Genomic DNA, 114,407 nt, shown 5'->3' on the forward strand with positions numbered 1-114,407 from the left:
ACCCCCCGGATCATCCAAACGACAGGGGCAGGAAGTCATACCGGGCCGGGCGACCGAGGAGTCCCCGGCTGGGGACGATCAAAAAGGTAACGGGGCCGGGCTGCGCGGCGGCGCGGGTTCGTGGGGTGGGTGGGGGCGGGGTTCAGAGGCCCAGGGTGGTGGCCATTTCCGTGCGGAGGGTGGCTACCTCGGCGGTGGCGCGGGCGCGGGCCGCAGCGACGTCGCCGTCCGCCACCGGCTCCACCACCTCCAGGTACGCCTTGAGCTTCGGTTCGGTGCCCGAGGGGCGGATCACCACCCGGGCGGTGCCGGTACGCAGGATCACCACGTCCGCCTCGGGGAGCAGGTCCTGCGCCTCGGTGACCGGCTGCCCGAGCAGCGTCGTCGGGGTGGCGGCCCGGAGCCGGGCCATCGCGTCGGCGATCAGCCGCAGGTCGTCCACCCGTACGGAGAGCTGGTCCGTGTGGTGCACGCCGAACTCGGCGGCCAGCTCGTCCAGCCGGTCGGTCAGGGTGCGCCCCTGCGCCTTGAGCCCGGCGGCCAGCTCCGCCACGGCCAGCGCGGCGGTGATGCCGTCCTTGTCGCGTACGTGCCCGGGGGCGACGCAGTAGCCGAGCGCCTCCTCGTAGCCGAAGACCAGCGGCTCGGTCCCGCCGCCGGCCCGGACGATCCACTTGAACCCGGTCAGCGTCTCGTCGTACGGCAGGCCCCGGGCGGCACACATCGCCCGCAGCAGGGACGACGACACGATCGTGGTGGCGTACAGGCCGGTCACGCCGCGCCGCATGAGGTGGTCGGCCAGCAGCACACCCACCTCGTCGCCGCGCAGCATCCGCCAGCCGGGCGGGTTCCCCTCCGGCTGATCCGGGCCGGCGACCGCTGCCCGCGTGCTCACCGCGGGACCGGTGTCCCGGACGGCCACCGCGCAGCGGTCCGCGTCGGGGTCGTTGGCGATGGCGATGTCCGCGCCCGTCGCCTCGGCCAGCGCGACCAGCCGGTCCACCGCCCCCGGCTCCTCCGGGTTGGGGAAGGAGACGGTCGGGAACGCCGGATCGGGCTCGGCCTGCTCGGGCACCACACCGGGCACGGGGAAGCCCGCGCGGGCGAACGCCGCGGTGAGCACCGCCGCGCCCACCCCGTGCAGCGGCGTGTACGCCACCGCCAGGTCGCGCGAACCGTCCGGGTCGATGACGGCGGCGGCCCGCTCCACGTAGGAGGCCACCAGGTCGTCACCGAGCACCTGACCGGCCGGCCCGAGAGGCACCTCGGCGAGCGGCCCGACCGACCGGATCGCGGCCTCGATGCCGGCGTCGGCCGGGGGCACGATCTGGGCGCCGTCGCCGAGCGCCCCGCCCAGTTCCGCGCCGAGGTAGACCTTGTAGCCGTTGTCCTGCGGCGGGTTGTGGCTGGCGGTCACCATCACCCCGGCGACCGCCCCGAGGTGGCGCACCGCGTACGCGAGCACGGGGGTGGGCAGCGGGCGGGGCAGCAGCAGCGCCGGGCGTCCGACGCCGGTGGCGACCTGGGCGGTCCGCTCGGCGAACTCGCGGGAACCGTGCCGGGCGTCGTACCCGATCACCAGCGGGCCGGAGCCGCCCTGGGCGGCGAGCCAGCCGACCAGCCCGGCGGCGGCCCGGGTGACCACCGCGAGGTTCATCCCGTTGGGGCCGGCACGCAGCGGGCCGCGCAGCCCGGCGGTGCCGAAGGTCAGCGGGCCGGCGAAGCGGTCGGCCAGCTCCGGGGCGCTCGCCGGCAGGCGGTCGAGCACCGCCCGCAACTCCGCCCGGCTGGCCGGGTCGGGATCGTCGTCGAGCCAGCGCCGTGCTTGCTCGCGAATGTCGTCGATGTCAGTGGTTTCCGCCGGCATGTCTCTTGATAGCACGCCGGCGGATCACCACCGCGCTTCCCCCGGGCTCAGCCGGCCTCGGTGAGCTGGAACGACTTCACCATCTCGTCGAAGATCGGCCGGCTGTCGGCGAACTTCGTGTCGGTCGAGGTGAGGTAGAACGAGTAGACCTTGCCCTCGTGGACCACGCCGCGCCACACGCCGTGCCGCTTGGCCTCGCCCTCGCCGCAGGTGTACTCGAACTCGGCCGCCGCCTTGCCGACCCACTGCACCTCGTTCATGGCGAGCTGGGCGTACGGCTTGGCGCAGGACTTGGAGCGGTTTTTCAGGCCGTCCTGGGCGACCTCGGCCCAGCGCATCGAGTTGGTGCGGAAGTCCTCCACCAGGATCCGGACCTTGCGGCCCTCGTCCTCCGGGTCGACGTAGTCCACCCAGTTGCCGGCGCTCTTGATCTCCCAGCCCTGCGGCACCATGACCCGTACGCCCTTGCCGGTGTGCTCCTTCATCTCGGGCACGCCGGCGGCCGGGGCCTGCGAGGTCGGGGCGGCCTGCGGGACGGTCGGCGCCGGGTCGTCGCCGCCGGTGAACAGGACGACCGCCCCGATCAGCAGCAGCGCGGCCAGGCCGCCGGCGGCGGCGAGCTGCACCTTGCGCGGCCAGCCCTTGACGGTGCCGACGAGCTGGTTGCCGACGGCGCCGACCCGGCCGCCGAAGCCGCCGCCCGAGCCGCTCGGGGCGGGCGCGGTGGCGGGGGTCGCCCACGGCTGCCCGGTGCCCGGCACCGACCACTGGCCGCCGCCGTAGGTGCCGCCGAGGTGCTGGGTGGCCTCCGGCGGCGGTGCGCCGAAGACGGGCGCTCCGGCGCCCACCCGCTGGGTGGCCTCGGGCGGGGTGCCGAAGGTGGGCGTGCCCGCCTTCACCCGCTGGGTCGCCTCGGTCGGGCCGCTGAAGCCGACCAGGCCGGCGGCGTTGGTGCGCAGCTGCTGGGTGGCGTCCGACCCGCCGGACGTCATCCGCTGGGTCGCCTCGGCGCCGCCGTAGGTGCGGCCGGCCGGCGTGGAGCCGCTCGGCGCTGGCATCGCGCCGGTGGGGGTGTGCAGCGGCCCGGCCAGGGCGTCGGCGCTGGTGTCGTCCATCGCGGCCGGGCTCGCGGCGAGGGCGGCCTGCGCGGGGCGCTCGCCCCGGCGCAGCGCCGCCAGCCGGTCGGTGAGCGACTCGCCGGGGTTGAGCATCGCCCGGCCGCCGATCTGCCCGCTCGGCTTCGGCTGCTCCGGCGCGGCGGCCGGCGGGGTCGGCACGGGCCGCTGCACCGGGACCACCGAGTAGGGATCGGTCACCGAGTTCACGGCGGCGGCGTTGCTGGTCAGCGGGCCGGCGAGCAGCTCGCGCAGCATGGCCCGGGCGGTGTGCACGTCGAGGCGGCGGGCCGGGTCCTTCTCCAACAGGCCCATCAGCACCCGGGCCAGCGGCCCGCTGCGCTGCGGCGGGGCGGGCGGGTCCTCGACCACGGCGTGCATGGTCTCGATCGGGTCGCCCTTGTCGAACGGGGGGCGCCCCTCGACGGCCGTGTAGAGCGTGACGCCCAGCGAGAAGAGGTCGCTCGGCGGGCCGAACTCCTGGCCCATCGCCCGCTCGGGGGAGATGAAGTGCGGCGAGCCGAGCACCATCCCGGGGGTGGTGAGCTGCACGTCGGTGGGCATCCGGGCCACGCCGAAGTCGGTCAGCACGCAGCGCCCGTCGGCGCAGATCAGCACGTTGGCCGGCTTGACGTCGCGGTGCAGCACGCCGATCGCGTGCGCCACCTCCAGCGCGCCGAGCAGGGCGATGCCGATCTTGGCGACCACCCGCTGCGCGACCGGTCCGTCCTCGATCACCATGTCGGCGAGGCTGCGGGCGTCGAGCAGCTCCATCACGATCCACGGCCGGCCGCCCTCGGTGACCACGTCGTAGACCTGGACGACGGCCGGGTGCTGGATGGCCGCCGCGGCGCGGGCCTCGCGCAGGGTGCGCTCGTACATGGCGTCGCGGTCGCTGGGGGCCAGCCCCGGGGGCAGGACGACCTCCTTGACGGCCACGTCCCGCCGCAGGAGTGTGTCCGTGGCACGCCAGACCGTGCCCATGCCGCCGTTGCCCACCGCCGAACGCAGCGAGTAGCGCTCGCCGATGGTCGTGCCGGGCGTCGCGCGTCCGTTGGGGGAACTGACTGGTCCGCCGCTCCACGTCGGGATCTGAGTCACAGAAAAGCCACCGGGGGAATTCGAGGGGGGCTGGGACACAACCCCCCTATCTTGCTGGTTCCGACGCCCGATGCGAAACCCGACGCGGCGGACGTTTGTCGAACTGGACGGTACGTGTCCGAACGTTCACCTCTCGTCGATGCCCGTCGACGCGTCGCCCCGGTGTGCGGTATCCCTCACCCGCCGACGCCGTCGCGCGTCCTACCATCCGCTAATGAGCGAACCGCGGTCAAGCGAGTCCGGTTTTCCGATCAAGGGCGTCTACACGGCGGCGGACCTTCCGGAGGACCTGGACTCCCGGCTCGGCGGCCCGGGCGAGTTCCCGTACGCGCGCGGGGTCTACCCCACCATGTACACCTCCCGCCCCTGGACCATGCGCCAGTACGCCGGCTTCGGCACCGCCACCGAGTCCAACGCGCGCTACCACCAGTTGTTGCGGGCCGGCACGATGGGTCTCTCCGTGGCCTTCGACCTGCCGACGCAGATGGGCTACGACTCCGACGACCCGATCGCGCACGGCGAGGTGGGCAAGGTCGGGGTGGCCATCGACTCGATCGACGACATGCGGCTGCTCTTCGACGGCATCCCGCTCGACAAGGTCTCGACCTCGATGACGATCAACGCGCCCGGCTCGGTGCTGCTCCTGCTCTACCAGCTCGTGGCCGAGGAGAACGGGGTCGCCGGCTCGGCCCTCAACGGCACGATCCAGAACGACATCCTAAAGGAGTACATCGCCCGCGGGACGTACATCTTCCCGCCGAAGCCCTCGCTGCGGCTGGTCGCCGACACCTTCGGCTACTGCCGCAAGGAGGTGCCGAAGTGGAACACCATCTCCATCTCCGGCTACCACATGGCCGAGGCCGGCGCGTCGCCCGCGCAGGAGATCGCGTTCACCCTGGCCAACGGCGTCGAGTACGTCCGGGCCGCGCTGGCGGCCGGCCTGGCCGTGGACGACTTCGCGCCCCGGCTGTCGTTCTTCTTCGTCGCCCGCACCACCCTGCTGGAGGAGGTGGCCAAGTTCCGGGCCGCCCGCCGGATCTGGGCCCGGCTGATGCGCGACGACTTCGGCGCGAAGAACCCGAAGTCGATGATGCTGCGCTTCCACACCCAGACCGCGGGCGTGCAGCTCACCGCCCAGCAGCCGGAGGTCAACCTGGTCCGGGTGGCGGTGCAGGGCCTCGGCGCGGTGCTCGGTGGCACCCAGTCGCTGCACACCAACAGCTTCGACGAGGCGATCGCGCTGCCCACCGAGAAGGCGGCCCGGCTGGCGCTGCGTACCCAGCAGGTGCTGGCGTACGAGACGGACCTGACCGCCACCGTCGACCCGTTCGCCGGCTCGTACGTGGTGGAGGCGATGACCGCCGAGATCGAGGCGGCGGCGACCGAGCTGATGGAGCGGGTGGCCGACCACGGCTCGGCGGTCGACGCCATCGAGGCGGGCTTCCAGAAGCGGGAGATCGAGCAGTCCGCGTACCGGATCGCGCAGGAGATCGACTCCGGCGAGCGGGTGGTGGTGGGCCTCAACCGGTTCACCGTCGACGAGGAGGAGCCGTACGAGCCGCTGCGGGTCGACCCGACGATCGAGGCGGCGCAGGCCGAGCGGCTGGCCCGGCTGCGTGCCGAGCGCGACGCCGGGGCGGTCGAGCGGGGGCTGGCCGAGCTGCGGGCCGCGGCCGAGGGCACGGAGAACGTGCTCTACCCGATGCGGGAGGCGCTGCGGGCCCGCGCCACGGTGGGCGAGGTCTGCGGCACCCTGCGCCAGGTGTGGGGGCTGTACCGCCCGAGCGACCGGTTCTGATCATGTCGGCCGACGGCCGTCCGACCTCCGCCGCGTCGGGGGCGGGCGGGGAGTCGGCGTCCGGTGCGGCGCCGCTTCACCCCTGCGCCGTAACCGGCCGGTGCACGTCCGGGTAACGACCCGCCCACGGCGCGTTCCCGCTGGTCGCGGGCGTGCGGGGTGGAGCGCTACAGTCGGAGCAGACGCTGGCCGCCCATCGGCGGCGCGGGCGCGTGGAGCAGTCCCGGCGACGCCGCCGGAGGGCCGCGCGCGGTGCGGGGCGACGTGGCCGACCGGCCACGGCGTGTGCCGGACGGGTTCGGGGGTAACCCACCGGGTGGACGTGGACGCACACGGTGTGCGGTTGGTCGGTGGCACGGTGTGTGACCGTCTCGGGTGCCCTCGCTCGGGCGATGGTCGGGTAATTGTCGGAGTGTCCGTCGGTGTGACCGACTAATGCGACAATTCGGAAAAGCGGCCCCGGCGATCGGCATCGATTTCGCGACGGTCGGGCCGATTACGCGTTGTAGGAGGTGGGAGGCGGATGACGGCGTTCGACCGCGATCTACCTGCTGTCCCGCAGATCTACGAGCGCTCCGAGCAGGGCATACGTGACGCTGTGCGGTCCGACGGCTACCGGAACGACGTTGCGCAGCGTCACCGTCGGAGGTCTAGGCTGTCTGCTGTTCCTGATGATCCATCCATCTCTAGCGAACGAGAATTCGACGTGACGAGTGCGTTGACGCTGCCCACCGGCAACCAGCTGGCGTCGTCCTGGCCGGAGGCGCCGTCCGGCTCCCAGCCCCTGCCGTTCGAGCTGGACCACCTGCTCGCCCTCCGGGTGCCCGGGCTGATCGCCACCCGTCGCCACCTCCACTCCCACCCGGAACTCTCCGGCGAGGAGTTCGAGACGGCCGCCCTGATCGCCCGGGAGCTCACCCTGGCCGGGCTGAGGCCGCGGCTGCTGCCGAAGGGCAACGGGGTCATCTGCGACATCGACGGCCGCCCCGACGGCCCGGTGGTCGCGCTGCGCGCCGACATCGACGCCCTGCCGCTGACCGACTCGAAGGACGTGCCGTACCGCTCCACGGTGGACGGCGTCTGCCACGCCTGCGGCCACGACGTGCACACCACCGTGATGCTCGGCGTCGGCATGCTGCTGGCCCAGCTCGCCGACCTCGGCGAACTGCCCGGCCGGGTCCGGCTGATCTTCCAGCCCGCCGAGGAGATCCTGCCCTGCGGCTCGCTGGAGGTCATCGAGGCCGGCGGCCTGGACGACGTGGTGCAGATCTTCGCGCTGCACTGCGACCCCAACCTGCCGGTCGGGCAGATCGGCCTGCGGGTCGGCCCGATCACCGCCGCCGCCGACAACGTCACCGTCCGGCTCACCGGTCCGGGCGGGCACACCGCCCGCCCGCACCTGACCGTCGACCTGGTCGACGCGCTGGGCCGCCTGATCACCGAGGTGCCGGCCCTGGTCAGCCGCCGGGTGCCGGCCAACAGCGGGCTGCTGCTGGTCTTCGGCCACGCCTCGGCCGGCACCCGTTACAACGTCATCCCCTCCGAGGCGTGCGCCTCCGGCACCCTGCGGGTGATGGACCGCGACACCTGGGAGCTGGCCCCCAAGATCGTGGGTCAGGTGGTACGCGACGTCGTCGCGCCGACCGGTGCCACCGTCGACCTGGAATACCTGCGGGGCCGCCCGCCCGTGTGCAACGACTCCCGGGCCATCCAGGTCCTGACCGGCGCCACCGTCGCCGCGCTCGGGCCGGAGGGCGTCGCCGAGACCCCGCAGAGCATGGGCGGCGAGGACTTCTCCTGGTACCTGGAGTACGTCCCCGGCGCGCTCGCCCGGCTGGGCGTCGGCCGCTCCGGACCGAACGTGGACCTGCACCGGGCCTCGTTCGACGCGGACGAACGGGCCATCCCGGTCGGCGTTCGACTCATGGTCCAGACCGCGCTGCGGGCACTGGCGGCGGCGCGGTAGGCGGCAGCGGCGCGGCCGGTCCGGTCGGCGTCATCGCCGGAGGGGCCGTACGCCGCCGTCGGCGCAGCACCACCAGCAGCACCGTCACCGGTACGCCGATCGCCAGCAGCCACGGCAGCACCGCACCCAGCACCGTCAGCAGGACGGTCATGGAGGTCAGGAAGACCTTCCAGCCGCCCTTGAGCCCCACCATGAAGCCGACCTCGGTCTCCTCGTCGGCGGTGCTCGCGTCGGGGCCGACCAGCGACACGGTGATCGTCGACAGGCTGGTCAGGTCCGCCAGCCGCTCCTTCTTCGCCTCCAGCGACGCCAGGTCGGCCTCCCGCCGGGACAGCTCGTTCTCCAGCGACACGAGGTCGCTGATCGAGGTCGCCTTCGCCAGCAGCTTGCGGGCGCTCTCCACCCGGGCGCGCTGGGTGATGATCCGCGCGTCCAGGTCGACCATCTGCTCGGTGACGTCCTCCGTGCGGATCTCCCGCCGCTGCTGCCGGCCGAGCTTCGCCAGCTCGTCGACGACACCGTGGAACTTCGCCGCCGGCACCCGCAGCTCCAGCTCGGCCCGCGCGTCCGCGTCGGCGCTGCGCCGCTGGTCGCCGGCGATGAAACCGCCGGCCGCCGTGACCGTGGCGATCGCGCTCCGCGCCGCCTCGTCCACATCGTCCACCTGCACGCGCATCGTGCCCGTGTAGATGATGGAGCGCTGGTCGACCCGCAGGTCCGGTGCGCCGGCGCCGCTGCCCTGCTCGGCCTTGCCGCCGCCCCGCTCCGCCGCGCCGCCCGCCGGGTCCGCCGCGCCACCGGCCTGGTCCGCCGCGCCGCCGGCCCGGTCCCGCTCCGCCGGGGCCGCCGCCGGCCCGCTGTCGGCGTTGTCCCGCGCGTCACTGCCGCAACCCGCGAGCGCGAGCAGCGCCACCATCGCGGCGGCCGTCAGCCGTACGCCTCGACGTCGCCGATCCCGTCCGTCCATCCCGCCTCCATCGTCCTCGCCCCCGTGCGGGGCGATACGTCAGACGTGACGCGTCCCCACGTCGGTTCCGGCAGACTGCGCTCAGGACATCACGATTCGATAATCTTGGAGTCACGATGCAGCTCACCAAGTACGCCCACTCCTGCCTGCGGGTGGAACACGACGGGGGAGTGCTGGTCATCGACCCGGGCGTGTTCAGCGATCCCGCTGCGCTCGACGGGGCCGACGCGGTGCTGATCACCCACGAGCATCCCGACCACCTCGACGTCGAGGCGGTCACCCGGCAGCTCGACCGACGGCGCTTCGTCATCCACGGGCCGGCGTCGCTGGCCGGCACCCTGGGCGACGCCGCCGAGGCGCTCGACGCGGTCCGGCCCGGACAGTCGTTCACGGCCGCCGGCGTGCCGGTACGCGCCCACGGCGGCCGGCACGCCGTGATCCACCCCGACATTCCGGTGATCGACAACCTGGCGTACCTGCTGAACGACGCGGTGTACCACCCCGGGGACAGCCTGGTCGTTCCCGAGGACGCGCAGGTCGACACGCTCTTCCTGCCGATCCACGCGCCGTGGACGAAGTTCTCCGAGTCGCTGGACTTCCTCCGGGCGGTCGCCCCGCGCCGGGCGTACGCGCTGCACGACGGGCTGCTCAACGACAACGGGCTGAACGTGCTCAACGGCAACTTCACCCGGCTGTCCGACGTGGAGTACCGCCGGCTCGAACCGGGCACCCGGATCGACGCCTGACGGCGATGCCCGGCCCGCCCCGAGAGCTGGTGCACCGGCTCTACACCACCCCGCCGGACCGGTTCGTCGCGATCCGCGACGAGGCCGTCGCCGAGGCACGCCGCGCCGGCGACCCGAAGGCCGCCCGGGAGATCGCCCGGCTGCGCCGGCCCACCGTGGCGGCCTGGCTGGTCAACCTGCTCGCCATCCGCCGCCCCGAGCTGGTCGCCGACCTGGCCCAGCTCGCCGAGGCCCTGCGCACCGCCCAACGCGAGCTGCGCGGGCCCCGGCTGCGGGAACTCTCCACCCAGCGGCGGGCGGTGGTCGGCGCGCTCGTCGCCGAGGTACGCAAGCTGGCGGCCGGGGTGGAGGAGGCCCCGCCGGCCGGGAAGCTGCCGCTGGCCGAGGTGGAGACCACCCTCAACGCCGCGCTCGCCGACACCGACGTCGCCGAACAGGTCCGCTCCGGCCGGCTGCTGAAAGCCGCCACGTACGCCGGCTTCGGCGAGGTGCCCCGCCCCCAGCTGCGGCTGGTGACCGGCGGGGAGGAGCCGGAGCCGGAGCCGGCGCCCCGGCCCGAGCCGACCGGGAAGCAGCGGGGCGGCGTCGACCGGGCCGCGCTCCGCGCCGAGCAGGCGGAACGGGCCGCCCGGGCGGAGCGGACGCGCCGTCGGCGGGCGCTGGAGAAGGAGCTGGCCAGGGCGCGTACCGACCAGGAACGCGCCGAGGCGGAGCTGGCCGGCGCGACGGCGGCCGAGCGCGACGGCGTCAGCGCCCTGGACGCGATCGAGGCGGAACTGGCCGAGCTGGAGCGGCGCCGGGCCGTCGCCGAGCAGGACCTGAGCCGGGCGAGGCTGGCGCGGCGCGGGGCGGAACGCACGGTGACGGCCGCGCGCCGCCGCGCCGGCGAGGTCGAGGCGGCGGTGGAGGCCCTCGACGCCGAAGAGGGGGATGCCGAGTCGGGCGGCGGCGCGGCAGACTGACCCCTGTGGACGGACGGGGAGCGGGCGGATGACGCCGGAACAGGTCGCCGCGGCCAGCAAGCCGATCGTGCTGGACCTCGGTGACGTCTTCACCCGCTGCCCGACCACCCTGCGTCGGGCCCGGCTGCTCGGCATCCCCGGCTGGGCGTTCTATGTCACCGGGCGGGCTGGCGCCCTCGGGGACGTGCGCGCCGAGACGGTCGCCGCCGCCCTCGGCTTCCTGGCCCCCGAAGCCGTCGCCGACGGTTGGGACGCGGCCCGCCGGGTCGTCCCGCCGGTCGAGGTGGCCGCCGCCACCATGGTCGAGTGCTGCCGGTGGGGCGAGGAGCGGCTCGACGCCCTCGCCGGGGTGAGCCGGCTCGCCGCCCTGCTCAGCCGCGCGGTCGACGCCGCGGACGCCAGCGGCATGCCGCTCTTCGCGGCCTGGCGCGCCATGCCGGTGCCGGTCCGGACGGCCGGCGCCCGGGCGGCCGTCGGCCTGCGCCTGCTCCGGGAGCACTTCGCCGGGGCCCACCTGATCGCGGTCCGGGCCAGCGGGATGACCCCGCTGGAGGCCGTGCTCGCCGGGCCGGACGGGGAGGCGGGCGCGGTCGCCTGCGGCTGGCCGCCGCCGTACCCGCCGGTCGGGCCGTTGGTGCGCAGGCGGCTCTGGGCCGAGGCGGTGACCGACCGGCTGGCCTCGCCGGCCTTCGCGGCGCTCGGCCCGGCCGACGGCACCGAACTGGTGGAGCTGCTCACCGCGACCCGGGCCCACCTGACCGACCCGGGCTGAGCCGCCGCGCCGGACCCCGGCCCGCGCGGGAACGGGGCCCGCGCCGGACCCCGGCCGCCGGGGCGGGCCGGAAAATCGGCGGCGACCCGCCGGCCCGCCTGTCAGGATCGCCCCCGTGACTCTTCCCGCCGGCTGGCACGCCCGCCGACCCACCCTGGACGACGTACCGGCGATCCTGGCGGTGGTGCACGCCGCCGACACCTTCGCCATCGGCTACCCGGACTTCGACGCCGACGACGTGCGCGACGCGCTCACCGCGCCGAACGTCGACCCGGAGCGGGACTCCTGGGTGGTGACGGATCCGGAGGGCGCGCTGGTGGCCTGGGCGATCCTGCAGAACGAAACCGGGGCGGGGCGGGAGTTCGTCGACGTGTTCGTCGACCCGGACCGGGGCGCGGAGGTGCGGGGGCCGCTGCTGGCCCGGCAGCTGGACCGGGTGGCCGCGCGGGCCGCCGAGCGCGGCCTGCCGGACCTGACCGTGCGCTGCCCCGCCTGCGAGCCCGAGCGCCGGTGGGCGGCCGAGCTGACCGGGGCGGGGTTCGACTTCGTCAAGCGGTACCAGCTCATGCGCCGGTCGCTGGTCGGGTTGCCCGGCGAGCCGCCGCCACCGCCGCCCGGGGTGACGGTCCGGCCGGTGCGTCCGGGCGACGAGGCGGAGCTGCGCGACTTCCACCGGATCTTCGACACCGCCTTCCGCGACACCCCCGACTACGAGCCGTCCGGCTACGACCGGTGGCGGGCCCTCATCAAACCCGGGACGGCCTGGGACGAGTGGTTCGTCGCCGAGGTGGACGGGCAGCCCGCCGGCGTACTCCGGTCGTCCGACCAGGCGCTCGACCGGAACGAGGGATGGGTCAGGAACCTCGCGGTGCTGCCCGGTCACCGGCGTCGCGGGGTGGGCGCGGCACTGCTGAACCACGCGTTCGCCCGGTACGCGCAGAAGGGTCGGGAGTCCGTCGGCCTCGGGGTCGACCTGGCCAACCCGACCGCACCGCTCTCGCTCTACCGGTCGGTGGGGCTGCGCGAGGTGCGCTGGGTCGACATGTACGAGCTGGTCGTGCCGGCCGCCGGTGTGTGATTGACGACGCCGGGCGGGGCCGGATGGGGGCCCCGCCCGACGCCGGAGCAGACTGGGGGCCGTGGGATACGCGCGGGGCCGACCGTACGGGCTAGGCCGACGCGGTGCCGGTGGGGCGGGACCGCAGCTCGGTGACGTAGTCGTCCGGCGCGCCCGCCTTCTCGGCGGCGTTCGCGATCTCCGAGAGGTACCACGCCGTGGGCAGCCCGCCCTCGTACCCGTCGAAGACGTAGATCCACGCGGTCACGTCGCCGTCGAGGGTGGAGATCCGCACGTGCAGCTTGCGGTACGTGCCGGCGGTCACCCCCTCCAGCTCGTCGAGCTGGGCGGCGTCGTAGGGGTGGATGTCGTAGATCGCCACGAAGACCCGGTCGCCGGGCGACTCGACGACCGTGCTGACCGCACCCTCCCAGCCGATGACGTCCTCGCCCGCGAAGGTGAGCCGCCAGCCTTCCAGCCAGCCGGTGCCCACCATCGGCGAATGCGGACAGTAGGCGCGCATGCGGGCGGGGTCGAGGTTAGAGCCGTAGGCGGCGTGATGACGCACGGCGATGACGATAGCCCGCCCGCCGGGTGGGGGAGAATACGACTGAGCGTGTCGGACGCGTTCGGGAGAAGAAAGTCACTGTGAGCACTGGTCGGGGGCGGGCACGGTGAGCGCGAGGAGTGCGGCGGAGCGGAGCCCCGCAGCCGCGGACGAAAGGATGGCCCTGTGAGCCGGATCGTGATCATCGGCGGTGGACCGGCCGGCTACGAGGCGGCCCTGGTCGCCGCGCAGCTGGACGCTGATGTCACCGTCGTGGAGGCCGAGGGCGCCGGCGGGGCCTGCGTGCTGTCCGACTGCGTACCGTCGAAGACCTTCATCGCCAGCTCGGAGGTGGTGACCGGCTACCGGGACACCGAGGAGTTCGGGGTGGACTCCGACGGCCTGGAGGCGGTCACGGTCGACGCCGGCGCGGTGCACGAGCGGGTCAAGCGCCTCGCGCTCGCCCAGTCCGCCGACATCCACGCCAAGCTGGTCAAGGCCGGGGTGACCTTCGTGTCGGGCACCGCCCGGCTCGGCGAGGACACTCTCGGGCACACCCACCGGGTGCTCGTCACCCCGACCGACGGCGGCGGCGAGCAGTCCATCGCCGCGTCGACCGTGCTGGTCGCCACCGGCGCCACCCCGCGCCAGCTGCCCACCGCCGTACCGGACGGCGAGCGCATCCTGACCTGGCGCCAGGTGTACGACCTGCCGGAGCTGCCCGAGCACCTGATCGTGGTCGGCTCCGGCGTCACCGGCGCGGAGTTCGCCAGCGCCTACCTGGCGATGGGCGTGCCGGTGACGCTGGTGTCGAGCCGCGACCGGGTGATGCCGCACGAGGACGCCGACGCGGCCATGGCCATCGAGCGGGTCTTCCGCACCCGAGGCATGAGCATCCTCAACAACTCCCGGGCCGACGCGGTCCGGCGTACCGCCGACGGGGTGGAGGTCGAGCTCTCCGACGGCCGGAAGGTGGCCGGCTCCCACGCGCTGATCGCGGTCGGCTCCATCCCCAACACCGCCGACCTGGGCCTGGCCGAGTACGGCGTCGCGCTGGCCCGGGGCGGCTACGTCACCGTCGACCGGGTCTCCCGGACCAACGTGCCCGGCATCTACGCGGCCGGCGACTGCACCGGGGTGCTGCCGCTGGCCAGCGTCGCCGCCATGCAGGGCCGGATCGCGATGTGGCACGCGCTCGGCGAGGCGGTCCGGCCGCTGCGGCTGCGTACCGTCGCGGCGAACGTGTTCACCGACCCGGAGCTGGCCACCGTGGGCGTCTCGCAGGACGAGGTCGACTCGGGCAAGGTGCCGGCCCGGCAGGTCATGCTGCCGCTGGACGGCAACGCCCGCGCCAAGATGGACGGCCTCGCCGACGGCTTCGTCAAGCTCTTCTGCCGCCCGGCCAGCGGGCAGGTGATCGGCGGCGTGGTGGTGGCGCCGAAGGCGAGCGAGCTGATCCTGCCGATCACCATGGCGGTGGAAAACAACCTCACGGTCAACGAGCTGGCCCAGACGATCACGATCTACCCGAGCCTGTCCGGCTCCATCACCGAGGCCGCCCGCCAGCTCATGCTGCACGAGCTGGAGTGACCCGCCGGAGCAGGCTGACCGCGACGACGACGAGCACGGCGACCTCGGTGAGGATCAGCAGGCGCTCGACCAGGCCGAGCAGCAGCCGGTCGCCGGGGTAGGCGGACCAGACCATCGCCGCCGCCAGGACCACGCTGGCCGTGGCGAGACCGCGTACCCGACGGCCCGCGGCTGCCGGCAGGCGTCGGGCGAGCAGCCAACCGGCGGCCGGCAGCGCCAGGAAGGCGACCACCGAGGCGTACCGGTGGACGTAGGCGGCGGTGTCCATGGGCAGGCCGGGATCGTTCGTCGGCACCACCGCGGCCAGCAGCAGCCCGCCGACCCAGGCGCCCAGGAGCGCCTCGGCCGCCCGCCCCGCTCCGGCACCGGGCGGCCGGTGGCCGCGCCACAGGGCGGGCAGGAGCACGGCGGTGGCCGCCGCGAGCACCAGCATGGCGGCGTCGATGACGCCGCCCCGGTCGGAGACGGCGTAGTCGCTGACGGTCAGCGTCCACGGGTCCAGGTTCTCGCTCACCTCGACGTGGCCGATCACGGCGAGCAGCGTCGCCAGGGCGATCCCGCCGAGGGCCAGCAGTCCACTGTTCCGGGTTCCGCGCATGGCTCAGCCTGTCCCGCGAGGGACCCCAGACGGATCCGGGCCGCCCACCGAGACCGGTCCCCGGGACCACCCCTAGGCGGCGCCGGGGCGGCCGGTCACTCCGCCCCGGGCGCGTCCCGCCTCGTCGCGACGACGACCGGCACCGCGACCGACTCGGCCGCCCGCCGGGCCCCGACGGCGGTCATGGCCCAGCCCGCCGCCGCGAAGCCGGCCGCCGCGACCCCCGCGATCAGCGCCAGCCGCCACGCGGACTCGGTGAGCGCCGTCCCGCCGAGGTGCCCGACCAGCCCGCCGTACGTCGCCCAGGCCAGCGCCGCCAGGCCCTCGTAGAGCAGGAAGAGGCGGTACGGGTACCGGCTGCGGCCGGCCGAGAAACAGGCGGCCATCCGTCCGCCGGGCACGAAGCGGCAGAGCAGGATCACGAGCGGCCCGGGTCGGCGCAGCCCCTGGGTGACCCGACTGGCGACGCGCCGGGCCCGGCCCCGTTGGGCGTCGCGCGGCGCCCGGCGGTCCGGCGCGCCCCGCCCGAGCAGGTAGCAGGCCAGGTCCCCGACGAAGACGCCGAGCGCGCCGACGGCGATGGTCACCGGCAGGTTCAGCCCGCCGTAGACGGTGAGCGCGCCGCCGGTGATCATCACGACCTGGGTGGGGATCACGGGGACGAAGGCGTCGGCGACCAGCAGCGCGAGCAGTGCGAGGTACGCCCAGGCCGGCGTTGCGACCTCAGTGAGTAGTTCGGGCACGACTGCCACCTCGCCGGACGGGGCCGATTGCGGGTACCGAGCCTGACGGGTCGTCCGGCGTCACGGGGCGGGACCCTGGCGCGTGGTGACCACCGACACGGCAGGGCCACCGGACACAACGAGCGGAGACCGCCGCGGGTGACGGATGGGCGCGGCGCCGAGGGTCGGCGGACCGGGGCGCCCCGGCGTACCGTTGTCGGGGCGCGGCCCCACGACCGTCGGGTCCCCCGTTCCTGACGGTGCGGCCGCCGCGGGCCGTCGGCAGGTCCCGTGCCGGCGGCCCGCCCCTGTGCCCGTCCGCGCTCCCGCCCCCGTGCCGGACCGCCCGGAAAAACCGGCTGCGGTCCCCGCGCGCAGGGCCGTACCGTCGCGGCATGCGCAGTGCGGTATCCACCACGACGCCGGGAGACCCCGGCGCGCCGCACTGACCTGACCGTCGACGAGGCCCCGGGGCGATCCGCCCCGGGGCCTCGCGGCGTCCGGTGACCGGGTCGCCTCCGGGTCGTACCCGATCAAGGAGCGCGACATGATCGACCACCGCAGGCTCGGCCGGGAGCTGGAGCTGTTCGGCTCCGACCCGCTGGCCGGCGCCGGACTGCCGCTCTGGCTGCCGGCCGGGGCCGCCGCCCGGCACGCCGTCGAGGAGTACGTCCGCGAGCTGGAACGCCGGGCCGGCTACCGGCACGTCGTCACCCCGCCGCTGGGCAGGCGGGAGCTCTTCGAACTCTCCGGCCACCTCGGCTACTTCGCCGACGACATGTTCCCGCCGATGGCGCTCGGCGCCGACGACGAGTTCGTGCTGCGGCCGGCGCTCTGCCCGCACCACGCCCTGGTGTTCCGGGCCCGGGGCCGCTCCTACCGGGAGCTGCCGCTGCGGATCGCCGAGCTGGGCGGCATGTACCGCGCCGAGCGCTCGGGGGTGCTCGGCGGGCTGTCCCGGGTGCGGGCCATCTCGCTCAACGACGCGCACAACTTCTGCGCCCTGGAGCAGGTGGGCGAGGAGGTCGTCGAGATCCTCCGGCTGATCCGCGAGGCGCACGCCGCGCTCGGCGTACGGCCGGCGGGGTTCCGGCTGTCGCTGCGCGGGCCGGGGGAGAAGTACGTCGGGGACGACGCCCAGTGGGCGCGGGCGGAGGAACTGCTGCGCGCCGCGCTCGACGGGGTGGAGTTCACCGAGGCCCCGGGGGAGGCCGCGTTCTACGGCCCGAAGATCGACATCCAGGTGCGCGACGTCGCCGGTCGGGAGTTCACCCTCTCCACCGTCCAGCTCGACTTCGACAAGCCGGAGCGGTTCGACCTGTCGTACACCGACGCGTCCGGGGCGCGGCGTCGACCGGTGATGGTGCACCGCAGCCTCGTGGGCAGCATGGAGCGGCTCTTCGCATACCTGATCGAGGTGCACGAGGGCGCCTTCCCCGCCTGGTACGCCCCGGTGCAGCTGGTGGTGCTGCCCGTCGGCGACGACCAGGCCGGTGCGGCGGCCCGGTTCGCCCGCGACGCGCTGGCCGCCGGGCTGCGCGTCGAGGTCGACGGGGCCGGTTCGCTGGGCTCCCGCATCCGCGACGCGGCCCGCGCCCGGGTCCCGTACGCCGCCGTCGTCGGCCCCCGCGAGGCGGCCGGGGGCGCGGTCTCCCTGCGGTTGCGCGGCGGCCGGGCCCTGGACCCGATGCCCGCCGCCGACGCCCTCGGGCTGATCGGCGCGGTGGTGGCCGGGCGCGGCCCGGCCCTGCTGCCGACCCGCTGAGCCCCCGCCCGGCCCCGACCTCGTCGCCCGTCCGCCCGTCGCCGCCGGCGGTCCCCCCGTCACCGGGACGACCCTTCGAGCGGCGCGGGCTCGGGGCCGGCCTGGAGGTCGAGGCCGGGCTGGAGGTCCGGGTCGGGTTCGGGCTGGAGGGCGGCGGTGAACTGCGACCGGTACAGGCGGTGGTACGCGCCCCGCGCGGCGAGCAGTTCCTCGTGCGTGCCCTGCTCCACGATCCGGCCGTCCTCCATCATCAGGATCAGGTCGGCGTCGCGGATGGTGGAGAGCCGGTGCGCGATGACGAAGCTCGTCCGGTCCGACCGCAGCGCGGCCATCGCCCGCTGGAGCAGCACCTCGGTGCGGGTGTCCACCGAGCTGGTCGCCTCGTCCAGGATCAGCAGCGACGGCTCGGCGAGGAAGGCCCGGGCGATCGTGATGAGCTGCTTCTCGCCGGCGCTGACGTTGCTGCCCTCCTCGTCGATGACCGTGTCGTAGCCGTCGGGCAGGCTGCGCACGAACCGGTCCACGAACGTGGCCCGGGCCGCGGCCAGGATCTCCTCCTCGCTCGCCCCGGGGCGGCCGTACGCGATGTTGTCGCGGATGGTGCCCCCGAAGAGCCAGGTCTCCTGGAGCACCATGCCGATCCGGCCGCGCAGGTCGTCGCGGCGCATCGTGGTCACGTCCACCCCGTCGAGGGTGATCCGGCCGGCGTCCAGCTCGTAGAAGCGCATGACCAGGTTGACCAGCGTGGTCTTGCCGGCCCCGGTCGGCCCGACGATGGCGACCGTGTGGCCGGGCTCGGCGACCAGGGAGAGGTCCTCGATCAGCGGCTTGTCGGGGGCGTACCGGAAGGAGACGTTCGCGAACTCGACCCGGCCGTGCGGGTCGCGTACGCGGGCCGGCTCGGCCGGGTCGGGGCTCTGCTCCTCGGCGTCGAGCACGGCGAAGACCCGCTCGGCGGAGGCCACCCCGGACTGGAGCAGGTTCGCCATCGAGGCGACCTGGGTGAGCGGCTGGGTGAACTGCCGCGAGTACTGGATGAACGCCTGCACGTCGCCGAGGCTCATCGACCCCGACGCCACCCGCAGGCCACCGACCACGGCGATCGCCACGTAGCTGAGGTTCCCGACGAACATCATCGCCGGCATGATGATCCCGCTGATGAACTGGGCGCCGAAGCTCGCCCGGAACAGCTCGTCGTTCTTGGCGGTGAAGGCGGCCTCCACCTCGCGCTGCCGGCCGAAGACCTTGACCAGTTCGTGGCCGGTGAACGCCTCCTCGATCTGGCCGTTCAGCTCGCCGGTGTGCGCCCACTGGGCGATGAACTGCCGCTGCGACCGCTTGGCGATGGCGGTGGTGACGACCACCGAGACCGGGACCGCGACCAGGGCCACCAGGGCCAGCAGCGGCGAGATCCAGAACATCATGGCGAGCACGCCGACGACGGTGAGCAGCGAGGTGAGCAGCTGGCTCAGCGTCTGCTGGAGGCTCGTCGAGATGTTGTCGATGTCGTTGGTGACCCGGCTGAGCAGCTCGCCCCGGGGCTGCCGGTCGAAGTAGGGCAGCGGCAGCCGGTTCAGCTTCTCCTCCACCTCGGCGCGCAGCCGCAGCACGGTGCGCTGCACCACCCCGTTGAGCAGCCAGCCCTGCCACCACATCAGCAGGCTGGCCACCAGGTAGAGCCCGAGTGCCAGCAGCAGCACCCGCGCCAGCGCGGTGAAGTCGATGCCCACGCCGGGCACCACGTCCATCCGGGCCAGCATGTCGGCGAAGTTGTCGTTGCCGGCCGCCCGCGCGGCGGCCACCGCCTGGTCGGCGGTGGTGCCCGCCGGCAGCTGCCGGCCGATCACCCCCGTGAAGATCAGGTCGGTGGCCCAGCCGAGCACCTTCGGCCCGACCACGCTGAGCCCGACGCTGAGCACGGCCAGCGCGATCACCGCGATGAGCTGGAGGCGCTGCGGGCGCAGCCGGCCCAGCAGCCGCCGGGCCGAGGGCCCGAAGTTCATCGACCGCTCGGCGGGCATCCCGACGCCCGCGTGCGGACCGCCGCGCTGCCCGCCGGGCGGCAGCCGCTTCGGCGTCGCGGCGTCTGCGGCCGGCTTCTGCTGCGGTACGGCGCTCGCGCCCGCGCCGCTGTGCCTGACGGTCGGCTCGCTCCGCTCGCTCACGCGACCACCTCCGTGGTGTTCTGCGACGCCACGATCTCGGCGTACGTCGGGCAGGTGAGTAGTAGCTCGTCGTGCCGGCCGATCCCGACCACGCCCCCGTTCTCGAGCACGACGATCTGGTCGGCGCCGACGATGGTGGAGACCCGCTGCGCCACGATCACCACGGCGGCGTCGGCGGTGACGGGGCGCAGCGCCGCCCGCAGCCGCGCGTCCGTGCCGAGGTCGAGTGCGGAGAACGAGTCGTCGAAGAGGTAGATCTCCGGCCGCCGGACCAGGGCGCGCGCGATGGCCAGCCGCTGCCGTTGCCCGCCCGAGACGTTCGTGCCGCCCTGCGCGATCGGCGCCGCCAGCCCCTCGGGCATCGCCTCGACGAAGTCCCGGGCCTGGGCGATCTCCAGCGCCTCCCAGAGTTCCGCGTCGGTCGCGTCCGGGTTGCCGTAGCGCAGGTTGCTCGCCACCGTCCCGGTGAACAGGTACGGCCGCTGCGGCACCAGCCCGATGCGGCGCCACAGCTCGTCCGGCGCCAGCTCCCGCACGTCGACGCCGTCGACCAGCACCGCGCCGGCGGTCGCGTCGACCAGTCGGGGCACGAGCGACAGCAGGGTGGTCTTGCCCGCGCCGGTGCTGCCGATGACCGCCGTCGTCGTCCCCGGCGTCACCCGGAACGACACGTTGCGCAGCACCGGCTCGGCTGCCCCCGGGTACTGGAACGCGACGTCGCGCAGTTCCAGCTCGCCGTGGCTCGTCACCTCGGTCACGGGGCGGGCGGCGGGCACCACGGAGGAGTCGGTGTCGAGCACCTCGACGATCCGTTCGGCGCAGACCGCCGCCCGCGGCACCATCATCAGCATGAAGGTGGCCATCATGACGGCCATCAGGATCTGCATCAGGTACTGGAGGAAGGCGGTGAGGGCGCCGACCTGGATCGCCCCGGCGTCCACCCGCTCGGCGCCGAACCAGAGCACCGCGACGCTGGAGACGTTGAGCACCAGCATCACCACCGGGAAGATCAACGCCATCAGTCGGCCGATCCGCAGGGCGGTCGCGGTGAGGTCGGCGTTCGCCGTGGCGAAGCGGTCCGTCTCGTACGGCTCCCGGACGAACGCCCGCACCACCCGGATGCCGGTGATCTGCTCGCGCAGCACCCGGTTGACCGTGTCGATGCGGGTCTGCATGAGCCGGAAACCCGGCACCATCCGCCGGATGATCAGCCACAGGGCGACGGCCAGCACGGGCACGCTGACGAGCATCAGCCAGGAGAGCCCGACGTCCTCGCGCAGCGCCATCACCACGCCGCCGACGCTCATGATGGGCACGGCGACGAGCATCGTGCAGCTCATCAGCACGAGCATCTGCACCTGCTGCACGTCGTTGGTGTTGCGGGTGATCAGCGAGGGCGCGCCGAACCGGGCGACCTCGCGGGCGGAGAAGCGGTTGACGTGCTCGAAGATCGACGACCGGACGTCCCGGCCGAAGGCCATCGCCGTGCGCGCGCCAAGGTAGACGGCCGCGACCGAGCAGACGATCTGGATCAGGCTGACCGCGAGCATCCAGCCGCCGGTGCGCATGATGTAGCCGGTGTCGCCCCGGGCCACGCCCAGGTCGATGATGTCGGCGTTGAGGCTGGGCAGGTAGAGCGACGCCATGGTGCCGACGAACTGGAGCAGCACCACGGCGGCCAGCGGCCGGTGGTACGGGCGAAGGTGCGTACGCAGCAGCCGGGTCAGCATGCCGGGCTCCCTTCCGGGCTGCCGTGGTCGCCGTTGCCGATGACCTCGAGGAGGAACTCGCGGATCACCGCCGCCTTCGCCGGGTCTGCGTCGACCGAGGTCAGCGGCTGTCCGGAGCGGATCATGGCGGTCAGCGCGTCGATCCGGGCGCGGCCGGCCGGGGTGATCGCGATCTTGACGCTGCGCCGGTCGGCCTCGTCGCGCTGCCGCTCGACGAGGCCGTCGCGTTCGAGGGTATCGACGATGCCGGTCAGGGTGGCCGGCCGGACGAAACAGTGCTCGGCGACCGCGCGGTGCGCCAGTTCGCCGTGCTCGGCGAGGGTCATCAGAGCGACCATCCCGGCCTGGGTGAGGCCGTGCGCCTCGGCCAGGTAACGGTTCCACCGCTGTCCGGTGACGTGCCCGGCGACCACGAGCAGCCGCGCTATCGGCACGTCCCGTAGCGTCATCAGTTCCATGGACGGCAGATTAGCGCCCTGAACGTCAGGCCCCAAACGAAATGGCGAGGGCCACTCCGACGAAGAGGATCTGCTCCGCCGTACGCGGGCCGAGGGGGGTCGCCGGGCGGCCGGCCAGGGTCAGCCCGCGCCGCACCGCCGAGACGTTCGCCGGGAACATGACCAGCATCAGCAGGGCCAGCCCGGCCGCGGTCCAGCGGGCGGTCGCCGGCACCAGCAGCCCGACCGCGCCCACCAGCTCCAGCACGCCGGTGACGGTGACCAGCAGGTCGGGCCGGGGCAGGCGCGGCGGCACCATCGCGATCATGTCGGCCCGGTAGGCGGGGGCGAAGTGCGCGACACCGGTCACCACGAACATCAGCGCCAGGCCCACCCGCAGCGCCGGGTGCCAGCCGTCGAGGGCGGCCACGCCGGCCAGCCCGGCCAGCCGGGCGAGCGCGGTGCCGGCCACGAGTGCGATCAACGGAGCCATCGGGTACCTCCTCGGTCGTAACTTGTCGCCGACAAGATTGCCTCCGGAGGTGTCATCTTGTCAATGACAAGATATGATGACGGCATGACCGGAACGCGCGGCTACCACCACGGCGACCTGCGTCGCGCCCTGCTCGCGGCGGCGGTGCAGGTGATCGAGGAGTCGGGCCCGGCGGCGCTGAGCCTGCGCGACCTGGCCCGCCGGGCGGGCGTCTCGCACGCCGCCCCGGCCCACCACTTCGGCGACAAGGCCGGGCTGCTCACCGCCCTCGCCACCGAGGGCTTCCACCTGCTGGCCGAGGCGCTGCACGGCGTCGGCGGCGAACTGCTCGACCGGGGCGTCGCGTACGTCGACTTCGCGGTCGGCCACCGGGCGCACTTCGAGGTGATGTTCCGTCCGGACCTCTACCGGGCCGACGCGAAGGAGCTGGTGGCGGCCCGCCAGCGCGCCGGGGCCGCGCTGCACTCGGGCGTCGCCGGGCTGTCCGAGCGACGCCCGACGGCGGAGGATCCGCAGGGCGACGCGCTCGCGGCCTGGTCCATCGTGCACGGCTTCGCCACGCTCTGGATCTCGGGCGCGCTGCCGCCCCGCGTCGGCGACGACCCCCGGAAGGCGGCCCGCGAGGTGATCCACCGCCTCTTCCCGCAGCCCTGACGGCCGCCACCCCGGGCAGCGTCAGCCGACTGGCGGCGCGGCCCGGGGCGGCGGCTGGGTCACCAGCTGGTGGGCAGCGGCATCCCCTCGGTGTAGCCGGCCGTGCTCTGCACGCCGACCAGGGCCCGCTCGTGGAACTCCGCGAGGTCGCGGGCGCCCGCGTAGGTGAAGGCGCTGCGCACCCCCGCGATGATCTCGTCGATCAGGTCCTCCACGCCCGGGCGGGCCGGGTCCAGGTACATCCGCGCCGAGGAGATGCCCTCCTCGAAGACCGCCTTGCGGGCCCGGTCGTACGCGCTGTCGTCGGCCGTCCGCGCGCTGACCGCCCGCGCCGAGGCCATGCCGAAGCTCTCCTTGTAACGCCGGCCGTCGGCGTCGGTGTAGAGGTCGCCGGGGGACTCGTAGGTGCCGGCGAACCAGGAGCCGATCATCACGTTCGAGGCTCCGGCGGCCAGCGCCAGCGCCACGTCGCGCGGGTGCCGCACGCCGCCGTCGGCCCACACGTGCCGGCCGAGCTGCCGGGCCGCCGCCGCGCAGTCGAGCACGGCGGAGAACTGCGGCCGGCCCACCCCGGTCATCATCCGGGTGGTGCACATCGCGCCCGGCCCGACGCCGACCTTGACGATGTCGGCCCCCGCCCGCACGAGGTCGCGTACGCCCTCGGCGGTCACCACGTTGCCCGCCGCGACCGGGACCGCCGGGTCCAGCGCGCGGACCGCCCGCAGTGCGGTGATCATCCGTTCCTGGTGGCCGTGCGCGGTGTCCACCACCAGCGTGTCCACCCCGGCCTTTAGCAGCGCCGCCGCCTTGCCGGTCACGTCGCCGTTGATGCCCACGGCGGCGGCGATCCGCAGCCGGCCCCGGTCGTCCACCGCCGGCCGGTAGAGGGTCGCCCGCAGCGCGCCCTGCCGGGTCAGCACCCCGACCAGGCGCCCCTCGGCGTCGACCACCGGGGCCAACCGGCGCCGCCCCGCCGAGAGCCGCTCGAAGCCGGTACGCGGGTCCGCGTCCGCCGGCACGGTGTGCAGCTCCGTGGACATCACGTGCCGGAGCTGGGCGAAGCGGTCCACGCTGACCGTGTCGGCCTCGGTCACCACGCCCACCGGCCGGCTCTCCTCGTCGATGACCACCACGGCGCCGTGCGACCGCTTCGGCAGCAGGTGGATCGCGTCGCCGACGGTGTCGGTGGGGCCCAGCGTGATCGCCGTGTCGTGCACCAGGTGCCGCCGCTTGACCCAGGCGACGACGTTCGCCACCACCTCGATGGGGATGTCCTGCGGGATGACGGCGATCGCGCCGCGCCGGGCGACCGTCTCGGCCATCCGGCGGCCGGACACCGCCGTCATGTTCGACACGACCAGCGGGATGGTGGTGCCCGTGCCGTCGGGGGTGGCCAGGTCGACGTCGAGCCGCGAACCCACCTCGGAACGGACGGGCGCCATGAAGACGTCGTTGTAGGTCAGGTCGTGCGCGGGAGCCGCGCCGTGAAGGAACCGCACGTCGCCATCATTCCCGCCCGCCGCCGCCCGCGCCCCCGGTGGTAGCCGAAAACACCCCGACCGGCGGGTGTGCGTCGTCAGTCGAGCAGCAGGGTGGCCGCGACCGCCACCATCACGACGGCCACCGTCCCGTCGATCACCCGCCAGGCCGCCGGGCGGGCCAGCACGGGCGCGAGCCGGTGGGCGGCGGCGCCGAGGACCGTGAACCAGACCACGCTGGCCAGCGCGGCGCCCGCGCCGAAGACCCAGTGGTGCGGGTGCTGGCGGGCCACCCCGCCGAGCAGGAGGACGGTGTCGAGATACACGTGCGGGTTGAGGTAGGTGAACGCGAGGCAGGCCAGCAGCGTCGCCCCGAGCGTGGCCGGCGGCCGGTCGGCGGGGGAGAGCGCGCCGGGACGCAACGCGCGGCGGGCGGCCAGCGCGGCGTACCCGAGCAGGAACGCGGCGCCGAGCCACCGGACGGCGGTGAGGGCGGTGGGGTGCTCCGCCGTCGCGCCCCCCATGCCGGCGATGCCGAGCGCGATGAGCAGCGCGTCGGACGCGGCGCAGACGGCGACGACCGGCAGGACGTGCTCGCGGCGCAGGCCCTGCCGCAGGACGAAGGCGTTCTGCGCGCCGATGGCGGCGATCAGCGCGATGGCGAGGGAGAAGCCGGCGGCGGCGGAGCCGGCCACGGAGCTGCTGAGGATGTCGGGCACGAGCCGAGGCTACGAGCCCCGCGAAATGCAGCCCAGCTAAAGATTCTCATGCCGGATAAGCTCTGCTTCATCATGCTGGACACCACGCAGCTCCGGACCTTCGCCGCGGTGGTCCGCGAGGGCAGCTTCGAGGCGGCGGCGCGGTCCCTGCACGTCACCCCCTCGGCCGTCAGCCAGCGGCTCAAGGCGCTTGAGCAGTCCGTCGGTCAGGTGCTCGTGCAACGGACGAAGCCGTGCCGGGCCACCGACGCGGGCCGTCCGCTGCTGCGGCTCGCCGGGCAGGTGGCCCTGCTGGAACGGGAGGCCCTGGACGCCGCCCGGCCCGCCCCCGGTGGTCCCGCGCCCACCCGGGTGACGGTCGTGGCGAACGGGGACTCGCTGGGCACCTGGTTCGTCGGCGCGCTGGCGCGACTGCCCACCGAGCTGGCGCTGCTGTTCGACGTACGCCGGGACGACGAGGACCACACGGCTGAGCTGATCCGCGACGGCACGGCGATGGCGGCCGTGACCGCGCAGCGCGAGGCCGTGCAGGGCTGCCGGGTGGAGCGGCTGGGCGCCATGCGGTACGTCGCCCTGGCAGAGACCGGCTTCGCCGCGCGCCACTTCCCCGACGGCCTCACCGAGTCCGCCCTGGCGTCGGCGCCGATGATGGCGTTCGACCGCAAGGACCAGCTCCAGCAGCGGTTCGTCCGCACCGTCACCCGGCGCCGGCTCGACCCGCCGGTCCACTACGTCCCGTCCTTCGACGGTTTCAACGAGGCGGTGCGGCTCGGGCTCGGTTGGGGGATGGTCCCGGAACGGATCGCCCGCGCCGACGTCGTCGCCGGACGCTGCGTCGCCCTCGGCGCCGGCCGCCACCTGGACCGCCCGTTGTACTGGCAGCACTGGCGGGTGGACTCCGCCACCCTGGACGCGCTGACCACCGCCGTCCGGGCGGTGGCCGGCGCCGAACTGCGCTGACCGCCCGGCGGGCTGCTGCACCGCCCTGTCCAGCGGGCTGGCGCCGCGCCGGGGGCGCACCCGCCCTGCCGCGCCGAGCCGCCCCGCGCCGTGCCGCGCCGTTAGGAAGGGCACCTTCCTATACCGGAAACGATAGGAAGGTGCCCTTCCTTACACCTCAGGCGATGGTGCAGATCGCCGCGCCGGCGGTGATGACGGCGCCGACCTCGGCCGCGAGACCGCTGACGGTGCCCGCCTTGTGGGCGTGCAGCGGCTGCTCCATCTTCATCGCCTCCAGCACCACGACAAGGTCGCCCTCGGCCACGGTGTCGCCGTCGGCGACCGCGATCTTGACGATGGTGCCCTGCATCGGGGAGGTGAGCGCGTCGCCGCTGACCGCGACGCCGGCCTTGGTCCCGCCGCCACGGCGGGCCGGCTTGCGCGCGGAGGGCGCGGCGGTGGCCGTACCCCCGCCGAGGCCGGCGGGGAGGCTGACCTCCAGCCGCTTGCCCCCGACCTCGACCACGACGGTCTCGCGCTCGGCCGGCGCGTCGGCGGGCCCGGCGGCGGTGAACGGCGCGACGGTGTTGTCGAACTCGGTCTCGATCCACCGGGTGTGCACGGTGAAGGGCTCGGCGGTGAAGGCCTCGTCCCGGACGGCCAGCCGGTGGAACGGCAGCGCGGTGGCCATGCCCTCGACGACCATCTCGTCCAGGGCGCGGCGGGCGCGCTCCAGCGCCTCGGTACGCGTCTCGCCGGTGATGATCACCTTGGCCAGCAGCGAGTCGAAGTTGCCGCCGATCACGTCGCCGGCGGAGATGCCGGTGTCGACCCGGACGCCGGGGCCGGTGGGCAGCCGCAGCGCGGTGACCGTGCCGGGGGCGGGCAGGAAGTTGCGGCCCGGGTCCTCGCCGTTGATCCGGAACTCGATCGAGTGCCCGCGCGGCGTCGGGTCCTCGGTGAACCGAAGCTGCTCGCCGTCGGCGATCCGGAACTGCTCGCGGACCAGGTCGATGCCGGCGGTCTCCTCGGTGACCGGGTGCTCGACCTGGAGGCGGGTGTTGACCTCCAGGAAGGAGATGGTGCCGTCGGCGCCGACCAGGTATTCCACCGTGCCGGCGCCGTGGTAGCCCGCCTCGCGGCAGATGGCCTTGGCGCTGTCGTGGATCTGGGCGCGCTGGGCGTCGGTGAGGAACGGCGCGGGAGCCTCCTCGACCAGCTTCTGGTGGCGGCGCTGGAGCGAGCAGTCCCGGGTGCCGACCACGATCACGTTGCCGTGCCGGTCGGCCAGCACCTGCGCCTCGACGTGGCGCGGCTTGTCCAGGTAGCGCTCGACGAAGCACTCGCCCCGGCCGAACGCGGCGACCGCCTCGCGGGTGGCCGACTCGAACAGGTGCGGGATCTCCTCCATGGTGCGGGCGACCTTGAGCCCGCGCCCGCCGCCGCCGAAGGCGGCCTTGATGGCGACCGGCAGGCCGTGGTCGACGGCGAACGCCAACACCTCGTCGGGGCCGCCGACCGGGTCGGGGGTGCCGGGCACCAGGGGCGCGCCGGCGCGCTGGGCGATGTGCCGGGCCGTGACCTTGTCGCCGAGGTCCCGGATCGCCTGCGGGGTGGGGCCGATCCAGGTCAGCCCGGCGTCGATCACGGCCTGGGCGAAGTCGGCGTTCTCGGAGAGGAAGCCGTAGCCGGGGTGGACCGCGTCGGCGTCGGCCTTCGCGGCAACCTCCAGCAGCTTGTCGATCCGCAGGTACGTGTCGGTGGCGGTGTCCCCGCCGAGCGCGTACGCCTCGTCGGCCAGCGTGGCGTGCAGGGCGTCCCGGTCGGAGTCCGCGTAGACGGCGACGCTGCCGAGGCCGGCGTCGCGACAGGCGCGGATGACGCGGACGGCGATCTCGCCGCGGTTGGCGATGAGTACCTTGCGCACCTTGCTGGCTCCTCCCGGAGGGTCACTGACCGGGAGTGTATCGGCCACCGTGGCGGCCCTAACGATCGCTCAGTGTGGGATGCCGCACTGTTCACCGCGCCCTAGTCAAATTTGCTTATTACGCTCGTCCGGTGTCTGCCACGCGAATGATGATCCTCGGGCTGGTGCGCTGGATGCAGCCCGTGCACGGCTACGACGTGCGCCGCGAGCTGCTCAGTTGGAGCGCCGACAGGTGGGCGAACGTGCAGCCCGGATCGATCTACCACGCCCTGCGCAAGCTGACCCAGGAAGGGCTGTTGCGCGAGGTGGCCACCGAGCAGGTGGGCGCCCGTCCGGCCCGCACCACGTACGAGGTGACGCCGAAGGGCGAGGAGGAGTTCGAGTCGCTGCTGCGCGGCCTGTGGTGGCAGCTGCACGAGCCGCCGGATCCGTTCGCGGCGGCGTTCTCCTTCCTGCCCGCGATGCCGCGCGAGGAGGCGGCGGCCGCCCTGCGCAACCGGGCGAACCTGCTGCGCGCCGGTGTCGAGTGGATGCGTACGTCGTTGAGTTCTGGCTGGATGCGTTCGACCAAGCCGGTGCACGTGGGGTGGATGTTCGAACTCTGGACCGCCCGCTCCGAGGCGGAGATCTCCTGGTGTGAGCGGATCGCGGAACGGATCGAGTCGGGGGTGTCGTACCTGCCCGAGGGGCTGGAGCGGGCGCAGGGCTGGGAGGGCTGGGAGGAGCAGTTGCCGCCCCGGCCGACGGAGGGCGAATAATCAACGTTGACCAAAAGAGCTATATCGCGTTAGCCTGCCCGGGGCGCCACGGGGGAAGCATGCCGTCCGGCGTCGTCTCCGAGGGACAGACAGGTGGCCGGTGGCACCGGCCCGGACGACCAGGAGCAGACATGATCGAGACCAGAGGGTTGCGGAAGTCGTTCCGCTCCCGAGAGGGTCGCCAGACGAAGACCGTCGACGCGGTACGCGGCGTCGACCTGAAGGTCACCGAGGGGGAGATCTTCGGTTTTCTCGGCCCCAACGGCGCAGGCAAGACCACCACCCTGCGGATGCTGGCCACGCTCATCGAGCCGGACGGCGGCGAGGCGACCGTCGCCGGGGCCGACCTGCGCAAGGACCCGGCCGAGGTGCGCCGCCGCATCGGCTACGTCGCCCAGGGCGGCAGCACCTGGGACGAGTCCACCGCCCGGGAGGAACTCGTCCTGCACGCCCGCATGTACGGCATCGGCAAGGCCGACGCGCACCGGCGGGCCGCCCGCGCCCTCGACGCCTTCCAGCTCACCGAGTACGCCGACCGCAAGTGCAAGACGTACTCCGGCGGTCAGCGCCGGCGGGTGGAGATCGCCCTCGGCATCATCCACGAGCCGAGCATCGTCTTCCTCGACGAGCCGACGACCGGCCTCGACCCGCAGAGCCGGGCGCACATGTGGGACGAGATCCGCCGGCTGCGGGGCGACGGCATGACCGTCTTCATCACCACCCACTACCTGGAGGAGGCCGACGCGCTCTGCGACCGGATCGCGATCATGGATCACGGCGAGGTGGTCGCGGAGGGCACCCCGACGGAGCTGAAGCGCGAGATCTCCGGCGACGTCGTACTGGTCGGGCTCGACGCGGCGGCCACCCCGCAGGCCGCGCAGCTGCTCGACGGCGAGCCGTACGTCAACAAGCTGGAGACCGCCGAGGAGGGCGGGCTGCGGCTCTACGTCGACGAGGGCGCCACCGCCATCCCGCAGATCCTGCGCCGCGTCGACACCGCCGGCCTCGGGCTCAGGTCCATCGAGCTGCACCGGCCCAGCCTCGACGACGTCTTCCTCACCAAGACCGGCCGCTCGCTGCGCGAGTCCTGAGCCCAGACCGGAGAGACCCCATGAAACTCGCCCGTGACACCTGGCTGATCTTCCAGCGCCAGCTCCAGCTACTGCTGCGCAACCCCGTCTGGGTCTTCGTCGGCGTCTTCCAGCCGGTGATGTACCTGCTGCTCTTCGCCCCGCTGCTCAAGCCGGCGCTGAACGCGCCCACCCAGGCGGAGGCCTACAAGATCTTCGTACCCGGCCTGCTGGTGCTGCTGGCCATCTTCGGTGGCCTCTTCCAGGGCTTCGGCCTGATCGCCGAGCTGCGCGCCGGGGTCATCGAACGCTCCCGGGTCACCCCGGTCAGCCGCCTCGCCCTGCTGCTCGGCCGCTCGCTGCGCGACGTGGTGTCGCTCATCGTGCAGGCGGTCATCATCACCCTGCTCGCGCTTCTGTTCGACCTGCGCGTCTCCCTCGTCGACCTGCTGCTGGCGTACCTCATGCTCGCCCTGATCGCGCTGATGACGTCGGCTGTCTCCTACGGCATCGCGCTCAAGGTCAAGAGCGAGGACGCGCTGGCCCCCCTGATGAACACCGTGGCCCAGCCGGTGCTGCTGCTCTCCGGCATCCTGCTGCCGCTGACCTTCGCCCCCGGCTGGCTCCAGGGCATCGCCGAGTGGAACCCGTTCTCCTGGGCGGTCGACGGCACCCGCGCCCTCTTCGCCGGCCAGCTCGGCGACGACAAGGTCTGGCAGGGCCTCGGCATCATCGCGCTCCTCGCCGCCGCCGGCGTCGTCTGGGCCGCCCGCCAGTTCGCCCGCAGCGTCCGCTGAGGTGTAAGAAAGGGCACCTTCCTAACGCCTGCGGTGGAGGAAGGTGCCCTTTCTAACGACGGGGGAGAGTTGCCTCTCACCACGGGCGGGGTGCCGGCCCGACGCTTGTAGCGTGAGGCCGGTGCCCCAGCTAACCCGTGACCGGCTCACCTGGCTGACCTACGCCCAGCTGGGACTGTGGGGCTTCTTCCTCTACGGCTTCGGGCCGGTCGTGCCGCTGCTCCGCGACGAACAGGGCACCTCGGCCGCCGTCGCCGGCCTGCACAGCACCGGCATCGCCGTCGGCGCGCTGGCCGGCGGGGCGCTCTTCGCACCCCTGGCCCGCCGCCTCGGCCGGGGCCGGGCGATCTGGGTCGGGCTGGCGGGCGTGGCGGCCGGCGTCGCCGCCCTGGGCGTCGTCCGCGCCCTGCCCGCCACGATCACCGCCGTAGCCGTGATCGCCACCTTCGGCATGCTGGTGATCAGCGGCGTGTCCGTGGTACTCACCGACCGGCACGGCGCCGGCGCGCCCGCCGCGCTGACCGAGGCCAACGCCGCCTGCGCCGGCGCCGGCATCCTCGCCCCGCTGGTCATCGGCGCCAGCGTCGACGCAGGATGGGGCTGGCGACCGGCGATGGCCGTCGAGGTCGGCCTGATCGCGCTGGTCGCGCTTGCCGCCGTGACTTTCCGCGTACGCCTGCCGAAGCCCGCCCCCGCTGCCGCGGCTCCCGGCTCTCCGGCTGCCGGCACTCGGGCTGCCGGCTCTCCGGCTTCCGGCGGGGTGGCCTCGGTGGGCGGCGCCCACGGGTCCGGTCGACGCCTGCCGGTGGCGTACTGGATCGCCTGGGTGCTGATGGCGGTCACCGGCTCGATCGAGGTCTGCCTGTCGCTCTGGACGGCCGACGTGCTCCGCTCGCACGCCGGGATGGCCGCCGGTGGCGCCTCGGCCGCCGTCGCCGCGATCGTCTGCGGCATGTTCGTGGGCCGGCTCGCCGGGGGCCGGCTCGCCCTGCGGTACCGGCCCGTGCCGCTGCTGCTGGCTGCGCTGGGCGTGTCGCTGGCCGGGTTCGCGCTCTTCTGGATCGCACCGGTCGGCTGGCTCGCCGTCACCGGCCTGGTCGTCCTCGGCCTCGGCAACGCCCTGCACTACCCACTGGCGATCTCGATCGCGCTCGCCGTCGCCGGGCCGGCTGCGGACCGGGCGGCCGGCTATGCGTCGTACTCGATGGGGGTGGGCTTCGGGATCGCGCCGGTTGCGCTCGGCTGGGTGGCCGACGGCGTCGGACCGCACCTGGCCTTCCTGCTGCTGCCGGCCTTCATCGCGGCGGCTGCGCTGCTCGCCGCCCGCCTGGGCCGCGCCCTGCGCCCGGCCCCCGCCGACCTCCGATCCCCGACCCCCGTCTGACGCCAGCGCCCCGCGGATCTTGGATCTCCGGCGGTTCTTGCATCTCCGGTGGATATTGCGTCCCGGTGGATATTGCGTCCCGGTGGACCTTGGGTTCCGGTGGAGCTTGGGTTCCGCTGGATCTTGGTAGGTAACGGCCCCTCCAGGGGCCGTTACCTACCAAGATCGCGATGAGGTGGGGCGTCAGTGCACTCGGGCCAGGGTGAGGCCGTCGGCGATCGGGAGCATCACCGCGTCGACGCGGACGTCGGCGAGCACCTCGTCGTTGAACGCCGCGATGGCCCGGTCGTCGGCGTTCTGCGGGGCGATCACCCGGCCACCGCGCAGCACGTTGTCGACCGCGATCACCCCACCGGGACGCATCCGGGGCACCAGCTCCGCCCAGTAGACCGGGTAACCGGTCTTGTCGGCGTCGATGAACGCGAAGTCCAGGTGGCGCTCGTGGGGCAGCTCGCGCAGCGTGTCGCCGGCCGGGCCGATCCGCAGCTCGATCCGGTCGTCCACGCCGGCGCGGGCCCAGTAACGCCGGGCGATGCCGGTGAACTCCTCGGAGATGTCGAAGCAGGTCAGCCGCCCGCCCTCCGGCAGCCCCCGGGCGATCGCCAGCGACGAGAGACCGGTGAACGTGCCCACCTCGACGGCCTGCCGCACTCCGAGCAGCCGGGTGAGGAAGGTCAGGAAGGCGGCCTGCTCCGGTGCGACCTGCATCTGCGCGTCGTTCGGCAGGACCGCGCGGGTCTCCTCGGCCAGGTCCCGCATGATCTCGTCCGGCGGCGCCCCGTGCCCGACCAGGTACGCGTGCAGTTCCGACGTGAGCGGGATCGACTTGGTGGTCATTAACGGACGCTAACCGAGCGGCTCGACCGTCTGGTTGCCGGGCGCGACCTTCGTCCACAGATCGGTGATCCGCAGGTCCAACTCGGCGAGGAGGCGGCGCAGCATCGGCAGGCTGAGCCCGATGACCGTGCTCGGATCACCCTCGATCCGCTCCACGAAGGGCCCGCCCAGACCATCGATCGTGAAGGCACCCGCCACGGCCAGCGGCTCGCCCGTACCCACGTATGTGGCGATCTCGTCGTCGTCGATGTCGGCGAAGTGCACGACGGTGGAGGCGACCGCCTCGGCCCGCCGCCCCGCCTCGACGTCGATCAGGCAGTGCCCGCTGTGCAGCACGCCGCTGCGCCCGCGCATCCGCTCCCAGCGCCGGGTGGCGTCGGCTGCGTCGGTCGGCTTGCCGAAGATCTCGCCGTCGAAGGCCAACACAGAGTCGCACCCGATCACCAGCGTCCGCTGGTCGTCGGCCGGCCGCAGCCGGGTGAGTACCGCCTGCGCCTTCATCCGGGCCAGTTCCAGGCAGAGCTCCTCGGCCCGCTCCGTCACGACGAGGGACTCGTCGACGCCGCTGACCAGCACGTCCGTCTCGATCCCGGCGGCCTGGAGAATCTTGCGGCGGGCAGGGCTGGCGGAGGCGAGCACGAGGCGGAGCGGCAAGGACTTGGGCACGTCGCCGACGTTACCGGCTGACCCGGACGACGAGGTCTCGGGTAGGACGTGTCGACCCTTCCTCGCCCGTCTCCGTCTTCCGGGGTTGCTCAGCGACTGATGCGGGGCGGCGGGTCGTCGCCACGACGACGCCGACGGGCGAGGAACGTCCACGCGCCGCCGGCCGCCACGATCACGCCGAGGGTGACCAGACCGCGAGCCGTCGCCGCGCCGTTCCCGTCGCCCGCTGGCTCCGCAACCGCCGTCGTGGTCGAGGGGGTGTGGGCCGGCACGCTCGCCGTCGCCGATCCGAAACCCAACGGCGGTACGTCAGCCGTCAACGCCGCCACCAAGTCGATGACCCCGTGGCCGTACTCGTCGTCCCGTCCCGGAGGGCCCTTGTCGATCGCTGTGGCGGTAAGCCTGTGCGCCACCTCGGAGGCAGGCAGGTACGGATACTTGGACCGGATCAACGCGACGGCCCCAGCAACGATCGCGGTAGCGCCGGAGGTTCCCGTCGCCTTGCGGTACTTGCCGTCAACACTCGTGCTGTAGATATCGACTGCCGGAGCAGCTAAATCGACTTCCGCGCCGGTTGTGGATATGGTCGCATGCTGTCCAGCTTGATTTATCCCGCCTACCGCGATTACGCCAGGTTCCCGAGCAGGGTAAGCAACGGTTCTGTCGTTCGGAATGTTACCTGCGCCAGCAACAACTACAATGTTGGACGCTAGGGCTTTCCTCACGGCCTGTGTGAGGCGTGGGCTAGTGTTTCCTCCACTGGATACGCTGATCACATCAGCGCCTTCAGAAATCGCGAACTCTATTCCTAAGGCTAGGTCGTCGGCGTCACCTAGATTGTCGGCCGATGACGACATGATCGGAAGGACTTTAGCCTTAGGGGCGATGCCGAGTGCGCCTGTGCTTGAGGACTGACCGTGCGCAGCTATCAATCCCGCCATCCCCGTACCGTGTCCATTTCTGTCCTGCCGGCCGTCGCCACTACCGCCAGGAATGATATCTGTTCCGGCAAGCAGATTTTTGCGAAGGTCGGGGTGTTCGTTGACGCCGGTGTCTGGTACGGCAACAACGATCCCTTCCCCGCGAGTTATTCTGGATCCCAACGACGCGCTTGCTCGGTCTCGTGCCGCCCGCGACGTCCGGCGGCACCGTTCGGGCCGCCCATTCCCGCCGCATTCCCGAGCGGAGTGCCTCCGATGGGGGGCATGCCCTGAGTGAGCCCAAAACCTCGGCTTCCGCCGGGTCGGGATCCCGCTCCGCCTGTCGGTGCAGTGCCCGCACCGCCACCGCCAATCAAACCCCCGATCGGATTCACTCGGCGGGGTTGATTGTGGCCCGCACTCGGTTGACCAAGCCCCATGCCAGGTACGCCCCCGATCAATCCGCCAGGTGGCATAGCGCGATTTGAAGGTGGTTGCGTCGGGTGGGCTGGGCCGCTAGCGCCTCTCAGGTTCGGGCGCCCCAAGGGGCCGTGTTGCGGCGCTGTGGCACTGGGCCGACTGATTCCTGTCGGCAGCGGAGGCGTCGCTCCGCCCCCAGCAGGTGAGTTGGGTGGTGCGGGCGGTGTGGCGGTTGGAAGGCTAGGGCCGGCTGGTGCCGGCACCAAGCCAGCGCCAGTTCCGCCCAGAATGGGACCGGTGTTCGGCGCGGTGGGGGTCTGGACAGGTCGAACAGGTCCGGACGGTGTGTGGACCGGTGGTGCGCCGGTCGACGTCGCCAGCGGTAGCGGGATGATTGGCGGGATGGTTGGCGGTGGCCCGCCGCCGTATAGATCTGCGGATCCGGGGTCGGTTCCGGGCCGTGGTGTCCTAACGGGCGGGGGTTTTTGGAGCATTACTCGGGCGTGTTGGAGTTCGCCGCTGAGGCCGTACATGATGCCGCGCGCCTGGACGTTGAGGCGTTCGAGGTCCGCGTCCGTCACCGGGCGATCCGGGACCCGGCTGCCCATGGCCGCCTTCGGGTCGGCGAGCGTCGCGTCGTACGTCTGCTTCTCCTGGACCTTGACGGCGTACGTCTCGTAGATCTTCTTCAGTTCCGTGCGGGTGGCGCTGATGGCCTGCGTGGCGGCGGAGAGCGCGGTGTAGTTGGCGCTGGCCGCGTCGTGCGTGCGCTGCACCTTGTCGATGAGCTCGTCCAGCTCGCGGACGTACGCCCGGGCCGCCTCGTTGGTCTCCGGGGGCCATGCGTCGGCGAGCCCCTTGCGGTATTCCTGGAGTCGGCTCAGGTGCATCCGGGCGAGGTCGCAGATCTTGCGCCAGCCGGCGACCTGCTTCCAGTGGTTGGTGGTGTCGTGGTCCTGGAGGCAGGCCCACATGCTGGCGACGTCCATCAGCCGCCAGTCGGTGAGGGCGGACGTGCGGCCGCCGGCGCCCCGTTCGATCATGGCAGCACCACCGGACCCTGTCCCCGGCCCTGTCCCGGCGCGGGTTCCGGCCCGGTGGGATCGGGCAGCATCGGCGGCGCGCCGCGAGGGGCTGTGGGGGCCGGGTTGGCGAGCGCCCGCTCGATGTCGGTCACGCGCGCGGCGGCGAAGGCGTCGGACCTGGTGTAGCGGGTGGCGACGGTGCCGGCGGCGACGGCCAGGTGGCCGGTGACGTCGCGGACGCCCCAGACCATGTCGGCGGTGGCCTGCTGGGTCTCGTGGTGCGCGCGCAGGAAGTCGACCAGCTCGATGAACGCGTCGGCCGGGTTGGGCACCGGTGCTGTCAGGTCCGCGGCGATGTACGACAGGTGCGGGTCGTAGTTGCGTTCCACTTCGGCCTGGAGCTTGTCGGCGAACTCGCGGAGCTGGCGGATGTCGGCCTCGATGCCGCCGTAGCCGCGGAGCCAGGACGCTGGACCGTCCTCCTCGGGGATCATCGGCCCTCCCTGTCTGTCACTGCACCGTTTCCCTGAGTGAGGTTAATGGGTTCCCGGGGGTGTCGGCAGCCCCGCCCCGGCACACACCGGCCACCCTGCGGGTGTGCAGGGGCACCGAGCTGCGGTGATCCGTGCGGAAAAGGTCAGCGGGGCAGACCGGACGCCCGCCAGGCGCCGGGGCCGGCGACCGCCGCCGCGACGGGCCGGCCGGAGCGCGCCCAGGCGGACGCGGCGACCGGAGGGGCCGCGGCAGCCGGGCGGGACCGTACGACGATCGCGCCCACCAGCGCGGCCAGTTCCTCGGCGGTGGGGACCCCACGGACGACCCGGAACAGCGGCTCTTCGGCAGACATGGCGTCAGCGTACGCGTCGGAGTGGCTGACCTGAACCACGCAGTGGCGTGCCGGCGGTGTGAGCGTCGTCGGCTCCGGGTACCGTCTGGGCGATGTCGAACGCGCTGCCCCAACTCGTCGCTGACCGATACCGGCTCCTCTCGCCGCTCGGTCAGGGCGGCATGGGTCGGGTGTGGAAGGCGCGCGACGAGGTGCTGCACCGGGACGTGGCGATCAAGGAGCTCGTCCCGCCGCCCAGCCTCACCGACGAGGAGCGCCGCGAGATGCGGGAACGCTCACTGCGTGAGGCCCGGGCGATCGCCCGGCTCAACCACATCAACGTGGTCCGCATCTTCGACGTGCTGCGTACCGACGGCGACCCGTGGATCGTCATGGAGTACGTGGCGTCGAAGTCGTTGCAGGACACCCTCGCCGAGGACGGCCCGGTGACGCCGGCGCGTGCCGTGGAGATCGGCCTGGGCGTGCTGGCCGCGCTGAAGTCGGCACACAAGGCCGGCGTGATGCACCGCGACGTCAAGCCCGGCAACGTGCTGCTCGGCGACGACGGCCGGGTGGTGCTGACCGATTTCGGCCTCGCCACGATTCCCGGCGACCCGAACGTGACGCGCACGGGCATGGTGCTGGGGTCGCCCGCGTACATCTCGCCGGAGCGGGCCCGCGAGGGCACCGCCGGGCCGGAGGCCGACCTCTGGTCGCTGGGCGCCACCCTCTACGCGGCGGTCGAGGGCAAGTCGCCGTACGCGCGGCCGTCGGCGATCGCCACCCTGGCGGCGCTCGCCACCGAGCCGATGCCGCCGCCGAAGAACGCCGGGCCGCTCAAGCCGGTGCTCAACGGTCTGCTGCGCAAGGACCCGAAGGAGCGGATCACCGCCGAGGTGGCGGAGAAGCTGCTGCGCCGGGCCGGCGGCAAGCGCACCCGCACGATTCCGCTCCTCGACGGCGTACGCCGGCCGGGGCCGAACGGGCCGCGTGAGCCGCGCCCGCCGCTGGTGCCGGCGCCGCGACCGGCCGAGGGCGGGCCCGACAAGCTGGTCAGCCCGCCGGCGCCGCGCGCGCCGCTGGCGGCTGCCGCCGGTGCCGCCGCGGCGTCCACCGCCGAGGACGCGACGGCGGCGCTCTCCTCGGACTCCGTGCCGACCGCGAAGGTCGGGTCCTCCACCTCGGACGCTGCCCCGACGGCGAAGGTCGACCCGCCGAAGCCCGCGCTCGACGACACGAAGGCCGAGCCGGTGGTCCCGGCACCCGGCAGGCCGGCGAACCCCACCTCGGTGATGCCCGCGCCGGTCAGCCCGCCGTCCGGCCGGGCGACGGTCGTGGCGTCCGACGGTACGAAGCCGAACAACACCCGGCGCAACGTGCTGATCGGCGTGCTGGTGGCGCTGCTGCTGATCGGCCTGGTGGTGATCGTGCCGATGCTGACCAGCGGCGACGGTGGGGACGGCGGCGGCACCCCGCAGGCCGACCCGACCGGCGCGGCGACCTCGCAGGGGCAGCCGCCGCAGTCCTCCGCGCCGGCCCCGCCCACGAGCGCCGCGCCGAGCCCGACGCCGTCGGCCACCCCGTCGCCGACCCCGGACGCGCTGCCGGCAGGCTGGAAGCTGCACAAGGACCCGGGCGGCTTCACGGTGCCGATCCCCGCGAACTGGGTGCGCCGCAGCGGCGGAACCGACACCGTCATCTTTGACGAGCCCGGCGGCGTGGGCGAGCTGCTGGTTCAGTGGACCAGCAGGCCGCAGCCGGACGCGCTGGCCGACTGGAAGCAGAAAGAACCGGATCGCAAGAAGCGCGTGAACGACTACCAGTACGTCGACATCACGAGCTGCGACGGCTTCTGGAAGACCTGCGCGGACTGGGAGTGGCTGGAGACCCGCGACGGCACGCGGATCCACGTCCGCAACCGGGGCTTTGTCACGGCCAAGAATCGCGGTTACGCCCTGCGCTGGGAGGTCGCCGCGAAGGACTGGCAGGCCAAGCTGGCCGACTTCGACCGGATCGCCAAGGGCTTCGTGCCCGACCGCAAGGACTGACCCGCGGGATTCGCGCCCGTTGCGAGATCGACTCGCATGACCTTCCGCCGTACGGGGTATCTGACCTTCACGACGGAAGGGAGGGTACGACATGGGTTACCGATTGAGGGACGCCCGGCCCCGAGTGGCACTGTGGATGCTCGTGGCCCTCGGCGACATCGTCCTGCTGCTCGCCGCCGCCGGCCTGCCGCTGCTGTTCGCGCTGCTCAGCGTCGTGACCGTCACCCTCGCCGGGGTGGGCGTCCGGCGCTTCGCCCGGCGCAACGCGCTCGCCCGCGAGAACGCGGCTACCGTGCCCGTGGCGGCCCGACGGCAGGTCTGACGCCCGCGAGAGCGGCGTGGCGGCAGCCGGACCAGTTGTCGACCGTACGGTGACAACCGATCCCGCTGCCGCCAACCGCCTCCCCAGGCGATTCAGGCTCAGGTGTTGTTGGCCAGGGCGATCAGCCGGCTCCGGTCACCGTTCCAGTGGTTGCGGTCGACCCCGCCGCTGATCCCGGCGACGCTGCCCCGGTCGGTGTACTGCCAGAAGCTCCAGAACGGTGCCCCGGCCGGCAGCGCGCCGACCGTGCTCGACCAGCGGGCGACCCAGAGCGGGTGGTTCGCCCACGGGGCGCTCCAGCTGCCCGTGCACTGGTTCCACCAGCTCGTGGTCGTGTAGATGACGGCGTAGCGGCCGGTGCGGGAGCGGTAGGTGTTGAGGAAGTCCTGGACCCAGTTCCGCATGCCCGTCGTGCTCAGGCCGTAGCAGTAGCCGCCCGCGTACGGGTTGGCTTCGAGGTCCAGCGCGGCCGGGAGGGTGCGGCTGTCGGCCGACCAGGCGCCACCGTTGGAGGCCAGGTAGTTCGCCTGCACCGCCCCGGAGGAGATGTTGGGCCGGGCGAAGTGGTACGCGCCCCGGATGACGCCGGCGTTGTAGGCGGCCACGTAGTTCGTGTTGAACCTCGGGTCCTTGTAGCTGGTGCCCTCGGTCGCCTTGATGAAGGCGAACTGGATGCCCGCGTTGCGGACGCTGGTCCAGTTGATCGCGCCCTGGTAGTGGGACACGTCGATGCCGGGCGTGGTGGCGGCGGACGCCGGGGCCGCGGTCGCGACGAGGCCCGCCGCCGCGGTGGCGAGGGCCGCCAGGGTGGCGGCCAGCAGCCGCCGCAGGGATGTTCCGGTACGGGTCATGGATGCCTCCAAGGACGCCGACTTAATAGACGTTCATCTTTGGAGGTAAGTGCCCCGAATGGCAAGGGGAACTAAGGAAATCTTCATGAACGGCGGAAGCCGGCTACCCTGACGGCGGTGTCTCCGCCGGCGAGCGGACCGGGGTGAGGCGCTCTCCGCCTCAGCGCAGCGCGGCCGGGTCGACGCGCCAGCGGATCGGCGCGGCCAGGCTGAGCTCCTCGCCCGGCTTCGCCACCTGGGCCTCGACGTAGTGCGCGCCGTCGAGCCGGTGCAGCCGCAGCGAGTGGCCAGCGCAGTGACACAGGTCGGGGCCGGTAGGCTCGCGCCCCATGGTGTCGATCGACGGGCTCGGCGGTCTCTGGGACAAGCTGTTCGCGGCGCAGCCGGACCCACCACCCCTGCTGGTGCTGCTGACCGCCGCCGTCGCCCTGGTGGTCGTCTCCACCCGGCTGCCCTGGCGGATCGCCCGCAACGCCATCACCATCGCCCACGAGGGCGGGCACGCGCTGGCCGCCCTGCTCACCGGCCGCCGGCTGCACGGCATCCGGCTGCACTCGGACACCTCGGGGCTGACCCTCTCCGCCGGCCGGCCCACCGGCCCGGGGATGATCCTCACCCTGCTCGCCGGCTACGTCGCCCCGCCGCTGGTCGGGCTGGCCGGTGCGTGGCTGCTCGGCGGCAACCGGATCACCCTGCTGCTCTGGGTCGCCGTGGCGCTGCTGCTGGCCATGCTGATCATGATCCGCAACGTCTTCGGCGTGCTCTCGCTGCTGGTCACCGGCGGGGTGGTCCTGGCCGTCTCCTGGTACGCCGAACCGCAGGTGCAGGCGGCGTTCGCGTACGCCGGGGTGTGGTTCCTGCTGCTCGGCGGCGTACGGCCGGTGGTGGAGCTGCAACGGCTGCGCTCGCGGGGTCGGATGCCCGCCTCCGACGCCGACCAGCTCGCCGGCCTCACCCCGCTGCCGGCCCTCTTCTGGGTCACCGTCTTCGCCCTGGTCAACCTGGCCGCCCTCGGCGCCGGCGCGCTGCTGCTGGCCGGCCCGATCCTCACCGAGGCCGGCCTGACGCCCGGAAAATGACCGGTCGACCGGGCAACCGGCGGCACCGTCCGACGCGTGTCCCCTGCGACCGTCACGGGGAGGTAGCAGGTGCCGGACGTCGACGGATTCGACGAGTTCTACCGGGGCAGCCGCCAACGGCTGCTCGGCTACGTCTACGCGCTCACCGGCGACCTCGCCGAGGCACAGGACGCCGTGCAGGAGGCGTACATCCGGGCCTGGCAGCGCTGGTCGACGGTGAGCGCGTACGAGGAGCCGGAGGCATGGGTGCGGGTGGTGGCGAGCCGGATCGCGGTCAGCCGGTGGCGCAGCCTGCGCAGCCGGGCCCGCGCCTACCTGCGCCACGGCCCCGGCGAGAGCGTGCCCGGCCCGGACACCGCCACCGTCGAGGTGGTCACCGCCCTGCGCCGGCTCCCCGAGGAGCAGCGCACCGCGATCGCCCTCTACTACCTGGTCGGGATGCCGGTCGCCGAGGTGGCCCGGCAGACGGCCGCCCCGGTGGGCACCGTCAAGGCCCGACTCTTCCGGGGGCGCGCGGCGCTCGCCGGGCTGCTCGCCGTCTCTGACCTGGAGGAGGCCGCTGATGCGTGAGGATTTGACATTCGTCGAGCAGGTGCACCGGGACCTGCGCGACGTCCGCTGGCCGGAGCCGGCGGAGATCCGCGCCCGGGCCCGCAGGCGCAGCAGGCGTACGGCGGTGCTGGCGGCGGTCGCGGTGCTCGTCGTCGTCTCCGCCTCCGCCGTGGCGCTCGGGGACCGGTCCGGGCAGCGGGGGCTGGCCCCGGCGGCGTCCCCGTCGCGGCCGGCGGCGCCGGGGGCCCGGGTCGAGATCCCCCCGGCGGCCCTGCTGCAACAGGACGACCTGACGGCGCGCAGCGGTCTGCAACTCAGCGAGGCCGGCCTGGGCGGGAGCGTCGACGTGGGCATGGCCCTCCGCCGGTGCGCCACCAGCCGCGACAGCGGTGTGCCGGCGCAGGAGACCTGGGTGAGCCGGTCGCAGACGGTGCTGCGACCGGCGACCGGCGGGGGGCGGCTCGGCGACGTCCTGGTCGTCCAGGACCTGCACCGGATGCGGGACGACGGGGCCGCCCGGTTCTTCGACGGACTGCGCCGGCAACTCACCGTCTGCCGGGAGTGGCGGGAGGTGCGGTCGATCGAGTGGGGCGGCGAGTCCGTCACCGTCGAGGACGTGCACCGCTGGGACGTGCCGCGCCGCGACTTCGCCGGTGACGAGTCCCTGCTGCTGCGCCACTCCGTCGCCGCGACCCTCGACCCGGCCGACGGAAAGGCGCCCGGCCACCCGTCCACGCCGGACGCGACCGTGGTGGTGCGGGTCGGCGACCTGGTGAGCGTGCTGATCCTGGAACCGACCGCCGAGGCCGACCTGGTCCGCCTCGCCGGGCTGGCCGCGCGGCGCATGTGCGCCGCCGCCAACCCGTCCTGCTGACCGCCGCCCACCGATCGGCCGCCCGCCCCCGGCCCGCGCGATGTCAGGGCAGCCGTGGCCCGCCACGGTCGACGGGGGACACCGCGCGGATCCCGCGGGGGAGAGGCGTCACAGTGGGATGTTGCCGTGCTTCTTCGGCGGCAGGGTCTCGCGCTTGGTGCGCAGCACCCGCAGCGCGCGGACGATCTGGGCCCGCGTCTCGTGCGGCGGGATGACGCTGTCCACGTAGCCGCGCTCCGCCGCGATGTACGGGTTGGCGAGGGTGTCCTCGTATTCGGCGATCTTCTCGGCCCGCACGGCGGCCGGGTCCTCGGCGGCGGCCAGTTCCGAGCGGTAGAGGATGTTCACCGCGCCCTGCGCCCCCATCACCGCGATCTGCGCCGTCGGCCAGGCGAAGTTCAGGTCCGCGCCGAGGTGCTTGGAGCCCATCACGTCGTACGCCCCGCCGTACGCCTTGCGGGTGATGACGGTGACCTTCGGGACGGTGGCCTCGGCGTACGCGTAGATGAGCTTCGCGCCCCGGCGGATGATGCCGTCCCACTCCTGGCCGGTGCCGGGCAGGAACCCGGGGACGTCCACGAAGGTCAGCACCGGGATGTTGAACGCGTCGCAGGTGCGCACGAACCGCGCGGCCTTCTCGGAGGCGGCGATGTCCAGGGTGCCGGCGAAGTGCATCGGCTGGTTGGCGACCACGCCCACCGGCCGGCCCTCCACCCGGCCGTAGCCGACGACCATGTTCTGCGCGTAGAGCGGCTGGACCTCCAGGAACTCGCCGTCGTCGAGGACGTGCTCGATCACCCGGTGCATGTCGTACGGCTGGTTCGCCGAGTCGGGGATCAGCGTGTCCAGTTCCCGATCCTCGTCGGTCACGTCGAGGTCGGCGGGCGCGTCGAAGACCACCGGCTCATCCAGGTTGTTCGACGGCAGGTACGACAGCAGCGCCTTGACGTAGTCGATCGCGTCCTGCTCGTCCGTGGCGAGGTAGTGCGCGTTGCCGCTGCGCGAGTTGTGCGTACGGGCGCCGCCCAGCTCCTCCATGCCCACGTCCTCGCCGGTGACCGTCTTGATGACGTCCGGGCCGGTGATGAACATGTGCGAGGTCTGGTCGACCATCACCGTGAAGTCCGTGACCGCCGGGGAGTAGACCGCGCCGCCGGCGCACGGGCCCATGATCAGGGAGATCTGCGGGATGACGCCGCTGGCCCGTACGTTGCGGAAGAAGATCTCGCCGTAGAGGCCGAGCGAGGCGACGCCCTCCTGGATGCGCGCGCCCCCGGAGTCGTTGATGCCGACGACCGGGCAGCCGATCTTCATGGCCAGGTCCATGACCTTGACGATCTTCTCGCCGAAGACCTCGCCGAGGGAGCCGCCGAAGACGGTGAAGTCCTGGGCGAAGACGCAGACCTGCCGGCCGTCGATGGTGCCGTAGCCGGTGATGACGCCGTCGCCGTACGGGCGGGTCTTCGCCAGCCCGAAGTTGGTGGACCGGTGCCGGGCCAGCTCGTCCAGCTCGACGAAGGAACCCTCGTCGAGCAGCATCTCGATCCGCTCGCGGGCGGTCTTCTTGCCCCTCGCGTGCTGCTTCTCGACCGCGCGCGCCGACCCGGCGTGCACCGCCTCGTCGACCCGCCGATCCAGGTCGGCCAGCTTGCCCGCGGTGCTGTGGATGTTGATCCCGGTCTCGGTAGTCACCCTGGGAATATAACGATGGTTCAGGCCGCCGCCGCTGTGCAGTTCGCCTCAGCCGGGCCGCGACGTCCCCGGTCGACCGGACGGGGGCGGCCGTAGGCTGACGGGATGCCGGGCTCGCCGTACACCGATCTGGACCGCCCGCCGCTGTCGGCGGCGCGGCTGCGGCGGGCGCTGGTCGCCCCGCACGGGCCCTGGGCCCGCCTGGAGTTGCGCGTCGAGACCGGCTCGACCAACGCGGACGTCGCCGAGGCGGCCCGGGCCGGCGAGCCGGAGGGCCTGGTGGTGGTCGCGGAGCGGCAGACCGCCGGGCGCGGCCGGCGCGGCCGGGCCTGGCAGTCGCCGGCCCGGGCCGGCATCGCCACCAGCGTGCTGCTCCGCCCCGGGGAGGCCGTCGCCGAGCGTGGCTGGCCGTCGGCGCCCCAGACGGGGTACGGCTGGCTGCCGCTGCTCGCCGGCGTCGCCCTGGTCGAGACGGTGACCCGGCTGGCCGAGCTGGACGCGGGCCTGAAGTGGCCGAACGACCTGCTCGTCGGCGACGCGAAGTGTGCCGGCATCCTCGCCGAGGCGGTGCCGGGGCCCTCGCCGGCCGGGGCGCCCGCGATCGTGCTCGGTGTCGGCCTCAACGTCACGCTGCGCGCCGACGAGCTGCCGGAGAACCCGACGGGGCTGCCGGCGACCTCCCTGCAACTGGCCGGCGCGGCGGCCACCGACCGGGACCCGCTGCTGCGGGCGCTGCTGCGCGGGATCTCCGACTGGTACGGCGAGTGGCGCGCGGCCGGCGGGGACGCGGTCGCCAGCGGCCTGCGCGACGCCTACCTGGCGAGCTGCGCGACGATCGACCGGCAGGTACGCGTGCTGCTGCCCGGCGGCGACGAGGTGACCGGCACCGCGACCGGCGTGGACGCCGACGGCCAGCTCCTGGTCGCCACCCCCGCCGGCACCCGTGCCCTGGCGGCCGGCGACGTCCTGCATCTCCGCTGATCGCGGACTCCCGCCGCGCGGCTGATCCCCCGGCGGGAGGGGAGCGGCTACGGTCAGCGCGTCCGTTTCTGCGAGGAGGTTCCCGTGGCGTTCCCCGATGACGTGCTCACCGAGGACGAGCACGTCGTGCTGCACCTGCACCCGCACTGGAAGGCGCTGATCCGGCCGGTCGCGGTGCTCGTGCTCGCCGTCGCGGCGGTGGTGGCCGGCCTGGTCCTGCTGCCGTCCGGCGGGGGCGGCTCGATCGCGCTCGCCGTCATCGGCGGCCTGGCCCTGCTGGCGGTGCTGTGGCTGGCCCTGTGGCCGTTCCTGGTCTGGCGGAGCACCCACTACCTCTTCACGAACGAGCGGGTGCTGCTCCAGCAGGGGGTGCTCTCGCGTGACCGGCGCGACATCCCGCTGACCCGGATCAACGACCACGCGATGAACCAGCGGTTCGTGGAGCGTCTGCTCGGCTGCGGGACGCTGACCATCGAGTCCGCCGGCGAGCGCGGCCAGTCCGTCCTGCACGACGTGCCGGGGGTCGGCCGCGTGCAGACCAAGCTCTACGAGCTGGTGGAGGCCCACCACGACAAGCACTCCCTCGGCGACGACGAGATGCGCGACATCCTGGCGGACCTGCACGAGGGCAAGCCGCTGCGGGACCCGACCGCCTGAACCGGCACGGCCCGACCGCCTGAACCGGCACGGCCCGACCGGCGTGGCTCGGCCCGACCGGCGTGGCCCGGGAGCGGGCCGGAACTGGTCGGGCCGGGACGGCGCGTGGGCCGGGACGGCGCTTGGGTCAGCGGCGGGGCGGGCGGCGGGTGGTGGCCTGGAGCTCGGCGGCCAGTTCCGCCTCCAGCTCCCGGTCGAGAGAGCCGCCGAGGCCGGCGTCGAGCGGGACGGGGCGCCCCTGGACCGGGGCCCCCGGGCCGGCCGCCGAGGCGTGTTCGGGGCCGGGCTTGCCGCGTGGGGCACGCCGCGCGGCGCCGGGCGGTGGTTCGGACTCCTCCAGCTCGGAGATCGACTCCGCCAACTCGGCCACCGGGTCCATCTCGGCCATGGTGTCCCACTCGTCGCGCGGGATGCTGTGCCACGTCTCGGCCGCGTGGGCCGGCACGGGTTGGAAGACGAACGTGCGGTAGGACCAGAAGCGGAACAGCGTCGCGAGCAGCACGCCACCGGTCTTGGCCACGTTGAGGGCCAGCAGGCTGGTCAGGCCCAGCCCGTACTTGGCGGCGGCCAGCACGCCCAGCTCGATGAGCAGGCCCGCCCCGTTGAAGAGGAAGAAGAGGACGTACTCGCGCCGCATGGCCGATTTGGGGCGATCCCGGTACGTCCAGTGACGATTCATCAGATAAGACGTGATCGTCGCTACGACGGTCGCGATGACCGTCGCCTTCAGTTGACCGTCCACGAAAACGGTCAGTGCGAGCACATTGAACACGGCGTAATTGATTACGGTGTTGACGCCGCCGACGATTCCGAACTTGAGCGCCTCGTGGATGAACTTCTGCCAGCGCTCAGGCAGCAGACGGACAAGACGCATGCGGAACACCTTAGGGCAGTGGGCGGGGCCGGCAGGCTCCGGCCGGGACGAAGGTGGGCGGCAGGTCACGCCCGGTGATCTCGGTCGTGCTTCTCTTCCGGAACGGAGGGGGTTCCCGCTTCGACGAAGACGAACCGTCGGTAGGACCAGAACCGGAACAGCGTCCCGAGCCCGGTCCCGACGATGAAGCTGGCGATGTTGTCGGCCAGCGGGGTCTGGAACACCTCCGGCCAGATGCTGCCCAGGCCGTAGCGGCTGACCGCCAGGCAGGCCACGGCGATCCCCAGGCCGACGCCGTTGAAGAAGAAGAACAGCGCGTACTCGCGGGCCGGGTTGGAGCGCTTGCGGTGCCGCCACGTCCAGAACCGGTTGCCGACGAACGCCACGGACGCCGCGATCACCGTCGAGATGGTCTTCGCGGTGACCTGCTCGACGCCCCGCACGCTCGTCAGGTAGTTGAAGAGCGCGAAGTCGATCAGGAAGGCGATCCCGCCCACGGTGGCGAACTTGCTCAGCTCGCGGACCAGGTGGCCGAAGCGGTCCACCAGCGAGCGGACCAGACCCGGGCGGGTCTGCGGAGAGCCGGGCTCCCCGGTCGTCGTCGCGGCCACGACGCGAGCCTACCGGCTGGGGTCATCCCGCACGGGTAGCAACGGCGGACCGCTCACCCGGGTGTGCGCCTGTGGACAGAGCGTAACGAGATCGGACGGACTGTGGGGCGGTTCACGGGTTCCGCCGCCCGGACGCGGCCGGCCCGGCCGGTGACGGTTCCCCACAGGATTTGCGTGAAACTGCGCGTGAAAGCGGGTATTAGCTCGTGATGCCGCAGCGTGCCCGTACCTTGTGCAGTTCTTCACAACCAGTCCCACTGACTGGTGACCTCGCCCGGTTTACGCTGAGGCCAATCCCAGGTTTCCACGAAGACGACGCATAGCGCCGTCAAGACTCGTGCATCCCATAGATCGGTCAGCGTCGACCACAAGGAGATGTGTCATGGTTGCTCCGGCTACCGTTCGGGGTATCGATCAGGCCCCGACGTCCCACCCGAAACTGCTCGCCTGGGTCCGTGAGGTCGCTGAACTGACCACCCCCGACCGCGTCGTCTGGGTGGACGGGTCCGACGAGGAGTGGCGGCGCCTCACCGACGAGCTGGTCGAGGCCGGCACCCTGATCCGGCTCAACCCCGAGAAGAAGCCCAACTCGTTCTACGCGCGCACCGACCCGACGGACGTCGCCCGGGTCGAGGAGCGCACCTACATCTGCTCCGTCGACGAGGCGGACGCCGGCCCCACCAACAACTGGATGGCGCCGGCCGAGATGAAGCGGACGATGACGGAGCTCTACCGCGGTTGCATGCGCGGGCGCACCATGTACGTCATTCCGTTCTGCATGGGCCCGGTCGAGGCCGAGAGCCCCATGTTCGGCGTCGAGATCACCGACAGCCCGTACGTGGTCGCGTCGATGCGCATCATGACCCGGATGGGTGCCAAGGTCCTGGAGGCCATGGGCGACGACGCGGACTTCGTCCACGCGCTGCACTCCATCGGTGCCCCGCTCGCCCCCGGCCAGCAGGACGTGGCGTGGCCGTGCAACGAGACGAAGTACATCTCGCACTTCCCGGAGACCCGGGAGATCTGGTCCTTCGGCTCCGGCTACGGCGGCAACTCGCTGCTCGGCAAGAAGTGCTACTCGCTGCGGATCGCCAGCGTGATGGGCCGCGACGAGGGCTGGCTCGCCGAGCACATGCTCATCCTCAAGATCACCTCGCCGGAGGGCAAGGTCTACCACGTCGCCGGGGCCTTCCCGTCGGCGTGCGGCAAGACCAACCTGGCCATGCTGGAGCCGACCGTCCCGGGCTGGAAGGTCGAGACCATCGGCGACGACATCGCCTGGATGCGCTTCGGCCCGGACGGCCGCCTCTACGCGGTCAACCCCGAGTACGGCCTCTTCGGCGTCGCGCCCGGCACCGACTGGAAGACCAACGCCAACGCGATGCGGACGCTGGACCGCGGCAACTCCGTCTTCACCAACGTCGCCCTGACCGACGACGGGGACATCTGGTGGGAGGGCATGGGCGAGCCGCCGGCGCACCTCATCGACTGGAAGGGCAACGACTGGACGCCGGAGAGCGACAGCCTCTCCTCGCACGCGAACAGCCGGTTCTGCACCCCGATCACCCAGTGCCCGATCCTCGCCGAGGACTACTTCGACCCGAACGGCGTGCCGATCGACGCGATCCTCTTCGGCGGTCGCCGCCGGGACACCATCCCGCTGGTGACCGAGGCCCGCGACTGGGTGCACGGGGTCTACATGGGCGCCACGCTCTCCTCGGAGACCACCGCCGCCGCCTCCGGCGCGGTCGGCGTCGTCCGGCGCGACCCGATGGCGATGCTCCCGTTCATCGGCTACCACGCCGGCGACTACTTCCGGCACTGGATCGAGATGGGCAAGGGCACCGACGGCGACGAATCCAAGCTGCCGAAGATCTACTACGTCAACTGGTTCCGCAAGGACCCGGAGGGCAACTTCCTCTGGCCCGGCTTCGGCGAGAACTCCCGCGTCCTCAAGTGGATCATTGAGCGGATCGAGGGGCGCGCCGAGGCGGTGGAGACGCCGATCGGCATGGTCCCGGCCCAGGACGCGCTGGACGTCGAGGGCCTCGACATGACCCCGGAGGACGTCCGGATCGCGCTCAAGGTCGACCCTGAGGAGTGGCGCAAGGAGCTCCCGATGGTCACCGAGTGGTTCGAGAAGTTCGGCGACAAGCTGCCGGGTGTGCTCTGGGCCGAGCTGGACGCGCTGCGTGCCCGGCTCGACGCGGCGCCGCAGCGCTGAGGACAGGTGTGACCGAAGCCCCGATGGGGCATCATCGGATCCCATGAGGACGGCCGCCGCGACCGAGGTCCGGCGGCCGTCCGCCGTCCGGGCGCTGACCGCACTGCTCGCGCTGACCGCGGCGGCCACCGTCGTGGTCGAGCTGCTCAACTGGTGGTACGCCCCGGAGCAGGGCTTCGGGCTGGCGGTGCGGACGGGCTGGGCGATGCTGCGTTCGCTCGGCTTCCTGCTGCTGATCGGGCACGTCCGTCGGGGCCGGACGGTGGCCCGGCCGTTCGGGCTGATCCTGGCGGTGACCACGGTCTTCGCGGTCGGCCGGCTGATCGTGCCCCGGCAGGGGGTGCCGCCGCTGCCGGGGCTGCTGGGGTTCGCCCTGCTCACCGTGCTCTGCGCCGCCGTGGTCTGGCTGCTCTACCGCTCGTCCGCAGTGTCCGGGCACCTGGTCCGCCACCGGCCCCGCCTGGTCATCGACCGGGAGGGCATCTCCTGGCGGGAGACCCCACCCCGCCGGCCGGAGGTCAGCGGTTGGCTGCTCACCAGCCGGGTCGCCGCGTTCACCTACAGCCCGCTCATGCTGGTCCCGGCGCTGGTCGCCGGCGGCGCGGTGCTGGACGACCGGCTCGCCGCCGTGCCCGCCGTGCTGTTCTGGTTCGCCGCCGGGATCGTGACCAGCTACGCGGTGCTCTTCTGCACCGCCTTCCTGATGCGCGGCAAGGGCTGGGCGCGCACGCTGCTGGTGGTCGTCACCGCGATCGTGCTCGCCGTCGACCTGCCGCTGTGCTGGTGGCTGCTCGGCCCGGACGGGCTGGTCCGCGACGGCGGCCCGCTGGTGGCCGCCGCCGCGCTCGCGATCTACGGCCTCTGGCGCGCCACCCGCGCCGAACGCGCCGCCCGGCCGGCGTAGGGCGCCACCCGCGCCGAACGCGCCACCCGGCCCGCGTAGGGCGCCACCCGCGCCGAACCCCCGGCCGGGCGGGCACGGTGCAGAGGTGTTCCAGGTACCGCCCCTAGCCAAGGTGATCACCCTCCGCCGCAGGGCTCGGACCCGCCCGGAGCCGCCCCGGCCCCGTTCCCCACCAATTGGCCCTCGGCGGGTGCACCGCCGGCCGCCCAGGGGCGGTGCCATTCGCGCTGTCGACCTGCCCCGCCCACGAGACCGCTCTCAGGCCCACCTCGCTCCGCCCGCTGTTCGCCCCCGCCCTGCTCGCTTCTGTTCCTGCTTCGCCTGTTCCTGCTCCGCCTGCTCCTGCTTCGCCCCGCTGTACGCCGCCGCCTCCGAGATCGCCTGTGCCCCGCCCCGCTGTTCGCCGCCGCCTCCGAGATCGCCTGTGCCCCGCCCCGCCCTCCGCCCCCCACCGACGGAGGCGTCCGCGGGCCCGCCACGCCCCGCCCTTTACCGATCTTGGTAGGAACATGCCCCTCAGGGGCACGTAGCTACCAAGATCTCCCGCACGCCGTCATCCCGCGTGCGTGGGGAGGCGCTGTTGCTGCCGGGGATGGTCAGGGGGCCCCGGACTGGACCTCGACTTCTGGTTCGTGGGCCGCCGCCAGGGCCCCGGGAGGCGCCGCGAGGGCCTCGGGAGGGCGCCGGGAGGGCCTCGGGAGGGCGCCGGGAGGGCGCCGCGAAGGGGCGCCGGGAGGTGCCGGGAGGGTGCCGGTGTTCGTGGTCGTCGTTGACGGGCCGGGCGGGTTTCGCCGTGCTGGGCGTCTCCGGCGGCAGGATGGCCGCAGGAGCCGGACCGGCGGTGGGAGGCGACGCGTGGGCGACGAGTCCGTGGGCGACGAGTTCGACGTGGTGGTGGTCGGGGCCGGTCCGGCGGGGTCGGCCGCGGCGCTGGCGGCCCGGCGGGCGGGGGCGAGCGTGCTGCTGCTGGACCGGTCCGACTTTCCCCGCGACAAGGCGTGCGGGGACGGCATCGCCGCGCACGCGCTGGACGTGCTGGACGAGCTGGGGGTGCCCGACGCGGTGACCGGGTACGCGCCACTGCCGGCGCTGCGGCTGGTCGGGCCGGGCGGCGGCGCCGTGGCCCGGGCGCTGCCCCGGCCGGCGTACACCGTGCCCCGCAGGGTCTTCGACGCGCGGCTGGTGGCGGCGGCGGTCGCGGCCGGCGCGCGGCTGCGCCGGCACGCGGTGCGGCACGTCGAGGTCCGGGCCGACCGGGTGGTGCTCGACGGCGTGCTGGCGGGGCGGGCGGTGGTCGGCGCGGACGGCGCCGGGTCCGTCCTCCGGCGGGCGCTCGGGCACCGGCCGAATCCCGACCGGCACCTGGCGCTCGCCATCCGGGGGTACGCGCCGGCGCTGCCCGGCCCGCCCGAACAGCTCATCGTCACCTCGGCGCCGCGCTGGCCGGCGTACGCCTGGTCGTTTCCGATCGGGGACGGCCGGGCGAACGTCGGGTACGGGGAGGTGCTGCGGGGCGAGCCGCTGACCCGGGCGCACCTGGTCGACCGGCTCGGCGCGCTGCTGCCCGGCACCGACCCGGCGGCGGTCACCGACCTGCGGGCGCACCACCTGCCGCTGTCGACGCACCGTCCCGCCCCCGGGCGCGGCCGGCTGCTGCTCGCCGGCGACGCGCTCTCCCTGATCAACCCGTTCACCGGCGAGGGCATCTTCTACGCGCTGCTCTCCGGCGCGCTCGCCGGCGCGGCGGCGGCCGGCTCGCCCGAGCAGGCCGCCCGGCGGTACGCGGCGACGCTGCGCCGCCGCCTCGGCATCCACCTGCGGCACAGCTCGCTCGCGGCGTGGCTGGCCCGGCGCCGGCGGGTGGTCGACGCCGCCGTCCGCGCGGCGGGTCGGGACGACCGCGTCTACCGGACGGTGGTGGAGCTGGGGCTGGGCGACGGGCGGCTCGACGCCCGCACGCTGGGCATGATCGGCATCGGTCTGCCGGCGTGGGAGCGGACTCCGAGGCGGTGATTCGGCGCGCAGGTCGCTACGCTGCAAGGTGATGACTCTGCGGGACCTGATCTATTCCGTGTACGAGCGTCGCCTCACGGCGAAGCTCGCAGGCAAGCCGGTGCCCCGGCACGTCGGCGTGATGTGCGACGGCAACCGCAGGTGGGCCCGGGAGATGGGCTACGTCGACCCGAACGACGGCCACCGGATGGGCGCCGTCAAGATCAAGCACATGCTGGGCTGGTGCAACCAGGCCGGCATCGAGCACGTGACGCTCTACCTCCTGGCCACCGACAACCTTCGCCGGCCGGCCAAGGAGCTCGACCCGCTGCTCCAGATCATCGAGGACCTGGTGGTCGAGCTGGCCGAGGAGGGCAATCCCTGGCGGCTGCGCATGGTCGGCGCGCTCGACCTGCTCCCGGCCTCGACCGCCGCCGCGCTGAAGGCCGCCGAGGAACGCACCCGGGACCGCAGCGGCGGGACCGAGGTCAACATCGCCGTCGGCTACGGCGGCCGGCGGGAGATCACCGACGCGGTGCGGTCGCTGCTGCTGGAGTACGCCGCCAACGGCGGCACCCTCGAGGAACTGGCCGAGGTGCTGGATGTCGAGCACATCGCCGAGCACCTCTACACCCGGGGCCAGCCCGACCCCGACCTGGTCATCCGCACCAGCGGCGAGCAGCGCCTCTCCGGCTTCATGCTGTGGCAGTCGGCGCACTCGGAGTTCTACTTCTGCGAGCTCAACTGGCCGGACTTCCGCCACATCGACTTCCTGCGCGCCCTGCGCTCGTACGCCAACCGCCAGCGCCGCTACGGCGCCTGACCGACCCGGAGCGCCTCAGCGCCTCAGGTGAGGTGTCGGGTGGCGTCAGTCAGGAACGCGCCGAGGGCGGCGGGGGAGTCCAGGGTCAGGTCGGCGGCCTCCGCGACCTCGTGGCCCGTCTCCGGGTTGGCGACGGCGACGCAGACGCCGAAGAAGTCCGGATCGGCGGCGGCCCGGGCCCGAAGCGCGGCGAACGCCTTGATGTCGGAGACGTCGTCGCCGAAGTACCACGCACCCTCGGCGTCCCGGACGATCTCGTCGATCACCATGCCCTTGTCGCGGTCGACCGGGGGCTTGAGCTCCAGCACCATCCGCCCGGCCTGGACCTTGAGCCCGAGCCGCTCGGCCTGGGCCTGGCCCCACCGCTCCACGGCCGCGCTGAGCTGCGGCGCGGTGCGCCAGTGCAGCGCCACGGAGAGCCGCTTGTATTCCACCAGCGCGCCCTCGGGCAGCTCGGCCCGGGCCAGGTCGGCCAGCTCGGCCATGGTGGGCACCCAGGGCAGGGCCGCCGGCTCCGTCACGGTCTCGCCGCCGGAGTGGCTGTGCTCCAGGCCGTAGAGGCCGTACAGGTCGACGCCGGTGAGCCCGCCGAGGTGGTCGCGGAGGAAGTCGACCGGGCGCGCGGAGACGATCGCGATCCGCCGGACGACCGGGGCGAGTGCCTCGATGGCCGCCAGCACCTTCGGGGCGGGACGTACGGCGGTGGGATCGTCGTCGACCGGCGCAAGGGTGCCGTCGAAGTCGAAGAAGAGCACGGTCCCGGCCGCCCTCCCGGCGGTCGTCCGCCAGGCCTGGTCGGCGTCCAACGGGTTCCTCGGCTGCTGGTTGCCCAGATTCAACGGCGGCACGCGCGACAGCGTACCCCGGGCGGGGCGGCTCAATCCCCGGCCGAGAGGTGGCCTCCGGCCGGCGCCCCGGGGGCGCGCGGTCGGGGTGCGACGGGCCCGACGGTCAGCGTTCGGCGGCTCCCCGTCCCCGCCGGCCGAACGGCACGACGGCGGCCTCCTGGCCGTGGTTGAGCAGGTAACCCTCGACGAAGCCGCTGTTGCGGTCGCCGGTGCGCTCCTCGATCTCCTGGAGCCGGCCGACGAGGAAGTCGGTCAGGGCGCTGACCCGGTCGTCGAGCCGGTGGTGCAGCTCGGCGACCACGGCCAGGATCACCGCGGTGCCGGCGGAGGTGAGCGCGACGAGGTTGACGAGCAGGGGAAGCTGCCCGCCGTTGACCGCCAGGGTCACCACGTTTCCGGTCACGCCCAGTGTCAGCGACACGGTGGCGATCACGACTGCCATCCACTTCAGGGTCATGGACAGACCCCTCCTTCTGTCCCGCAGGGCTGGGTTCGGCCTTGTCCCGTCCCCCCGCCGACGACGAGCCCAAGCAGTACGAGTACGGACGCTAGCGCGCCCGTTCCGGCCCCGGAGCGAAACGAATGAGTCTGACCTGCCGTTCTTTCGCCATCTGAGGAACTAGCCGGCCTGTTTACCTCGTTTTCGGACATGGACCGGGAGGGTGGGGCGGTACGCGAGATATCTGATGGTTTCCCGGATGTGGAACTTCTCCGCGTCGGAGACCTCGGGGTCCACCAGCCGCCGCAGCAGCGCCTCCACGTCCGGGTCCATCGGCGGCGTGGCCGGGGCGCTGCGCGGGGCGGTCGCGCGTTCCCAGCCCAGCGCGGCGAAGGCGGTCGCCGGGCTGAGGCCGAGGCCCTCGCAGAACGCGACCACGCGCTCGGCCTCCGGGTCGCTCGCCCAGTCGCCCCGGACCCAGCGGTTGATGGTCTGCCGGGAGACGCCGGTGCGACGGGACACCTCGGTGCCGCTCCACGCCCGGGTGGCCCGGGCCTCGTCGAGCGCCCTCCGGACGAAGGTGGCGAAGGCGATCTTCCGTGCGTTGGCCGTCTCGGTCACCCGGTGACGGTACGACCATCCGGCCACCGGCGCGTGTCCTGGCACGCTGTTGTCACGCGGACGTGACGTTTTCTTCGGGATGCCGGTAAACGATCCGGCACCGCTTCTGAGGGGTGTCACCTGGGCAGAATAGATGCCCGTAGAGGCTGCCGTAAACGGACGAAAAGCTGATACTGTCACGCCCATGAGACAATCTACGGTGTGTCACGTGCATGAGACGATCAGTGCTCACATGCGTCACGCCCCCGGCGCGAGGGGGGTGTGGTGACCGAGCTAGCCACCCGTGCCCAGGCCTTCGGCCTGATCGCGGAGGGGGTGGCCACGGGCCTGAGCGCGCCATGGCGGCTCTACCTCGCCCGGGGCTGCCGTTACCTGTCACTCAGCGTCGGCGACCGCACCGAGTGGGACGCCTGGCGTACCCACCTGGGCTGCCCCGAGGTCAGCGTCCGCGTCTACGACGCCGGCGGGGAGATCCGCCGCTCCTCGGTGGCCGAGGTCGTCCTGGACGGCTGCCGGATCAGCGTCGAGCTGGTCGAGGAGGTCAGCACCGACGACCTGGACCGGCTCCTGGTCGCCGAGCCCACGCCGACCGAGCCGGAGGAGCGATGAAGCGGGACCCGCGGCGCACCGGAGCCGCCGGATGAGCCCCTTCCTCGCCGTCTTCCTCGTCCTCGTCCTCGGCGCCACGAGCTACGCGGCCGGGAGGTTGCACGGCCAGCTCAGCTACCGGATCGGCTACCGGTTCGGCTACCGGCAGGGCTACTTCGACGGCGACCGGGGGGCCTGGAACCGGCGTCGCCGCGACGCCCAGGCCGCCATCGCGTCCGCCCTGGCCGGCCCGTCGCCCGCCGCCAACCGGGTCACCGGCACCGTGGTGCGGCCCGGCACCACGTACACCGGCTCGTCGTTCTCGACGCCGGTCGCCCCGGTCGCCGGGCGGCACCCGACCGGCACCCTGGTCCGGCGGACCGGTTGAACCCCGGTCGACGGGGAGCCCGAGGCCCCGTCGACCGGAACCAGGACGCGGTGCGTCGTCCGCGGCGGACACGCACCGTCGGGACCACGTCAGACCGGTGACGGTGGTTCCCGCCGGCCGGGATGCGCGCAGGGGGCATGCATCCCGGCCGGATCCGCCGCCGGCCGAGTTCACCCGCCGGTCCCCGGAGATCCACCGCCGACCACTAGCCGACGGGGTCCGACGCGGCTAGCGTCTAGGCATGGCACGGGGTTCTCCCGGGCCAGCCGGTCCGCCCGGATCTGCGACCTCGCGCACGGGGTTCCGCATCCGACCCCGTGTCCCCGGGCACCGGAGGAGGCGGAACGCGGGTGGCGGGTGCCCATCCGTCGGAGCAGGCCTGTGACGACTCGCCGTACGCCCGCCGGGACCGACCAGACCCCGGCCGCGACTGCCACGACCCGCCGCGCCACCCGGAGCCGCCGCGGCGCGTCCGCCGCTCCGGTGGACACCGAGGAGCCCCGACCAGCGGGCCAGGCGTTCGTCCTGGACACCTCGGTGCTCCTGTCCGACCCGGCGGCCTTCCACCGGTTCGCCGAGCACGAGGTGGTCCTGCCCCTCGTGGTCATCTCCGAGTTGGAGGGCAAGCGGCACCATCCGGAGCTGGGCTGGTTCGCCCGGCAGTCCCTGCGCATGCTGGACGAGCTGCGGGTCCGGCACGGGCGGCTGGACCGCCCGGTGCCCGCCAACGACTCCGGCGGCACGCTGCGGGTGGAGCTCAACCACTCCGACGACGGCGTGCTGCCGCCCGGGTTCCGCACCGACTCCAACGACACCCGGATCCTCTCCGTCGCGCTGAACCTCGCCGCCGAGGGGCGGGAGGTCACCCTGGTCAGCAAGGACATGCCGCTGCGGGTCAAGGCCGCCTCGGTGGGCCTGCGGGCGGACGAGTACCGGCACGGCCAGGCCAGCGACCCCACCTGGACCGGGATGGCCGAGCTGGAACTCGCCGAGGAACAGATCGGCCGGCTCTACGCCGGCGAGGCGCTGGACCTGGACGCCGCCGCCGGGCTGCCCTGCCACACCGGCCTGGTGCTGCATTCGGGCCGGGGCTCCGCGCTCGGCCGGGTGCTGCCCGACAAGACCGTACGGCTGGTCCGCGGCGACCGGGAGGCGTTCGGGCTGCACGGCCGCTCGGCCGAGCAGCGGATCGCGCTCGACCTGCTGCTGGACGAGTCGGTGGGCATCGTCTCGCTGGGCGGGCGGGCCGGCACCGGCAAGTCCGCGCTGGCCCTCTGCGCCGGGCTGGAGGCGGTGATGGAGCGCCGCCGACACAAGAAGGTGGTGGTCTTCCGCCCGCTCTACGCCGTCGGCGGCCAGGAGCTGGGCTATCTGCCCGGCTCGGAGTCGGAGAAGATGTCGCCCTGGGCGCAGGCGGTCTTCGACACCCTCGGCGCGGTGGTGCACGAGAACGTGCTGGAGGAGGTCACCTCGCGGGGCCTGCTGGAGGTGCTGCCGCTGACGCACATCCGGGGCCGCAGCCTGCACGACGCCTTCGTGATCGTGGACGAGGCGCAGTCGCTGGAGCGCGGCGTGCTGCTCACGGTGCTCTCCCGCATCGGCCAGGGCTCCCGGGTGGTGCTCACCCACGACGTCGCCCAGCGGGACAATCTCCGCGTCGGCCGGCACGACGGGGTGACCGCCGTGATCGAGGCGCTCAAGGGCCATCCGCTCTTCGCCCACGTCACCCTCAGCCGTTCGGAGCGTTCGCCGATCGCCGCGATGGTGACGGATCTTCTCGAGGACATCCCGCAATGACAGTCTTTATGTAGGAGTTTGTCCGCATTCTCTTTGTGGCGCAGATCACAATCGGTGCTCTTCGTTTCCCATCAGCCTCACCGTGCGCGATGGTGTCCCACGAGCGCCCACGTACCGAGAAGATCGTTGGTGATCGTTCGTCACAGGACACGCCAACAGTCACCGGGGTACGTCGGCTGCGACCGGCACCGGGTCGGGGCGCTCGCGACGCGCGGACGCGACCCACCCGGGTCGACGCCCCGCGCCGTGTCCTTGCACCCGACGAAGGGACCACTTCGTGAGTCGGCTGTGGAGCCGGTTCGGCGCCCGTACGGCCGCTGTCGCACTGCTCTCCGTGGGCGTTGCCGGCGGTGTCTACCTGGGTGAAGACCGACAGACCCAGCAGCAGGGCCTGACCGCGCAGGTCGGCGCCGCTGTCGAGCAGGCCGAGTTCGAGTACCAGCGCGAGCGGCAGGCCGCCCAGCAGGTGCAGTCCGCGAAGCAGCGGACCGCCGAGTACCAGGCGAAGCTGCGCGCCGCCGCGGCAGCCAAGGAGGCCGCCAAGCGCGCCCGCGAGGCCGAGGCCGCCGCCGCGTCGCGGAAGAAGGCCCGCGAGGCCGCCGCCAAGGCCGCGGCCGAGAAGGCCGCCGAGAGCAAGCCGTACACGGGGCCGATCCCGGCCTCCTGCGCCGAGTTCAGCGGCAACCGCGAGGTCGGCTGCGCGCTCATGGTGAAGGCGGGCTTCGGGATGGACCAGTTCCCGTGCCTGAACAAGCTCTGGGACAAGGAGAGCGGCTGGAACCACAAGGCCCGCAACCCCTCGTCCGGGGCGTACGGCATCCCGCAGTCGCTGCCGGGCAGCAAGATGGGCTCGGTCGCCGACGACTGGCAGACCAACCCGGCGACCCAGATCAAGTGGGGCCTCGGCTACATCGAGGGCCGCTACGGTTCGCCCTGCAAGGCCTGGGCCCACTCGCAGGACGTGGGCTGGTACTGATCGACCTCCGACGGCGGGGTGTGTGGGCGTCCACACACCCCGCCCTCGTCGTTCCGGGTACGGATCGCCGCAGAAGTGGCGGCTGCGCCCGACACCTGATAGCTCTTGACGGGTGACCCTGCACCCGGGAAGCGGCGACCCGCACCGGTTCGGCACCGAGGCGTTCTACGCCGCGCTCGGCCGGGCCTTCGTCGCCATGTGCGCGGTGGTGCCGTTCCTCTTCCTCATCGAGGCCCTCGACCAGGGACTCGCGGTCGGCCTCGACGCCACGGCCGGGATCATCCCGAAGCGCATCGACGGGCTCGACGGGGTCTTCTTCTCGCCGTTCCTGCACCACGGCTTCGACCACCTCTACAGCAACAGCATCCCGCTGATCCTGCTCGGCACCTTCGTGCTCGCCGCCGGCGCCCGCCGCTTCCTCTGGTCGACGCTCGTCATCATCCTGGTCAGCGGGCTGGGGGTGTGGTTCACCGGTTCGTCGACCTCCGTGGTGGTCGGCGCGAGCGGGGTCATCTTCGGCTACCTGGGCATCCTGCTGACCCGGGGCATCGTCGAACGGAGCTGGTGGAACTTCGCGGTCTTCCTGCTCGTCGGCCTGCTCTACGGCTGGCAGCTGGTCGGCATCCTCCCCACCGACGAGCGGATCTCCTGGCAGGGGCACCTGTTCGGGCTGCTCGGCGGGGTGGTCGCCGCGGTCATCTTCCGGCGCCGCCGGGGAGACCTGGGCGGCCCTCACCGCTCGGAGTCCACGCTCACCATGCCCTGAGCGCCGACGCGGCGGTGCCGCGCGGCCCGGTGGGACATGCTTGCCCCGGGCGCGCCGCCGGCCCTACCGTCGGGATCAGCACGCGTTGATCCGTGAGCGGAAAGCGACGGTACGCACATGCGCGAGGTCGATGTCGCGGTGATCGGGGCCGGCCCCGCCGGGCTGTTCGCGGCCTACTACGCCGGATTCCGGGGGCTCTCCGTCGCGGTCGTCGACGCGCTGCCCGAGCCCGGCGGCCAGATCACCGCCATGTACCCGGAGAAGCTGATCCACGACGTCGCCGGCTTCCCGGCCGTCAAGGGGCGGGACCTGGTGGCCAACCTCGTCGCCCAGGCGGCTCCGTTCGACCCGTACTACCTGCTCGGCACCCGCGCCGAGAAGCTCTCGTACGCCGACGGGCAGCCGGTGCTCGGCCTCGCCGGGGGCGGGCAGCTGCGGTGCGGGGCGGTGATCGTCACCGGTGGGCTGGGCAGCTTCACGCCCCGCCCGCTGCCGGTGGCGGAGCACTTCGCCGGCGCCGGGATCGTCTACTTCGTACCGCAGCCGGCGGAGCTGGCCGACCGGGACGTGCTGATCGTCGGTGGCGGCGACTCCGCCTTCGACTGGGCGTCGACGCTCGAGCCGCTGGCCCGCTCGGTGACGGTGGTGCACCGGCGGGAGAAGTTCCGGGCGCACGCGGCCACCGTCGCCCGGGTGCTGGGGCTGCCGGTGCGCGTGATCGTCAACGCCGAGGTGACCAGGCTGCACGGCGACGGCGCGGTCACCGGCGCCGAGATCACCGTACGCGGCGGCGCGGCGGAGCTGCTGCCCGTGGACACGGTGGTGGCCGCCCTCGGCTTCACCGCCGACCTCGGCCCGCTGGCCGAGTGGGGGCTGCGGCTGGACCGCCGGCACATCGTCGTCGACAGCGCGATGGCGACGAACCTGCCCCGGGTCTTCGCGGCGGGCGACATCACGGAGTACCCGGGCAAGGTGCGGCTGATCGCGACCGGCTTCGGCGAGGCGGCCACGGCGGTCAACAACGCGGCGGTGGCCATCGACCCGAGCGCGCACCTCTTCCCCGGGCACTCGTCCGACGGCACCTGACGCACCGCTGCGGCGCCGCGATGGCGCGGGCGCGGGCGCGGGGCACGGTCGGCGCCGGCCGGGCTCCGGTCCGGCACGCCGCCGGGCACCGGCACGCCCGGTCCGGCACGCCCGCCGGTGGCGGCGTCAGCGGCCGGGGCGGGGCGGCGGGGCGAGGGCGGCGACCCCGACCGCGACCAGGGTCAGCGCCGCGCCGAGCAGGGTGACGGGCCCCGGGCGGGAGGCCGCCGTGGGCAGCAGCAGGTCCAGCAGTACGGCGCCGACGATCTGCCCGGCGATGGTGGACAGGCCGAGCAGCAGCACGCCGGTGAACCGGACGATCGCCGCGGCGATCGCGATGAACACGATCCCGATCGGGCCGCCCAGGTAGAGCCACGGCTCGGCCGGCGCGCCGCCCGCCGGCCAGCCCCGGAGCGCGACGTCGACGGCGAAGGCGACCAGCAGGGCCACCGTGCCGACGGAGAAGTTGACGAGCGTGGCGGTCAGCGCGCTGCCGGCGGCCATCCGTACCCGGCCGTTGACCGCCTGCTGCCAGGCGATGGCCACCCCGGCGAGCAGCGGCAGCAGGGCCAGCACGAGGGTGCCCGGGTCGCCGAGCCGGTCGCCGACGGCCAGCAGGACCGCGACCACGGTCAGCGCCGCGCCGGCCAGCCGCTGGCCGGTGACCGGCTGGCGACCGCCCGGACCGACCCCGGCCCGGTCGACGGCCAGGCTGCTGCCGGACTGGCCGGCGACCACCGCGACGGTGAAGACCGCCACGCCGAGGGTGCCGATGGTCAGCCCCTGAGCGGCGACCAGGAGCGCGCCGCACGCCCCGCCGAGGCAGTGCCACGGCCGCAACGTGCCGTCGGTGAGCGCGCCGCGCAGGACGACCAGCCCCCGCCGCCCACCCGGGGTGGCGGGGACCAGCACCAGCAGCACCAGCAGGCCCACCCCGAACGAGACGACCGCGGCGGCGATCCCGTCGGCCAGGCGTACGCCCAACTCGCCGTTGATCCGGGACTGCACGGCCACGGCCAGCCCGGAGGCGGTCGCGAGGCCCACGCCGGTGATCCGGCGGGCCGCCGACGTGGCTGGAGTGGCCAGCGTCCCGGCGACGCTCACTCCTGCTCGGCCAGCGGTCGGCCGTCGAAGTCGACGGCCGAGTAGAGCGCGAGTTTCTCCAACCGGTGGTACGAGTCGATCACCCGGATCGTGCCGCTCTTCGAGCGCATGACGATCGACTGCGTGTACGCGCCACCGGCCCGGTAGCGGACGCCCCGCAGCAGGTCGCCCGAGGTGACGCCGGTGGCCACGAAGAAGCAGTTGTCCCCGGTGACGAGGTCGTCGGTCGTGAGCACCCGGTCCAGGTCGTGCCCGGCGGCGAGCGCCTTCTCCCGCTCCTCGGCGTCGCGCGGCCAGAGCTTGGCCTGCATCGCCCCGCCCATGCACTTCAACGCGCAGGCGGAGATGATGCCCTCCGGGGTGCCGCCGATGCCCATCAGCACGTCGACGTCGGACTCGCCCCGGGCCGCCGCGATGGAACCGGCGATGTCCCCGTCGGAGATGAACCGGATGCCCGCCCCGACCCGGCGGATCTGCGTGACCAGGTCGTCGTGGCGGCTGCGGTCCAGCACGCAGACCGTGACCTCGGAGACGTCGGTGCCCTTGACCTTGGCGATCCGGCGCAGGTTCTCGGCCACCCCGGCGTTGATGTCCACCACGTCGGCGTACGCCGGGCCGACGGCGAGCTTCTCCATGTAGAAGACCGCGCTCGGGTCGAACATCGCGCCCCGCTCGGAGACGGCGAGCACCGCCACCGCGTTCGGCATGCCCTTGCTCATCAGCGTGGTGCCGTCGACCGGGTCGACGGCGACGTCCACCTCCGGGCCGGTGCCGTCGCCGACGTGCTCGCCGTTGAAGAGCATCGGGGCGTTGTCCTTCTCACCTTCACCGATCACCACGACGCCCCGCATGGGGATCGAGTTGATCAGCTTGCGCATCGCGTCGACGGCGGCTCCGTCGCCGCCCTCCTTGTCGCCCCGACCGACCCAGCGACCGGCGGCCATCGCCGCGGCCTCGGTGACCCGGACCAGGTCGAGGGCGAGGTTGCGGTCGAGATCCTGTGGGATCCGCGTCCTGGTGTTCGTCATGACGGCTCCTCCTCGCGACGTTGCGGGGCGGCAGGGTGCGGCGTCGCCGCTGCCGGGTTTGTCGCTGATCCTCACACGATCGCTCACCCGGCGCGGGGTCGGGGCGATGATGGCCCGGATACGGCCGGTCGGGAGGCTGCGAAGATGGTGGGGTGGAAGCCGCACAGCCTGCCGATCGCGTACCCGCCGACTCGACGCCGCCGGACGGCCAGCCGCCGGTCGCACCGACCCGGGCCGCCGCCGTACCGGAAGGGGAGCCGGCGCTGGTCGAACCCGCCGGCGCCCCCGGGGCGGCCCCGCCCGACGGCGGGGCGGAGACGGGCGAGCGGCCCGCGCCGCCGCCCGCGGTCGACACCCGTAAGTCGGAGCGCTCGCCGAAGGACATGGCGATCTCGCTGCTCGTGCTGCTGATCCCGATCGCCCTGCTGCTCGCCTTCTACCGGGGGTTCCTCGGCGGCGACCAGCCGACGACCGTCGACCCGGCACCCGCCCTCGAATCGGCGCGGGCCGCCAACGCCTTCCCGGTCAGCGAGCCGGCGGGGCTGGACGACGGCTGGCGCACGGTCAGCGCGAACTTCCAGACCGTCGAAGGCGGGTCGAGCCTGCGCCTCGGCTATCTCACCCCGGAGGGGCGGGCCGCCCAGCTGGTGCAGAGCAGCGTGCCTCCGGAGCGGCTGCTGCCCGCCGAGCTGACCGCCGAGGGGCAACCGCAGGGCCAGACGGACCTGGGCGGGCGTTCCTGGCAGCGGTACACCGCCCGCGGCAACGAACAGGCCCTGGTCCTGCTCGAACCGAACCGGACCGTGATCGTGGTCGGCGACGCCCGGGACAACGAACTGCGGCACCTGGCCTCGGCGATCCGGTAGCCCGCTCCCACGGCTGCCCCCCGGGTGTCGGTCGGATCGGCTACGCTGCCCCGGCTCACTGCCCGGCGGCTCAAGTCCGCCAGGTGCCTACCGTCCCACGAAGAGAGACAACTGACTGTGAACATTCGACGGTGGAGCGTCGGCGTGCTCGCCGCCACCCTGCTCGTTCCCGGCCTGACCGCCTGCAAGGCGGACGAGCCCGCGCCGACCGCTGCGGGCTCGGCAGCGTCGGCCGTGCCCGCCGACCCCAAGGAGGCGCTGCTCGCCTCCACCAAGGAGATCGAGAAGGGCAACTTCACCTTCACGCTGTCCGGTGCCGGGCTGAGCGGCAAGGGCCTGGTGCACAAGCCCAGCAACAGCGCCCAGTTCAGCATGAAGTTCGACGACGAGTCCGGCGGCATGTCGATGGGCATGGAGCTGATCTACATCGAGCCGGACAGCTGGGTGATGCTCGACCTCGGCGAGTTGGGCGCCATGATCCCGGGCGCGGAGAAGTGGAAGGGCAAGTACCAGCACCTCGACCAGTCCAAGGTCAAGGGCGCCGGCGAGCTCAGCCGCTACATGGAGGAAGTCGACCCGGCCGGCAGCGCGAAGCTGACCAAGGGCATCACCGAGGTGCAGAAGACCGCCGAGGGCAGCTACACCGGCAAGCTCGACGTGTCCGCCGCGGGCGACGCCGCCACCCTGGACGCCGACCTGGTCAAGGCCCTCGGTGCGCAGGCCAAGGCGCTGCCCTTCACCGCCAAGCTGGACGCGGAGGGCCGGCTCAGCGAGCTGGTCATCTCCGTCCCGGGCGCCGGTGAGACCAAGGCGCACGACATCAAGGTCACGTACGCGGACTACGGCAGCGCCACCGCCGCGCAGAAGCCGCCGGCCGACAAGGTGGTCGAGGCGTCCCCCGAGACGTACGAGATGTTCAAGAAGTAACAGCGTACGACGGGAACGGGGCGGCTCCGGCCGCCCCGTTCCCGGTTCCGGGGTCACCCGTCCGGGGCAACCGGACATCCCGGTGATTGTGCGACGCGGCGACAGGGAACAGGAGTGGGGCGGACCCGGACCGGTCGCCCCGGCAGCCGGCCTCAGGGGGTTCGCGCGGCGCAGCCGACGTGGTGCGTCGCCCGGTTTCCGGCCGCCGCCAGGTGCGTCGGGTGACCCATGTGGGAGACACGTATGACTGTTCGACGCCTGAGCGCCGGCCTGGTGGCCGCCGCCCTGTTCACTCCCGGCCTGGCCGCCTGCAACTCCTCCGGGACCCCGACGGCGGGCTCGTCCGCCTCCCCGACCGTCTCGGCGTCCGGCACGCCCGCGCCCTCCGGCAGCGCGGCCCCGGCGGCCGGTGACGCCAAGCAGGCGCTGCTGGCCTCCACCCGTGAGATCAGCAACGGCAACTTCCGGTTCACCATGTCCGGCGTCGGCTCGACGGCCGAGGGCCGGGTGCACGAGCCCACCCAGAGCGCCGAGATGCGGGTGACGATCGGCAAGCCGACCGACGACCTGTTCATGAAGCTCGACCTCGTCCACTACAAGCCGGACAGCTGGGTGAAGGTCGAACTCGGCGGCACGACCGCCAACAGCGTGCCGGGGGTGCAGAAGCTCAACCTCGGCAAGTACCAGCACCTGGACCAGACCCGGATCAAGGGCAACCGCAACCTCGGCTTCGACTTCGACAAGGTCGACCCCGCCGGCAGCGAGGTGCTGACGCAGGGCATCACGGAGGTACGCCAGACCGGCGACGGCGCGTACGCCGGCACGATCGACGTGTCGAAGGCGGCGGAGGCGGGCTCGGTGGACCCGACGGTGATCACGGCCCTCGGGGCGCAGGCGAAGTCGGTGCCGTTCACCGCGAAGCTCGACCCGCAGGGCCGGCTCAGCGAGATGGTCATCCAGATCCCGGCCGCCGGCCAGACCAAGGCGCAGGACATCAAGATCACGTACTCGGACTACGGCAGCGCCACCGCCGCCCAGAAGCCCCCGGCGGACCAGGTCGTCGAGGCCCCCGCCGAGCTCTACAACCTCTTCAACTAACCCACCCCCCCGTGCGCTCCCCCGCCCTCCCGTCCGCGCCGATCATGCAGTTGTGGTGGGTGACACAAGGTGCGAAACGCCCTGTATCGCCCACCACAACTGCATGATCGCCGGGCGAGTCGGGGCGGGGGCGAGCCGGGCCCGAGCGGGAGCCCGGGCGAAGCGAGCGGGAGCCCGGGCGGGGGAGGTCAGGAGGTGGGGTCCTGGCGGGCGGCGTCTATGCGGGCGCGGGCGCCGTCCAGCCAGCGCTGGCAGGTCTCGGCGAGCTTCTCGCCGCGCTCCCAGAGCGCCAGTGACTCCTCCAGCGTGGTGCCGCCGGTCTCCAGCCGCTCGACCACCGACGCCAGCTCGGCGCGGGCCTGCTCGTAGCTGAGCTGTTCGGCCTTCTTCTCGTCAGTCATCGCTGCCATCCCACCACATCGTGATCCCGTCGCCGTTCAGCGTCGACCGTCGCGGCCGGCCCGCCATCGTGTTTCCGCTTGCGCTCAGCCGTCGACCGTCGCCGCCAGCTCGCCCTCGGCGAGGCGTACCCGGAGCGGGTCGCCCTTGCCGACCTCGGACGCGGCGCGCAGGACCTGCCCGTCGGCGCGCTGGACGATCGCGTAGCCCCGGTCGAGGGTGGCGGCGGGGGAGAGGGCGCGCAGCCGGGCCAGGGTGTGCCGCAGGTCGTCGTCGGCGGCGGCGAGCCGGTGGTCCAGGCAGCGCCCGGCCCGCTGGCGCAGCCCGGTCAGGTCGGCGAGCCGCTGGTCGACCATCACCTGCGGGCGGGCCAGCACCGGTCGGGAGCGCAGGCCGTCGAGCCGGTGCGACTCGCGGTCCACCAGGTTGCGTACCGCGCGTTCGAGGCGGTGCCGGGCCTGCCGGATGACGCGCACCTCCTCGGTGAGGTCCGGGACCACGCGCTTGGCGGCGTCGGTCGGCGTGGAGGCGCGTACGTCGGCGACGTAGTCGACCAGCGGCGCGTCGGTCTCGTGGCCGATCGCGCTGACCACCGGCGTGCGGCAGGCGAAGACGGCCCGGCAGAGCGCCTCGTCGGAGAAGGGCAGCAGGTCCTCGATGCCGCCCCCGCCCCGGGCGATGACGATCACGTCGACGGTCGGGTCGGCGTCCAGCACCTTGAGCGCGTCGACGATCTGCGGAACGGCGCTCGGCCCCTGCACGGCCACGTTGACCGTGCGGAACTCCACCGCCGGCCAGCGCCGGCGGGCGTTGGTCAGCACGTCCCGCTCGGCGGCCGAGGCGCGACCCGTGATCAATCCCACCCGGTTGGGCAGGAACGGCGGCCGGCGCTTGCGCGCCCGGTCGAACAGCCCTTCGGCCGCGAGCAGCTTCTTCAGCTTCTCCAGCCGGGCCAGCAGCTCGCCGAGGCCGACCTGCCGGATCTCGTCGGCGCGCAGGCTCAGCGTGCCCCGGGCCGCGTAGAACTCCGGCTTGGCGTGCAGCACCACCCGGGCGCCCTCGCGCAGCTCAGGGGCGCCGACGTCCAGGACGTCCCGGTTGGTGGTGACCGTCAGGCTCAGGTCGGCCGACGGGTCCCGCAGCGTGAGGAAGACGGTGCTGGCGCCCGGCCGGCGGCTGATCTGCGCCACCTGCCCGTCCACCCACACCCAGCCCAGCCGGGCGATCCAGGCGCCGACCTTCTGGCTGACCACCCGGACCGGCCACGGCTCCTCGGACGTGCTCCGTTCCACCTCGCCTGTGCTCACCCGCCCACCCTACGGCCCGTCCCGGACAGTCCCGCGCGGCTCGGCCGGGGGTGGGCGGCGTACGGCCGGCTTCGCGCCGTGGCGGCGGTCGCGGCCCGTGTCGCTCTCCGGGGCGGCACGTACGATGGGCGGGTGACTCAGGCTGAAGTGACGTCCCGGACCGGCAAGCGCGTGATCCTGGCCAAGCCCCGCGGCTACTGCGCGGGCGTGGACCGCGCGGTGCAGACCGTGGAGGAGGCACTCAAGCTCTACGGCGCCCCGATCTACGTACGCAAGCAGATCGTGCACAACAAGCACGTCGTGCAGACGCTGGAGGCCCAGGGCGCGATCTTCGTGGAGGAGAACGAGGAGGTGCCGGAGGGCGCCACCGTCATCTTCTCGGCGCACGGGGTGGCCCCGGAGGTCTACGAGCAGGCCCGGACCCGCTCGCTGCGGGCGATCGACGCGACCTGCCCGCTGGTCACCAAGGTGCACCAGGAGGCGAAGCGGTTCGCCGCCGAGGACTACGACATCCTGCTCATCGGCCACGAGGGGCACGAGGAGGTCATCGGCACCTCCGGCGAGGCCCCCGAGCACATCCAGCTCGTGGACGGCCCGGAGGACGCCGACCGGATCACCGTCCGCGACCCGAACAAGGTCGTCTGGCTCTCCCAGACCACCCTCTCGGTCGACGAGACGCTGGAGACGGTGGCCCGGCTCAAGAAGCGGCTGCCGATGCTCCAGTCGCCGCCCAGCGACGACATCTGCTACGCCACCTCCAACCGGCAGCACGTGGTCAAGGAGATCGCGCCCGAGTGCGACGTGATGATCGTCGTCGGCTCGGCCAACTCCTCCAACTCCGTACGCCTCGTCGAGGTCGCCCTGGACGCCGGGGCGCGCGCCGGGCACCTCGTCGACTTCGCGCACGAGATCGACGACGCGTGGCTGGAGGGGGCGCGCACGGTCGGCCTGACCTCGGGCGCCAGCGTTCCCGACCAGCTCGTCCAGGAGGTGCTCGCCCACCTCGCCGCGCGTGGCTTCACCGACGTCGACGAGGTGGTGACCGCCAACGAGCGGTTGACCTTCTCGCTGCCGCAGGAGCTCAAGCGGGACATGAAGGCCGCCGCCGCGGCCCGTGGCTGACCGGCGGGAACGGTGGGCGGTCCCGCTGCGTCAGACCAGGGTATGAGGACTCTTCGGCTCGCCGTCTCCGCGTTGGCCGTCTGCGTGGCGCTGAGCGCCTGCGGCGGGCAGGACGGTACCAGCGACACCCCCACCCCGACCCCGACGGGAGCGCAGCCGGTGACCAGCCCGCCCAGCCCTGATCCGAGCAGCCCCGCGGTCCCGCCGACCCCCGGCGACCCGGTGGACCCGACGGGGCCGGTCCTGCCCCCGCCCACGAGGCCCACCGGCGGGCCGACGAAGACGCCGCCGGCCGGCGGCACCACCCTGACCGGGACCGTCACCTCCGGGGTGGAGCCCAACTGCCTGCTGCTCGACAACTACCTGCTGATCGGCGGCCCGCGTGACCTGCTGAAGCCGGGCACGAAGGTCACGGTCACCGGGCGGGTCCAGCGCGACCTGCTCACGACCTGCCAGCAGGGCACGCCCTTCCTGGTCGAGACCGCCCGCCGGGGCTGACCGGTACCGCCCACGAGGGCTGACCGGACGGCCGTCCGCCACACGTGGGTGCGCCTGCCCACCAGGGGCGAGCGCGTCCGTCCGTGACCGCGTCGGGCGGCCCGGGCCGCCTGCGTCGCGCCAGAAGGGGCGAGCGCGTCCGTGCGTGGCCGCGACGGGCGGGCCGAGCCTCCTGCGTCGCGGCGGAGGTCACCGCAACGGGCGGAGCCCGCCCCCCGGTGGGGACGGGCTCCGGTGTTCCGGTGCGGGACGGGTCAGTTCACGGCGCCGATGGAGACGGCACCGCGGCCGACGACCGCGCCCTCGGTGGTCACCACGGACAGCTCACCGAAGAGCGCCCGACCGGCGACCGGGGTGGACTGGGCGGTCACCGTACCGGTGAGGGTGGCGGTGGCGCCGTGGGCCAGGTTGAGCGGGGTGGCGGGCGCCGAGAGGCTGCCCAGCGCCGCCGCGGAGAACGAGTCCCGGTAGTCGTAGGCGGTGCTGCCACCGGCCCCGTCCACCGCGTAGCCCTCGACGACCACCCGGTAGGTGCCCGCCGGCGGGTTGTTGATGGTCACCGCCTCCTCGGAGTCGCCGTCGGCGGCCCGACCGACCTCCGTGGCGCCACGGAAGACGTAGAGGTCGAGGTCGGCCGCGGCGCTGGCCGGGTTGCCGATCCGGGCGGTGAAGCGGGTCGCGCCCGCCGGCACCTCCACGGTGTACTCCTGCGACGTGCCCTCGGTGATGGTGGGCCGCTCAGCGTGGACGCTGGAGAGCGGGCCGCCCTGACCGGTCACCGCGACCGGGCCGAAGGTGTTGGTCAGCGACCAGGTCACCGGGGTCGCCGCACCGGCGGTGACCGACGGCAGCTCGACCACGGCCGGCTCGACCGCGACACCCTGCACCCGCGCCGTGAGCTGGAACGGGTTGTTCAGCGACGGCGAGGTCCGACGGGACTCCACCTCGATCTCCCAGACCCCGGCGATCGGGTTCTGGTAGTCGCGCTCCTGCGGCTTGCAGGCGTTGGCGTCGGAGAAGTTGGTGTAGCAGGCGAGGCTGGAGGTGCTCTCCACCGGGACGCCGTACGGGTTGAACGCGATGAACCGGGTCTGCGAACCGGTGGCGATGCCCGACAGGTTCACCTGGAGGGCGCCCGTGCCCGGCGGAACCGTCACGAAGTACGAGGTGAAGCCGTTCCGGTCGACCGAGCCCTCGGCCGAGAAGGAGAAGTTCGGCTTCTTCACGTCGTTCGAGGCGACGACGACGGTGGAGACCTCGAAGTCGATCACCGAGGTGGCCGGGTCGTCGATCGTCATGATCGCGCCGTGCGCGCCGGCGGTGGCGGGCTTGGCGGTGACCGGGACGGTGACGGTCTTGTTCAGCGGGAGCGAGACGGTCTTCGGCGCCGTGAAGGTGCCGTCGTTGCCGCGCAGACCCACGTTGTGCTTCACGGTGCCGGCCGGCCCGCTGGTACGGGTGAGCTTGACCTGGTAGCTCTTCGACTGGCCGATCCGCTGCCCACCCTCGGTGGAGGCGCAGCGGTTGTAGAGGCCGGTGCCCAGGTTCGGGGTGCCCAGCTGACCGGACAGGACGGTGCAGACCGGGGCCTCGGAGGTGTAGGAGCGCGTCTCCACGCCCTTGCGCAGCAGCTTCCACGCGCCCGGCACGTTGAACATGCCGTAGCCCTGGCCGTACGTCGGGACGTCCTTGATCGGCTTGGCCGAGCTGTAGATCGCCCGGCGCAGCGCGGCCGGGGTGACGCCCTTGTCGGTCGCCTTGGCGGCCGACAGCAGCAGCGCGGCGGCGCCGGCGGCCTGCGGGGAGGCCATCGAGGTGCCGTTCAGCATCGCGTAGCCCGGGGGCAGCGGGTAGCCGGCCTCGGGGACCGCGTTGCCGGCCTGCCAGGTCGGGGCGGTGGAGATGGCCGAGCCGGGGGCGGCGATGTTCGGCTTGATGCCGCCGTCCTCACGCGGGCCCCGGGAGGAGAAGTTGAACAGCGCGTTCTTCGTCTTCACCGCGGAGCCGTAGTTGGCCAGCCAGGTGTCCTTGCTGATGCTCGCCGCGACGCTGACCACGTTGGCGGCCACCGACGGGTCGCCGATGGTGTTCAGGCCCGGGCCGGAGTTGCCGGCCGAGATGAACATCTGCACGCCGTAGGTGGTGATCAGGTTGTTGTACAGCTCGGCGCGGGCGTTGTTGCCGTCGTTCAGCGCCGGCAGACCGCCGATCGACATGTTGACCACGTCGACCTTGCGGTTAATCACCAGGTCGGCCATGCCGGTGGTGAGGGCGGCGTAGGTGCAGCCGCCACCCCACGAGCAGGCCCGGGCGGAGACCAGCTTGGCACCGGGCGCGGCACCGTCGAAGGCGCCGTTGCCGAGCATGTCGTTGGCGGCGGTGATGCCGGCGACGTGGGTGCCGTGGGTGCTCTCGACGATGCCGATGTTGACGTAGTCCACCAGGCCGGGACCGCCGATGGGGGCGGTGTCCACGTCCTCGCGGTACTCGACCACGAACGGGATCCGCTCGACCACCGGGGTGGCCGGGTTGTCGGTGCCGAAGTGCCCGACGTCGAACTTCTCCTTGTACGGCCGCATCAGGGCGTCGTCGGTGAAGTCGTTGTTCTGGTTGACGTCCACCCAGATGTTGTGGGTGGCCGGGTCGTAGAGGATGCCGAACGTGTCGGTCCGGTCCCCGTCGCGGTTGACGTCACCCGCCGGGTCGCTGGCGGCCGTGATCGACTCGCTGAACCGGTTGAACCGGTAGGTGCCCGCCGGGGCCTTCCAGGTCGCGCCACCGGAGGTGAACGTCGGACCGGTGACCTCGGTGAGCATCGGGCGCCAGGTGGCGTCCTCGAACGGGTCCGTCGCGGTCACCCAGTCGACGATCTTCCGCTCGCCCGTGGTGGTCTTCTGCAGCGCCGGGTGACCGAGGTCCACACCGGAGTCCATGATGCCGATCGTGACGCCGCGGCCGTCCCACTGGGGGTTCTTGGCGACGAAGTCGACCGCGCCGATCTCGTTGGTCGGCATGTAGGGGTTGGCGGCCGGGGTGTCGGCCCCGGGGCCGGTCAGCGTCGTGGCCTGCTTCGCCGCCTTCTTGCCGGAGGGGGCGACCTCGGGCGTCGGGTCGGGCAGCTGGATGGTCTCGTCGAGGTCGACGGCGGAGACGCCGGGCAGCGTGGCCGCCTTGACCACCTTGGAGGTGGGGACCTTGGCCAGGACGTAGCCGATGCTGTCGTACCGCTCGGTGACGGCCGCGCCCAGGTTCTTGAGGTCGGCGGCGACGTCCTTCGCCTCGCCCTTCTTGGTGGCCACGATCAGGGTGACGGTCGGGGCCTTCTTCGCCTCCGCCTCGGCGAGCAGCTTGGCGTCGTGCGAGCCCAGCGCCTCCACAGGGGTGGCCTGGGACGCGTCGGGTGCGGCGGTCGGCGAGGCGCTCGCGGTGGCGGCACCACCGGCCACCGTCACCGCGCTGGCCGCCACGACCGACGCGAAGAGCGCGGCGGAGGTCCGCCGGCTCAGGTTTCGGGGTTTGCTCACGTTCTCTTTCCTCCAGAGAACAGGGCCCTCAGATGCAGGGCACGCGTGAGGCGAATCCTTCGCGCTGCCGCTGGTCACTGTCACTACCGTGGAGTCCGTTGTGACCACTTCGTGACATGGACGGGCGTCCATTGTCACATCGGCGATGATAGGTATCGGCCGTCAGTCCAGTGCCGACCGACCGGTCGGCGCCCCGGCCTCGGCATTTCCGAGAAGCTCCGGGGCCTGCGGCTGACGGGGTGCCAGCTCGACCTGCGCCGGCGCGGCCAGCTCCTGGTCGGAGACCCCCAGCTCCGCCAGCTTGCGGGCGCTGACCAGCACGCGCGCCTCCAACGACCCCACGGCACGGTTGTACGCGGTCACCGCGCCGCCGAGCGACGAGCCGAGCTTGCCGACGTGCTCACCCAGGGTCGACAGTCGCCCGTAGAGCTCCCGGGCCAGCGAGTGCACCGCGACCGCGTTGCGCGCCAGCGCCTCCTGCCGCCACGAGTAGGCGACCGTACGCAGCAGCGCGACCAGGGTGGCCGGGGTCGCCAGCACCACGTTGCGGGCGAACGCGTGCTCCAGCAGCGTCGGGTCGCGTTGCAACGCGACGTCGAGGAACGGGTCGGCCGGCACGAACAGCACCACGAACTCCGGGGTGCTGTCGAACGCGGCCCAGTAGGTCTTGGCAGCCAGCGCGTCGACGTGCGCGCGCAGGTGCTTCGCGTGCGCGTCGAGGTGGGTGTCGCGGCCCCGCTCGTCGCGGGCCTCCATCGCCGTCAGGTAGGCGTCGAACGGCGCCTTGGCGTCCACCACCACCGACCGGCCACCGTGCAGCCGGACCACCAGGTCGGGACGGACCCCCTGGTGGTCGGTGGCGGCGGTGACCTGCTCGGAGAAGTCGCAGTGCTCCAGCATGCCGGCCGCCTCGACGATCCGGCGCAACTGGTGCTCGCCCCAGCGGCCCCGCACCTGGGGTGCCCGCAGCGCCGCCACCAGTTGCTTCGTCTCGGTACGCAGCTCGCCCGAGACCGTGCTCATCGCACGGACCTGCTCGCGCAGCTCGGCGTACGCGTCGACGCGGTCGTGCTCCAGCTCGGCGACGCGCTGCTCGTAGCGGCGCAGCGTGTCGTGCAGCGGGGCGACGGCGCGGGCCACCGCCTCCTGGGACTGCGCGGTGGCCTCGTAGCTCAGCGCCCGCATGGACTGTTCCAGCCGTCCCTCGCCCTCCCGGGTGGCGCGCAGCGTGGCGTCCAGCCGGGCGATCTCGGTCGCCGAGCGGGTCCGGGCGGCGTACCAGCCCGCCGCGCCCCCGGCGGAAAGGCAGACGATCACCACGGCCAGCGTCGAGAAGTCCACCCCCGGAGCTTGCCAGACCGGCGCGCCGCGCGCCGCCGTGCCGCTCTCGCCGCACCCGCCGCCTTTGTCGCGGATGGACGTTGTGGCCGATCGTGCCGAGCGGCGTGGCGGGGTGGGGCCGTTCCGGGGCAGACAGGAAGCGGTGACATGGCTCAGAGTGACGACAGGGCCTCGGAGGGAGACGGCATGGCTGGTCGGTTGCGTCCCGTACGGACAGTCGTCGCGACGGCGGTGGGAGTCCTCCTCGCCGGCCTCGCCGCGCCCGTCGCGGTGGTCGCCGCACCGCCCGGCGGCGCAGTCGGCTGGCGGGACCTCGGGACGCTGGGCGGCGACTGGAGCGTCCCCGTCGGGCTCACCGACTCCGGGCTGGTCCTCGGCGACAGCCAGACCGCCGACGGCCGCGTCCACGCGTTCGTGTGGCGGGACGGGACCCTGACCGACCTCGGCACCCTGGGCACGGACAGCCACGGCGCCGCCGTCAACGAGCGGGGCGTGGTGGTCGGCACCACCGCCTTGGCCGACGGGCGGACCAGGCCGTTCCGGTGGCGCGACGGCGTCATGACCGACCTCTCCGCCGTCCACGGGCCGTCCTCGGCCGTCGGCGTCAACGAGCGCGGCGAGGTGATCGGCACGAGACACACCGACGACAGCGGCCAGTACGGCCGGGCGTTCCGCTGGCGCAACGGGATCAGCACGGACCTGCCCGGTCGCGGTGGCGACACCCTCGCGGCGGCCATCAACGACCGCGGCGACATCGTCGGCTTCACCAACAGCGCGGACGGGGCCAGCACCGAGGCGGCGCTGTGGCGCGACGGCAGGCTGGTCCGGCTGACGCCGCCGGCCAGCGCGACCAGCATGGCCACCGGCATCAACGACCGGGGCCAGGTGGTCGGCACCATGCGGGTCGACGGGTCCGGATGGCACGCCTTCCTGTGGTACGACGGCGTCTTCACGGACCTCGGCACCCTCGGCGGCACCGACAGCTACCCGGTGGGCGTCAACGGGCGCGGGCAGGTCGCCGGCAGCGCGCAGACCCCGACGGACATGCGCGCCGTGCGGTGGCACCACGGCGTCGTCACCGACCTGGGCACCCTCGGCGGCTCCTACAGCCAGGCCATGGCGATCAACGACGCCGGCACCGTGGTCGGTGAGGCGACCGTCGCCAGCGGCGCGAAGCACGGCGTGGCCTGGGTGCGGGGCCGCAGCGTCGACCTCGGCCCGCTGGATCTCGGCCGCTCAGGAGGCCGGGTGGGCTTCGTCAACGACCGGGGGCTCGTCGCCGGCCAGCTGGCCGCCACCGGCGGCGACGTGCACGCCGTCGTGTGGAATCTCGACCGGCGACACTAGCCCGGCCCGCCCCGGCCCTTTGTCCGGCCCTGCCTCCGATCCGCGCCGCCGAGCTGCGTCGATCGGAGGCGTGGTGCTGGCCTGGCCTGGGTAACGTCGCAGACATGAGATATCTGCCGCTGCTCATCCTCGTGGTGCTGCTGGTGGGTGCGGTCGTCTGGTGGCGTCGGGAGAGCGCCGCCCGGGCGGAGCGCCGCCTCGCCGACGCGCGGGCCGACGCCCAGCGCTGGTACGAGCGGCTCGGCGGCCAGGTGATGAACCTGCACGGCGACCACCCGGCCGTGCGGCAGGCGCTGGTCGACGCCGGGGAGCGTTACAACGCGGCCGGCAGCCAGCTGGAGCAGGCCCGCAGCGTCGAGCAGTACCGCCTGGCTCGGGAGACCGCGCTGGAGGGGCTGACCTACGCCCGGGCGGCCCGGGTGGCGCTCGGCATCGACCCCGGCCCCGAGCTGCCCCCGCTGGCCGCCGCGCAGGGCGCCGGGCAGCTCACCCGGGAGCGTCAGGTCGACGTGCAGGGGCAGACCTTCAAGGCCGGCCCGCAGCCCGGCCGCGACACCCCGTACTACTACCCGGGCGGGCGCTACCAGGGCCGGCCGGTGCCGGCGGGCTGGTACTCGACCCCGTGGTGGAAGACCGCGCTGGGCGCCGGCGCGGGTGTCCTCGGCGGCATGCTGATCGCCGACGCGCTCTTCTCGCCCGGCTTCGGCGACCCCGGGTACGGCTACGAGGCCGGCTACCAGGAGGGCTTCGGCGACGGCACCGGCTTCGGCGAGCAGGGCGGCGACCTTGGCGGCGGAGATTTCGGGGGTGGCGGTGACTTTGGCGGCGGTGGTGACTTTGGCGGCGGAGATTTCGGGGGCGGCGACTTCGGGGGCGGCGACTTCGGCGGCGGCGATTGGTAGGGCCGGGCTCGCCGGTTGCCGTGTAAGGAAGGGCACCTTCCTATGCAATAAACGTTAGGAAGGTGCCCTTCCTTACACCTCAGCCCGTGTTGCGCATGCCGGCGGCGATGCCGTTGACCGTGGTCAGCAGCGCCCGCTCCAGTGCCGTACCGTCGCTCGGCGCACGCCGGCCGCCCGGCGCCGTGGCCACCGCCCGGCCCGCCGCCCCGGACTCCCGGTACTGGCGCAGCAGGGCCACCTGGAGGTGGTGCAGCGGCTCCAGGTACGTGTCGCGGACGGCCAGGGTGCGCTGGAGCACCGGGGAGTTCTCCAGCAGGGCCGGCGAGGAGGTCACCGCCAGCACCTCCTGCTTGGTCAGCTCGTACTCCTGCTCGATCTTGTGGAAGATCGGGTGCAGCTTCTTCGGCACCAGGGTCTCGACGTACCGGCGGGCGATGCTCAGGTCGGTCTTGGTGAGCATCATCTCGACGTTCGACAGGAACGTGCGGAAGAAGTGCCAGTTGCGGTGCATCTCGGCCAGCACGTCCTCCAGCCCCGCCTCGCGGGCCGCGGCCAGGCCGGAACCGACCCCGAACCAGCCGGGCACGATCTGCCGGGTCTGGGTCCAGCCGAACACCCACGGGATGGCGCGCAGCCCGGCGAGCCCGGCCCCGGTGTTCGGCCGCTTCGCCGGCCGGGAGCCGATGTTCAGCGCGCCGAGCAGCTCCGTCGGCGTCGACGCCCAGAAGTACGCCGGCAGGTCCGGGTCCTCGACCAGCGACCGGTACGACCGGAAGGCCGAGTCGGAGACCAGCTCCATGGTGGCGTCCCAGCGTTCCAGCATCTCGGCGGGCTGCCGGGGCGCGGTGTGCAGCAGGGTGGCCTGGAGCACCGCGGCCAGGGTCAGCTCCAGGTTCTCCCGCGCGAGCGACGGCAGGGAGTACTTGTCGGAGATGACCTCGCCCTGCTCGGTGACCTTGATCGCGCCGTCCAGGGTGCCGTACGGCTGGGCCAGGATCGCCTCGTGCGTGGGCCCGCCGCCGCGACCGACCGTGCCGCCGCGGCCGTGGAAGAGCCGCAGGTGTACGCCGTGCCGGGCCGCCACGTCGCGCAGCGCGCGCTGGGCCCGGTGGATGGACCACTGGCTGGTGGTGATGCCGGCCTCCTTGTTGGAGTCGGAGTAGCCCAGCATCACCTCCTGCACGTCGCCCCGCGCCGCCACCAGCGCCCGGTACGCCGGCAGCGAGAGCAGCTCGTCGAGGAGTTCGCCGCCCGTGTTCAGCTCGGCCGGGGTCTCCAGCAGCGGCACGAAGCCGATCCGGGACCGGCCGCTGTGCACGTCGACCAGGCCGGCCTCGCGCGCCAGCACCACGGCGGCGAGCACGTCGTCCACGCCGAGCGTCATCGAGACGATGTACGACTCGATGACCTCGTTGCCGAACCGGTCCTGCGCCTCGCGGATGGTGCCGAACACGTCGAACGTCTTGCGGGTCGCCTCGGTCAGCGGCGTGTCCAGCGTGGAGAGCGGCCGGCGCCCGGTCAGCTCGTCGGCGAGCAGCTTCGTGCGCTCCTGCCGGCTCAGCGACGGGTAGTCGGAGACCTCGCCGACGGCCGCGTAGAGCTGGGCGAGCACCGCGTGGTGCGCCTCGGCGTGCTCCCGGACGTCCATGGTCGCCAGGTGCAGCCCGAACGCGGAGACCGTACGGATGGTCGAGGCGAGCCGGCCCACGGCGGTGAGCTGACCGGCGTTGCGGGCCAGCGAGGCGCGCAGCAGCTCCAGGTCGGCGACCAGTTCGGCGGAGCCGCGGTAGTCCCGCCCGGGCACGTGCGCGGTGCCCTGGCGCAGCCGCTGCCGGGTGTTGGCGAGCTTCGCCTTCACGCAGCGGGCCTTGAGCCGGTAGGGCTCCTCGGCGTTGACCCGGCGGAACCGGGCCGCCACCTCGGGCAGCGCGTCCAGGTCGGCGGCGAGGCTCGCGGAGAGGTCGAGCGACACCCCGCGCAGCCGCCGGGACACCGACACCTCGTCGATCAGGTGGTCCATCGCCTTCTCGGTGGCCGCGATGCCGTGCTCGTGCTGGATGGTCAGCACCTCGCGGGTCACCGCCGGCGTGACGAACGGGTTGCCGTCGCGGTCGCCGCCGATCCAGGTGCCGAAGGACAACGGCCGGGCGGTCGGGGAGGTCTCCACGCCGAGGGTGCGCAGCGTGTCGGCGAGATCGTCGAGGACCTGCGGGGCGGCCTCGGCGTACAGGTCGCGCAGGTAGTAGATGGCGTTGCGGGCCTCGTCGGTCGGGTCCGGCCGGTCCAGCCGCAGCTCGTCGGTCTGCCACATCAGGTCGAGCAGTTCCGCGAGGCGGCGGTTGGCCGGGCCCTCGTCGCTGGCGCCGTAGAGGATCGCGTTCGCGGTTTCGGTGTCCAGCTCGTCGGCGATGGCGCGCAGCTTGGACAGGATCGACCGGCGGGCCGCCTCGGTCGGGTGGGCGGTGAAGACGGGCCGTACCGCCAGTCGCCGGGCCGCCGCGGCGATCTCCTCGGCCGGCACCCCGCGCTCGGCGATCATCTTGGCCGCCTGGTCCAGCCAGCCGCCCTGCACCGCCCGGCGGCGCCGCAGCTCCCGGGCGCGGTGCACCTGCTCGGTGATGTTGGCCAGGTGGAAGTAGGTGGAGAAGGCGCGGGCCAGCTTGGTGCCGGTGGTGACGTCCAGGCCGGCGAGGCGCTGCGCGGCGGTGGGCGCGTCGGAGCGCACCTGGGCGCGGATCTCCTCGACGAGGTCGAGCAGCGGCCGGCCCTCCTGGCGGGCGAGGGTCTGCCCGAGCAGGGTGCCGAGGCGGCGGATGTCGGCCCGCAGGGCGGCGTCGGGGCCGTCGTGGTCGTGCTGGTCGGTCACGATGCGCTCCTTACGCGAGTACGAAGGACAGCGCTGTCCGACTTCCTGGATCGTATCCGCGTCCCCCGCCGTGAAGGAGGGGACCCTTGCAATCGTCTGCGGTACAGGAAGGGGCCCTTCCTGACATCTCAGCCGGTGCCGGGCGCATCTGCGCTGGTGGGGCCGGGTGTGGGGCGTCGGCCGGCGCGGCGGCGGGCCTGGAACGGGGTGGCGCTGAGCACACCCGCCACGCCCAGCGACGTCCAGATGGTGAGCCCGGCGATCGGCCAGCCGGTCGACCGACGGTCGAAGTAGACGACGGACTTGAGCAGGTCGGTGGCGAGCCCCGGCACGTTCCACCGGTGCATGCCGCGCAGCCAGGTCGGCAGGAACTCGGGGGCGTAGATGCCGCCGGAGCCGGGGTTGCCGAGCACGACCAGCAGCAGGATCACCAGCCCGGTGCCGAACAGCCCCAGCCAGCCCTGCACCGCCGAGGCGATCATCGCCGCCGCGAGGACCGTCAGCGCCCCGCTCGCGGCGACGCCGACCAGGTCGTGGTCCCAGACGTCCAGGACGGGTCCCACCACGATCGCGCCGGCGGCCCCGAGCACCAGGCTGTAGCCGGCCAGCGCGGCGATCCGCAGCCCGGCGCGGCGCAGGCTGCGCGGGGCGGTGCCGTTGCCCAGGCCGAGCACGGTGGCGGCGAGGTAGCCGCCCAGCACGTACCCGACGGCCAGGTAGAACGGCACGAGCCCGCGCGGATCGGTCGCGGCCACCGGCACCTCGTCGGTGACCCGCAGGGGCATCTCCGCCTGCCGGGCGGCGGTGTCGAGGACCCGGACGACGACGTCGGTCGCGGCCGGCGCGGCGGCGCTCGCGGTGGTCAGCACCAGTCCGCCCTCTTCGCCGGTGGCGAGCACCCCGTACACCTCGCGGGTGAGCAGGCCGTCGTCGGCGGCGCGCGGGTCGGCGTACTCGACGGCGTCGAGGGTGCCGTTCTGGTTGCGTACGGCGGCGAGGACGGCCTGTGCCTTCTGGTCGCCGCGTACCACCCCGACCGGCACGTCGCGGGGCGTGGGACGGTGCAGCGCGCCGACGTACGCGGTGATGAACGCGGTGGCGAGCACCAGGGTGCCGAGCAGCAGCGCGGCGGTACGCGGCAGCCCGTCGCGCATCTCCTGGTCCACGCCGCCAGCCTAGGGCGGCCCGTGCCCGGTATGTGGTGTTTCCGCGCCCGCCCGGGACAGCCGCCGATCAGGTCAGCTGGCAGCGGCCCGCGCTGTAGTGGGCGACCGCCGCCATGATCTCCGCCTCGGACCGGTCCGCGAAGTTGAGCGTGGCGACCAGCCCCGAGCCGTAGAAGGCGCTCAGGGTCGCGCTGTCGAGCGCCGTGAACGCCCCGAGGTGCTGGAGCACCCGCGCGTCGCGTGGCGTGACCACCAGCATCTTCTCCAGGCTCCACCGGCGCCGGGAGATCCGCGCGACGCCCTCCCACGGCAGCCAGATCGCCTGGCCCCGGGTCGGCCGGGTGCGGATCCAGAGCCCGGCCGGGCCGAGCGCCAGCACCGGGCCGCCGGAACCGATCAGCCAGAGCTGGATCCCCAGCGGCAGGGCGACCAGGGCCAGCAGGCAGCCCACCACGCCGAGGATCGCGACCACGGACCGGGAGCGCAGCTGCGGATCGGCCGAGTTCACCATGCCGAGACCGGCGCAGCAGGCGATCGGGAGGATGAGGAGCAGCACCACCCCCGTCATCAGCAGGCCGCGTTTCGCGACGTTGGGCCGTACCACGAAGGGCTGGTCCTCCGGGATGCGCCTGGTCACCGGCGGCGGCACGGGGCCTGCCCACGGGCCGCCGTGCGGTGGGCCGTGGTGGAAGGGCTGCGGCGGACGTCCGGCGGGGGTGCTCACGTGGCCTCCGAATGCTCGATCAACTTCGGCGGGGCCAGCCTAGAGGGCGTCCACCAGCGTCCCGGCGGGTCGGACCAGCGGAAAACCGGTGGAGCCGGTCGGTAGCGTCCGATCATGACGTCGCCGAACTATCCCCCCAAGCCACGACCGGGAGACCGGGTCGCGGTCGTCTCGCCGTCCGCCGGCCTGCCGGCCCTCTTCCCCCACGTGTACGAGTTGGGGCTGCGCCGGCTGCGCGAGGAGTTCGGCCTGGAGCCGGTGGAGTACCCGACCACCCGGGTACTCGGCGCCGACCCGCGCGACCGGGCCCGGGACCTGACCGCCGCCTTCGCCGACCCGACGATCGCCGCCGTGCTCGCCACGGTGGGCGGGGACGACCTGATCACGGTCACCCCGCACCTGGACGACGCCGTGCTGCGGGCCAACCCGAAGCCGTACTTCGGCTACTCCGACAACACCAACGTCCTCAACCACCTGTACCGGCTGGGCGTCGTGTCGTACCACGGCGGGTCGGTGCTCGTGCACCTCGGCCGGCCGGGCAGCCCGCATCCGCTGACCTTCGACTCGCTGCGCGCGGCCCTCTTCACCTCCGGCTGGTACGACCTGGTGCCCGCGCCGCAGTGGGGCGACCGGCCGAACGACTGGCAGGACCCGACGACGCTGGCCGACGAGCCGGAGATGCTCCCGGGCGAGGGCTGGCGCTGGCAGGGGCCGTCGACGGTGGTGGAGGGACGTACCTGGGGCGGCAACCTGGAGATCCTGCACTGGCTGCTGGCCGCCGACCGGGTCCCTGACGCCGGGGAACTCGCCGGGTCGGTGCTGATGGTCGAGACCTCCGAGGAACTGCCCTCGGCCACCGAGGTGTTCCGGATCCTGCGCAACATGGGGGAGCGCGGTCTGCTCGCCAGCTTCCCGGCGGTCCTCGTCGGCCGGCCGAAGGCGTGGGACTTCACCCGGCAGCACACCCCCGCCGAACGGCGGGACTGGGCGGCGGCGCAGCGGGCGGCGGTCACCCGGGCGCTCGCCGCCTATTGCCCCGACGCGGTGGTGGTCTTCGACGTCGACCTCGGCCACACCGACCCGCAGCTGATCGTCCCGTACGGCGGCGAGGTCCGCATCGACGCGACCACCCGACACATCTCGGTCCGCTACTGACCCACCGGCCGTGGTGCCGGTGGCAGGCTGCTGGTCGTCGATCAGGTGGGATCGAGGACCGCGAACGCCCGTACCGGGAAGGTGCCCATGCCGGCCACCATCGGCGGGGCGGCCGTGAACCGGAAGCCGGTCGGGGGCAGCGCGTCGAGCCCGGTCAGGTGCTCCACGATCGGGACGCCGGCGGCCAGCAGGGCGCTGTGCGCCGGTCGCTCGCCGGCCGCCGCCGGGCTCATGTCGTCGATGTTGATCGAGTCGATGCCGACCAGGGCGGCGCCCGCGTCCACCAGGGCCCGGGCGCCGTCGCCGGTGAGGTAGGGCGCCTCCGGCGCGCCGTACCGGTCCGTGCCGAAGTGCGCCGACCAGCCCGTGTGCAGCAGCACCGCGTGCCCGGCGACGTCGTACGGCGCCAGCAGCAGCCGGTCCACCGCGCGGGTGCCGGCCGGTACCCGGACCACGAGGCCGGGCAGGTCGGCGAGGCGGTCCAGCGGGGTACCGGCGAGGTCGGCGCCCCCGGCGAAGCGGTGGGCGGGCGTGTCCAGGTACGTGCCGGTGTTGGCGATCATGTCGATGCGTCCCACCTGGAACTCGGTGCCGGGGGCGTAGTTGGCGCGGGACGCCTCCCGGGTCAGCCACTCGGTGATCCGCGGTGCCGGCCAGCCCGGCAGGGTGGTCATGCCGTCGGTGACGACGTGGCTCAGCTCGACCAGCCGTCGCCGGGAACTGTCGTCCGCGCCGGCCCCGCCGGCCACACCCCGGCCGCCCTTGTGCGGCTCCTCGACGATCGTCCGGTTGGTGATGCGTACCTCGGCCACCATCAGCAGCCCGAGGTGGCGGACGAACAGCGCCGCCAGTTCCTCGTCGGCGACGTCGCGGCCGGGGATGTCCAGCCGGAACCCGTCCGTCCGCAGCCCGCCGCCGTTGGCGAAGGTGACCTCCGCGTCGAACTGTGCCCGCCACTGGTTGCCCATCAGCGCAGCCGATCACGGCCGGCCATCCCCGTCAAGATCCTTCGAGCGTGCCGTCCCGTGCCCACCGGAGTGCCGTACAGGGGGGGTGTACGGCACCACCGGCGGGCGGCGACGGCGCCTCGCCGTCGCCGAGGTCGCAGCCGGGTGGAGCTGCGGGCCTCCCCGAACAGGTCCGCGCACCCCGCGACCGCCGATCCGGCGGCTCGATCCCGGCTGACGGATTCCATCTTCGGCCGCCGGCCGGCCCGGGTCTTGAACATCGATGCTCGGTTGGCCCCAACGCAGAACCCCGGCCCGGCCCGAGCCGGCTCAACCCGACGGTCCGACCCGATCCAGCCGCCCGCCCCGGCCCGAACGCAGGGGTGGCGGCTGGGGGCGGGGTCAGGTCCGTCGGGTGTGGGTGAGGAGCCGGCGCAGGTGGGCCGGCGGGTGGCCGACGTGGTCCCGGACCACCCGGGTGAGGTGGGCCTGGTCGGCGAAGCCGTGCTCCGCCGCCACCGCGCGCAGCGGCCGTTCGTCCGACTCGGCGAGGGTGTCCAGCACCGCCCGGACCCGCAGTTGGTTCCGGTAGGCGGTGAGGCTGCTGCCGGTGACCCGGTGGAACACCCGGCTCAGGTGGTGCGGGGAGGCGCCCACCTCGCGGGCCACCTCGTCGAGGCTGAGCGAGTAGTCGCCGGCGGTGAGCACCTCGCGGGCCCGGTCGGCCAGGCGACGGTGGGCGGCCTGGGTGGCGGGCCGCCGGCCGACCGCGCGTGCCAGGTCCGCCCCCGGCTCGTCCCGGGCACCGGTACGGCTGAGCACCCCGTCGAGGAAGCGGTGCAGCCGCTCCGTCATCTCGAAGTGGTCCAGTCCCCGCCGGAACTCCGCGATGAGCATCCGGTGTGCCAGGTCGAGCGACGCGTCCGAGGTGCCCTCCCAGCCGGCGGTCTCCAGCCAGCGGCCCCCGTCGGGGCGTCCGGCCAGCACCGTCGGGTCGACCTGCACGCAGGTGTACGAGTCGCCGCAGCCCAGCGGGTGGGACACGGACATCTCGTCGCCCGGCCGGGTGATCAGCACGGAGGTGGCGTCCGAGAAGGTCGTACGACCGTTGAGCCGCCGCCGGTAGGCCCCCGACCGCCCGAGGATGAGGTTGTGGAACCTCTCGACGGCGGGCTCGGTCCAGCCGTGGCTCTCGACGATGCAGCGCACCTCGTAGATCAGGATGCCCTCCGGGTGACCCAGCACCCGCCACCGGCCGGGCGTGGTCTTCCGGCGTGGATCGCTGCCGGTTCCCTCAGGCATCCGTTCTCCCCCCGGGTGGCCCCGCGCCGATTGTCGACGATCCAACCTACGCGGGGGTGGTTCGTCCGACCGGAGAGATAGTGTCGACCGGTGGCCCCCCGTCCAGCCGGACGAGGGGTGATCGTCGTGTCCTCCCGCTGGAAGTGATCTCATGCTCACCGGTCTGTTCTCCGCCGCCCTGGCCGACCCGGGGCTGGCCCGGGCACGTGACCTGGCGCGCTCCGGTGCCGCGCAGGTCGACGGCCTCGACATCACCGCCCCGCCCGCGCTGCGCCCGTTCGCGGTCGCCGCTGTCGCCGCCGACCAGGCCGGCGACGGCGGGCCGGGCGGCGGCGCGGGTCGTCCGGTGCTCGCCGTGACCGCCACCACGCGGGAGGCCGACGACCTGGCCGCCGCGCTGGGCAGCCTGCTCCCGCCCGAGCAGGTGACGGTCTTCCCGTCGTGGGAGACGCTGCCGCACGAGCGCCTGTCGCCCCGCTCCGACACGGTCGGCCGCCGGCTGGCCGTGCTGCGGCGGCTGGCGCACCCCGGTTCGGCCGACGCACACGGTCGCACCGGCCCGCTGCGGGTGGTCGTGGCGCCCGTCCGGTCGCTGCTGCAACCACAGCTCAAGGGGCTCGGCGACCTGGAGCCGGTGCAGCTCGCCGCCGGGCAGGAGGCCGACCTGGAGGAGGTCGCCCGCCGGTTGACCGACATGGCGTACGGGCGGGTCGACCTGGTCACCAAGCGGGGCGAGTTCGCCGTGCGCGGCGGCATCCTCGACATCTTCCCGCCCACCGACGAGCACCCGTCGCGGGTCGAGTTCTGGGGCGACGAGGTGGAGGAGATCCGCACCTTCGCCGTCGCCGACCAGCGCACCATCGCGCAGGTGCCGCAGCTGTGGGCGCCGCCGTGCCGGGAGCTGCTGCTCACCCCGTCGGTGCGCAAGCGGGCCGCCGCCCTCGCCGAGGAGCATCCGGAGCTGGCCGAGATCCTCGACAAGCTGGCCGAGGGCATCCCGGTGGAGGGCATGGAGTCCCTGGCCCCGGCGCTGATCGGCGCCGACTCGATGGAGCTGCTGCTGGACGCCATGCCGGCCGGCACCCACGTGATCCTGTGCGACCCGGAGCGGATCCGCACCCGGGCGCACGACCTGGTGCGTACCTCCGACGAGTTCCTCCAGGCGAGCTGGGCCGCGGCCGCCGTCGGTGGCCAGGCCCCCGTCGACCTCGGCGCCGCCGCCTTCCGGACCCTGGGCGACGTACGCGCCGTCGCGGCGAAGCTGCGCCAGCCCTGGTGGACGCTGTCGCCGTTCGGCCTGGTCGAGGCGGAGGCAGCCCCGGCGCGGCAGCCCTGGGAGGACGGCCCGGAGGCGTACGACGTCACCCCGGACGACGCGATCGCGGTGACCCTCTCCGCGCAGCCGGCCCCGCTCTACCACGGCGAGACCGCCCGGGTGGTCGACGACCTCAAGCGCTGGACCGGCGAGGGCTGGTCGGTCGCGCTGGTCTTCGAGGGGCACGGTCCCGCCCAGCGGGCGGTCGAGGTGCTCCGCGACGCGGGCCTCGGCGCGCGGCTGACCGAGGAGATCCCGACCGCGCCCGCCCCCGGCGAGGTGCTGGTCGCCTGCGGCAGCCTGACCGGCGGCTTCGTCGACGAGGCGTCCCGGTTCGTGCTGCTCACCGGCAACGACGTCACCGGCGGGCGGGGCACCTCGACCCGCGACATGCGCAAGATGCCGAGCCGGCGGCGCAACACCATCGACCCGCTGGAGCTGAAGGCCGGCGACCACGTCGTGCACGAGCAGCACGGCATCGGCCGCTACGTCGAGCTGGTGCAGCGCACCGTCAACGGGGCCTCCCGGGAATACCTCGTCATCGAGTACGCCCCGAGCAAGCGCGGCCAGCCCGGCGACCGGCTCTTCGTCCCCACCGACCAGCTCGACCAGCTCTCCCGCTACGTCGGCGGCGAGCAGCCCACCCTGCACAAGATGGGCGGCTCGGACTGGCAGAAGTCCAAGGCACGGGCCCGCAAGGCGGTCAAGGAGATCGCCGCCCAGCTGATCCAGCTCTACGCGGCGCGCAAGGCGTCCAAGGGGCACAGCTTCGGCCCCGACACGCCGTGGCAGCGGGAGCTGGAGGACGCCTTCCCGTGGCAGGAGACGCCGGACCAGCTCGCCGCGATCGAAGAGGTCAAGAGGGACATGGAGCAGACCGTCCCGATGGACCGGCTGATCTGCGGCGACGTCGGCTACGGCAAGACGGAGATCGCGGTGCGGGCGGCGTTCAAGGCGGTGCAGGACGGCAAGCAGGTGGCGGTGCTGGTGCCCACCACGCTGCTGGTGCAGCAGCACTACAACACGTTCGCCGAGCGGATGAGCCAGTTCCCGGTGACCATCCGGCAGCTCTCCCGCTTCCAGACGCCGAAGGAGGCGGAGCAGGCCCTGGAGATGGCCGCCGCCGGCACCGCCGACATCGTCATCGGCACCCACCGGCTGCTCCAGGCGGCCACCCGGTTCAAGTCGCTCGGCCTGGTCATCGTCGACGAGGAGCAGCGCTTCGGCGTCGAGCACAAGGAGCACCTGAAGACGATGCGCGCCTCGGTCGACGTGCTGAGCATGTCGGCCACCCCGATCCCGCGCACCCTGGAGATGGCGATCACCGGCATCCGGGAGATGTCGACCATCGCCACCCCGCCGGAGGAGCGGCACCCGGTGCTCACCTTCGTCGGGGCGCACGACGAGCGGCAGGTGGCCGCCTCCATCCACCGCGAGCTGCTCCGCGACGGGCAGGTCTTCTACCTGCACAACCGGGTCGAGTCGATCGACCGGACGGCCCGCAAGCTCCGGGAGCTGGTGCCCGAGGCGCGGGTCGCGGTGGCGCACGGCCAGATGGGCGAGGAGGCCCTGGAGAAGGTCATGGTCGGCTTCTGGGAGAAGGAGTTCGACGTGCTGGTCTGCACCACGATCGTGGAGTCCGGCATCGACATCCCCAACGCCAACACCCTGATCGTGGAGCGCGCCGACCTGCTGGGCCTGGCCCAGCTGCACCAGATCCGCGGGCGGGTCGGCCGGGGCCGGGAGCGGGCGTACGCGTACTTCCTCTACCCGCCGGAGAAGCCGCTCACCGAGCACGCCCACGAGCGGCTGGCCACCATCGCCCAGCACACCGAGCTGGGCGCCGGCATGTACGTGGCGATGAAGGACCTGGAGATCCGGGGCGCCGGCAACCTGCTCGGCGGTGAGCAGTCCGGGCACATCGAGGGCGTCGGCTTCGACCTGTACGTGCGGATGGTCGGCGAGGCGGTCTCCGCGTTCAAGGGCGAGCGCCCGGAGGAGGAGACCGAGGTCAAGGTCGACCTGCCGGTCGACGCCCACCTGCCGCACGACTACGTCGCCGTGGAGCGGCTGCGCCTGGAGATGTACCGCAAGCTCGCGGAGGCCCGCGACGCCGACCGGCTGCGCGAGGTGGTCGCCGAGATGACCGACCGCTACGGCGAGCCGCCCGCGCCGGTGCAGAACCTGGTCGCGGTGGCCCGGTTCCGGCTGCTGGCCCGCCGCTACGGCCTGACCGACGTCAGCATGCAGGGCAAGCACATCCGGTTCGGCCCGCTGCCGCTGCCCGACTCGAAGCAGCTGCGGCTCAAGCGCTACCACCCGGACTCGGTCTACAAGCAGGCGCTGGACCAGGTCAGCGTGCCCCGGCCGAGCACCCGGCGGGTGGGCGGCGAGCCGCTGCGCGACCAGGCCCTGCTGGAGTGGTGCGCACAGTTGCTCAAGGACGTCCTGGGTGAGCCGGCGACGGCGGGAGCCGCCGCGCGGTGAGTGGCGGTCGACGACGGCTGACGGCAGCCGGCGAGTCGGGTTCCCTGGCGAGCACGGGGGCGGCGGGCGGGGAGACCGGTGGGCGGTGTCACGGCGGCCCCGGGCGGCATGAGAGAGTGACCGACATGCGTGCTCGCCGTCTTGTCGCCGTCGCCAGCGTGGCGCTCGGCCTCGTCGCCCTCTCCGGTTGCCGTGCCGAGCCCGGTGTCGCCGCCTACGTCGGTGACCTGCGGATCACCGAGGATGTCGTCACCGGGGTCGTCGACGACCTGCGGGCGAAGAACCCGACGCCGACCGGCCAGCCCGAGGCGCCCGAGGGGCAGCCCCCGGCGCAGGTGCCGCAGCTGCCCGACCGCGGCCAGATCGTCAGCATGCTGGTGCTGACCGAGGTCTGCGAGCGGCTCTCCGCGGACAAGAACTACCAGCCGCGCGGGCAGGTCGCGCCGGAGCAGGTCGCCCAGCAGCTGGGCCTGTCGCCCGACACCGGCTTCGTGCGCCAGTCCGCCGAGCTCTACCGCTGCCTGTCGGGGGTGCCGACCGGGGCGCCGGCCGAGCCGACCGCGCAGGATCTGGCGGACGTGGTGGCGGCGGGCCGCAAGGCGGGCGCCATCCCGGCCGACGTGCCCGACGAGGCGGCCGCCCGCCAGCTCGACGGCGAGCAGCTGCGTGGCGCGCTGGCCACCCGCAAGTCGCTGGCCGAGGCGGTCGCCGCGTACGACGTGACGGTCAACCCCCGCTACCGCCCGCTGGAGTTCCCGGTGCTGAGCTTCTCCGGCAACGCGCCGGCGGTGAGCGTGCCGCTGGGCGAGGCCGGCTCCGACGGGGTCACCGACGTCTCCACCCCGGATCCGCTGCCCACCGCCGCGCCCGAGGCGGCCGGCGGGACCCACAGCTGAGCATGCCGGCGCGGATCGTCCTGCTCGTCACCTCGCCCCGGCTGCCGGCCGGGCTGCTGACCGCCGCCGCGTGGGACGTCGTACGCCGGCATCCGGTGCTGACGGGGGCGGAGAGCGAGCTGACGACGGCGGTCCGCGCGGCGGGCGCGGAGGTCACGGTGGTCGACGGCCTGGCGACGCAGGCGCTGCTCGACGCGGCGGCGGCGCACGGCGTCGCGGTGTGGCTGGCCGGCCCGGCCGGCGACGAGTCGCTGGCCCGCGAGCTGGGCCTGCGGCTGGCCCGCGAGCCCGGCCTGGCCGAGCTGGAGCTGATGTACGGCTCCTGGGACCCGCCCGGCGCCCGGCTGCTCGACGCGGTGGCGGTGATGGACCGGCTGGCCTCTCCCGGCGGCGACCCGTGGAAGCGGGCGCAGACCCACCGCAGCCTCGCCGGCTTCCTGATCGAGGAGTGCTACGAGGCCTACGACGCGATCAACGCCGGGGACACCGACGCGCTGCGCGAGGAGCTGGGCGACGTGCTGCTCCAGGTGGTGCTGCACGCCCGCCTCGCCGAGGAGCTGCCCGAGGAGCAGCGGTGGACCGTCGACGACGTGGCCGGCGGGCTCGTCGACAAGATGGTCCGGCGCAACCCGCACGTCTTCGCCGACGCCGAGGCCGGCACGCTGGAGGAGATCGAGGCCAGCTGGGAGCGGATCAAGCGGGCCGAGAAGGCGCGTGACTCGGTGCTGGACGGCATCGCGCTGAGCCAGCCGGCCCTCGCCCTGGCCGCCAAGATCCTGGAGCGCGCCGGGCGGGTCGGCCTCGCCGTACCGCCGCCCCTCGCGGAGTCCCAGGTGGACCCGGAGGCGCGCCTCGGCGCGGGCCTGCTCGCCACGGTCGCGGCGGCCCGCGAGGCGGGCCTGGACCCGGAGGCGGCCCTGCGTCGCGCCGTCCTCGCCTACGCGGACGCGGTCCGCGCCGCCGAAAAGGCCTGAGTCGACCCGGTAGGGTCGGCGGGTGGAATCGTTTGTGCCGCTCGCGGAGCGGATCGTCGACGCGTTGCTGGAGAGCCGGCCGGGGGTTGCGACCTCCACCGGCGACCACCGTTACGACGACCGGCTGCCCGACCTCTCGGCCGAGGCGGTCGCGGCCGACCGGACCATGCTCAAGGAGGCCGCGGACGCGCTCGCCGAGCTGGACCCGGACGCCCTGGACGTCGAGGAGCGCGTCGACCACGCGCTGCTCACCTCGTTCGTGGACCGGGAGCTGTTCGAGTCCGGCGACATCCGCGCGCACGAGTGGGACCCGCTGCGGCACAACCCCGGGCCGCTGCTGCACGCGCTGCTCGCCCGCCCGTACGCCCCGGTCGACGTGCGGCTGGCCAGCCTGGCGGGCCGGCTCGCCGCCGTACCGGACGCGCTGGCGACCGCGCGCGCGACGCTGCGCGACATGCCGCGTATCCACGCCGAGACGGCGGTCGGGCAGTTCACCGGCACGGCGGCGCTGATCCGCGACGAGGTGCCGGCGCTGCTGGCACAGGCCCCCGCCCTGCACGACCGGGTCGAGCCGGCCGCCACCGCGGCGATCGCGGCGCTGGAGGAGTTCGTCGCGTGGCTGCGTCAGGGCCTGGCCGCCGACGCCGGCCCCGGGCGGGACCCGCGGCTGGGCCGCCGCCGCTGGGAGGCGCGGCTCTGGCACACCCTCGACACGGAGCTGGGCGCCGCCGAGATCCAGCGCCGGGCCTGGGCCAACCTGGACCGGGTCGGCGAGGAGATCCGGGCGGCGGCCGTCGAGCTGGTCGGCGGTCCGGCCGACGACGAGACGGTACGCCGGGCGCTGGACCTGCTGGCCGCCGAGCACCCGGACGACCACACCATCGTTAACCTCGCCTCGGTCACCCTGGACGAGGCGACCGACTTCGTGCGCGCCCACGACCTGGTCACCCTGGTCGACGACCCGTGCGTGATCCAGGAGATGCCCCAGTTCGCCCGGGGCGTGGCGGTCGCCTACTGCGACTCACCCGGCCCGCTGGAGACGGCGGACGTGCCGACCTTCTACTGCATCGCGCCCACCCCGGCGGAGTGGCCCGCGCACCGGGTCGAGTCGTTCTACCGCGAATACAACGACCACATGATCCGCAACCTGACGGTGCACGAGGCGATGCCGGGGCACTTCCTCCAGCTCGCCCACGCCCGCCGGCACGTCGGCCCCACCCGGGTCCGCGCGCTGACCGAGTCGGGCCCCTTCATCGAGGGCTGGGCGGTCTACACGGAGGAGCTGATGGCCGGCCTCGGCTTCGGCGGCCTGCCGGTGCGGTTGCAGCAGCTCAAGATGCAGCTCCGGATGACCATCAACGCGCTGCTGGACCAGCTCGTGCACTGCGAGGAGCTGCCGGAGGCCGAGGCGATGGCGCTGATGACCGGGCGGGGCTTCCAGGAGGAGGGGGAGGCGGCCGGCAAGTGGCGGCGCGCCCTGCTCACCTCGGCGCAGCTCTCGACGTACTTCGTCGGCTACAGCGAGGTGGCCGCGATCGCCGCCGCCCGCCCGGCCGGCGTGGCGGTACGCGAGTGGCACGACGCCATGCTCGCCCACGACTGCCCGCCCCCGCGCCACCTGCGCACCCTGCTCGGCGTGTGACGGCGGGCGGTGGCCCCGGCGCCGGGCACGGACCCGCCGGCGGGCTCGGTCACGAGCTGGGTGGGCGCCGGTCCACGACGCCGGCGTCCGGCGGCAGGTCGAACACCGCGCCGTCGACCGCCTCGCGGTAGCGGCTCAGTGCCAGCTCGACCTGGCGGCCGTCGACCCGGCCGGTGAAGCTGCCCAGCACCCCGTCGGTGGTGACGCAGGCGGTGAAGTCCCCGGCCGACTGCGTCACGTCGACGCAGGTGGCGTGGTGGCCGGCGAGTGTGGTGTCGCTCTGCTCGATCACCGCGTCCGGGTCCAGCGCGGCGGTGGTGAGCAGCCCCACGACGACCGGCGGCGTCACCACCCCCCGCTGCTTGGCCTCGGTGAACATGGTCACCGTGGGCTTCGCGTTGGGCGCGGGCGGGGCCTCCAGGGTGCAGGTCGCGCGCCCGGCACCGGTCTCGCAGCGGGTCGTCGCCTCCGGGGTGACGGTGAGCTTGCCGCCGGGCCAGGTGTAGGCGGAGCGAACCGGGTCCTGGGCCTGGGCGATGGTGGCGGTCTGCCCGCCGGGGAGCTGGTACTCGGCGGAGTAGGTCAGCTCCAGCGCCCGGTCGAGCCGGGCGGCCAGGTCGTTCACCAGGTCGGACCGCCCGATCGTCCGGCCGGCGTCGTCCAGGGTCTGACAACCGGTCACCGTGAGCGACGCGATGACCGACACGGCGAGCATGCGGAGGGTGGTCGAGGCGGCGGGCATGGCGACCAGCCTTGCCGATGGGGCCAACCGCGCGCAAACCCGTTGCCGGTTGAGGCACGAGAATCCGGGAATGTCCGTGTAAAGCATTGCCCGGAGGCAGGTTTCGGGTCGGGCCGGCGAGCGCCCGGACCGCCCGCGTCCGAGCGTCGCCCGATACGCTGCGTTCAACAACTGCCTCAGCCGCACCGTCGCGGCCCATACCGGACCGGAACACACAAACGAGGAGCGACTCAGTGGCAACCATCGAGGGAATCGTCGCGCGGGAGATTCTGGACTCGCGGGGCAACCCGACCGTCGAGGTCGAGGTCGGGCTCGACGACGGCACGATCGCCCGGGCGGCGGTGCCCTCCGGCGCCTCCACGGGCGCCTTCGAGGCGATCGAACTGCGCGACGGTGACGCCGACCGCTACCAGGGCAAGGGTGTCGAGAAGGCGGTCTCGAACATCGAGGACAAGATCGTCGACGAGCTCATCGGCTACGAGGCCAGCGAGCAGCGGCTGATCGACCAGAAGATGCTCGATGTCGACGGCACCGACAGCAAGTCCGAGCTGGGCGCGAACGCCATCCTCGGCGTCTCCCTGGCGGTGGCCAAGGCGGCGGCCGGCAGCGCCGAGCTGAGCCTCTTCCGCTACCTGGGCGGCCCGAACGCGCACCTGCTGCCCGTACCGATGATGAACATCCTCAACGGTGGCGCGCACGCGGACTCGAACGTCGACATCCAGGAGTTCATGATCGCGCCGATCGGCGCGCCCAGCTTCCGCGAGGCGCTGCGCTCCGGCGCGGAGGTCTACCACGCGCTGAAGTCGGTGCTGAAGAAGAAGGAGCTCTCCACCGGCCTCGGCGACGAGGGCGGCTTCGCGCCGAACCTGCCCACCAACGCCGCCGCCCTGGACCTGATCGCCGAGGCGGTGGAGAAGGCCGGCTACCGGCTCGGCACCGACATCGTCTTCGCGCTCGACGTGGCCGCCACCGAGTTCTTCGACAACGGCACCTACACCTTCGAGGGCGCCGCGAAGACCGCCGAGGAGATGAGCAACTACTACACCAAGCTCGCTGGCGACTACCCGATCGTGTCGATCGAGGACCCGCTGGCCGAGGACGACTGGACCGGCTGGCAGACGCTGACCGCCTCGCTCGGCGACCGCGTCCAGATCGTCGGCGACGACCTGTTCGTCACCAACCCGCAGCGCATCGCCCGCGGCATCGCCGAGAAGGCCGCCAACGCGGTCCTGGTGAAGGTCAACCAGATCGGTTCGCTGACCGAGACCCTGGACGCGGTGGACCTGGCGCACCGGGCCGGCTTCAAGTGCATGATGAGCCACCGCTCCGGCGAGACCGAGGACACCACCATCGCCGACCTGGCGGTGGCCACGGGCTGTGGCCAGATCAAGACCGGCGCCCCGGCCCGCTCGGACCGGGTCGCGAAGTACAACCAGCTCCTGCGGATCGAGGAGGAGTTGGCCGACGCGGCGCGGTACGCCGGGGCGGGCGCCTTCCCGCGCTACCGTTCGGCCTGAGACGCGCGAGGCCTCGGGGGAGGGGTGTGACGATGCAGCAGCGCCGCACACCGGGCGGTCAGCGCCCCGCCCGTCGGGCGGGTAGCACCGGCCGGCCGGGCGGGGCCCGGGGCGCCCGGGCGTCGGTCCGCGAGGGCGGCGTCCGCGCCGAGTCGCGGGCCACGGCCGGTCGCGCGCCGGGGGCGGCCCGGGGCGCGGAGGGCGTACGCTCCGCGAGCCGGCCCGCCGCAGCCCGTCGTACGGCCGCCGGCACCGTCAAACGGCTCTCCGCACCCCGCTCCCGGGGCCTCACCGGGCGGGCCACCGTGCTCTTCGCGGTGCTGATCGCGCTCGCCCTGGCCTACACCTACCCGGTGCGCGTCTACCTGGACCAGCAGGCCGACATCGAACGGATGGAGGCCGCCCAGGCCGCCCAGCGGGAGGCGATCGAGGAGCTGTCCGAGCGGGCGGCCAAGTGGCAGGACCCGGAATACATCAAGATCCAGGCCAGGGAGCGGTTCTTCATGGGTCCCCCGGGCGAGACGCTGCTGGTGGTGCTCTCCGACCCGGCGGGCGCCGCCCGGGACGCCGGTTCGTCCGCGGCCCCGTCGGCACCCGTCACCCCCGCTTCCTGGTACGACACCCTCTGGTCGAGCGTGCAGGCCGCCAACGGCGAGCAGCCCGACAGGTGAGCAGCACCCGAGCACCGAACGAGAGATCAGCATCGTGACTGTCGTACCACCGCAGGAGCCGGCGGCGGACTCCGTACCCCCGCCGCGGCGTGAACCGGCCACCGAGGCCGACCTGGCCGCGGTGGCCGCGCAGCTCGGACGCCCGCCCCGGGGCACCCGGGCCGTGGCCCACCGCTGCCCCTGCGGCCTGCCGGACGTGGTGGAGACGACGCCGCGCCTGGCCGACGGCACCCCCTTCCCGACGCTGTTCTACCTGACCTGCCCCCGGGCGACGGCGGCGTGCAGCCGGCTGGAGTCGGCGGGGTTCATGAAGGAGATGGCCGACCGGCTGGCCGCCGACCCGGAGCTGGCCGCGCGCTACCGCGCCGCGCACGAGGACTACCTGGCCCGCCGGGACGCGATCGGCGAGGTGCCGGAGATCGCCGGCATCTCCGCCGGCGGGATGCCCGGCCGGGTGAAGTGCCTGCACGTGCACCTCGGGCACGCGCTCGGGGCCGGGCCCGGGGTGAACCCGTTCGGCGACGAGACGCTGGCGCTGGTGGAGAAGTGGTGGGCGGCCGGCCCGTGCGTGGACGTGCCGGCGGCGGACTGACCATGGCGGGAGCGGACGGGGGCCTGGTGGGGGCCGACGAGGTCGTGGTGCGGCGGGCCCGCACCTCGGACGTGCGCGGCATCCGGCGGCTCGTCGACACCTACACCGACGACCGGCGGCTGCTCAGCAAGGCCACCGTGACCCTCTACGAGCACGTGCAGGAGTTCCGGGTCGCGGTCCGGGCCGGCGACGGCGCGGTGGTCGGCTGCGGCGCGCTGCACGTGATGTGGGAGGACCTGGCCGAGATCCGGACGGTGGCGGTCGACCCGTCCTGCCGGGGGCGCAAGCTCGGCCACCGGATCGTCGCGGAGCTGATCGACGGCGCCCGCGAGCTGGGGGTGGCCCGGATCTTCGTGCTCACCTTCGAGACCCGGTTCTTCGGCTCGTTCGGGTTCACCGAGATCGACGGCGCGCCCGTGCCGCAGCCGGTCTACGAGCAGCTCCTGCGCTCGTACGACGAGGGCGTCGCCGAGTTCCTGGACCTGGAACGCGTCAAGCCGAACACCCTCGGCAACACCCGGATGCTGCTGCGCCTCTGACTCCGCCCGCGGAGCGCTGACGTAGGGTTGCTGCCGTGACGACGCGTGTGGCCGCCATCGACTGCGGGACCAACTCGATCCGACTGCTGGTCGCCGACCTGCCGGACGCCTCGGCGGGTCCGGAGGCGCCGCTGGCCGACCTGAGCAGGCGCATGGAGATCGTGCGCCTCGGCCAGGGTGTCGACAAGACGGGGCGGCTGGCCCCGGAGGCGATCGAACGCACGCGGGTCGCGCTGGCCTCCTACGCCGCCGAGATCGAGAAGTTGGGCGCGGAGCGGGTCCGGATGTGTGCCACCTCGGCGTCCCGGGACGCCTCCAACGCCGGCGAGTTCCGCGAGATGGTCGAGCGGACCCTCGGGGTCGCGCCCGAGGTGGTGACCGGCGACGAGGAGGCGCGGCTCTCCTTCACCGGCGCGGTGCGCGGGCTGCCCGCCGACGCACGCGAGCCGTACCTGGTCGTCGACATCGGCGGCGGCTCGACCGAGTTCGTCGTCGGCACCCGCGCGGGCGGCGTCGAGGCGGCGATCTCGATGGACATCGGCTGCGTCCGGATGACCGAGCGGCACCTGCACGGCGACCCGCCGCGCGCCGACGAGGTCGCCGCCGCGCAGGCCGACATCGCGGTCGCCGTGGACCGGGCACTGGAGGCCGTACCGGGCCGGCAGGCCGCCACGCTGGTCGGGCTCGCCGGGTCGGTCACCACCGTGGTCGCGATCGCCCAGGGCCTCCAGGAGTACGACCCGAGCCGCATCCACCACGCCCGGGTGCCGTACGACGCGGTGGCCGCGACGACCGCCGACCTGCTCGGCAAGAGCCGGGAGCAGCGGCTGGCGATCCCGGTGATGCACCCGGGCCGTGCGGACGTGATCGGGGCGGGCGCCCTGGTGCTCCGGGTGATCATGGAGCGGGCCGGGATGGACTCGGTGGTCGCCTCCGAGCACGACATCCTCGACGGCATCGCCTGGTCGCTGGCCTGATGGTTGGCTGGCCTGTCCGGCCAGGGTCAGCCGTGCGGGTGAGGGTCTTCCGCTCCTAGCGGTCACGAGGGCCGCCGGTGAGTTGATGGGTGCGTGGCAGTCCTAGCGATCATCGTCGGTGGCGGTATCGGTGCCACCCTGCGCTACGTCCTGGGGCTCCAGTTCGCCCCGCCCACGCCGCCGGACTTCCCCTGGGTCACCTTCATGATCAACATGGTGGGGGCCTTCGCCCTCGGCGCCGTCATGACGCTGCTCGCGGCGCACCGGCTGCCGGGGCCGTGGGGCAAGCCGTTCCTGTCGACCGGTCTCATCGGCGGCTTCACGACCTGGTCGCACTTCATCGTCGAGGCCGATCAACTGATCGGGGCGCGGCGCACCGGGGTGGGCATCGCCTACCTCGTCGCGAGCATCGTCGTCGGCGTGCTCGCCGCCGCGCTCGGCGCGCGCCTGGCGGAAGCGCGGGTGGGCCGTCCGACGGGCGGGCACACCTGATGTGGGTGGGCATCGGGGTGTTCCTGGCCGGCGGTCTCGGGGCGCTCAGCCGCGCCGGCGTCGACGCGCTGGTCAAGCCCTGGTGGGCGAGGCGGGCGAGCGGGTCCAGCAGGGCCTTCCCGGCGAGCACCTTCCTGATCAACGTCTCGGGCGCCTTCGTGCTCGGCATCGTCACCGGCTACGCCGTGAGGAACGTGGGGGCCGGGGCCCAGGACTTCGCCGCGATCGTCGGGGTCGGCTTCCTCGGCGCCTACACCACCTTCTCCACGGAGGAGTGGCACACGCTGGGACTGCTGCGCAAGAACGCCGCCGTCGAGGCCTTCAACGTGCTCGGCAGCCTCTGCGCGAGCCTCGTCCTGGCCGCACTCGGCCTGTGGCTCGGCGGCCAGCTCTAGTCAGTGCCCTGGTGTCGTGTGGCCCGCGACGCCGGCGACGAAGCGGGACCAGGCGGTCGGGGCGAAGGAGAGCGCGGGCCCGGAGCGGTCCTTGCTGTCGCGGACCAGCACCACGCCGGGCAGGTTGTCGGCGACCTCCACGCAGGAGGCGCCGCCGTTGTCGCTGCGCGTGGACTTGCGCCACCGGGCGTCGTTCAGCTCCATGTCTTCGCCACTTCCTGCATCAGCACCAGCGACTGCCGTCGGGGCAGTGCCTCCGAGCGGACACTTTCCCACCTGCGGTGCAGGCTGGCAATTTCCTCGGCGCGGTCCAGCACCTGGGCGCGCAGCGGGCTGTCGAGATGCGCCACCCAACCTCCGTCGGCGTAGCCGGCGAGGATGAAAGGCCCGGCAAGGCCCGGGTAGACACCGACCTCTGCCGGAACTACATGCAGGTGCACGTGCGGACGTGTCGCTAGCGCGATCAGGTGGTCGAGCTGCTCGCGCATCACCCCGAACTGGTCGGCCACCGGCCGACGGACGATGCCCTCGTCGAGGACCACGACAAGTTGCGGTGGCTGGGCGCGATCGAGGATCTGTTGCCGCTGGAGTCGGGCGGACACCCGCTGCTCGATCTGCTCCGGAGGGTGGAGGCCGCCGCCGCTGAGGACCGCGCGGGCGTACGCCTCGGTCTGGAGGAGGCCGGGCAGCACCGACATCTCGAACCACCACAGCGTGGCCGCCTCCTGCTCCACGGCCACCCAGGGGCGGAACCATGCGGGCGCGGTCTCCAGGCTGACCAGCGGCAGGATCCGCCCGAGCAGGCCGCCGCTCTCCAGTGCCTCGTCCGCGCGTCGGACGAAGTCGAGCGAGGGCGTACGCCGGCCGATCTCCACCATGCCCACCAGGGAACTCGAGTAGTTGATCCGCCGGGCCAACTCCTCCTGGCTGAGCCCGCGCTCAATGCGCAGCCGCCTCAGCTCACCGGCCAGCAGATCCAGCGTCGACAGTTGCGATCCGGTCATCACACCCCACTCACCGGGCTCCACGCGACGGGCCGCGTGGACCACCGTCGGCCGGTGGACCTCGCGCGACTTCCGACCGTAATCGACCGGTGACGAGGATGGGGGTGACCGTGGGCCCACAACCCCCTCACAACGCGAACGAGGAGCGATGACGTGGCGATCCGAGGCGTTCACCCGGCGTGGTGCGTACCCGAGAGCGGCTGCGCGGCCAGCGCGCTGCACCTGTCCCGTCTGCGGTCGGCCGCGCCGCGCGGCGACGAGGTGATCCAGGTGCGCGCCGCGCTCTGGCAGATGGACGTCGGGCGGCTCAGCCCGGCCGGAGTGCTGCTGGAGTTGTCCGCCGGCGACGACCCGGAGCGCTGGCCGATCGACCTGGCGCAGGTTCGCGCGCTGGTGCACGTACTGCGGGATCTGCTGCGGGTCGCGGACGACGCGGCGCGGCGCGTGGCCTGACCCGCGCGGCGCGTTCCGTTGACGGTACTTCGCATTGCGCAGTAGTGTGCAATGCGTGGACACCACACAACTGCTGAAGGGCGTGCTGGATCTCGCGGTCCTCGCCGTGCTCCGCGAGGAGGACGGCTACGGCTACGACATCCTGCGCCGGCTGCGCGACGCCGGGTTGGAGGAGGTCGGCGACGCCTCGGTCTACGGCACGCTGCGCCGGCTCTACGCCGCCGGCCTGCTGACCACCTACGTCGTGCCGAGCGAGTCCGGCCCGCACCGCAAGTACTACTCACTCAACGCCGCCGGCCGGGACCAGCTCACCCGCTCCGGCAAGCTCTGGCGCTCGTTCGCCACCACCATGGAAGCACTGCTCGACGATCGGGGGATGGCGGCATGACCGTCACTGAGCAGGAGATCGCGGACTACGCCGCACGGGTCCGGGCCGCGCTGGCCGACCTGCCGCCGGCGCACCGCGACGAGTTGACCGAGGACCTGCCGGAGCACCTCGCCGAGGTCGCCGCCGAGGCCGGCGGCTCGCTCGTCGACCGGCTCGGCGAGCCCGAGGCGTACGCGGCCGAACTGCGCGCCGCCGCCGGGGTCGGCGCCACCACCGGCGGCCGGCGCCGCAGCCGTCGCGTCGGCGTCGCCGTGGACCGGCTCCGTGCGCGGGCGCAGCGCTGGGACGTCCAACTCGGACCACCCCTCGGGTACGCCTCGGCCAGCGAGTTCCTCCGGCTGCTCCGGCCGGCGTGGTGGGTGCTGCGGGGCTACCTGGCCGCCATGCTCGTCACGGTGGTCACGACCGGCGACACGTTCGGTGTGCTGCCCGAGCTCAACGGCAGCCTGCTGGCCGGCCTGGTGCTGCTCGCCGGCAGCGTGCTCGCCTCGATCTGGCTCGGCCACCACACGCCGGGCCTGACCCGGCCCAAGCGGCGGGTGCTGCACGTCAGCACGGCGGTGCTGGTGATCTTCGGGCTGATCGGCCTGGCGGACATGAACGACCGGGTCGGCAGCGGCGACCTCGGCTACGAGCAGATCTCGATCGACGGCCGGTACGACCACGTCCGCGACGTCTTCGTCTACGACAGCGAGGGGCGGCTCGTGGAGAACGCCCGGCTCTTCGACCAGAACGGCGACCCGATCCGGCTCGGTCGTCCGATGTGCCCGAACCCGCCGGACCTGAACCTGGCCAACGCGCTGCTGCGCCCGTACCCGTACTGCCCGGAGTGGGCGCCGTTCGGGCCCCGGCCGGGCGCCAGCAACCCGCCCCTGCTGAACCCGCCGGGACTTCCCGCACCCGCCTCCTCGGCGGCCGCGCCCGCACCGAGCGGCAACCCGACCTCGACGCCCACGCCGACCGGCACCTCGACCCCCGCGCCCGCATCGACGGGCATGCCGATCGGCACCCCCGCGCCGAGCCGGACGTGAACAGGATCATGGAATGAAGCTGGGAAATAGCTGAACGGATGAGTCCAGCGGGGCAACGGCTGTCGGTCCCGGTCGCTACGGTGTCGTCTGCTCACTCACCCCCCGGAAGGAAAACGCGTGTCAGAGCAGGTCGCACCGCCCCCCGCGCCGGACGCCGCCCAGCCCCCGTCGGCCGTCCAGGCGCCGCCCCCGGCGGAGCCACAGGCCGAGAAGTCCGGTTCCAAGAAGCTGCTCGGCATCGTGGGCGCGATCGTCGTGTTCCTGGTCGTCGCGGGCCTCAAGTTCGGCATCGGCTCGGCGATCGGCAACTTCTTCAACAAGGACGAGACCGCTGAGGCCAAGGTCGGCGACTGCATCGCCGAGCTGCCCGAGGTGACCGGCACCAAGGAGGAGAAGGTCGACGGCGCGAAGGTCGTCGAGTGCACCTCCACCGACGCCGTCTACAACGTGGTCGGCCGCGTCGACGGGCAGACCCAGGCGCAGGCCCGCTCCGGCGAGGCGTGCGGGCAGTACATCAAGGAGGACCAGGAGGGCTACGTCTACTACAGCATCGAGCCGGGCAAGACCGGCTACCTGCTGTGCCTGACGAAGAAGGCCTGATCCCCCGGCACGACAGGACCGCCGACGGCGGCGCGGACATCGTCCGCGCCGCCGTCGGCGTCTGCGGCTGGGGCGCCGACAGGAGGTGTATGCCACTGTTCCGGCGTCTTCCCCGGGGTGCTCACGGCGTGGCAGGCTACCGACACGTAGCAACACTGTGCGACCAGCCAACGATGACTGACCGCTAGGAGGACGGCCGATGGGCGAGATGGTGAGCTACCGCGGCAACGGGGGGACGGGCGAGGGGTATCTCGCGATACCCTCCGGCGGTGCGACCAGCCCTGCGGTCATCGTCATCCAGGACTGGTGGGGCCTGGTGCCGCACGTCCGGGCGGTCGTGGACCGCTTCGCCGAGGCCGGGTTCGTCGCCCTCGCCCCGGACTTCCGCCACGGCGGCCCGGCCAGCAAGCCGAGTGAGCCCCGCCAGATGCTGAACAGCCAGCAGATGGACGAGGCGGCGGCGGACATCGCCGGCGCGGCCGACTACCTCGCCGGCCGGCCCGAGGTCGCCGGCAAGGTGGGCTGTGCGGGCTTCTGCGCCGGGGCGAGCCTGGCCCTCTGGGCCGCGACCCGGTCCGAGCGGATCGTCGCCACCACCGCCTTCTACCCCCGGCTGCCGTGGGACGGGATGCGCCCCGAGTGGCCCGACTACGCGGGCAAGGCGGCGCTCATCCACTGCTCCGAAGAGGACGGCACCTCCGCCGCCGACGGCGTACGCACCGTCCGCCGCGCCATCGAGACCTCCGGCGGCACCTGCCAGGTCCACGACTACCCCGGCACCTCGCACGCCTTCTTCAACGAGGACCGGCCGGAGAACTTCGACCAGCGCGCCGCCGCCACCGCCTGGGCCCGCACCCTCGAACTCTTCCGGGCCAAGCTTGGCTGAGCCCCGTACGCCCGACGAGGTGGTCGCCCGCGCCGCGCGGGCGACCGACCTGGCCGACCTCGACGCCGCCGTCAGCGACTGCTTCGCCTGCCCACGGCTGGTGCGGTGGCGCGAGGAGGTGGCCCGCGTCCGCCGGGCGGCCTTCCGGGACCAGGAATACTGGGGCCGACCGGTGCCCGGCTTCGGCGCCCCCGACGCGCGCATCGCCATCCTCGGCCTGGCGCCCGCCGCGCACGGCGGCAACCGCACGGGCCGCATCTTCACCGGCGACCGGTCCGGCGACGTCCTGTTCGCCGCGTTGCACCGGGCCGGGCTGGCAAACCAGCCCACCAGCGTCGCCGCCGACGACGGGCTCACCGTGCGCGACCTGCGGATCTTCTCCGCCGTGCGCTGCGCCCCGCCGGACAACAAGCCCACCCCCGAGGAGCGGGACACGTGCGCGCCGTGGCTGCACCGCGAGGTGACGCTGATCCGGCCCACCCTGCGCGTCGTGGTCGCGCTGGGAGCGTTCGCCTGGGCCTCGTGGTGGCCGGTGCTGCGCCAGGTGTACGGTCTGCGCCCGCCCAGCCCGCGACCGGCGTTCGGCCATGGGGCACACTGGTCCGGCACGGGCGCACCGGCGCTGCTCGGCTGCTACCACGTCAGCCAGCAGAACACCTTCACCGGGCGGCTGACACCAGGGATGCTGGACGACGTGTTCGCCCGGGCGAAGCAACTGGCCGGGGCGGACTGAGGCGTGGGGGCGGTGGCGATGACGGACGGAACGCGTCGAGTCGTGGGACACGCCCCGGCGACCCGGAGGTAGCCCTCGATGGACATCAGCGTCCTGCGCAGGTGGTGGCCGGTCGCGGCGGTGGTGCTCCTGCTGGCCGTCGCCGCGTTCTCGTCCGCCCACTCGTCGATCGGCGCCAGCCGGGTCCCGCCCGCCGCCGACAACATCCCGTACGTGCCGGAGTATCCGAGCGCCGAGCCGGTCGAGTCGATCCCCGTCGAACCGCGGGACGCCGGCCAGGCCACCCAGGCGTCGATCCCGCAGTGGATCGCCACCGTCGCCATCGTACTTCTCGGGCTGGCGATCCTCGTCGTCTTCGGCTATCTCACCTGGACGTTGGTCCGGGGCGCGATACGGCGCACCACCCGGGCGCTGCCGGCCCAGCGGTCCCGGCGGACGCCCGAGGGCACCGCCCGCGAGGTGGCCGCCGCCCTCGACGCCGGCCTGGAGGAGTTGGACGACCGCGACACCGATCCACGTACGGCGGTGATCGCCTGCTGGGTGCGCCTGGAGCAGGCCGCGGCCGGTGCCGGCGTGCCCCGGCTGGCCGGCGACACCCCCACCGACCTGGTCACCCGGCTGTTGCGGGGCGACCCGTCGGTGGGCATCCCGGCCATCGCCAGCGCCGACGTGCTGGCCGAGTTCGCCCACGTCTACCGCGAGGCCCGCTACGCCACCCGCGAGGTCGACGAGCGCACCCGCGACCAGGCCCGGGCGGCGCTGCGCCGGCTGCGCGGCGAGTTGACCGTCGCGGTCGCCGACGACACGGAGGTGCCGGCGTGACCGGGGCACCCACCGGCGTGACCGGGGCGCGGCCGACGCCCGCCCGACGTGGCGAGGTGACGCCGTGAGCAGCACCAGCATCGACGACCTGCTGAGCGTCGAGGACGAGCGGCCGGCACGCGCCGAGTCCCGGCGGGGCGGGCGGGTCGGCCGGGTGCTGCGTCCCCTGGCCGGCGTCGCGGCCGTCGTGATCGTGCTGGTCGCCGGCCTGCGCCTGGTGGGCCTGCGGGTCTCGCTGCCGATCCTCGTGGCCGGGGTGGTCGCGCTGTTCGTGGTGCGTCGCGTCGTCGCCGCCCTCACGCCCCCGCCCCCGCCCCGCGGCGGCGGCCGAGCCCCTGTCGCCGACGACGACGGCACCTGGAACTGGGGCGCCAGGGACGCGCTGCGCACCGCGATCAACGGCTGGGAACTGCCGCTGGACTGGTCGGCCAGCCGGCCCGAACGCTTCACCACCGTGATCCTGCCCCGGCTCGGGGAGTTGGCCGACGAGCGGCTGAGCCAGCGGCACGGCGTGACCCGCGAGTCGGATCCGGCCCGGGCCCGGGTGCTGCTGGGTGACCAGCTGTGGAAGTTCCTGGAGACCCCGCCTCGCCGCACCCCGTCGCCGCGCAACCTCGCGGCGATCGTCGCCGAACTGGAGAGACTGTGATGAACGACGTGGACCGCAGCATGACCGCCGCCGAGGTCGGCCCCCTCGCCCGGTCGGTGCTGGAGGCGGTCGGTCAGGTCGTCGTCGGCAAGCGGGACGCGCTGGAGCTGGTGCTCGCCGGCATCCTGGCCGGCGGCCACGTGCTGCTGGAGGACCTGCCGGGCCTCGGTAAGACGCTGACCGCGCGGTCCTTCGCCCAGGCGCTCGGGCTGGACTTCCGCCGGCTCCAGTTCACCCCCGACCTGCTGCCCGCCGACGTGACCGGTTCGTTCCTGTACGACCAGCGCAGCGGCGACTTCTCGTTCCGGGCCGGGCCGGTCTTCACCAACCTGCTCCTCGCCGACGAGATCAACCGGACCCCGCCGAAGACCCAGTCGGCCCTGCTGGAGGCCATGCAGGAGAAGCAGGTCTCGGTGGAGGGCGTGACGTACAAGCTGGACGAGCCGTTCCACGTGCTCGCCACCGCCAACCCCATCGAGTACGAGGGCACGTACCCGCTGCCGGAGGCGCAGCTCGACCGGTTCCTGCTCCGGGTCTCCTTCGGCTACCCCGAAGCCGAGGAGGAGTGGGAGGTGCTGCGCCGGCGGATGGCCCGCCGCCGCGAGGAGGCGGACATCAAGCCGGTGGTCGACGCGGCGACCCTGCGCGCCATGCAGGCCGCGCTGGAGGACGTGGTCGTGGAGGACTCCGTCGGCCGCTACATCGTCGCGCTGACCGCCGCCACCCGGGAACACCCGTCGGTGCTGGTCGGCGCCTCGCCGCGCGGCTCGCTGGCGCTGCTGCTGCTGTCCCGCGTACGGGCCGTGATGGCCGGGCGCGACTACGTCGTTCCGGAGGACGTCAAGGAGGTCGCGGCGCCCGCCCTGGCGCACCGGATCACGTTGCGCCCCGAGATGTGGTTGCGTCGTGTCGACCCGTCCTTCGTGGTCGGCGAGGTGCTGGAGGCGACCCCGGCGCCCGCCAGCGGTGCGCTGCCCAGCTACGCCGCCGGCCCCGGGCACTGATGGTCGCGTCCGCCGTGTCGCCCCGGGTCGAGTCGCCGCCACCGGAGCCGGGGCCCGCGACCGGCTGGGTGCCCACGTGGGCGCTCGGTCGGGCGGTGCTCCTCACCGGGCTGCTGCTGATCGCGGGGGTGCTGCTCGGCCGGGTGGACCTGGTCGTGCTGGCCGCCCCGTTCGCGCTGGGCACCGCGTACGCGCTGCGCCGCCGGCCGACCGTCCTACCGCAGATCTGGGTCTCCGCCGACGAGGGGCACCTGGTCGAGGGCGGCGAGCTGACCGGCACGGTCACCGTCGGCAACCCCGACCTGCTCGACTACGACGTGGCGGTGGTGCGCAGCCGGGTCTCGCCGTGGCTGCGGGTGCAGCGGGTGACGATCGCCGGGGCGACCACCGCGTCCGGGGCGGGGTCGACCGTCGCCCCGTCCGTCGCCGACCGGCCGTTCGTGACCGCCGTCCCGACGGCGGCGGCCGTGGACCTGGAGCTGACCGGCACGGCGCTGCGCTGGGGCCGGCACCCCATCGGCCCGGCGGGCGCCCGGGCGGCCGCCGCGCAGGGACTGCTGGTCTCCCGCGCCGTGATCGCCGAGCCGTCCCGGTTGCGGGTCTACCCGAGGACCGAGCCGTTCGACGCGGTCGAGGCGATGCCCCGGGCCGCCGGCCTGGTCGGCGCGCACCACTCGCGCCGGCCCGGCGAGGGCGGCGAACTGGCCGGCGTACGGGTCTTCGCCCCGGGCGACCGGCTGCGCCGGATCGACTGGCGGGTCTCGCTGCGCGCCCGGCAACTGCACGTGGCGGCCACCCTCTCCGACCGCGACGCCGAGGTGGTGGTGCTGCTCGACGTGCTCGCCGAGGCGGGCCGCTCGGGTGGCGTGTCCGGGGCCGCCTCCGTGCTGGACACCACCGTCCGGGCCGCCGCCGCGATCGCCGAGCACTACCTGCACCGTGGCGACCGGGTGTCGATGCTCGAGTACGGCCCGTCCGCCCGCCGGCTGCGCCCGGCCACCGGCCGCCGGCAGTACCTGACGGTCCTGGAGTGGCTGCTGGAGGTGCGGGCGGAGCACTCCCCGCACGAGCCGTACGACCAGGTGTTCGGGCCGCAGTTGCTGTCGGCGGACGCGCTGGTGGTGGTCCTCACCCCGCTGCTCGACGAACGGTCGGCGCAGATGTTGGCCCGGCTGACCCGCTCCGGGCGGTTCGTGGTTGCGGTGGACACCCTGCCGGCGGACCTCACCCCGCCGAAGGACCGGGGCTGGGCCGAGGTGGCGTACCGGCTGTGGCGGCTGGACCGGGACACCATGATCGGGCAGCTGCGGGAGCACGGCGTGCCGGTGGTGCGGTGGGCCGGCGCGGGCAGCCTCGACGAGGTGCTGCGGGACGTGGCCCGCCTGGCGACCGCCCCGAGGGTGGCCCGGTGAGCGCGAGGAACGTAGCGCAGCGGAGTCCCGCAGTCGCGAACGAAAGGGTAGCCCGGTGAGCGCGGTCACCGAACGGGTCAGGGCGCTGCGGTACGCCGCCGCCCGGATCAGCCTGACGCCGCTGCTGGTGCGCGCCGGCATCTTCCTCACCGTGCTGGTCGGCCTGCTGCTCGCGTACCCGTCGCAGGTGCTGCTCGGGCGGTCGCTGCTCGCCCTCGTGGCGGTGGCGGTCCTGCCGGCGGTCGGGCCGCGCCGGGTCTGGCCGACCTTCGCGGCGCTGGTCACGGTCGGCGGCTGGCTGATGGCCACCGACGGGTACGACCGGCCGATCGCCCTCTGGCGGCTGCTCGCCGTGGCGGCGGTGCTCTACCTCACCCACACCCTCTGCGCGCTGGCCGCCGTGCTGCCGTACGACGCGGTGGTCGACCCGGACCTGATCGTGCGGTGGCTGGCCCGGGCCGGCGCGGTGCTGCTGGCCACCTTCGTCCTCGGTGTCCTGCTGGTCGAGGTCGGCAGGCTCGGTGGTGACGCCGGACACCAGGCGGCGACGGTGGTCGGTCTGCTCGTGGCGGTGGCGGTGGCGGCGTTGCTGGGGTGGCTGCTGCGCCGCAGGTGACAACCCCTTTCGGGGGGAAGTCATGCAGGTCACAGGGGTTGTGCTCCGTCACAGAGAAGGGGCGCGAGCGGGATTAGCCGGGCCGCGCGGGGAAAGATAGATGACGTGAACCCGAAGCGGATCCTTGTGGTGGGTGCCGGGCACGTCGGTCTCTACGCGGCACTGCGCCTGTCGAAGAAGCTCAGCTCCCGTGAGGCCGAGGTCGTCGTGGTGGACCCTCAGCCCCACATGACCTACCAGCCGTTCCTGCCCGAGGCGGCGGCCGGCAACATCTCGCCCCGGCACTCCGTGGTGCCGCTGCGGCGGGAGTTGCGGCGGTGCAAGGTGGTGGCGGGCACGGTGACCCGGATCGACCACCACCGCAAGACCGCCGTGGTGCAGCCCATCAGCGGCCCCACCCGGGAGATCCCGTACGACCACGTGGTCGTCGCCCCGGGCTCGGTCTCCCGGACGCTGCCGATCCCCGGCCTGCACGAGCAGGGCATAGGCTTCAAGACCATCGGCGAGGCCATCTACCTGCGCAACCACGTGCTGGACCGGCTCGACGTGGCCGCCGCCACGCCGGACCCGGCCGTCCGCCGGTCGGCGCTGACCTTCACCTTCGTCGGCGGCGGCTACGCCGGCATCGAGGCGCTCGCCGAGATGGAGGACATGGCCCGGGACGCCCTGAAGTACTACCCGGAGCTCAAGCCGGAGGACATGCGCTGGGTGCTGGTCGAGGCGACCCAGCGGGTGCTGCCCGAGGTCGACCGGGACATGGGCGCCTACACGGTGCAGCAGCTGCTCAAGCGGAACATGGACATCCGGCTGGACACCCGCCTGGAGTCCTGCCTCGACGGGGTGGTGAAGCTCTCCGACGGCGACAGCTTCCGCTCCGACACCATCGTCTGGACGGCCGGCGTGAAGCCGTCGCCGATGCTGGACGCCACGGACTTCCCCCGCGACGAGCGGCGGCGGGTCACCTGCCTGCCGACGCTCCAGGTGGTCGACGGCGACCGGGTGGTCGACGGCGCCTGGAGCGCCGGTGACTGCGCGGCCGTGCCGGACCTGACCAAGGAGCCCGGCAACTACTGCTCGCCGAGCGCCCAGCACGCGGTCCGCCAGGCCGCCCGGATGGCCGACAACATCGTCAACGTCGTCCGTGGCCGGGAGCCGGTGGAGTACAAGCACAAGCACGCCGGCAGCGTCGCCAGCCTCGGCCTGCACAAGGGCGTGGCCCAGGTGTACGGGATCAAGATGACCGGCTGGCCGGCGTGGTTCATGCACCGGACGTACCACATGAGCCGGATCCCGTCGTTGAACCGCAAGGTCCGGGTCGTGGTCGACTGGTCGCTGGCGTTCTTCCTGAAGCGCGAGGTGGTCGCCCTCGGCCAGCTGCACGACCCGCGCGAGGAGTTCGCCGAGGCGTCCCAGCCGGTCGGCGCCAGCCGCGCCTGACGGATCTGGTGTGAGGAGGGGCCCCTTCCAAACCCGGACGCGCGACGGAGGGGGGCCGCGGCCCACGGCGGGGGCGGGCCGTACAGGCGGCGGCGCTCGCCGAGGCGGGGGGGGGGGGGGGCGCGGCCCCCCCCCCGCCCCGCGCGCGCCGGGGGCCGCGCCGGCCCCGCCGGCGGGCGCCCCCCCCGCCTCCCGCCTCTGGTTTGCGCCGGGGCCCCTCCTCACACGTCAGACGCGCCAGGTCCAGGCGTCGGCGATCCGGGTGGCGGGGCCGTAGAGCTGCTCCAGCGTGCCGCGAAGGCTGTCGGCGTGCGGGGTGCCGTCGGCCAGCGCCACGCAGGAGGCACCCCAGAACTCCGCGTCCTTTGCGGCCTGCCGGCGCTGTTCGTCCCCGATGACGGGTTGACCGCCGCGCCTGCCGACCTCGGCCAGCAGGGCCGACGTGGGCTGCGCGTAGGTGCCCATCGCTGCCGTGCCGCCGCGACCGTACGGGCCGATGAAGAAGCCCTCCGGCATGCCGAACGCCGCGTCGGCGGCGGTCGCCCAGCGCATCGGCCACGGTTGCTTGGGCGTGGCGAGCGGCACCGGCACCAGCACCCCGCCCGGCTCGACGCACTGGCGCCAGTGCCCGCCGGTGACGAACTCGGGCAGCGGCGGCCGCTCGGCGGTGGGCAGCGGGGTCGGCAGCAGCGGCAGCAGCGCCACGCCGACCGCCGCCGGCACCAGGCGGCGGGCCCGGCCGGTGCCGCGCAGCGCCCGGTCGACCGCCAGCACCAGCAGCGTGGCGATGAGCGGGAGCACCGCGAGGGCGAAGCGCATCGGCAGCGCACCGTCCACCACGGGCAGGCCCGAGAGCAGGGCGTACGGGCCCGGGACGGCGGTGCGTTCGCCGTCGACGACCACCCGGGGGCCGAGCGACAGCGCCCCCGTCACGAGCGTGCCGACCACGCACGCGACGACCAGCGGGCGACGACCCAGCCAGAGCGCGCAGGCGGCGGCGACCAGCAGCAACGGCAGCCCGAGGAAGCTGTTGTACTCGGCCGGCCCGGTGGTCAGCCGGGCAGCCTCGTCGCCGCCCGCGATCGACAGCGGCGAGACGGTCCACCAGCTGCGCAGGTCCGCCGAGAAGTAGTGCGGGCTGAACATGCCGTCTGAGACGCCCTGCGGGCCGGCGAACTGGAACCACAGCGGCCAGGCCAGTACGACCAGGGCCAGCCCGGCGGCGAGCATCATCCCCCCGGCGAAGCCGGGCAGGGCGCGGCGGGCCAGGTTCCGGTCCGCCACCGCGTAGGTGACCGCCATCACCAGCAGCGTGACCGCGCAGAGGAAGAGCACCTCCTCACCGACGAAGACCTGTGCGGTGACCGCCGCCGCCAGGCCGACGGCCGAGCTGACCACCCGCCGGCGGTCCGGTCCGTCGGCGGTGCCCGCCGGGTCGGCGGCCCGCAGCATGCGGACCACCAGCCAGACGATCACCGGCACGAGCCACTGCGCGGTCATGTGCAGGTGGCTGTTGGTCTGCGAGACCATCCCCGGGCCGAACCCGCAGAGCGCCGCCCCGAGGGCGGCGGCGAGCCGGCGGGCGCGCAGGACCCGGGTGAAGAGCAGGTACCAGGCGATCGCGGTGCCGGCCAGGTTCGCCATGGCCAGCAGGGCGAAGGTCACCGGCGCGCCGAACGACAGGGTCACCGGGGCGAGGAGCACCCCGAGTGCGATGACGGTGGTGTTGGTCATCAGGTTGACCCCGTCCGGCGCGTTGAGCCGCCCGGTGAGCAGGTCGAAGTCGCCGAGCAGCGCCCGCGAGTCGACGGCGAGGAACCACTCGTAAAGGGCCTGGTCCTCCGGGTTGAGCGCCAGGACCCGGGCCGCCGGGTCGGGCCAGAGCCCGTGGGTGAGCCAGCCGGCCAGCGCCACGAAGAGCAGCACGACGGTGACGTCCGCCCGGCGACGGTGGACGGCGGTCAGCAGGCGCGCCGCCCGGAGCCGGCGGGACGGCCGGTCGACGGCGAGGACAGCCTGGTCAGGGACGGCGTCGGGGGCCGTGGGGGCTGCGCTGCTCACGGTCTCGACCCTAGTGCGACCCACCCGCCGGGGTACGCCGGGTCGCCGCCGACCCGCTACCGTGACACTGCACCGCGCGTGTCGACCCGCGCGGTGTCACCCGCCCGGGTGGTGGAACGGCAGACACGGCCGCCTTAAAAGCGGCTGCCGCAAGGCGTGCGGGTTCGACCCCCGCCCCGGGCACGCCGCACTCTCAGCTTCCGCTCAGCTTGGCGATCTCCACGGGACTGCCCTGGGCGTTTACTCTTGGGAGTGCACGTTCACGTGCAACGACCCCCTGAGGGAGGCCTGACAGTGAAGACTTCGAACCCGGTGCTCGCCCGGCTCGGCCAGGCGGCCGAGCGGGAGCGCTCCGCCGGGTACGCCCCGACCGGGCCGTACGGACAGCCCGGCTATCCACAGCAGTACCCGACGGAGGCCGGCTACCCGGCGGCCCCGCCGACCGTCAACACCATGTCGATCGACGACGTGGTGGTCAAGACCGTCACGCTCCTCGGCATCCTCGGCATCTCCGCCGCGGCTGCCTGGGTGCTGGTGCCCGACGCGCTGCTCGGCGCGGCCTGGATCGGCGCGGCGGTGGTCGGCCTGGTCCTCGGCCTGATCATCTCGTTCTCCCGGATGGCGAACCCGGCGCTGGTCGTCGCGTACGCCGTCGTCGAGGGCGTCTTCGTCGGCATGGTCAGCAAGTTCTTCAACTCGCTCTACGACGGCATCGTGGTCCAGGCGGTGACCGCCACGTTCGGTGTCTTCTTCGTGATGGCCATGCTCTACAAGGCGAAGGTCATCCGGGCCACCCCGAAGTTCGTCAAGGGCATGATCGCCGTGATGGCGGGTCTCTTCGCCGTCATGCTGATCAACCTCGTGTTCGCGCTCTTCGGCGTGAACACCGGCCTGCGCGACGGCAGCCCGCTGGCCATCGGGTTCAGCCTGGTCTGCATCGTGGTCGCCTCGCTGAGCTTCGTGCTCAGCTTCAAGGAGGTCGAGGACGGCGTCCGGATGGGGCTGCCCCAGCGCTACTCCTGGGTCGCCGCCTTCGGCATCCTGGTCAGCCTGGTCTGGCTCTACATCGAGATCCTGCGCCTGCTGAGCTACTTCCAAGGTGACGACTGACCGTCGCCCGCGACCGACCGGCGCCCGCCCCCGCAACCGCGAGGGCGGGCGCCGTCGTCCACCCCGCTCGCCCCACCCTCGCCGCCGATCCCGCCCACCCTCCCTCCCTCCCCGCCGCCCTGCCCCAGCTCTCGCCGTCGATCATGCAGTTGTGGTGCCCCGCGAAAGGGGCGAAAGCGCCCCAGTCGCCCACCATAAGTCCATGATCGACGGGCCGGGCCAGGGCGGGCTGGGCCAGGCTGGGGCGGCGGACCGGGGCAGGCCGGGCCGGAGCCGGGCGGGGCCGGGGCAGGGCAGGCCCCCCGACACGGGCAACGGCATGGGCAACCTGGTCCCGAGGCGAGGCGAGGCGAGGCGAGGCGGGGCGGGGCGGGGCGGGGCAGGCCGGGGTCGGGCGGGGGCCGGGGTGCGGGGGAGGGAGGCGGGTCGGGGGGTTCGTAGACTCCGGGTGTGGGTGGTGGGGAGTTGGAGCGGGCGGTGGAGTTGTTGGTGCGCCAGGTCGGGCACTGGCAGCAGCCCCGCTGGGCGGCAGTGGCCGCCGGTGGCAACGTGTCCCGCGCCGACCTCGTGCACCGGCTGGTGCAGGAGATCGCCAACCTGGCCGCCGACGTCGAGGGCGGACCCCGGCGGACGGTGCCCCGGCTCGACAACGAGCTGGCGCTGCCCGACCAGCTCCGGGTGGTGGCCGCCGACCTGGTTGCCGCCGCCGCGCCGCCGGAGGTGCTGGCGCGGGCCGCCGCCGAGGTGACGGCGACCCGTGACGCTCTCTAGCGCTGACGGCGACCCGCGACGCTCCCCAGGGCCGACGGCGACCCGCGACGCTCTCCAAGCGTGACGGCGACCTGCGACCCTCTCTAGCGCTGACGGCGACCTGCGACCCTCTCTAGGGGTGACGGCGACCCACGGCTCGTCCGGGCTCCTGCCGGGCGGCGAGGGCCGCTCGGGACGACCCCGGTGCCCTGCCGGGCAGCCCGGGGTCGCGCCCTCCGCTCAGCTCAGGCGTTCGACGACCATGGCCATGCCCTGGCCGCCGCCCACGCACATGGTCTCCAGACCGATCGTCTTGTCGTGCCAGTCCAGGGCGTTGAGCAGGGTGCCGGTGATCCGGGCGCCGGTCATGCCGAACGGGTGCCCGACGGCGATCGCGCCACCGGCGACGTTCAGCTTCTCCAGCGGGATGCCGAGCTGGCGGTACGAGGGGATCACCTGCGCGGCGAACGCCTCGTTGATCTCCACCAGGTCGACGTCGTCGATGGTCATCCCGGCCCGCTTGAGCGCCTGCCGGGTGGCTTCGACCGGGCCGAGGCCCATGATCTCCGGCGAGAGGGCGGTCACGCCGGTGGAGACGATCCGGGCCAGCGGCGTGATGCCGAGGTCCCTGGCCCGCTGGGCGCTCATGATCACCACGGCGGCGGCGCCGTCGTTCAGCGGGCAGCAGTTGCCGGCGGTGATGCGGCCGTCCGGGCGGAACACCGGCTTCAGCCCGGAGACGCCCTCCAGGGTGACCCCGGCGCGGGGGCCGTCGTCGGTGCCGACCACCGTGCCGTCCGGCGTGGTGACCGGGGTGATCTCCCGGGCCCAGAAGCCGTCGGCGATGGCCTTCTCGGCGAGGTTCTGGCTGCGTACGCCGAACTCGTCCATGTCGGCGCGGGTGACGTCGTACACCTGGGCCAGGTTCTCGGCGGTCTGCCCCATGGTCAGGTAGATGTCCGGCAGCTCGCCGGCCTCGCGTGGGTCGGTCCAGACCGGGGCCCCGCCCTGGGCGCGGGCCTTGGAACGCTCGGCCGCAGCGGCGAAGCGCGGGTTCTCCCAGCCGCCGCCGACCAGCGCCTGCGCCTCCTTCGGCAGCCCGTCGGAGTTGCCGCGGGCGTACCGGGAGACGGTCTCCACGCCGGCGGAGACGAACACGTCGCCCTCGCCGGCCCGGATCGCGTGCATCGCCATCCGGGTGGTCTGCAGCGACGACGCGCAGTAGCGGGTGAGCGTCGCGCCGGGCAGGGTGTCCAGGCCCATCAGGGTGGCGACCACCCGGGCCATGTTGAAGCCCTGCTCGCCGCCGGGCAGACCGCACCCCAGGTAGAGGTCGTCGATCTCGGTCGGGTCGAGCTGGGGGACCTTGTCCAGGGCGGCCCGCACGATGGTCGCGGCGAGGTCGTCCGGGCGGACGTCGCGCAGCGAACCCTTGTGCGCCCGGCCGATGGGGGAGCGGGCGGTGGCGACGATGACGGCGTCGCGGGACGACTCAGTCGGCATGAACCAACGTTAACCCGTCGGTAACTTCGGACGGAAGCTGCCCGCCGGCCGGGAAATGTCACGCCCGGCGGGACAGCGGGGACGGCCGGCGGTCAGTGTCGGGAGTCGGCCATGGTGTCCGGCCCGGACGGTGGGTGGACCAGCGCTGGCAAGCGGGCACCGCATCCGGGCGGGGGCGGCCGGCGGGTCACTGCCGGGAGGCGACCGCCGCGGCGGCGGCGACGGCCGGCAGCAGGGCGTGCGCCCAGACCCGGTAGCCGTCGGCGGACGGGTGG

107 protein-coding genes, 1 tRNA gene and 1 pseudogene (1 of these 109 running past the window's edge) are annotated in these 114,407 nt (G+C 73.4%); 65 read left to right on the top strand and 44 right to left on the bottom strand.

Features of this window, described 5'->3' with window-relative positions; all coding sequences use genetic code 11:
• Positions 1-142: 142 nt before the first annotated feature.
• Together EV374_RS08360 and EV374_RS08365 are read right to left on the bottom strand one after the other, a co-directional pair.
• On the bottom strand, positions 143-1,867 hold the full coding sequence (locus EV374_RS08360) for a phospho-sugar mutase (RefSeq protein ID WP_132233273.1): 1,725 nt from the start codon (positions 1,865-1,867) through the stop codon (positions 143-145).
• A 47-nt stretch (positions 1,868-1,914) separates the two neighbouring features.
• The gene (locus EV374_RS08365) at positions 1,915-4,083 is read right to left on the bottom strand and encodes a protein kinase domain-containing protein (RefSeq protein WP_132233275.1); all 2,169 of its coding nucleotides are present in this window, start codon (positions 4,081-4,083) and stop codon (positions 1,915-1,917) included.
• Between the two features lie 214 nt (positions 4,084-4,297).
• Between EV374_RS08365 and EV374_RS08370 the strand changes: the two genes are divergently transcribed.
• Together EV374_RS08370 and EV374_RS08375 are read left to right on the top strand one after the other, a co-directional pair.
• Positions 4,298-5,881, top strand: a complete 1,584-nt coding sequence (locus EV374_RS08370) for a methylmalonyl-CoA mutase family protein (protein WP_132233277.1) — start codon at positions 4,298-4,300, stop codon at positions 5,879-5,881.
• 706 nt (positions 5,882-6,587) lie between these two features.
• Positions 6,588-7,847 carry an amidohydrolase gene (locus tag EV374_RS08375; protein ID WP_132233279.1) on the top strand — a complete coding sequence of 420 codons (1,260 nt, stop codon included), beginning with the start codon at positions 6,588-6,590 and terminating at the stop codon, positions 7,845-7,847.
• Here the strand turns inward: EV374_RS08375 and EV374_RS08380 are convergent.
• Entirely contained in the window at positions 7,804-8,814 is a 1,011-nt protein-coding gene (locus EV374_RS08380) for a DUF4349 domain-containing protein (RefSeq protein WP_132233281.1), read from the bottom strand. The two genes, EV374_RS08375 and EV374_RS08380, sit on opposite strands and share 44 nt — an antisense overlap.
• 116 nt (positions 8,815-8,930) lie before the next feature.
• On the opposite strand from EV374_RS08380, the gene EV374_RS08385 reads away from it, so the two are divergent.
• From EV374_RS08385 to EV374_RS08400, 4 genes are all read left to right on the top strand, one after another.
• Positions 8,931-9,560, top strand: a complete 630-nt coding sequence (locus tag EV374_RS08385) for an MBL fold metallo-hydrolase (RefSeq protein WP_132233283.1) — start codon at positions 8,931-8,933, stop codon at positions 9,558-9,560.
• Between the two features lie 5 nt (positions 9,561-9,565).
• Positions 9,566-10,522 carry a hypothetical protein gene (locus EV374_RS08390; protein ID WP_132233285.1) on the top strand — a complete coding sequence of 319 codons (957 nt, stop codon included), beginning with the start codon at positions 9,566-9,568 and terminating at the stop codon, positions 10,520-10,522.
• A gap of 28 nt (positions 10,523-10,550) precedes the next feature.
• Positions 10,551-11,294 (top strand): SCO6745 family protein, encoded by a 744-nt coding sequence (locus tag EV374_RS08395; RefSeq protein ID WP_132233287.1) that lies wholly within the window; start codon positions 10,551-10,553, stop codon positions 11,292-11,294.
• 115 nt (positions 11,295-11,409) lie between these two features.
• On the top strand, positions 11,410-12,372 hold the full coding sequence (locus tag EV374_RS08400) for a GNAT family N-acetyltransferase (RefSeq protein WP_132233289.1): 963 nt from the start codon (positions 11,410-11,412) through the stop codon (positions 12,370-12,372).
• A 91-nt stretch (positions 12,373-12,463) separates the two neighbouring features.
• Here EV374_RS08400 and EV374_RS08405 read toward each other — a convergent pair whose 3' ends face one another.
• A complete protein-coding gene (locus tag EV374_RS08405; RefSeq protein ID WP_132233291.1) occupies positions 12,464-12,919 on the bottom strand; it encodes a gamma-glutamylcyclotransferase family protein in 456 nt (151 codons plus the stop codon).
• A gap of 165 nt (positions 12,920-13,084) precedes the next feature.
• Between EV374_RS08405 and EV374_RS08410 the strand changes: the two genes are divergently transcribed.
• Entirely contained in the window at positions 13,085-14,488 is a 1,404-nt protein-coding gene (locus EV374_RS08410) for an NAD(P)H-quinone dehydrogenase (RefSeq protein WP_132233293.1), read from the top strand.
• On the opposite strand, the gene EV374_RS08415 is transcribed toward EV374_RS08410, so the two are convergent.
• Positions 14,466-15,086, bottom strand: a complete 621-nt coding sequence (locus tag EV374_RS08415) for a DUF998 domain-containing protein (protein ID WP_132233294.1) — start codon at positions 15,084-15,086, stop codon at positions 14,466-14,468. The two genes, EV374_RS08410 and EV374_RS08415, sit on opposite strands and share 23 nt — an antisense overlap.
• Positions 15,087-15,181: 95 nt before the next feature.
• A complete protein-coding gene (locus tag EV374_RS08420) occupies positions 15,182-15,829 on the bottom strand; it encodes a DedA family protein (RefSeq protein ID WP_132233295.1) in 648 nt (215 codons plus the stop codon).
• A gap of 526 nt (positions 15,830-16,355) precedes the next feature.
• Here EV374_RS08420 and thrS point away from each other — a divergent pair.
• On the top strand, positions 16,356-17,573 hold the full coding sequence (gene thrS, locus EV374_RS08425) for a threonine--tRNA ligase (RefSeq protein ID WP_132233297.1): 1,218 nt from the start codon (positions 16,356-16,358) through the stop codon (positions 17,571-17,573).
• A gap of 59 nt (positions 17,574-17,632) precedes the next feature.
• On the opposite strand, the gene EV374_RS08430 is transcribed toward thrS, so the two are convergent.
• From EV374_RS08430 to EV374_RS08445, 4 genes are all read right to left on the bottom strand, one after another.
• Complete coding sequence (locus tag EV374_RS08430; protein ID WP_486485675.1) at positions 17,633-19,594, bottom strand: ABC transporter ATP-binding protein; 1,962 nt, start codon at positions 19,592-19,594, stop codon at positions 17,633-17,635.
• Between the two features lie 140 nt (positions 19,595-19,734).
• Entirely contained in the window at positions 19,735-21,468 is a 1,734-nt protein-coding gene (locus EV374_RS08435) for an ABC transporter ATP-binding protein (RefSeq protein WP_132233298.1), read from the bottom strand.
• Positions 21,462-21,926, bottom strand: coding sequence for a MarR family transcriptional regulator (locus EV374_RS08440; protein ID WP_132233300.1), 465 nt, complete (start codon positions 21,924-21,926; stop codon positions 21,462-21,464). The genes EV374_RS08435 and EV374_RS08440 overlap by 7 nt, the downstream gene beginning before the upstream one ends.
• Positions 21,927-21,951: 25 nt before the next feature.
• A complete protein-coding gene (locus EV374_RS08445) occupies positions 21,952-22,398 on the bottom strand; it encodes a DoxX family membrane protein (RefSeq protein ID WP_132233302.1) in 447 nt (148 codons plus the stop codon).
• Between the two features lie 84 nt (positions 22,399-22,482).
• On the opposite strand from EV374_RS08445, the gene EV374_RS08450 reads away from it, so the two are divergent.
• On the top strand, positions 22,483-23,052 hold the full coding sequence (locus tag EV374_RS08450; RefSeq protein ID WP_132233304.1) for a TetR/AcrR family transcriptional regulator: 570 nt from the start codon (positions 22,483-22,485) through the stop codon (positions 23,050-23,052).
• A gap of 59 nt (positions 23,053-23,111) precedes the next feature.
• Here the strand turns inward: EV374_RS08450 and EV374_RS08455 are convergent, their stop codons facing one another.
• Positions 23,112-24,551, bottom strand: a complete 1,440-nt coding sequence (locus tag EV374_RS08455) for a GuaB1 family IMP dehydrogenase-related protein (protein ID WP_132233306.1) — start codon at positions 24,549-24,551, stop codon at positions 23,112-23,114.
• A 77-nt stretch (positions 24,552-24,628) separates the two neighbouring features.
• Positions 24,629-25,225, bottom strand: a complete 597-nt coding sequence (locus EV374_RS08460; RefSeq protein WP_132233956.1) for a LysE family transporter — start codon at positions 25,223-25,225, stop codon at positions 24,629-24,631.
• Positions 25,226-25,321: 96 nt separating this feature from the next.
• Here EV374_RS08460 and EV374_RS08465 point away from each other — a divergent pair, with 96 nt between their 5' ends.
• Positions 25,322-26,209: a LysR family transcriptional regulator ArgP gene (locus EV374_RS08465; protein ID WP_132233958.1), complete on the top strand. Its 888-nt coding sequence runs from the start codon at positions 25,322-25,324 to the stop codon at positions 26,207-26,209.
• Between the two features lie 157 nt (positions 26,210-26,366).
• On the opposite strand, the gene EV374_RS08470 is transcribed toward EV374_RS08465, so the two are convergent.
• Entirely contained in the window at positions 26,367-28,115 is a 1,749-nt protein-coding gene (locus EV374_RS08470; protein WP_132233308.1) for an ATP-binding protein, read from the bottom strand.
• Between the two features lie 146 nt (positions 28,116-28,261).
• Here EV374_RS08470 and EV374_RS08475 point away from each other — a divergent pair, with 146 nt between their 5' ends.
• The 4 genes from EV374_RS08475 (at position 28,262) to EV374_RS08490 (ending at position 32,124) form a co-directional block, all read left to right on the top strand.
• Positions 28,262-28,873 (top strand): PadR family transcriptional regulator, encoded by a 612-nt coding sequence (locus tag EV374_RS08475; protein ID WP_132233960.1) that lies wholly within the window; start codon positions 28,262-28,264, stop codon positions 28,871-28,873.
• 131 nt (positions 28,874-29,004) lie between these two features.
• Positions 29,005-29,964 carry an ATP-binding cassette domain-containing protein gene (locus EV374_RS08480; RefSeq protein WP_132233310.1) on the top strand — a complete coding sequence of 320 codons (960 nt, stop codon included), beginning with the start codon at positions 29,005-29,007 and terminating at the stop codon, positions 29,962-29,964.
• 20 nt (positions 29,965-29,984) lie between these two features.
• A complete protein-coding gene (locus tag EV374_RS08485) occupies positions 29,985-30,740 on the top strand; it encodes an ABC transporter permease (protein WP_132233312.1) in 756 nt (251 codons plus the stop codon).
• Positions 30,741-30,861: 121 nt separating this feature from the next.
• Complete coding sequence (locus EV374_RS08490; protein WP_132233314.1) at positions 30,862-32,124, top strand: MFS transporter; 1,263 nt, start codon at positions 30,862-30,864, stop codon at positions 32,122-32,124.
• A gap of 183 nt (positions 32,125-32,307) precedes the next feature.
• Here the strand turns inward: EV374_RS08490 and EV374_RS08495 are convergent, their stop codons facing one another.
• From EV374_RS08495 to EV374_RS08515, 5 genes are all read right to left on the bottom strand, one after another.
• Positions 32,308-32,961 (bottom strand): O-methyltransferase, encoded by a 654-nt coding sequence (locus EV374_RS08495; protein ID WP_132233316.1) that lies wholly within the window; start codon positions 32,959-32,961, stop codon positions 32,308-32,310.
• A 9-nt stretch (positions 32,962-32,970) separates the two neighbouring features.
• On the bottom strand, positions 32,971-33,627 hold the full coding sequence (locus EV374_RS08500) for a Maf-like protein (RefSeq protein WP_132233318.1): 657 nt from the start codon (positions 33,625-33,627) through the stop codon (positions 32,971-32,973).
• A gap of 89 nt (positions 33,628-33,716) precedes the next feature.
• On the bottom strand, positions 33,717-34,730 hold the full coding sequence (locus EV374_RS08505; RefSeq protein WP_132233320.1) for a S8 family serine peptidase: 1,014 nt from the start codon (positions 34,728-34,730) through the stop codon (positions 33,717-33,719).
• A 1,276-nt stretch (positions 34,731-36,006) separates the two neighbouring features.
• Positions 36,007-36,486, bottom strand: coding sequence for a hypothetical protein (locus EV374_RS08510; RefSeq protein WP_132233322.1), 480 nt, complete (start codon positions 36,484-36,486; stop codon positions 36,007-36,009).
• 143 nt (positions 36,487-36,629) lie between these two features.
• The gene (locus EV374_RS08515; RefSeq protein ID WP_132233324.1) at positions 36,630-36,839 is read right to left on the bottom strand and encodes an acyl-CoA carboxylase epsilon subunit; all 210 of its coding nucleotides are present in this window, start codon (positions 36,837-36,839) and stop codon (positions 36,630-36,632) included.
• 92 nt (positions 36,840-36,931) lie between these two features.
• Here EV374_RS08515 and EV374_RS08520 point away from each other — a divergent pair, with 92 nt between their 5' ends.
• On the top strand, positions 36,932-38,866 hold the full coding sequence (locus EV374_RS08520) for a serine/threonine-protein kinase (RefSeq protein ID WP_132233326.1): 1,935 nt from the start codon (positions 36,932-36,934) through the stop codon (positions 38,864-38,866).
• A gap of 91 nt (positions 38,867-38,957) precedes the next feature.
• Complete coding sequence (locus EV374_RS08525) at positions 38,958-39,188, top strand: hypothetical protein (RefSeq protein ID WP_132233328.1); 231 nt, start codon at positions 38,958-38,960, stop codon at positions 39,186-39,188.
• Between the two features lie 98 nt (positions 39,189-39,286).
• On the opposite strand, the gene EV374_RS08530 is transcribed toward EV374_RS08525, so the two are convergent.
• Positions 39,287-40,039 carry a GH25 family lysozyme gene (locus EV374_RS08530; protein WP_132233330.1) on the bottom strand — a complete coding sequence of 251 codons (753 nt, stop codon included), beginning with the start codon at positions 40,037-40,039 and terminating at the stop codon, positions 39,287-39,289.
• 160 nt (positions 40,040-40,199) lie between these two features.
• On the bottom strand, positions 40,200-40,370 hold the full coding sequence (locus EV374_RS08535; RefSeq protein ID WP_486485644.1) for a hypothetical protein: 171 nt from the start codon (positions 40,368-40,370) through the stop codon (positions 40,200-40,202).
• Between EV374_RS08535 and EV374_RS08540 the strand changes: the two genes are divergently transcribed.
• The 3 genes from EV374_RS08540 to EV374_RS08550 all read left to right on the top strand — a co-directional run bounded on the left by EV374_RS08540 (position 40,369) and on the right by EV374_RS08550 (position 42,544).
• Positions 40,369-41,118 (top strand): M50 family metallopeptidase, encoded by a 750-nt coding sequence (locus EV374_RS08540; RefSeq protein WP_132233332.1) that lies wholly within the window; start codon positions 40,369-40,371, stop codon positions 41,116-41,118. The genes EV374_RS08535 and EV374_RS08540 overlap by 2 nt on opposite strands.
• 69 nt (positions 41,119-41,187) lie before the next feature.
• A complete protein-coding gene (locus EV374_RS08545) occupies positions 41,188-41,688 on the top strand; it encodes a SigE family RNA polymerase sigma factor (RefSeq protein WP_132233334.1) in 501 nt (166 codons plus the stop codon).
• Positions 41,681-42,544 (top strand): hypothetical protein, encoded by an 864-nt coding sequence (locus EV374_RS08550; RefSeq protein WP_132233336.1) that lies wholly within the window; start codon positions 41,681-41,683, stop codon positions 42,542-42,544. Before EV374_RS08545 ends, EV374_RS08550 begins: the two co-directional genes overlap by 8 nt.
• A gap of 108 nt (positions 42,545-42,652) precedes the next feature.
• On the opposite strand, the gene EV374_RS08555 is transcribed toward EV374_RS08550, so the two are convergent.
• Positions 42,653-44,236 carry an acyl-CoA carboxylase subunit beta gene (locus EV374_RS08555; RefSeq protein WP_132233338.1) on the bottom strand — a complete coding sequence of 528 codons (1,584 nt, stop codon included), beginning with the start codon at positions 44,234-44,236 and terminating at the stop codon, positions 42,653-42,655.
• A 105-nt stretch (positions 44,237-44,341) separates the two neighbouring features.
• Between EV374_RS08555 and EV374_RS08560 the strand changes: the two genes are divergently transcribed.
• Positions 44,342-45,217, top strand: coding sequence for a biotin--[acetyl-CoA-carboxylase] ligase (locus EV374_RS08560; RefSeq protein ID WP_132233340.1), 876 nt, complete (start codon positions 44,342-44,344; stop codon positions 45,215-45,217).
• 84 nt (positions 45,218-45,301) lie between these two features.
• Complete coding sequence (locus EV374_RS08565) at positions 45,302-45,874, top strand: PH domain-containing protein (protein ID WP_132233342.1); 573 nt, start codon at positions 45,302-45,304, stop codon at positions 45,872-45,874.
• 127 nt (positions 45,875-46,001) lie between these two features.
• Here the strand turns inward: EV374_RS08565 and EV374_RS08570 are convergent, their stop codons facing one another.
• The 3 genes and pseudogenes from EV374_RS08570 to EV374_RS33290 form a co-directional block, all read right to left on the bottom strand.
• A complete protein-coding gene (locus EV374_RS08570; protein ID WP_132233344.1) occupies positions 46,002-46,748 on the bottom strand; it encodes a GtrA family protein in 747 nt (248 codons plus the stop codon).
• Between the two features lie 65 nt (positions 46,749-46,813).
• Positions 46,814-47,359: a GtrA family protein gene (locus EV374_RS08575; RefSeq protein ID WP_132233346.1), complete on the bottom strand. Its 546-nt coding sequence runs from the start codon at positions 47,357-47,359 to the stop codon at positions 46,814-46,816.
• A 156-nt stretch (positions 47,360-47,515) separates the two neighbouring features.
• Positions 47,516-47,605: pseudogene (locus EV374_RS33290) on the bottom strand (GtrA family protein); the annotation flags it as partial.
• Positions 47,606-47,741: 136 nt separating this feature from the next.
• Here EV374_RS33290 and EV374_RS08580 point away from each other — a divergent pair.
• The 4 genes from EV374_RS08580 to EV374_RS08600 all read left to right on the top strand — a co-directional run bounded on the left by EV374_RS08580 (position 47,742) and on the right by EV374_RS08600 (position 53,302).
• Complete coding sequence (locus tag EV374_RS08580; RefSeq protein WP_132233348.1) at positions 47,742-49,583, top strand: phosphoenolpyruvate carboxykinase (GTP); 1,842 nt, start codon at positions 47,742-47,744, stop codon at positions 49,581-49,583.
• A 43-nt stretch (positions 49,584-49,626) separates the two neighbouring features.
• Positions 49,627-50,487 (top strand): hypothetical protein, encoded by an 861-nt coding sequence (locus EV374_RS08585; protein WP_132233350.1) that lies wholly within the window; start codon positions 49,627-49,629, stop codon positions 50,485-50,487.
• Positions 50,488-51,342: 855 nt separating this feature from the next.
• A complete protein-coding gene (locus EV374_RS08595) occupies positions 51,343-52,500 on the top strand; it encodes a geranylgeranyl reductase family protein (RefSeq protein ID WP_132233352.1) in 1,158 nt (385 codons plus the stop codon).
• Between the two features lie 31 nt (positions 52,501-52,531).
• Positions 52,532-53,302 carry an isoprenyl transferase gene (locus EV374_RS08600; protein ID WP_132233354.1) on the top strand — a complete coding sequence of 257 codons (771 nt, stop codon included), beginning with the start codon at positions 52,532-52,534 and terminating at the stop codon, positions 53,300-53,302.
• A 23-nt stretch (positions 53,303-53,325) separates the two neighbouring features.
• On the opposite strand, the gene otsB is transcribed toward EV374_RS08600, so the two are convergent.
• The 3 genes from otsB to EV374_RS08615 form a co-directional block, all read right to left on the bottom strand.
• Positions 53,326-54,150, bottom strand: a complete 825-nt coding sequence (gene otsB / locus EV374_RS08605; RefSeq protein WP_132233356.1) for a trehalose-phosphatase — start codon at positions 54,148-54,150, stop codon at positions 53,326-53,328.
• Between the two features lie 103 nt (positions 54,151-54,253).
• The gene (locus EV374_RS08610; protein WP_132233358.1) at positions 54,254-54,607 is read right to left on the bottom strand and encodes a hypothetical protein; all 354 of its coding nucleotides are present in this window, start codon (positions 54,605-54,607) and stop codon (positions 54,254-54,256) included.
• 162 nt (positions 54,608-54,769) lie between these two features.
• Entirely contained in the window at positions 54,770-55,210 is a 441-nt protein-coding gene (locus EV374_RS08615; protein WP_132233360.1) for an XRE family transcriptional regulator, read from the bottom strand.
• A gap of 264 nt (positions 55,211-55,474) precedes the next feature.
• On the opposite strand from EV374_RS08615, the gene EV374_RS08620 reads away from it, so the two are divergent.
• The 6 genes from EV374_RS08620 (at position 55,475) to EV374_RS08645 (ending at position 60,811) form a co-directional block, all read left to right on the top strand.
• Positions 55,475-55,819 carry a hypothetical protein gene (locus tag EV374_RS08620; protein WP_089003683.1) on the top strand — a complete coding sequence of 115 codons (345 nt, stop codon included), beginning with the start codon at positions 55,475-55,477 and terminating at the stop codon, positions 55,817-55,819.
• Between the two features lie 31 nt (positions 55,820-55,850).
• Complete coding sequence (locus EV374_RS08625) at positions 55,851-56,186, top strand: hypothetical protein (protein ID WP_132233362.1); 336 nt, start codon at positions 55,851-55,853, stop codon at positions 56,184-56,186.
• 381 nt (positions 56,187-56,567) lie between these two features.
• The gene (gene phoH2 / locus EV374_RS08630; RefSeq protein WP_132233364.1) at positions 56,568-57,983 is read left to right on the top strand and encodes an RNA 5'-3' helicase PhoH2; all 1,416 of its coding nucleotides are present in this window, start codon (positions 56,568-56,570) and stop codon (positions 57,981-57,983) included.
• A 277-nt stretch (positions 57,984-58,260) separates the two neighbouring features.
• Positions 58,261-58,959 carry an aggregation-promoting factor C-terminal-like domain-containing protein gene (locus tag EV374_RS08635; protein WP_132233366.1) on the top strand — a complete coding sequence of 233 codons (699 nt, stop codon included), beginning with the start codon at positions 58,261-58,263 and terminating at the stop codon, positions 58,957-58,959.
• Between the two features lie 112 nt (positions 58,960-59,071).
• Positions 59,072-59,725, top strand: a complete 654-nt coding sequence (locus tag EV374_RS08640; RefSeq protein ID WP_132233368.1) for a rhomboid family intramembrane serine protease — start codon at positions 59,072-59,074, stop codon at positions 59,723-59,725.
• Positions 59,726-59,842: 117 nt separating this feature from the next.
• Complete coding sequence (locus EV374_RS08645) at positions 59,843-60,811, top strand: NAD(P)/FAD-dependent oxidoreductase (protein ID WP_132233370.1); 969 nt, start codon at positions 59,843-59,845, stop codon at positions 60,809-60,811.
• 126 nt (positions 60,812-60,937) lie between these two features.
• On the opposite strand, the gene EV374_RS08650 is transcribed toward EV374_RS08645, so the two are convergent.
• Together EV374_RS08650 and glpX are read right to left on the bottom strand one after the other, a co-directional pair.
• Positions 60,938-61,915 carry a DMT family transporter gene (locus EV374_RS08650; RefSeq protein ID WP_486485645.1) on the bottom strand — a complete coding sequence of 326 codons (978 nt, stop codon included), beginning with the start codon at positions 61,913-61,915 and terminating at the stop codon, positions 60,938-60,940.
• Positions 61,912-62,943, bottom strand: a complete 1,032-nt coding sequence (gene glpX, locus EV374_RS08655; protein ID WP_132233372.1) for a class II fructose-bisphosphatase — start codon at positions 62,941-62,943, stop codon at positions 61,912-61,914. The genes EV374_RS08650 and glpX overlap by 4 nt, the downstream gene beginning before the upstream one ends.
• A gap of 152 nt (positions 62,944-63,095) precedes the next feature.
• Here glpX and EV374_RS08660 point away from each other — a divergent pair, with 152 nt between their 5' ends.
• The 3 genes from EV374_RS08660 (at position 63,096) to EV374_RS08670 (ending at position 65,834) form a co-directional block, all read left to right on the top strand.
• Positions 63,096-63,809: a DUF4245 domain-containing protein gene (locus EV374_RS08660; protein ID WP_132233374.1), complete on the top strand. Its 714-nt coding sequence runs from the start codon at positions 63,096-63,098 to the stop codon at positions 63,807-63,809.
• 117 nt (positions 63,810-63,926) lie between these two features.
• A complete protein-coding gene (locus EV374_RS08665; RefSeq protein WP_132233376.1) occupies positions 63,927-64,736 on the top strand; it encodes a hypothetical protein in 810 nt (269 codons plus the stop codon).
• Between the two features lie 243 nt (positions 64,737-64,979).
• Complete coding sequence (locus tag EV374_RS08670; RefSeq protein ID WP_132233378.1) at positions 64,980-65,834, top strand: hypothetical protein; 855 nt, start codon at positions 64,980-64,982, stop codon at positions 65,832-65,834.
• A 188-nt stretch (positions 65,835-66,022) separates the two neighbouring features.
• Here EV374_RS08670 and EV374_RS08675 read toward each other — a convergent pair whose 3' ends face one another.
• Positions 66,023-66,235: an exodeoxyribonuclease VII small subunit gene (locus tag EV374_RS08675; protein ID WP_132233964.1), complete on the bottom strand. Its 213-nt coding sequence runs from the start codon at positions 66,233-66,235 to the stop codon at positions 66,023-66,025.
• Positions 66,236-66,319: 84 nt separating this feature from the next.
• Entirely contained in the window at positions 66,320-67,486 is a 1,167-nt protein-coding gene (gene xseA / locus EV374_RS08680) for an exodeoxyribonuclease VII large subunit (protein ID WP_311414055.1), read from the bottom strand.
• 186 nt (positions 67,487-67,672) lie between these two features.
• On the opposite strand from xseA, the gene EV374_RS08685 reads away from it, so the two are divergent.
• The gene (locus EV374_RS08685; protein WP_132233380.1) at positions 67,673-68,662 is read left to right on the top strand and encodes a 4-hydroxy-3-methylbut-2-enyl diphosphate reductase; all 990 of its coding nucleotides are present in this window, start codon (positions 67,673-67,675) and stop codon (positions 68,660-68,662) included.
• A 42-nt stretch (positions 68,663-68,704) separates the two neighbouring features.
• Positions 68,705-69,160: a hypothetical protein gene (locus EV374_RS08690; protein WP_132233382.1), complete on the top strand. Its 456-nt coding sequence runs from the start codon at positions 68,705-68,707 to the stop codon at positions 69,158-69,160.
• A 254-nt stretch (positions 69,161-69,414) separates the two neighbouring features.
• On the opposite strand, the gene EV374_RS08695 is transcribed toward EV374_RS08690, so the two are convergent.
• Together EV374_RS08695 and EV374_RS08700 are read right to left on the bottom strand one after the other, a co-directional pair.
• Positions 69,415-72,684: a S8 family serine peptidase gene (locus tag EV374_RS08695; RefSeq protein ID WP_132233384.1), complete on the bottom strand. Its 3,270-nt coding sequence runs from the start codon at positions 72,682-72,684 to the stop codon at positions 69,415-69,417.
• 162 nt (positions 72,685-72,846) lie between these two features.
• Positions 72,847-74,025 (bottom strand): DNA recombination protein RmuC, encoded by a 1,179-nt coding sequence (locus EV374_RS08700; RefSeq protein WP_132233386.1) that lies wholly within the window; start codon positions 74,023-74,025, stop codon positions 72,847-72,849.
• A gap of 186 nt (positions 74,026-74,211) precedes the next feature.
• Between EV374_RS08700 and EV374_RS08705 the strand changes: the two genes are divergently transcribed.
• Complete coding sequence (locus EV374_RS08705) at positions 74,212-75,372, top strand: HAF repeat-containing protein (RefSeq protein WP_165947728.1); 1,161 nt, start codon at positions 74,212-74,214, stop codon at positions 75,370-75,372.
• A 104-nt stretch (positions 75,373-75,476) separates the two neighbouring features.
• A complete protein-coding gene (locus tag EV374_RS08710; protein WP_132233390.1) occupies positions 75,477-76,274 on the top strand; it encodes a hypothetical protein in 798 nt (265 codons plus the stop codon).
• Between the two features lie 79 nt (positions 76,275-76,353).
• On the opposite strand, the gene ppc is transcribed toward EV374_RS08710, so the two are convergent.
• The 3 genes from ppc to EV374_RS08725 all read right to left on the bottom strand — a co-directional run bounded on the left by ppc (position 76,354) and on the right by EV374_RS08725 (position 81,030).
• Complete coding sequence (ppc, locus tag EV374_RS08715) at positions 76,354-79,140, bottom strand: phosphoenolpyruvate carboxylase (protein WP_132233392.1); 2,787 nt, start codon at positions 79,138-79,140, stop codon at positions 76,354-76,356.
• Between the two features lie 128 nt (positions 79,141-79,268).
• Entirely contained in the window at positions 79,269-80,306 is a 1,038-nt protein-coding gene (locus EV374_RS08720; protein WP_132233394.1) for a hypothetical protein, read from the bottom strand.
• A 67-nt stretch (positions 80,307-80,373) separates the two neighbouring features.
• Positions 80,374-81,030, bottom strand: coding sequence for a hypothetical protein (locus EV374_RS08725; RefSeq protein ID WP_207913960.1), 657 nt, complete (start codon positions 81,028-81,030; stop codon positions 80,374-80,376).
• A gap of 114 nt (positions 81,031-81,144) precedes the next feature.
• Between EV374_RS08725 and EV374_RS08730 the strand changes: the two genes are divergently transcribed.
• A complete protein-coding gene (locus tag EV374_RS08730; protein ID WP_132233398.1) occupies positions 81,145-82,185 on the top strand; it encodes a S66 family peptidase in 1,041 nt (346 codons plus the stop codon).
• Positions 82,186-82,226: 41 nt separating this feature from the next.
• On the opposite strand, the gene EV374_RS08735 is transcribed toward EV374_RS08730, so the two are convergent.
• On the bottom strand, positions 82,227-83,153 hold the full coding sequence (locus EV374_RS08735; RefSeq protein WP_132233400.1) for a cyclase family protein: 927 nt from the start codon (positions 83,151-83,153) through the stop codon (positions 82,227-82,229).
• 381 nt (positions 83,154-83,534) lie between these two features.
• Complete coding sequence (locus EV374_RS08740) at positions 83,535-84,434, bottom strand: helix-turn-helix domain-containing protein (protein ID WP_132233402.1); 900 nt, start codon at positions 84,432-84,434, stop codon at positions 83,535-83,537.
• 151 nt (positions 84,435-84,585) lie between these two features.
• Here EV374_RS08740 and mfd point away from each other — a divergent pair, with 151 nt between their 5' ends.
• The 4 genes from mfd to EV374_RS08760 all read left to right on the top strand — a co-directional run bounded on the left by mfd (position 84,586) and on the right by EV374_RS08760 (position 91,748).
• Positions 84,586-88,236: a transcription-repair coupling factor gene (gene mfd / locus EV374_RS08745; RefSeq protein ID WP_132233404.1), complete on the top strand. Its 3,651-nt coding sequence runs from the start codon at positions 84,586-84,588 to the stop codon at positions 88,234-88,236.
• Positions 88,237-88,361: 125 nt separating this feature from the next.
• Entirely contained in the window at positions 88,362-89,132 is a 771-nt protein-coding gene (locus tag EV374_RS08750; RefSeq protein ID WP_132233406.1) for a hypothetical protein, read from the top strand.
• A gap of 2 nt (positions 89,133-89,134) precedes the next feature.
• A complete protein-coding gene (locus EV374_RS08755) occupies positions 89,135-90,106 on the top strand; it encodes a nucleoside triphosphate pyrophosphohydrolase (RefSeq protein WP_132233408.1) in 972 nt (323 codons plus the stop codon).
• A 22-nt stretch (positions 90,107-90,128) separates the two neighbouring features.
• The gene (locus EV374_RS08760) at positions 90,129-91,748 is read left to right on the top strand and encodes a DUF885 domain-containing protein (protein WP_132233410.1); all 1,620 of its coding nucleotides are present in this window, start codon (positions 90,129-90,131) and stop codon (positions 91,746-91,748) included.
• A gap of 49 nt (positions 91,749-91,797) precedes the next feature.
• On the opposite strand, the gene EV374_RS08765 is transcribed toward EV374_RS08760, so the two are convergent.
• Positions 91,798-92,490 (bottom strand): hypothetical protein, encoded by a 693-nt coding sequence (locus tag EV374_RS08765; protein ID WP_132233412.1) that lies wholly within the window; start codon positions 92,488-92,490, stop codon positions 91,798-91,800.
• A 233-nt stretch (positions 92,491-92,723) separates the two neighbouring features.
• Here EV374_RS08765 and eno point away from each other — a divergent pair, with 233 nt between their 5' ends.
• From eno to EV374_RS08800, 7 genes are all read left to right on the top strand, one after another.
• A complete protein-coding gene (eno, locus tag EV374_RS08770) occupies positions 92,724-94,007 on the top strand; it encodes a phosphopyruvate hydratase (protein ID WP_132233414.1) in 1,284 nt (427 codons plus the stop codon).
• Between the two features lie 32 nt (positions 94,008-94,039).
• Positions 94,040-94,678, top strand: a complete 639-nt coding sequence (locus EV374_RS08775; RefSeq protein ID WP_132233416.1) for a septum formation initiator family protein — start codon at positions 94,040-94,042, stop codon at positions 94,676-94,678.
• A 34-nt stretch (positions 94,679-94,712) separates the two neighbouring features.
• Positions 94,713-95,270 (top strand): DUF501 domain-containing protein, encoded by a 558-nt coding sequence (locus EV374_RS08780; RefSeq protein WP_132233418.1) that lies wholly within the window; start codon positions 94,713-94,715, stop codon positions 95,268-95,270.
• 2 nt (positions 95,271-95,272) lie between these two features.
• A complete protein-coding gene (locus EV374_RS08785) occupies positions 95,273-95,809 on the top strand; it encodes an amino-acid N-acetyltransferase (RefSeq protein WP_132233420.1) in 537 nt (178 codons plus the stop codon).
• A gap of 47 nt (positions 95,810-95,856) precedes the next feature.
• The gene (locus EV374_RS08790) at positions 95,857-96,786 is read left to right on the top strand and encodes a Ppx/GppA phosphatase family protein (protein ID WP_132233968.1); all 930 of its coding nucleotides are present in this window, start codon (positions 95,857-95,859) and stop codon (positions 96,784-96,786) included.
• Positions 96,787-96,879: 93 nt separating this feature from the next.
• Positions 96,880-97,278, top strand: coding sequence for a fluoride efflux transporter FluC (locus tag EV374_RS08795; RefSeq protein ID WP_132233424.1), 399 nt, complete (start codon positions 96,880-96,882; stop codon positions 97,276-97,278).
• Positions 97,278-97,673, top strand: a complete 396-nt coding sequence (locus EV374_RS08800) for a CrcB family protein (RefSeq protein WP_132233426.1) — start codon at positions 97,278-97,280, stop codon at positions 97,671-97,673. Before EV374_RS08795 ends, EV374_RS08800 begins: the two co-directional genes overlap by 1 nt.
• Here EV374_RS08800 and EV374_RS08805 read toward each other — a convergent pair whose 3' ends face one another.
• On the bottom strand, positions 97,674-97,877 hold the full coding sequence (locus tag EV374_RS08805) for a DUF397 domain-containing protein (protein WP_132233428.1): 204 nt from the start codon (positions 97,875-97,877) through the stop codon (positions 97,674-97,676).
• The gene (locus tag EV374_RS08810) at positions 97,868-98,677 is read right to left on the bottom strand and encodes a Scr1 family TA system antitoxin-like transcriptional regulator (RefSeq protein WP_132233430.1); all 810 of its coding nucleotides are present in this window, start codon (positions 98,675-98,677) and stop codon (positions 97,868-97,870) included. Before EV374_RS08810 ends, EV374_RS08805 begins: the two co-directional genes overlap by 10 nt.
• Positions 98,678-98,830: 153 nt before the next feature.
• Here EV374_RS08810 and EV374_RS08815 point away from each other — a divergent pair, with 153 nt between their 5' ends.
• The 12 genes from EV374_RS08815 (at position 98,831) to EV374_RS08870 (ending at position 108,708) form a co-directional block, all read left to right on the top strand.
• Positions 98,831-99,130, top strand: coding sequence for a hypothetical protein (locus EV374_RS08815; protein ID WP_165947729.1), 300 nt, complete (start codon positions 98,831-98,833; stop codon positions 99,128-99,130).
• A 55-nt stretch (positions 99,131-99,185) separates the two neighbouring features.
• The gene (locus EV374_RS08820) at positions 99,186-99,518 is read left to right on the top strand and encodes a PadR family transcriptional regulator (protein WP_132233434.1); all 333 of its coding nucleotides are present in this window, start codon (positions 99,186-99,188) and stop codon (positions 99,516-99,518) included.
• Positions 99,515-100,549 carry an HAAS signaling domain-containing protein gene (locus EV374_RS08825; RefSeq protein ID WP_132233436.1) on the top strand — a complete coding sequence of 345 codons (1,035 nt, stop codon included), beginning with the start codon at positions 99,515-99,517 and terminating at the stop codon, positions 100,547-100,549. The genes EV374_RS08820 and EV374_RS08825 overlap by 4 nt, the downstream gene beginning before the upstream one ends.
• 117 nt (positions 100,550-100,666) lie before the next feature.
• A complete protein-coding gene (locus EV374_RS08830) occupies positions 100,667-101,149 on the top strand; it encodes an LppU/SCO3897 family protein (RefSeq protein ID WP_132233438.1) in 483 nt (160 codons plus the stop codon).
• 199 nt (positions 101,150-101,348) lie between these two features.
• Positions 101,349-102,035 carry a dienelactone hydrolase family protein gene (locus tag EV374_RS08835; protein WP_132233440.1) on the top strand — a complete coding sequence of 229 codons (687 nt, stop codon included), beginning with the start codon at positions 101,349-101,351 and terminating at the stop codon, positions 102,033-102,035.
• Between the two features lie 19 nt (positions 102,036-102,054).
• A complete protein-coding gene (locus EV374_RS08840; RefSeq protein ID WP_132233970.1) occupies positions 102,055-102,768 on the top strand; it encodes a uracil-DNA glycosylase in 714 nt (237 codons plus the stop codon).
• 78 nt (positions 102,769-102,846) lie between these two features.
• Positions 102,847-103,590, top strand: a complete 744-nt coding sequence (locus EV374_RS08845; protein WP_132233442.1) for a DUF4129 domain-containing protein — start codon at positions 102,847-102,849, stop codon at positions 103,588-103,590.
• Between the two features lie 64 nt (positions 103,591-103,654).
• The gene (locus EV374_RS08850) at positions 103,655-104,239 is read left to right on the top strand and encodes a hypothetical protein (protein WP_132233444.1); all 585 of its coding nucleotides are present in this window, start codon (positions 103,655-103,657) and stop codon (positions 104,237-104,239) included.
• Positions 104,239-105,243 (top strand): AAA family ATPase, encoded by a 1,005-nt coding sequence (locus tag EV374_RS08855; RefSeq protein ID WP_132233446.1) that lies wholly within the window; start codon positions 104,239-104,241, stop codon positions 105,241-105,243. The genes EV374_RS08850 and EV374_RS08855 overlap by 1 nt, the downstream gene beginning before the upstream one ends.
• On the top strand, positions 105,243-106,655 hold the full coding sequence (locus tag EV374_RS08860) for a DUF58 domain-containing protein (protein ID WP_132233448.1): 1,413 nt from the start codon (positions 105,243-105,245) through the stop codon (positions 106,653-106,655). Before EV374_RS08855 ends, EV374_RS08860 begins: the two co-directional genes overlap by 1 nt.
• Positions 106,656-106,710: 55 nt before the next feature.
• A complete protein-coding gene (locus EV374_RS08865; protein ID WP_132233450.1) occupies positions 106,711-107,271 on the top strand; it encodes a hypothetical protein in 561 nt (186 codons plus the stop codon).
• A gap of 105 nt (positions 107,272-107,376) precedes the next feature.
• Positions 107,377-108,708 carry an NAD(P)/FAD-dependent oxidoreductase gene (locus EV374_RS08870; protein ID WP_132233452.1) on the top strand — a complete coding sequence of 444 codons (1,332 nt, stop codon included), beginning with the start codon at positions 107,377-107,379 and terminating at the stop codon, positions 108,706-108,708.
• A gap of 228 nt (positions 108,709-108,936) precedes the next feature.
• Here the strand turns inward: EV374_RS08870 and EV374_RS08875 are convergent, their stop codons facing one another.
• Entirely contained in the window at positions 108,937-110,769 is a 1,833-nt protein-coding gene (locus EV374_RS08875) for a hypothetical protein (RefSeq protein WP_207913962.1), read from the bottom strand.
• A gap of 102 nt (positions 110,770-110,871) precedes the next feature.
• Between EV374_RS08875 and EV374_RS08880 the strand changes: the two genes are divergently transcribed.
• The 3 genes from EV374_RS08880 (at position 110,872) to EV374_RS08895 (ending at position 112,650) form a co-directional block, all read left to right on the top strand.
• Positions 110,872-110,952: transfer RNA gene (locus EV374_RS08880), tRNA-Leu, on the top strand.
• Between the two features lie 111 nt (positions 110,953-111,063).
• Positions 111,064-111,879, top strand: a complete 816-nt coding sequence (locus tag EV374_RS08885) for a Bax inhibitor-1/YccA family protein (protein ID WP_132233456.1) — start codon at positions 111,064-111,066, stop codon at positions 111,877-111,879.
• 450 nt (positions 111,880-112,329) lie between these two features.
• A complete protein-coding gene (locus EV374_RS08895) occupies positions 112,330-112,650 on the top strand; it encodes a hypothetical protein (RefSeq protein WP_132233458.1) in 321 nt (106 codons plus the stop codon).
• A 219-nt stretch (positions 112,651-112,869) separates the two neighbouring features.
• Here the strand turns inward: EV374_RS08895 and EV374_RS08900 are convergent, their stop codons facing one another.
• The gene (locus EV374_RS08900; protein ID WP_132233460.1) at positions 112,870-114,132 is read right to left on the bottom strand and encodes an acetyl-CoA C-acetyltransferase; all 1,263 of its coding nucleotides are present in this window, start codon (positions 114,130-114,132) and stop codon (positions 112,870-112,872) included.
• 187 nt (positions 114,133-114,319) lie between these two features.
• Positions 114,320-114,407, bottom strand: partial view of an SGNH/GDSL hydrolase family protein gene (locus EV374_RS08905; protein ID WP_132233462.1) — the 3' end only. Its footprint extends 716 nt past the window's final position; the window shows 88 of its 804 coding nt (coding positions 717-804); the start codon falls outside the window, past its right edge — the gene reads right to left on this strand; its stop codon occupies positions 114,320-114,322.

The sequence above is a fragment of the Micromonospora sp. CNZ303 genome, from assembly GCF_004345505.1.

Coding starts and splice junctions, on each gene's coding strand:
- EV374_RS08360 (WP_132233273.1), bottom strand. CDS start 1,867: ATGCCGGCGGAAACCACTGACATCGACGACATTCGCGAGCAAGCACGG.
- EV374_RS08370 (WP_132233277.1), top strand. CDS start 4,298: ATGAGCGAACCGCGGTCAAGCGAGTCCGGTTTTCCGATCAAGGGCGTC.
- EV374_RS08380 (WP_132233281.1), bottom strand. CDS start 8,814: ATGGACGGACGGGATCGGCGACGTCGAGGCGTACGGCTGACGGCCGCC.
- EV374_RS08385 (WP_132233283.1), top strand. CDS start 8,931: ATGCAGCTCACCAAGTACGCCCACTCCTGCCTGCGGGTGGAACACGAC.
- EV374_RS08390 (WP_132233285.1), top strand. CDS start 9,566: ATGCCCGGCCCGCCCCGAGAGCTGGTGCACCGGCTCTACACCACCCCG.
- EV374_RS08395 (WP_132233287.1), top strand. CDS start 10,551: ATGACGCCGGAACAGGTCGCCGCGGCCAGCAAGCCGATCGTGCTGGAC.
- EV374_RS08415 (WP_132233294.1), bottom strand. CDS start 15,086: ATGCGCGGAACCCGGAACAGTGGACTGCTGGCCCTCGGCGGGATCGCC.
- thrS (WP_132233297.1), top strand. CDS start 16,356: ATGATCGACCACCGCAGGCTCGGCCGGGAGCTGGAGCTGTTCGGCTCC.
- EV374_RS08430 (WP_486485675.1), bottom strand. CDS start 19,594: ATGCCCGCCGAGCGGTCGATGAACTTCGGGCCCTCGGCCCGGCGGCTG.
- EV374_RS08435 (WP_132233298.1), bottom strand. CDS start 21,468: ATGCTGACCCGGCTGCTGCGTACGCACCTTCGCCCGTACCACCGGCCG.
- EV374_RS08440 (WP_132233300.1), bottom strand. CDS start 21,926: ATGGAACTGATGACGCTACGGGACGTGCCGATAGCGCGGCTGCTCGTG.
- EV374_RS08445 (WP_132233302.1), bottom strand. CDS start 22,398: ATGGCTCCGTTGATCGCACTCGTGGCCGGCACCGCGCTCGCCCGGCTG.
- EV374_RS08450 (WP_132233304.1), top strand. CDS start 22,483: ATGACCGGAACGCGCGGCTACCACCACGGCGACCTGCGTCGCGCCCTG.
- EV374_RS08465 (WP_132233958.1), top strand. CDS start 25,322: ATGCTGGACACCACGCAGCTCCGGACCTTCGCCGCGGTGGTCCGCGAG.
- EV374_RS08475 (WP_132233960.1), top strand. CDS start 28,262: ATGATGATCCTCGGGCTGGTGCGCTGGATGCAGCCCGTGCACGGCTAC.
- EV374_RS08480 (WP_132233310.1), top strand. CDS start 29,005: ATGATCGAGACCAGAGGGTTGCGGAAGTCGTTCCGCTCCCGAGAGGGT.
- EV374_RS08485 (WP_132233312.1), top strand. CDS start 29,985: ATGAAACTCGCCCGTGACACCTGGCTGATCTTCCAGCGCCAGCTCCAG.
- EV374_RS08495 (WP_132233316.1), bottom strand. CDS start 32,961: ATGACCACCAAGTCGATCCCGCTCACGTCGGAACTGCACGCGTACCTG.
- EV374_RS08510 (WP_132233322.1), bottom strand. CDS start 36,486: ATGATCCCCGAGGAGGACGGTCCAGCGTCCTGGCTCCGCGGCTACGGC.
- EV374_RS08515 (WP_132233324.1), bottom strand. CDS start 36,839: ATGTCTGCCGAAGAGCCGCTGTTCCGGGTCGTCCGTGGGGTCCCCACC.
- EV374_RS08520 (WP_132233326.1), top strand. CDS start 36,932: ATGTCGAACGCGCTGCCCCAACTCGTCGCTGACCGATACCGGCTCCTC.
- EV374_RS08525 (WP_132233328.1), top strand. CDS start 38,958: ATGGGTTACCGATTGAGGGACGCCCGGCCCCGAGTGGCACTGTGGATG.
- EV374_RS08530 (WP_132233330.1), bottom strand. CDS start 40,039: ATGACCCGTACCGGAACATCCCTGCGGCGGCTGCTGGCCGCCACCCTG.
- EV374_RS08540 (WP_132233332.1), top strand. CDS start 40,369: ATGGTGTCGATCGACGGGCTCGGCGGTCTCTGGGACAAGCTGTTCGCG.
- EV374_RS08535 (WP_486485644.1), bottom strand. CDS start 40,370: ATGGGGCGCGAGCCTACCGGCCCCGACCTGTGTCACTGCGCTGGCCAC.
- EV374_RS08550 (WP_132233336.1), top strand. CDS start 41,681: ATGCGTGAGGATTTGACATTCGTCGAGCAGGTGCACCGGGACCTGCGC.
- EV374_RS08560 (WP_132233340.1), top strand. CDS start 44,342: ATGCCGGGCTCGCCGTACACCGATCTGGACCGCCCGCCGCTGTCGGCG.
- EV374_RS08570 (WP_132233344.1), bottom strand. CDS start 46,748: ATGCGTCTTGTCCGTCTGCTGCCTGAGCGCTGGCAGAAGTTCATCCAC.
- EV374_RS08580 (WP_132233348.1), top strand. CDS start 47,742: ATGGTTGCTCCGGCTACCGTTCGGGGTATCGATCAGGCCCCGACGTCC.
- EV374_RS08585 (WP_132233350.1), top strand. CDS start 49,627: ATGAGGACGGCCGCCGCGACCGAGGTCCGGCGGCCGTCCGCCGTCCGG.
- EV374_RS08600 (WP_132233354.1), top strand. CDS start 52,532: ATGACTCTGCGGGACCTGATCTATTCCGTGTACGAGCGTCGCCTCACG.
- EV374_RS08610 (WP_132233358.1), bottom strand. CDS start 54,607: ATGACCCTGAAGTGGATGGCAGTCGTGATCGCCACCGTGTCGCTGACA.
- EV374_RS08625 (WP_132233362.1), top strand. CDS start 55,851: ATGAGCCCCTTCCTCGCCGTCTTCCTCGTCCTCGTCCTCGGCGCCACG.
- EV374_RS08645 (WP_132233370.1), top strand. CDS start 59,843: ATGCGCGAGGTCGATGTCGCGGTGATCGGGGCCGGCCCCGCCGGGCTG.
- glpX (WP_132233372.1), bottom strand. CDS start 62,943: ATGACGAACACCAGGACGCGGATCCCACAGGATCTCGACCGCAACCTC.
- EV374_RS08670 (WP_132233378.1), top strand. CDS start 64,980: ATGACTGTTCGACGCCTGAGCGCCGGCCTGGTGGCCGCCGCCCTGTTC.
- EV374_RS08675 (WP_132233964.1), bottom strand. CDS start 66,235: ATGACTGACGAGAAGAAGGCCGAACAGCTCAGCTACGAGCAGGCCCGC.
- EV374_RS08690 (WP_132233382.1), top strand. CDS start 68,705: ATGAGGACTCTTCGGCTCGCCGTCTCCGCGTTGGCCGTCTGCGTGGCG.
- EV374_RS08705 (WP_165947728.1), top strand. CDS start 74,212: ATGGCTGGTCGGTTGCGTCCCGTACGGACAGTCGTCGCGACGGCGGTG.
- EV374_RS08710 (WP_132233390.1), top strand. CDS start 75,477: ATGAGATATCTGCCGCTGCTCATCCTCGTGGTGCTGCTGGTGGGTGCG.
- EV374_RS08730 (WP_132233398.1), top strand. CDS start 81,145: ATGACGTCGCCGAACTATCCCCCCAAGCCACGACCGGGAGACCGGGTC.
- EV374_RS08735 (WP_132233400.1), bottom strand. CDS start 83,153: ATGGGCAACCAGTGGCGGGCACAGTTCGACGCGGAGGTCACCTTCGCC.
- EV374_RS08740 (WP_132233402.1), bottom strand. CDS start 84,434: ATGCCTGAGGGAACCGGCAGCGATCCACGCCGGAAGACCACGCCCGGC.
- mfd (WP_132233404.1), top strand. CDS start 84,586: ATGCTCACCGGTCTGTTCTCCGCCGCCCTGGCCGACCCGGGGCTGGCC.
- EV374_RS08750 (WP_132233406.1), top strand. CDS start 88,362: ATGCGTGCTCGCCGTCTTGTCGCCGTCGCCAGCGTGGCGCTCGGCCTC.
- EV374_RS08755 (WP_132233408.1), top strand. CDS start 89,135: ATGCCGGCGCGGATCGTCCTGCTCGTCACCTCGCCCCGGCTGCCGGCC.
- EV374_RS08765 (WP_132233412.1), bottom strand. CDS start 92,490: ATGCCCGCCGCCTCGACCACCCTCCGCATGCTCGCCGTGTCGGTCATC.
- EV374_RS08775 (WP_132233416.1), top strand. CDS start 94,040: ATGCAGCAGCGCCGCACACCGGGCGGTCAGCGCCCCGCCCGTCGGGCG.
- EV374_RS08785 (WP_132233420.1), top strand. CDS start 95,273: ATGGCGGGAGCGGACGGGGGCCTGGTGGGGGCCGACGAGGTCGTGGTG.
- EV374_RS08800 (WP_132233426.1), top strand. CDS start 97,278: ATGTGGGTGGGCATCGGGGTGTTCCTGGCCGGCGGTCTCGGGGCGCTC.
- EV374_RS08805 (WP_132233428.1), bottom strand. CDS start 97,877: ATGGAGCTGAACGACGCCCGGTGGCGCAAGTCCACGCGCAGCGACAAC.
- EV374_RS08810 (WP_132233430.1), bottom strand. CDS start 98,677: ATGACCGGATCGCAACTGTCGACGCTGGATCTGCTGGCCGGTGAGCTG.
- EV374_RS08825 (WP_132233436.1), top strand. CDS start 99,515: ATGACCGTCACTGAGCAGGAGATCGCGGACTACGCCGCACGGGTCCGG.
- EV374_RS08835 (WP_132233440.1), top strand. CDS start 101,349: ATGGGCGAGATGGTGAGCTACCGCGGCAACGGGGGGACGGGCGAGGGG.
- EV374_RS08845 (WP_132233442.1), top strand. CDS start 102,847: ATGGACATCAGCGTCCTGCGCAGGTGGTGGCCGGTCGCGGCGGTGGTG.
- EV374_RS08855 (WP_132233446.1), top strand. CDS start 104,239: ATGAACGACGTGGACCGCAGCATGACCGCCGCCGAGGTCGGCCCCCTC.
- EV374_RS08860 (WP_132233448.1), top strand. CDS start 105,243: ATGGTCGCGTCCGCCGTGTCGCCCCGGGTCGAGTCGCCGCCACCGGAG.
- EV374_RS08900 (WP_132233460.1), bottom strand. CDS start 114,132: ATGCCGACTGAGTCGTCCCGCGACGCCGTCATCGTCGCCACCGCCCGC.